This window comes from Porcincola intestinalis (assembly GCF_009696445.1).
Lineage (GTDB): Bacteria > Bacillota > Clostridia > Lachnospirales > Lachnospiraceae > Porcincola > Porcincola intestinalis.
The window spans coordinates 57,672-173,014 of record NZ_VULZ01000005.1 but is presented as its reverse complement, the minus strand read 5'-3'; the positions used below and the strand labels follow the sequence as shown (position 1 = coordinate 173,014).

The window sequence follows — 115,343 nt, the reverse complement described above, 5'->3', positions numbered from 1 at the left end:
CGCCCTTCTGCTCAGCCTGCTTGAATGCCATCGATCCTGCAATGTGGAAAGCCATCTCAGAGGAGTCGACTTCATGATAGGATCCATCATAGACCTCTGCCTGAACGCCGATAACCGGATACCCGCCAAGCGCTCCAGCCTTCATAGCATCCTGAATACCTTCGTCAACGGACGGTATGTACTCCTTCGGAATGGAGCCGCCAACGGTGCTGTTGATGAACTTATAGGTCTCCTCTCCGTTCGGATCCATCGGCTTGAAGCGGACCTTCGCATGTCCGTACTGTCCTTTACCACCGGACTGGCGGACATACTTGCTGTCAATGTCGCATTCCTTCGTAATAGTTTCCTTATAGGCAACCATCGGGGCACCGACATTCGCCTCAACGTTATACTCACGGAGCAGTCTGTCGACAATGATGTTCAGATGAAGCTCACCCATGCCGGCGATGATGGTCTGACCCGTCTGCTCATCTGTATGCTGACGGAAGGTCGGATCCTCCTCCGCAAGCTTTTCAAGCGCTTCTCCAAGCTTTGTCTGTCCGGCCTTTGTCTTCGGCTCGATTGCGAGCTCGATAACCGGCTCCGGGAACACCATCGACTCAAGAATGATCGGATGCTGATCATCGCAGATGGTATCACCTGTAGATGAGAACTTAAATCCGATTGCAGCCGCGATGTCACCCGAGTAAACCTTCGTCAGCTCATGGCGCTTATTCGCATGCATCTGAAGAATACGTCCGACACGCTCCTTCTTATCCTTTGTTGCATTCAGGACATAGGAACCTGCGTTGCAAGTACCAGAATACACACGGAAATATGCAAGTCTTCCGACAAACGGATCGGAGACGATCTTGAAGACCAGCGCTGCAAACGGTGCGTCGTCGGAGGACGGCCTTGTCTCCGGGTTGCCGTCAAGATCCGTACCTGCCACATCCGGGACATCCGTCGGGGCCGGCATATAGGCGATCACAGCATCCAGCAGCTTCTGAATTCCCTTGTTCTGATGAGCAGAACCACAGAGAACCGGGACTGCCTTGTTCTCGATTGTTGCCTTGCGGAGTGCTTTCTTCAGATCATCGATGGACGGTTCCTCGCCATCGAGATACTGCATCATCAGCTCTTCATCAAAATCGCAGATCTTTTCAACAAGCTCTGTATGAGCAGCTTCAGCCTCATCCTTCATGTCGTCCGGGATATCGACAACCGAAATGTCCTCGCCCTTCGTGTCATTGTAGATATAAGCCTTCATCTCAAACAGATCGATAATGCCCTTGAAGTAATCTTCCTTACCGATCGGAAGCTCGACGACAACCGGGTTCTTGCCCAGCTTTGTCACGATCTCGTGAACGGTATTCGGGAAGTTTGCTCCCAGGATATCCATCTTGTTGACAAATGCAATACGCGGAACACTGTATTTGTCTGCCTGACGCCAGACATTCTCTGACTGCGGTTCCACGCCGCCCTTTGCGTCAAACACACCTACAGCGCCATCAAGAACGCGCAATGAACGCTCTACCTCAACAGTGAAGTCGACGTGGCCTGGGGTGTCGATGATATTGATACGGTACTCCGGAGCGCCCTCGATCTTCTTTGTCTGGAACTGTGGTGTCCAATGGCAGGTTGTTGCCGCGGATGTAATCGTAATACCGCGCTCCTGCTCCTGAGGCATCCAGTCCATGGTCGCCGTTCCTTCATATGTCTCACCGATCTTATAGTTGACACCGGTGTAATAAAGGATACGCTCGGTCAAAGTAGTCTTGCCCGCATCGATGTGAGCCATAATACCGATATTTCTGGTTCGCTCAAGCGGATACTCTCTTCCAGCCATTCATTTCCTCCTAAAGGTATGCGATCAGAAACGATAATGCGCAAATGCCTTGTTGGCCTCTGCCATCTTGTGCACTTCTTCCTTCTTCTTCACGGACGAGCCGGTATTGTTCGCTGCATCCATGAGCTCATTCGCAAGGCGATCCTGCATGGTCTTCTCCGCTCTGTTTCTGGAATAAGCAGTGATCCAGCGAAGCGCAAGAGCCTGTCTTCTGTCCGGCTTGACCTCGATCGGTACCTGATATGTTGCACCGCCGATTCTTCTTGCCTTGACCTCAAGCACCGGCATGACGTTGTTCATGGCTTCCTCGAATACCTCGATTGCCGGCTTGCCAGTCTTCTGTTCCATCTTGTCAAAAGCGCCGTATACGATCTTCTGAGCGACGCCCTTCTTGCCATCGAGCATGATGCTGTTGACCAGCTTTGTCACAACCTTATCGTTGTACTTCGGGTCAGCCAGCACATCTCTCTTCTGAACATGTCCTTTACGTGCCACGTTCCTTCCCTCCTTAATTATCGGGACCCCTCCTCGGGGCTTCAATTAGATCACAGGTACTCACGTTCCTACGTGTTTCGTGTCAGATCGGGCATCTTCCTCACAGCAGCCACACTGGTGATTCGGATGATCCTACTGAGAAAAACGTTCTTCATGTGAAACCGGATGATTGTCAACTTGTTCTCGCCTGAATTACTTCGCGGAAGCCTTCGGCCTCTTAGCGCCGTACTTGGAACGGGCCTGACGCCTGTTTGCAACACCTGCCGTATCCAGCGTTCCTCTGATGATGTGGTACCTGGTACCCGGAAGGTCCTTGACACGTCCGCCGCGGATCATGACAACGCTATGTTCCTGAAGATTATGGCCCTCACCCGGAATATAGGTTGTAACCTCAAGTCCGTTGGAAAGACGTACACGGGCAATCTTACGAAGAGCAGAATTCGGCTTCTTCGGGGTCGCAGTCTTGACTGCTGTGCAGACACCACGCTTCTGCGGAGAGTTATCGTCGATCGGTCTCTTCTTCAGAGAGTTGAAGCCCTTCTGAAGTGCCGGTGCAGTCGACTTCTTCGCAGCGGTCTGTCTGCCTTTTCTGACTAACTGGTTGAATGTAGGCATTCCTCTTTCACCTCCTGGTTTTTTGCGGCTCCTGATCCGATATCAGAATCTGCCGCTGTGGCTGCTATCCATCAAAAATAGAGCGTGCTGAACACACGCCCCATTATTATAGAAATCGCGCTCACTTCTGTCAAGAAGCCATTACCGCTTTTTATCTCTTTTTCCGATGAAACAGCGGGATATCATCCGACAGTTCATCCGGTGCATCGTAATCATTCCCTGCAAGTTCATCTTCTTCGCGCTCATACCCTGCGTGTTCATCCTCAGGATAAGGATATACGCTTCTATCCCAGCTGTCCTGACCGTATCTGCCTTCCATGTATGGGTTCGATGAGTAACGGTCTCTGCGGGTCATTTCATCCGGACGGTACGCTCTTGTCTGCCCCTGGGATCTGTCTTTTTCAAATGTCTGATCGGCTGTCTGTCGCATATCATCTTTCCGCTCACGCCTTCTCAGCATTTCCTCCCGGTAGGCAAGCTCCTCCTCCCGTCTGTCCAGCTCCTGCTGGATCTTCCGCTGCTGCCGCTCCATTCTTGGCCCTGTTACTGAGACACGGGCTGACCAGCCCAGGATCCTTACAAGAATGATTCCAATGAAGATGCCAATCGAATCGATCCCCACATCGCGCGGGGTTGCGACTCTTCCCGCCACCATCGCCTGATGCCGTTCGTCTCCGAACGCATATCCCACGCAGATTGCGCCTGCAAGGAGCATCAGAAGAATCCCCCTGACGCCATATACATACAGTGGGAATGAGACAGCCACAGCAAGCAGGAAATATTCCGTCACATGAGCGCCCTTCCGCACATACTTGTTAATCTGATTCGCTTTCTCCTGTATCTGCCAGTTCTCCCAGTTCTGCTGTGTAACCTTATTATATGTAGAAACGATAGACTCACTGACTTTGTAGCTCGTGGAAGACGAGACTTCCCCGGGCTGAGCCGAGAATGAATAGATCATATACATGATGAGAAGAGCCGGTATAAAAGACAGCGGCTTGAAAAATGTAATGATTTTCATGAAGATGATCCTCCGATTGCGCTATCTTATCACCAGTTGCCGGAAGCGTCCACTTTCACAGGCAAAATTAAGAAAAAAAGCTGCTGCATCATAAAGAATGCAGCAGCTGTCCGTTTGGTTTCTGTTCTGTTGTCTGTCAACAGGGGCTGCTTTCACAGCACCCTATCTTTCGGAAATCTACAGCTGACAATTCAGCTCTCCGATGTTTCAGACGGTACATTCTCCTGCACTTCATCCAGTGCAATCACGTCATTGCCGCGGCTGTCATCGCCGGACTCCATCAGATCATCTTCATCCTTCAGGAGTTCTCCTTCCGGAATATCGACTGCACTTGTGTCCAGCTTAACGCTGCGATAACGCTTCATACCGGTCCCCGCAGGAATCAGTTTTCCGATGATGACGTTCTCCATCGGGCCTACCAGATGGTCAACCTTGCCCTTGATCGCAGCATCTGTCAGAACCTTCGTGGTTTCCTGGAAGGAAGCCGCCGAAAGGAACGACTCAGTCGCTAAAGAAGCCTTTGTAATACCAAGAAGCACCTGTGTTGAGGTTGCCTCCTTGAGGCCTCTCTCCCGAAGCTTCTCATTAACAGCGTCCAGCTCAAGGCCATCGATCAGTGTACCCGGCAGCATCTGGGAGTCACCCGGATCCGCCACACGGACCTTCTTCATCATCTGACGGACGAGAACCTCAATGTGTTTGTCGGAAATCTCAACACCCTGGAGTCTGTATACTCTCTGTACCTCGCGGAGCAGATAGTCCTGAACGGCATTGACCCCCTTGATCTTCATCAGATCGTGCGGATTCACCGAGCCTTCGATCAGCTGATCTCCCGCCTCGACATGGTCTCCTTCCTGCAGATACGTCCCGTCATCCTTATGCTTGGTCTCCGTTCCGAACGGCTTCAGGTAAGTCTTGGAATCTCCGGTTTCCTCGTTTGTGACGGTAATCTCAACCTTGTTCTTGGTCTCGGTGAAATGGATCGTTCCCGAGATATCGGAGATGATTGCCATACCCTTCGGCCTGCGTGCCTCAAACAGCTCCTCGACACGAGGAAGACCCTGTGTGATATCGCCGCCCGCGACACCGCCGGTGTGGAAGGTTCTCATCGTCAGCTGCGTACCCGGCTCACCAATGGACTGAGCGGCGATGATACCGACCGGCTCACCGACCTGTACAGCCTCGCCTGTCGCCATATTGGAACCATAGCACTTCGCGCAGATACCGATCCGGCTGCGGCAGGTCAGAATCGAACGAATCTTTACCCGCGTGATCGCATTGCCGTCCGCATCGACGCCCACGCTCATGATTTTCTCTGCCCTGGCCGGTGTAATCATATGATTTGCCTTGACCAGAACATTGCCGTCCTTATCGCAAATGGTCTCAGCCGCATAACGTCCGGTGATCCGTTCCTGAAGGCTTTCGATCATTTCCTTCCCGTATGCGAACTTTGAGATGTATCTGCCCGGGATCTCTCCCTTGCCTTCACAGCAGTCCACCTCGCGGATGACCAGATCTTGGGAGACGACGACCATTCGTCTTGTCAGGTATCCGGAGTCTGCCGTACGCAGTGCGGTGTCAGACAGACCCTTGCGGGCGCCATGTGCCGACATGAAATATTCCAGGACGTCCAGTCCTTCACGGAAATTCGACTTGATCGGCAGCTCGATCGTGTGACCGGTCGTATCCGCCATCAGTCCGCGCATGCCGGCCAGCTGCTTGATCTGCTTGTCGGAACCACGGGCTCCGGAGTCGGCCATCATGAAAATATTGTTGTACTTATCGAGGCCGGAAAGCAGATCTTTCGTCAGCTCATCATCCGTCTTCTTCCAGGTATCTACAACAGCGCGATAGCGCTCGGTATCCGTAGAAAGACCTCTGCGGTACTTCATATTGATTTTGTCGACAGCAGTCTGTGCCTTGGCCAGCAGGTCAGGCTTCTCCTTCGGTACAGTCATGTCAGAAATGGAAACCGTCATGCCGGCTCTCGTCGAATAACCGTATCCCATCGCCTTGACATTATCCAGCACCTCAGCGGTCCGCGTTGCACCATGAACATTGATGACGCGTTCCAGGATCTTCTTCTGGTCCTTCTTTTTAACCAGCTGGTCGACTTCAAGCTTCAGCTCGTTTCCAGGAATGGAACGATCGACAAATCCCAGATCCTGCGGTATCACCTCGTTAAACAGGAACCGGCCAAGCGTAGATTCTACAAGTCCGCTGAGTTCAGTTCCGTCCGGCATCTTCTTTGTAACGCGGATGCTGATCCGGCTCTGAAGCGAAACATACTTGTTCTCGTAGGCCAGAATGGCTTCATTCAGATTCTTGAAGACCATTCCCTCCCCGATCGAGCCGGGGCGTTCCTGTGTCAGATAGTAGATTCCAAGAACCATATCCTGAGATGGAACCGGGACCATTCCGCCATCCGAAGGCTTCAGGAAATTGTTCGGTGACAGCATCAGGAAACGGCACTCCGCCTGAGCCTCGACGGTCAGCGGAATATGGATTGCCATCTGGTCACCATCAAAGTCAGCGTTGAAGCCTGCACAGACGAGCGGATGAAGCTTGATGGCTTTTCCTTCCACAAGCGTCGGTTCGAATGCCTGGATTCCCAGCCTGTGAAGCGTGGGAGCACGGTTCAGCATAACCGGATGATCCTTGATGACATCCTCCAGGACATCCCAGACGCCAGGCTCAAGCCGTTCCACCATCTTCTTGGCATTCTTGATATTATGGCTGATGTTTCTGGCTACAAGCTCCTTCATGACGAACGGCTTGAACAGCTCGATTGCCATCTCCTTCGGAACACCACACTGATAGATCTTCATCTCCGGTCCGACAACAATAACGGAACGGCCGGAATAGTCGACACGCTTTCCGAGAAGGTTCTGACGGAAGCGTCCGCTCTTTCCCTTCAGCATATCAGAAAGAGACTTCAGCGCACGGTTGCCCGGGCCGGTGACCGGGCGCCCTCTTCTGCCGTTGTCAATCAGTGCGTCAACGGCCTCCTGGAGCATCCTCTTCTCGTTTCGCACGATGATGTCCGGCGCCCCAAGCTCAAGCAGCCTCTTGAGACGGTTGTTTCTGTTGATGATTCTGCGGTACAGATCATTCAGGTCGGATGTCGCAAAACGGCCTCCATCCAGCTGCACCATCGGGCGCAGATCCGGCGGAATAACCGGGATCACGGTCAGAATCATCCATTCCGGCTTGTTGCCAGACTCACGGAACGCTTCCGCAACTTCCAGCCTCTTGACAATCTTGACCTTCTGCTGGGCAGTCGCATTCTCCATCTTTTTCTTCAGCCGCTCGCACAGGTCCTCAAGGTCGATGTCCTGCAGAAGCTGCATGACAGCCTCCGCCCCCATCTGTGCCTTGAACATATGTCTGCCCATATCATTCGCGCGGAATCTGCGCTCTGACTCAGACAGATTGTCGTATGCCTCCTGTCCAATCTGGTTTTTCAGCGCCGCATCCCCGAGCTCCTGAACCTTCTTTTCATATGCGTTTTCTGTCAGTGTCTCCTTGTAGGCCAGTCCTGTCACAGGATCCGACTTGATGTCGACCTGGTTGAACTTCTCCGGATTCGGATCATTAACATTCGGATCAAGGACAATGTAATTTGCGAAATAGAGAACTTTCTCCAGTTCCTTCGGCGACATATCCAGGATCAGGCCCATCCTTGACGGAATCCCCTTGAAATACCAGATATGGGACACCGGGGCAGCCAGGCAGATGCAGCCCATGCGTTCACGCCTGACGCTCGACTTTGTAACCTCGACACCGCAGCGGTCACAAATCATGTTCTTATAGCGGATTTTCTTATACTTTCCGCAGTGGCACTCCCAGTCCTTCACCGGCCCGAAGATCCGCTCGCAGAACAGTCCATCCGTCTCCGGCTTGAGCGTTCTGTAGTTGATCGTCTCAGGCTTATTGACCTCGCCAAGCATGCCGTGCCTCGTTGCCCATTCCTTGATTCTCTCAGGGGAAGCCAGGCTGATCTTGATGGCGTCAAATGTCATGGACTGATACACTTCATTCGAAGTATTTTCCGGCATGAAAGCACTCCTTTCACTCATTGTCGTCGGTCAGTTCGAAATCCGGACTGTCGGAATTATCATAACCGTCTTCCTGCAGATCCAGAGAATCCCCTGAATCAGAGGAAGCGTTCTCATCGATTGCCTCCCCGTTCTCATCCTGGACCTGCATTCCATGGGAAGCAAAGGACTCCTTGTTGTTATCGTACTTATGGTCATTGTAATCATCAAAGATATGTCTCATATCAGTATCCCCGTAATCGACATTCTCAATGATCTTCACCTCTGTTCCGTCGTCCTTGAGCACGCGTACATCCAGTGCCAGGGACTGCAGCTCCTTCAGAAGAACCTTGAAGGATTCCGGAATACCAGGTTCCGGAATATTCTCACCCTTGATGATTGCCTCGTACGTCTTGACTCTCCCGATGACATCATCGGACTTGACCGTCAGAATTTCCTGAAGCGTATAGGAAGCACCATATGCCTCGAGCGCCCAGACCTCCATCTCTCCGAAACGCTGTCCGCCAAACTGAGCTTTTCCGCCGAGCGGCTGCTGCGTGACCAGGGAGTAAGGGCCTGTTGAACGTGCGTGAATCTTATCGTCAACCAGATGGTGCAGCTTCAGGTAATTCATGTGGCCGATCGTAGTCGGTCCGTCAAACGGCTCTCCGGTCCGTCCGTCTCTCAGCTGGACCTTGCCGTCTCTCGTGATCGGTACACCCTTCCACAGCTTCCTGTGGTCAAGGTGGTCATGAAGATACTCATAGACGTTCTCCATGAGCTCTCCCTTATGTTTTCTGCTGAAATCTTCCCAGCTCAGATTGACGTAATCGTTTGCCAGCTCCAGCGTATCCTGAATCTCAGACTCAGACGCTCCATCAAAGACCGGCGTCGAAACATTGAAGCCAAGCGCCATCGCCGCGAGAGACAGGTGAATCTCCAGAACCTGTCCGATATTCATACGGGACGGGACACCCAGAGGATTCAGAACGATATCAAGCGGGCGTCCGTTCGGCAGGAACGGCATATCCTCCACCGGCAGAATCCGGGAGACAACACCCTTGTTTCCATGACGGCCTGCCATCTTGTCGCCGACCGAAATCTTTCTCTTCTGCGCGATATAGATACGAACCGACTGGTTGACCCCCGGAGCCAGCTCATCGCCGTTCTCCTTCGTGAACACCTTCGCAGCCACAACAATTCCATACTCGCCGTGCGGGACCTTCAGAGATGTATCTCTCACCTCTCTTGCTTTCTCGCCGAAGATTGCACGCAGAAGGCGCTCTTCCGCTGTCAGCTCCGTCTCACCCTTCGGTGTTACCTTGCCGACCAGAATATCCCCGGCTCTCACTTCAGCGCCAATGCGGATGATTCCTCGATCGTCCAGATCTTTCAGGGCTTCATCCCCTACGCCTGGTACATCGCGGGTAATTTCCTCCGGTCCGAGCTTGGTATCCCTCGCCTCAGCCTCATACTCCTCAATATGGATGGATGTATAGGTATCGTACTTGACCAGGTTCTCGCTCAGAAGGACTGCATCCTCGTAGTTGTAGCCCTCCCAGGTCATGAACCCAATCAGCGGGTTTTTGCCAAGCGCCAGTTCACCGTTGCAGGTGGATGCGCCATCTGCAATGACGTCTCCCTTCTTTACAACATCGTTCTTGAAGACGATCGGTCTCTGGTTATAGCAGTTGCTCTGGTTGGAACGGACAAACTTTCTCAAATGATACTCGTCCAGCTGTCCGTCTGTCCTGCGGACGATAATCCGGTTTGCCTCAGAACGTTCCACCACGCCATCATGCTTTGCAACAATGCAGACACCTGAGTCTACCGCCGCCTTGACTTCCATACCGGTTCCGACAGCCGGAGCCATCGTAGTTAGAAGTGGGACAGCCTGACGCTGCATGTTGGATCCCATCAGTGCACGGTTTGCGTCATCATTCTGCAGGAACGGGATCAGTGCCGTTGCGACTGAGAAGACCATCTTCGGGGAGACATCCATATAGTCAAACATGTTGCGGTCATACGCCTGCGTCTCCTCACGGAAGCGGCCGGATACATTCTTGTTGATGAAATACCCATCCGCATCGAGCGGCGTGTTTGCCTGCGCAATATGGTACCTGTCTTCCTCGTCAGCTGTCATATAGACAACTTCATCTGTAACCCTCGGACGTCCCGGTTCGGAATGGTCGACCTTCCTGTACGGTGCCTCGACAAATCCATACTTGTTGATCCGTGCATAGCAGGCCAGGGAGTTGATCAGACCAATGTTCGGTCCTTCAGGTGTCTCAATCGGGCACATCCGTCCATAGTGAGAATAATGGACATCGCGGACCTCAAACCCGGCACGATCCCTTGAAAGTCCGCCAGGTCCCAGCGCGGAGAGACGTCTCTTATGTGTCAGCTCTGACAGCGGGTTGTTCTGATCCATGAACTGTGACAGCTGGGAAGATCCGAAGAACTCCTTGATTGCAGCCGTCACCGGTTTGATATTGATCAGGGACTGAGGTGTAATGCCCTCAATTTCCTGAGTGGTCATTCTCTCGCGCACCACCCGCTCGAGCCTGGAAAGCCCGATCCGGAACTGGTTCTGAAGCAGCTCGCCCACTGCGCGGATCCGGCGGTTCCCCAGGTGGTCAATATCGTCATCGCAGCCGATCCCGTACTCGAGGTGCATATTGTAGTTGATGGAGGCAAAGATATCCTCCTTTGTAATATGCTTCGGAATCAGATCGGTCACATGATGACGGATCTGATCTTTGATCTCCTCCGGATCGGTATACTCATCCAGGATCTTTCTCAGATACGGATAGTAAACAAGCTCCGTGATTCCAAGCTCCTCCGGCTTGCAGTCCACCCAAGCCCGAAGATCGACCATCATGGAGGAAAGAACCTTGACATTCCGCTCCTGGGTCTCAATCATGACACTCGGGATCGCAGCGTTCTGAATCTGATCCGCCAGCTCTTCTGTCACCTTTGTGCCTGCTTCAGCAAGGACCTCTCCTGTTGTCTCATCCACCACATCCTCCGCAAGGACGTGGCCGGCAATCCGGTTGCGGAGCAACAGCTTCTTATTATATTTATAGCGTCCGACCTTCGCGATATCATAGCGCTTCGGGTCAAAGAACATTCCGGAAATGAGAGACTCTGCGCTCTCCACCGAGACCGGCTCTCCCGGGCGGATTTTCTCATACAGTTTCTTGAGACCCGTCACCGTGTCAGTCGATTCATCCTTTTCGAAGGTGCTGATCAGCTTAGGCTCCTCGCCAAACAGGTCTATGATCTCCGCATTCGTCCCGACGCCGAGTGCACGGATCAGCGTTGTCACCGGCACCTTTCTGGTACGGTCTACACGCACCCAGAAGATGTCGTTGGCATCTGTCTCATACTCCAGCCAAGCGCCTCTGTTCGGAATGACTGTGCAGGAAAACAGCTTGGTTCCCGCCTTGTCTCTGGCAATCCCATAGTAGATACCCGGGGAGCGGACCAGCTGGCTGACGATAACACGCTCGGCGCCATTAATCACAAAAGTCCCCGTGTCTGTCATAATCGGGAGATCGCCCATGAAAATTTCATGCTCGCTGATCTCCTCGTTCTCTTTGTTGTGGAGCTTGACCTTGACCTTCAGCGGAGCAGCATACGTGGCATCACGCGCAGCACATTCTTCAATCGAATACTTTACATCGTCCGTGCAGAGTTTAAAGTCTCCGAATTCAAGGCTGAGCTTCCCGCCATAGTCCTCAATAGGAGATATGTCATCAAAAGCCTCCCTGAGACCGTCTGTCAGGAACCACTGGTACGAGTTTTTCTGTACTTCGATCAGATTCGGCATCTGAAGCACTTCTTCATGCCGCTGATAACTCATACGGACACTCTTACCAGTCTTCACCAGGCGAATTCTGTTTTTTTCCATTAACGTTCCACCTCTGTCTTTCTGCGCACACCAAGTCTACTTATGGGCGCACTAAGCCCCAGAACATAATCCCGGACAATAATGCAACCTATATGATACTACGTGCCTGAACAGAATGTCAATTCGTTTTTTTGTGATGACCGCCTATTAGAATCGTTTTATTTTTCCATTTTTCCATTCCTGTTATCTGTTTACAGACAGCCTTCAAAAAAAGGAACCCGGTCCGTTTCCGGCCGGGTTCCTTCTGGAATTGTCTCGATTAAGAAGCTCGATTACTTCAGGGTAACCTTTGCGCCCTGCTCCTCGATCTTCTTCTTCATCTCCTCAGCGTCAGCCTTGGAAGCCTGCTCCTTCACAACCTTCGGAGCGCCCTCGACAAGATCCTTTGCTTCCTTCAGACCAAGGCCGGTGATCTCACGGATAACCTTGATGACCTTGATCTTGTTCGGTCCGACATCGGTCAGCTCGACGTCAAACTCAGTCTTCTCCTCAGCCGGAGCAGCGCCTGCTGCAGGACCAGCAACAACAACGCCTGCTGCTGCGGATACGCCAAATTCCTCCTCGCAAGCCTTTACGAGGTCGTTCAGCTCGGTAACACTCAGTTCCTTGATTGCTTCAATAAACTCGGCAGTCGTAAGTTTTGCCATTTTTTCTTCCTCCTGTAAATAATCGTAACTCTGAATCAGAAAACTGTCTTTCAGGCTTCAGCCGGTGCTGCTTCTGCCGTGCCTTCACCCTCAGGCTGCTTCTCTGCAATCTGCTTGAGGACACGGGCAAAATTCGTGATCGGGGACTGGATGGATCCAAGCAGTCTTCCGAGCAGCTCGTCTCTGGACGGGATATCAGCGAGTGCCGTTACCCCTGCGGCGTCGTAATACTTGCCCTCAGCAACAGCCGCAACCATGGAAATGGTCGGATTGTTCTTGAGATGCTTCTTGATGATTCTCGCTGCTGCCACCGGGTCGTCCTTGGACACCGCGATCGCGTTTGCACCAAACAGGTGCTCGCACAGCGGCTCCAGATCGGTTCCCTGGAACGCACGCTTCATGAGGGTATTCTTGTAAACCTTGTAGACAACACCGCTCTCACGAAGTTCCTTGCGGAGAGATGTATCGCCTGCTACATTGATTCCAAGGTAGTTGACAAGAACAACTGACTGTGCGTCCTTGACATTCGCGGAGATCTCATCGACGATGGGCTGTTTCAATTCCACTTTTGCCATGAACCATTACCTCCTTCTTGATTGGTAATGACCGCTTCAGAATCAAGAAAAGCCTCCCTTTCTGTGCAGGGAGGCTGAAAATTCATACGAATTCACACTTCCTCGGCAGGCGCTGCTTGCATTATACCCTCGCGGGAACCTGCTGTCTCCGGCAGTCATCTGTTGCATCTTATCACAGGAAACCCTGTCTGTCAACTGCATTCTTTCACACGACACGCTTCATTCTTCATTCTTTCATTCGACACGCTTCCGGTCAGTCTGGTCAGTCTGTCAGTCCCTGCCGATCAGCCCCTGAAAAAAGGCACATTCCTCATCATTGCACTTCTGTCCTTCCGCTTCCTGTACAGTCACATGGAACACATGATAAAGCGGGTGCTCAGGGGATCCGAAGATGTGAAGTTCTGATCTTGCCCCCGCCTTCTCGTACGCACTGTGCAGAAACGGTGCCTGTTCTTTCAAGAAGTCTCCCTCACAGGTCATGATATAAGCCGGCGGAAAATTCCGGTTTACAAGGTGCAGCACATCGATTTGTTCTCTGCATGCCGGACTCTCCGGATGTGAAAGAAGATCTCCCAGCAGAACATTCCTCTCTACCCACCCATCATCATTCTCATGGTCTTCGAACCCGTACACGCCGCAGTTCATCCCGACTCCGCGCAGCCGAAAGCCTTCCGGCTTTTGAAAGGCAAACTGATTCCTGTATCCTTCGTCTGTCAGAAATGCACAGAACAGGCCTGTGATGTGGGCTCCTGCAGAATCTCCGACTGCAAAGACATTGTTGGTGTCGAAACCATATTCGTCCGCGTGTTTCATGATCCATGCAGCAACCGCGACCGTGTCCTGCAGCTGTGCGGGGAAAGGATGTTCCGGTGCAAGCCTGTAGGAATAATTGACCACTGCAAATCCCCGTCTGGCAAGCTCCATCCCGTAATACTGATACAGTTCCTTACATCCGTAAACCCATCCGCCGCCATGAATCAGCATGATCACCGGCAGTTTTCCTGCCTTATAACGATTCCTGTATACGTCCAGGGCATTCCAATCTCTGTCATCCCCATATGGGATATCATTATATCTTCTGATATATGCAGGTGTTGTCAGGCCTGCATCCCTCGCCTGGTCTCCCTTCGCCCATTCCACTCTCAGGCGTTCACTCACCTCAGACATGCCTCAATCCTCCTCGCTCTGCGTTTCACTTTCCAGTCTTCTGAATGCCCGAAGGCTATTGTCGTTCCTGCACATCCCTGATCTTTGCCCGTATCTGCTCCTTATCACCGATGTCCAGGACAGAGAATCCATCCCTTAGAAGAAGTTCCGCTGTCACACCGGTACCCGCTTCAAGCCTACCAGAAAAAGACCCGTCATACCGCTGCTTCACCCCACAGCTTGGACTTCTCGACTGAAGGATGATCAGATCCGGCTCTTCCTTCCGAGCAATCTCCAGGCACTTCTCTGCTCCCAGCCGGAAGGCCGCGTCAACATCCTGACCGTTCCGCGAAATCACCCTCCCGTTCCGAAGCTCCGATGGCTGCCGGGGCGTCGGAAGCCCGCCAAGCACTTCCGGACAGACTGCGATCACCTCGTGCCCGGAAAGCAGATTCAAAAGTTCTTCATCCCGGTTGTTTCCGCCATTATACTTGCAGTTTTCTCCAATCAGGCAGGCACTCACCATAATTCTCATAGACAGCTGCTCCCCTGCATTTTCAGTTTCTACCCTGTATTATAACGAACAGGCTGCACGCTGCAAAGTGACCCTTCCTCACAAAAACAAGAGGCCTGCAGCATCTGCACGCCTCTTATCTCTGTCGCCGGTTCAACGCCCGGCCGGGACACCTGTTTTATTCGATATCTTTGTTCCAGTGCTCGCCCGTCTTCACTGTATATTCTGCTTTTTTCGACGGTATTGCTTCGGTGTCAGGCCGGTGGAATCCCGGAAAACCCTTCCAAAATGACTGCTTTCTTTAAAGCCACACTTTGTTGCGATCTGAGCAATGCTGTAATTTTCTTCCGTCAGCATTCTGCAGGCCTGAACAATTCTGCACTGGTTGATATATGCACCTGGCGTTGTATGAAGATATTCCCTGAAGGCCCTGAAACACCCCCGCTCGCTCGTAAAACCAGCTTCGGCGATCATCTCAGTGGTCATCTTCTTCTCCAGATTCTCATTGATAAACAGCATCATCAGCTTCAGATTACTTTCCATCGACGAGTTCGGTTCCGCACCAGGGGCTGAAAACACCTTCAGCCGGCAAAGATCCAGCCAGATTTCTGAAAGCCTGTTCCGGATCTCCAGCTCGGAATAGGGGTCTGCAAGATCCATCTGAAAGGATTCCCTTATCCTGCCGATCGTCCGGCTCTGAGCCCCGCCGTCCGGTATCAGCTTGATCAGCTCGACGCAGGCATTCGATACAACCGGTTCCAGATACATGCTGTATATCCGGCTGTCCGGCTTTCCTCCGATCAGATCCGGCCCGAAAAGATGTACATACTGGATTGTATCATGGCTGCCCGAAGCCGAGCGGGTCGAATGCATGATATTGGAATTCACAAGTCCCGCCGTTCCCTGCTCGAATACAACTGACCCGGAGGGCGTATCGCACTCCATCGCACCAGACTCGATGTAGAACATCTCGAGCGCCTTATGCCAGTGCCAGGGCACGAAATCTCCCCCGTAGTTTTCAAAGTGCATGCGGGAAGCCCTGTAAGGAAATTCTTCCGTGTAATCCGGTATGATTTCTTCCTTATTACCTATTCGGATCTGATTCGAGTAAACGTCTTTCATCTCTTCTGGCTGTTTCTCCTGTCTTCCTCTTCCCTGACGATCCGCCGCATCTCATCCAGATGTTTCTCCATCTCGCTGACAAGCTTGAACTGTGTTCTTGCCCGATCCAGATTCTGCCCATCCCTTCGGATCGCAAAATATCGGTCCCCGTCCAGGTAATCTGTCAGAAAGCGGACCCCACACTCAAGTGTCATGATGATTGCCCCGAGTGGAAATGTCTCGATCTCCTTTTCCGAGAAATCCGGCCCGTATTCCAGATATCCCCTGGTAAAGATCCGGAAGCGCTCCAGATCAAGGGTCATCCGGCTCAGATTCCTTTCATCCTCAGCTGCCGTGGCCGCTCCAAAGCGGATGGCATCTCCGAAATCGTACGCCGCAAGTCCCGGCATCACCGTATCGAGATCAATGACGCACCTTGCCTTCCTTGTTTTCTCATCAAGGAGGACATTATTCAGCTTCGTGTCATTGTGCGTCACTCTGAGCGGTAGCGTTCCGTTTTGGCGCAGCCGGCACAGCTCTCCTGCACCTTTTTCCCTGTCCAGCGCAAACCGGATCTCCTCCGATACTCCGGCCGCCCTGCCAAGCGGATCCCGGCTGACTGTCTCACGAAAAATTCTGTACCGGTTCACAGTATTGTGAAAATCCGGAATGCTCTCGTGGAGCTCCTCTACAGGGAAATTCTGCATCAGCTTCTGAAAAGCACCGAACGCTGCCGCGCTCTGATAGAAATCATCATTGCTCTCCGGCGCCTGCAGGCAGATCGTTCCTTCGACGTAGTCATAAACTCTGTAGTATCCTGTCTCATCCCTGTAGTATGAACAGCCATCCAGATCATCGATCAGATTCAGGCTCCCGATCTGCATCTTCCCGGTCTCATCCGCCTGCTTTTTTGCATTTTTCTGTGCCAGCCGGATGACCCGCTCGATATTCTCCATCAGCGGCGGTACATCAAAGACCGTGTCCTTGATCTTCTGCAGAATGTACCGCTTTCCGGAGGTGGTCGTCACAAGATAAGTGGTATTAATGTGTCCCTCTCCATAGAGGCCGATGGAGACCGGCGCCCCATCGAGCGGGAAATGGTAGGCCGCTGCCGGTTTCATCCAGAGATGCTCCGGATAGATCCCTGCCTGTTTCTTTCGGATGACTGCCTGCTTCACCGAGTCCAGATCCGCCGCGTAGGTGACGCCGAACCACTTCTCCTCAGTCGGAATCACGCGGACAGTCGCCTTTTTCTCACGAATCAGCCTGTCCGGAATCGCAGGCAGAGCATACTCACACTTCAGCGGATTTTTATCCAGATTCTCCATTAAGAAAGAGGCAAAATCATGCTGAAACGATTTCAGAATTCCGTGCTGGAAGCCCCAGAGGTTCATCGATACGAGCGTCTGCCCCGGAAGAAAATGGAACGTTTTGCCATTGTCTTCTGTATACTCCGCATCCTCGCCCTTTCTGAAGATCTTCGTGCGCTCGACAATATGGCTCAGATATCCGTTCTCCTCCGTACAGATCCCGCGGGAGACGGAGCCGTTGTCCGTCACGGTATTGGCAATCCGGTATCCGACCATGGCATGCTCTGACTCTCCCCGCTCTTCCTTGAGGAAATCGTATATCTTCTGAAAAGAACTGCTTCCGTAGAAATCGTCCGCGTTGATCACGGCAAACGGCCCATCGATTGCTTCAGCCGCACACGCAATCGCATGCGCTGTCCCCCAGGGCTTTGTCCTGCCCTCCGGCACACTGAAGCCCTCCGGAAGCCGGTCCAGTTCCTGAAACACATACTTCACATCGAAGTACTTTTCAGCATTCCGACCGACCCCATTTTTAAAGTCTTCCTCGATCTGATGCTTGATGACAAAGACAATCTTTGTAAATCCTGCCCTCCTTGCATCATACAGAGAAAAATCGATGATCTTATGCCCTTCCTCATCCACCGGCGTGATCTGCTTCAGACCGCCAAACCGCGATCCCATTCCAGCCGCCAGAATCACTAATGCTGGTTCTCTCACTGTAATCCTCCGCTCCATCACTCAATGATTTTTTCCTATCCCGTTTTACCCCTTCACTCCTCCGGCCGCAAGTCCGGAAGCCAGATTCTTTTCGATTCCGATGAACAGGATGATGACGGGTATGATTGAGAACAGGGATGCGGCAAACAGGTACTGCCATTCCACCATGTTATAACCATTGAAGATATTGATACCGACCGTGAGTGGCTTGACAACATCATCTGAGATCAGGGTCAGCGCGATGGTATATTCGTTCCAGGCATTGATGAAAACGAAGATCAACGTTGTGACGATGCCAGGTGCAGCAATCGGAAGCAGCACCTTGAACATGCTCTGCACTCTTCCGCAGCCGTCAATCCTCGCTGCCTTCTCCATCTCCGGAGAAATCGCGTCAAAGGTTCCCCGCAGCAGCCAGACCGTGAACGCCTGGTTAAACGCCGCATTGACGAGGATCAACCCAAGCAAGGAATTAACAAGATGGAAGGTCATCATGATCTTGTATATACCGATCACCAGGACAACCGGCGCAAACATCTGGGACACAATGACAATGCCCAGGAACACATTCTGTCCTTTGAACTTCATGCGGGTCAGGGCATACGCAGCCGGGATTCCGCACACCATCGCGATGGCAGTCGATCCAAGCGCAATGATGATAGAGTTCAGGAAGTAGTTCAGCATCGGTGCCTTGCGCCAGATATCAATCAGATTGCTCCATCTCCACTTGATCGGCAGCAGGGTTCCGTTGATTGAATAGATCTCTGCCCTGCTCTTGAGCGCGGATGTGAACATTATAAAATAAGGGTAAAGAATCACGACACAGAATGCGATCACCGCAATGTAAAGCAGAATGCGGAGGACGAGTTTTTTCCCCGTCAATGCTTTCTTTCCTGTATTTTTCATTTACCTCTCCTTCTGTCCTCTTAACGTAAAGACCATATACACACTTGCGCAGACCAGGAGAATCAGAAAGCCGATGACCGAAATGGCTGCAGCCTGCCCCTGCTTGCCGTTGTAAAATGCGAGCTTGTACAGATAGGTGACAAGAGTATCCGTTCTGTTCGCCGGATCTCCCTTGCTCATGGTCCAGATAATCGGAAACGAATTGAATACATAGATAATATTCAGTACCGTAGAGACCGTCAGCTGCGGGCGAACCAGTGGAATGGTAATGTGGAAAAGCTTCTGCCAGTAGTTGGCTCCATCCGCCGTTGCCGCCTCATAAAAAGACTCATCGATTCCCTGGAGTCCCGACAGGACGCAGAACGTAACAAAAGGGATGGTGACAAAGATTCCGACAAAGCATTCCCAGGCAAAATAGGCACCCGGTGTCGGAGTCCAATTGATATTCGTTGAAATAATACCCAGTTTTTTCAGCAGCGTATTGAGCGTGCCATAATCCGTATTGATGATGAAATTCCAGACACTTGCCTGGATCACAAGCGTAGTCGCCCACGGGAAGACCACGATGGCCCTCGCAATCTTTCTTCCCCTGAACTCATTGTTCAGAAGCAATGCCAGGATAAAACCGACCACAGTCGATACGACAACAACGACAACGGTCCACTCAACGGTATTCCACAGGACAATCTTAAAAGCCGGTTTTCCGGTCGCAGCGATAAAGTTATCAAATCCCGTGAATCCCTTGACAATTCCAGCCCTTGTAACCTGGCTGAACGCCATCCTGAAAACCATGCCGATCGGCAGCGCAATGAATAAAGCCATGAGAACGCAGCTGGGCAGGATCCAGATATATGGTTCGATTAATCGATATTTCTTTTTCATTGACATCCTCTGTTTTCTGTACTCGGTTGACAGGACCTTGCTGCGGAGACAGGCCGGATGAAGCATCCGGCCTGTCTTCTCATTGTACATCTGATGAAGAGCCGAAGAGTTGCTGCAGGCCATGTCTGAAAAATGGCCGGCCTGCCGGTCGTTCAGGATTCCCTGACTGATCAGTACATGGGCACCGGTCCAAGATGGTCAGCCCGCGATTTCGCTCTGGAGACTGTCCAGAAGTCCCTTGACATCCTCACCCAGAAGTGCATTCTGTTCAACATCGATGACACCCTGCTTGACATCTGCCCATTCAGCCTTTGCTGTCGGATAGAACTTGGAAGAACCGACGATGTCAACCCATGCCGCCATACTTTCATCTGCCTTTGCAATGATCTCGCCGCCTGTCTTGGTTGCAGGAAGGAAGCCCTCCATCTGAACCCAGTCAGAATAGCGCTGGTCATCATAGAAGTAATCGAAGAACGTGCTGATGGCTTTCAGCTTTTCGTCCGAGTATCCATTGTCAAAGCACATGAAACGATCCATAACGCCCGCTGATACAGAGGTATCGGTATTGGTCGGAATCGGAGCAACTTCGTAATTGATGGAGTAGCCACCTTCCTTCAGGTATGCCGGAATGGAATTCGGTCCGATCATCATCGCAATCTTGCCTGCTCCGAACATATCCTGGAGATCATATCTGGTTTCATTCGCAGGGTCCGTATTGGTATAGCCGTCCTTGATCAGTCCGATCTCAAACTCAACAGCCTCGACATTCTTGTCGCTGTTCAGCGCCCAGTTATTGTCGTCATCAACAAAACCGCCGCCGTTGTTCCAGGTATAATAGGCAAAGGCTGCCTGACCTTCATCCGTCGTCAGGTCAATCCCCCACGGATAAACCTCTCCGTTGTAATGATCCTTGATCGCTTTGCACACGTTCTTCAGATCATCCCAGGTCTTCGGAGCCTCCACCCCGACTTCCTTCAGAATGTCCGCGTTATAGTACATCGCCCGTGCAGAAGCCAGATCCGGAATCGCCCAGACCGTTCCGTCCACAACCGACTGGTCAAGGAAGGATTCATACATCTTGGAGTAGGTTTCCTCCGAGACATAATCCTTGGCAGGAAGAAGAAGTCCGTCTGCCTGGTAGTCGGCAAAGACGTCAATATTCAGGATATCCGGCGCCTGATTGTTTGCAATCCTGGTGTTGACTGCCGTATAGATGTCGTTCCATGATACAACATCCACGTTGAGATCAATGTTCGGATTGTCCTTCTCAAAATCCTTCTCAAACCCCTTCCACCAGTTTGCAGTCTGCTGACCGTACTGGGCAGCAATCACGCTGATCGAAATCTTGTCAGAAGACTCCGCGTATGCCGACCCCGCTACCATGCCGGCTACCGCTGATCCGAGTACAAGACCTGCAGTCAACTTTCCCATGTTCATAGCAATTCCTCCTTTTTTCTTTGCCAGATTCTGTTGGTTTTATGGTACAGGATCCGGATAATCCCGTCAATATCTGTATTGATAAAATGCTAATAAATGGCAGTATTATGCCAAATAATATAGTGATACTGCCTCGCATTTACTACATTTGATCGTGTTAATCGGTTATCTTGTTTATATTTCAGGCCGTTTATCGGCTCTGTTTGTGCATATTATGTGTTTATTGCTGATTTGAGTTGGAAACTGCCCATCATTGAATGATAAAATACTGTCATATGTAAGAATTACGAAATCGATTAATTCTGTCAAAGAAAAAGGACATGGCACAAAAGAAGGAGGTTCCGGGGATCAAGCGTATTGAGAATTGATATTAAATACATCGAGCCAGGCTTTCGGTAGAACGTTTTCGTATCTTTCCGTTGTGGCATCTTTGTTATGGCATCTTTGTTCACGATGCCATATTTTGCCACGAGCTGCCAAATGAAAAAGGGCAGCCCGTGAGGACTGCCCTTTCCTGCGATCTATCTATTGCTGTTTCACGCGAACTTAAGCGGGTTCAGCTTGATGCCCGGACCCATTGTGGAAGTAAGCGTGACACTCTTCAGGTACTGCCCCTTCAGAGTGGACGGTCTTGCCTTGACAACTGCTTCCATCAGCGTCTGGAAGTTTTCCTTCAGCTGCTCTTCTGTAAAGGAAGCCTTCCCGACCGGTACATGGATGATATTTGCCTTGTCCAGTCTGTACTCGATCTTACCGGCTTTAATATCCTTAATCGCCTTTGCGACATCCATGGTAACAGTTCCAGCCTTCGGGTTCGGCATGAGGCCCTTCGGTCCGAGGACACGGCCCAGGCGTCCGACAACCCCCATCATGTCCGGTGTTGCGACGACAACATCGAAATCGAGCCATCCTTCATTCTGAATCTTCGGAATCAGCTCCTGTCCTCCGACAAAATCAGCTCCCGCTGCCTTTGCCTCGTCAACCTTTTCATTCTTTGCGAACACAAGGACGCGAACCTTCTTACCGGTTCCTGCCGGAAGGACAACCGCCCCTCTGATCTGCTGATCAGCATGGCGTCCGTCGCAGCCGGTTCTGATATGGCATTCAACTGTCTCGTCAAACCCTGCGGATGCAACCTTCTTTACCAGAGCGACAGCCTCGTCGACATCGTACAGCTTTGAGCGGTCAACCAGCTTTGCTGCGTCCTGATATTTCTTACCTCTCTTCATGTTCAATCTACCTCCTGGTGGTATTTTCGGGAATTTCCCTCCCACTTGACTCAGACCTTCAAGTACTCTCAATCCTCGACCGTGATGCCCATACTGCGCGCGGTGCCGGCGATCATGCTCATCGCCGCCTCGATGTTTGCAGCATTCAGATCAGGCATCTTCAGCTCAGCGATCTCGCGAACCTTCTCCTTGGAGATGGAAGCAACCTTCTCCTTGTTCGGGGTTCCGGATGCGCTCTTCAGATTGCAGGCCTTCTTCAGAAGTACCGGTGCCGGAGGAGTCTTCGTGATGAAGCTGAAGCTCCTGTCAGCGTAGACAGTGATGACGACCGGGATAATCATGTCGCCCTGATTTGCGGTACGCGCATTGAATTCCTTCGTGAACTGTACAATGTTCACACCGTGGGAACCAAGCGCCGGTCCGACCGGCGGAGCAGGAGTTGCCTTGCCTGCCGGGATCTGCAGTTTGATATAGCCAGTAACTTTCTTTGCCATGATAATGACCTCCTTGTGGTGCCAGCGGGGGATACCCTCCCACTTTTTACTTTACCTTCGTGATGTCCGTAACATTCATTCCGACCGGTGTGCCGTTCATGAATTCCGGGATGCTGATCTTGACCGTCTGGCGGCTCTCATCGATCGAATCGACAACGCCGACCGCATTGACCCAGACACCATTCGTCACCCTCACCGTATCCCCTACGTTGAAGTCAAGCGACGGCGCCTGCGGCGCGACACCCAGGCTCACCATCTCGCTCTCTGTAAGCGGGATGGGCTTTGTCGAATCTGCTCCGACGAATCCCGTGACGCCTCTGGTATTTCTGACAATGTACCAGTTATCATCATTCAGGATCATATGAACGAACACGTAGCCCGGAAACAGCTTTCTCTTGACAAGCTTCTGCTTCGGAGCCTTCTTTTTCTTCTGAGGCTTGCGCTCGCCTTCTTCCGTGTACTCGATCTTGTCAGCCTCGCCCTCATCCGTTCCAGTCGTCTCAACGACCTCCTGAACCGGAATCCGGACTTCAAGGATGGTATCTTCAAGATGCATATTGGCGATGGTTTTCTCAAGGTTAACCTTCACCTTGTTCTCATACCCGGAATATGTGTGAGCGACATACCACTTGGCTTCCTGCACATCAGACCCGCTGTTTTCCGTGTTCATAGATTCTGTGTCAGCCATTCTCTCACCCTGTCCTTCATGTTTACCGCACAACTGCTCATAGACTGATTGTCAGGAGCTTGTCCAGGCCACTCTTCATCAGATAATCAAGAATGGCGATGATCGCGCTCAGAATGACTGAAACAACCACCACTGCCCCGGTCTGCTTCGCAAGCGTATTCTTTGAAGGCCAGATGATCTTGCCCCACTCGACCTTTACGCCACGGAAGAATGAACGGAGTCTGGATTCCTTGTCTTCTGCCATTATGGTTCTCCTTCAAAGCAGCTGAATCGTTGTTACTTCGTTTCCTTGTGCACTGTGTGCTTCTTGCAGAATGGGCAGTACTTTCTGACCTCCATCCGCTCCGGATGGTTCTTCTTCTCTTTGGTCAGATTGTAGTTACGATGCTTGCATTCTGTGCACGCCAAAGTGATTCTCGTACGCACAACTTCCACCTCGCTCTCTGTAATATAATAGATGATCGCAGAAAACAGTCTGTCTGCCTGTCTTCAGTCGTCTCAAGGGCAGAATAACCCTTTTGACTGCATTCATACGCCGAAAAAGTATAGCACACATATAAAATCAGAGTCAACCTCCGTTCAGGGTTTTCTACGGGCGGTTTTCTGCGATATCAGCGGTTGCTATATAGAACTCTGCGAATAATCCATATTATCGATTCTTGTCGATGAGGTCCGACACATCGAAGAATGATGAGAAATTGTCCGGCGCATTCTTCAGCGAGTAGCCATCGACAAAACGCCTGGTCATCCTCATGTAGCCATCCCCGATTTCCTTGTAGTCTGTGTCCCCCCACAGACCGCAGAGATAGACCAGTCCGTTCTCAAGCAGATAACTGAGGCTGTCCCCCGGGTAGGAAACTTCCGCCCCATACGGAAAGAACAGAATATCTGCCTTTCCGGTCAGCGGCGCGACTTTGCTCTCCCAGCTGTCGATCTCCTGCCTGAACTGGTCCGTTGTCATGGACGCGTCATTCATGTAAGAATGGGACCAGCCGGCGGACGCGATGCTCCATCCCTCATCTGTAAGCGCCTTCGCGATCTCCGCGATCTTCTTCTGATCATCCGTGTAGGAAGCCGCGCTGTTTGCGGAGAAGGAACCTGCCTGATTTCCACTTTCGGATTCTGAAGAGGAACCAGCACTTCCGGTATCCGGCAGCCGATAGCCGAACACACCGTTCTTGCCGGAAACCGACACAATTCCGCGTGCCCCGCGGAACGAAAAGTCCGGATGTTCCGCGATAAAAGAATCCAGAATCGGAATCAAATCATAATCCCCGGACAGGTCGTGCCCGTCTGCATCCGTATACTTTGCCTTGACTGCCCCGTCCTCTACCGTCAGCGCGGTCGCAATCCCGTCCCCGTTTTTCACAGAAGAATAGTCCACGTTGTCCTGGGACAGAACAATCGGCTTCTTCCCTGAAGGGAGCCTGAGCGTCTGGAGCTCCATGTCTCCCTCGGACTGCAGTTTCGCGATGCTGTGGATGTCAACCAGAATATAGTTGTTCTCATACAGGCTCTGAAGCATCGCCTTGAACTCGTCCGTCGTCACCATCGTGCTCTTGTACGTGTCTGACAGGCTGTCTCCGTCAAATGCCCTCGACGGGTCCTCAATCAGGGTCGGGAAGCACAGATGAGGGATGTCTCCATCCCAGGCCGTAAGCGCCGCGTCGCCCGCCTCATACTGTTTTCTGGCCTCTGCCACACGGCTGTCCAGGGCAAGATTGCCGGAAAGCGTATTCAGTGTTGCGATGGCCTCCTCATAATTATATCCTGCAGCCTGATTCGCAGCTGTCTGCAGAATCTGTGAGACATTCTGCTCCTCCGACTCCGACTGCTCCTGTGCTGCCCGCTGTTCCTTCATCTTCGGAGTCTCGACCGGCTCATTGTTCTCATACTTGCCGTCTGTCCCGATCGCCTCGGCAATCTGGTAATTCATCTGCTTGCGGCTGCAGCCCGAAAGCCCAAGTACAGCTGCCGCAAGCCCCGCTGCAGCTGCGGCAGCTGCAGCTTTGCGAAAAGTCGTAGAATGTGCTCTGCGCATCATCACATCCTCTGAATCCGGCGCACCGCCTCTTTCGTGTTTTCATATGTTCCGAACGCAGTCAGGCGGAAATAATGCTCTCCGCTCGGTCCGAAGCCTGAGCCCGGTGTTCCGACAACATGTGCCTTCTCCAGCAGCCGGTCAAAAAACTCCCAGGATGTCATCTGGTCCGGCGTCTTCATCCAGATATAGGGTGCGTCAACGCCGCCGTACACTTCATATCCGGACTCCTTCAGAGCGTCCATGATCACCCTGCAGTTTCTCTTGTAGTATCCGACCTGCTCCTTCAGCTCCTTCTTTCCCTCCTCGGAGTAGACCGCCATCGCTGCTTTCTGAACGATGTAAGGCGCTCCGTTGAACTTGGTCCCATGCCTTCTCGCCCACAGTGAATGAAGCTTCACACCGCCGCGCTCCAGATCCTTCGGCACCACCGTGAAGCCCAGACGTGTGCCGGTGAAGCCTGCATTCTTTGAAAATGAGCGAATCTCGATCGCGCAGCTGCGGGCACCTTCACATTCATAGATCGAGTGCGGAACATCCGGAGCAGAGATGTAAGCCTCATATGCAGCATCATATATGATCACGGCGCCGATCCTGTTTGCATAGTCAACCCATTCGCTCAGGCGCTCCTTTGTGATGGAAGCTCCTGTCGGATTATTAGGGTAACAGAGATAGATGATATCCGGTTCCTCCTTCGGAAGCTCCGGCGTGAAATTGTTTTCCGCCACGCATGGCATATAAATCACATCACTCCAGCGCTCCGTCTTCGGATCGTAGGTTCCGCAGCGGCCTGCCATGACATTTGAGTCCACGTAGACGGGATAAACCGGATCACAGACCGCAATCCGGCTGTCCCTGGAAAAGATTTCCTGGATATTTCCCGAATCACTCTTTGCACCGTCGGAGATGAAGATTTCGTCCGGGCTGATGCTGCAGCCCCTGTCTTCATAATCGTTTTTTGCGATCGTCTCGCGGAGCCAGCTGTATCCAAGATCTGGGGAATACCCGTGGAAGGTTTCCGCGCGGGACATGTCGTCCACTGCTGCGTGAAGCGCCTTGATGATCGCAGGCACAAGGGGCTGCGTCACATCACCGATTCCGAGGCTGATCACATCCGCCTCAGGATGCGCCTCCTTGAAGGCTCTGGACTTTTTCCCGATGGTGGAAAACAAATAGCTTCCGGGAAGCTTCAGGTAATCCTCGTTGACTCTGTACATAGTTCTCCTCTCTGACAGCTCTTCTCTGTCTAACCTACTGCCGCCGCTCTGGAATACTGCCTTTCTCAGGCCGTTCTGATTGAATCGCTTACAAACGAATCTCGCCCTCAAAAACCGTGACAGCCGGGCCGGTCATGAAGACCGTGTTTTTCTCCTCGTCCCACTCGACCAGAAGATCGCCGCCACGCAGGTGAACCAGCACCTTCCTGTCTGTCCATCCGTTCAGAATACAGGCCACTCCGACGGCGCACGCGCCTGTTCCGCATGCCCAGGTTTCGCCGCTCCCGCGTTCCCAGACACGCATCCGGACATTCTCCCTGTCATCGACATGAATGAATTCCGTATTCACTCCCTCCGGGAATATCGGGTGGTGCTCAAAATGAGGCCCGATCGCCGGAAGATCCAGCCCATACGGATCCCTGACCCTTGTAACACAATGGGGATTGCCCATCGAGACGCAGGTAACAGGCCAGCTCTGCCCATTCACGTTCAGCGGCGCATCCAGAATAACCCTTCCGTAAGGCTTTTTCTCAGAAATGAGGCATCCATCGGCCTCTCTGGGGCGGACCGAAATCTTCTCCGGCTCCAGCACCGGGCTTCCCATATCGACGCGTACGGTTTCGACCTTCCCATCCTTCACGTGAAGATCGAGCGTCTTGACTCCGGAAAGAGTCTCGACGGTCATCCGTTCCTTTTGCACCATCCCGTGGTCATAAACATACTTCGCCACACAGCGGATTCCGTTCCCGCACATCTTCCCTCTGGATCCGTCTGCGTTGTACATGTCCATGAAACAATCCGCCGTCCGAGAAGGTCTGATGATGATCAGTCCATCCGACCCGACTCCGAAATGACGGTCGGATATGAAAACCGCCGCCTTCTCCGGGTCCTGCACGGTCTCCTCAAACCCATTCACATAAACGTAGTCATTGCCGCAGCCATGCATCTTGGTAAACTTCATGTAAGGCTGTCTCCCTTCTTTCAAAACCTGTCCGGATGGTTGATTGCCGCCCTTCAGCATACACGATTCCAAAGTCCAAGGCAACCGCTGAGCGTCTGCGGCATCCATGCAGATCCATAGCCCGCCTCAGGCATCTCAGCCCTGTCACGACTTTCCAGGTGTCAGGCCGGAGTCGCTTTTCGTCTGCCCGCAAAGCTTTCTTCCGGACTCCCGAAATACAAGCAGCATCCGGCTGCTGTCCGGCGCAAGCGGCCGTTCCGAATAACCATCGAAGGCCGCCTGAAAAATCAGCCCGGCTTCCTCCGCCAGTCTCTTCACGGTCTCCATCGGGTAGGCTCTCTCAACATGAGTCTCGGATGTCCTCTGGTAAAGTCCGTTCTCAAGTCGGGCAAATATCGTCAGGTCATATTCATTTTCACAGAGATCAGGATGATAATCGTTCTCCCAGACCAGTGTGCATTCCTCTCTCACATCCGCAAAGACATTCTGCGCAAGCTCATGTTCGTAATAATACGCTGTGTTCATATCAAACACAAAGATGCCGCCCGGGTCCAGATAATTCTCCACCAGTTTGAAAACCGTCAGCAGATCCTCCTCCGACTCCAGATAATTCAGGCAGTCACAGCACGAGCAGACCGCCCTGACCGTCCCATACAGCTCAAAGGCCCGCATGTCCTGCAGAAGATACAGAATGTCTCCCCTTCCCTGTTCATGTTCCATCGCCACCTGGAGCATGTCCTCAGAGCCGTCAACGCCGATCATGTCATAGCCTCTGTCCCTGAGGCGCCTGGTCATCTGACCTGTCCCGCAGCCCAGGTCGAGGACAAGCCCATCGTCAATCCCGTAGCGGGAAAGAATCCGGCAAAGCTGCCGTGACCAGCTGTCATACGGGACATTGTCCATGAATTTGTCATAAACCTGCGCAAAGCTTTCATACATAGCCATGTTCAGTGAATGACACCTCCGAGCAGTCCATAGAAAATCACCGAGATGATAAATGCAGCAAGCAGGACACCAAGTCCGATTGCCACAGAGGATCTCTTCCTGTCCATTCCAAGCAGGGCCGCGATCATGCTGCCGGTCCAGGCGCCTGTCCCCGGAAGCGGAATTCCGACAAAAAGCAGAAGTCCCAGAAATTCCCCCCTGCTGAGGCTTTCACTCTTCTTCATCGCGTGTGCCTCAATCTTATCGACCAGTTTGTGATGTTTCGTTCTCTTGAAAAACTGAAAAATCTTATTCAGCAGAAGCAGGATAAACGGAACCGGAAGAATGTTTCCGATGATGCAGATCGGAAGGGCTGTCAGCAGATTCACCCCGAGGAGCTTCGCCACAATCAGGCCTCCCCTGCACTCAAGAATCGGGAAGAGAGAGACAATGAAACAGACCAACTCGGCGGGCATGATATGTCCCAGGTTATTCGCGAACCAGACGGCAACTGCGTTCGTCATAGAGAAAACTCCTTATTATTCCACTTTATGATGGGTTTACAGATTCGATTTCAGGAAGTCAAACAGAATGTCCATCTGCTCGTCCGTCCCGATCGTGATCCGCAGATAATCGTCGATCCGCGGGCTGTCAAAGTACCGGACAATGATACCCGCCCTTCTGAGCGCCTGAAACAGATCCCTTGCCTTCGCCTTCTCATGCCGGACAAACAAAAAGTTCGTCTGTGAATTGGCAAAGGAAAAGCCAAGTGCCGACAGCTCTTTTTTGCTCCTCTCCCGCGTCGCAATCACCTTCCTGACTGTCTCTCTGTACCACCCGGAATCCTCCGCGGCAGCTTTTCCGGCGGCAAGTGCAGCCTGATTCATCGTGTAGGAATTGAAAGAATACTTGCAGTCATTCAGATAATGAATCAGCTTTTCTGAGCCAATTGCAAATCCGATCCGCATGCCGGCCATGCTTCTGCTCTTCGAAAACGTCTGCACAACAAGCAGATTCTCGAATTCCGGAAGCAAGGACAGCGCACTGGATCCCTCCGGGGCAAAATCAATATAGGCTTCATCCACAATCACAACACTGCCCGGATTGGCGCGGAGAATGTCCCGCACCGCTCCCTTCTCCATCAAAACGCCTGTCGGCGCGTTGGGATTTGGAAAGATGATTCCTCCATTCTCCTTCAGATAATCGTTCCTGACGATCTCAAAATCCGCATTCAGTTTCTGCTTCTGATACGGGATCCGGAACAGATCGGCCCAGACCTCATAGAAGGAGTACGTAATATCCGGGAAGAGAATGGGCTTTCCGGAATTGAAGAAAGTCAGGAAGCTCATCGCCAGCACATCATCCGACCCGACCCCGACAAACACCTGATCCGGGGAGACATGATATGCATCCGCCAGCGTCTTTGTCAGAACGGCTGCCGCCGGATCCGGATACCTTCGGAGGCTATCCTCTGTCACGCCCGAAAGCGCGGCCAGCACCCCCGGTGATGGAGGGTACGGATTTTCATTTGTATTCAGCTTTACAATGTGAAGATCCTTCGGTTGCTCGCCGGGTGTGTACGGCACGACTCTTCTGACGCCATCTTCCCATGAAGCCATCTTTCTCTCCTCCTCGTCCTTCCCAGTCTGATTACTGCCACGCGTGTTTTTCAGCCATTCAGCAGACATGCCGGCTCAAATCGCCATCACTTTTCCCACGAACGGCGGACTGTCCGCTCTGCCAGTCTTCCAAAAGCCGGCATGGACCGCTCGATCGTCTCAGGTGAAACACAGTAGGCAATCCGGACATATCCGGGTCCCTCAAATGACCGCCCGGGCACAAGCAGAAGATGCTCTTTCTTTGCCTCCGCGACAAAGTCCCTCTCATCCTCCAGCGGGCTCTTCAGCCACAGGTAGAAGGCTCCTTCCGGCTTCACATAGGAATATCCATATCTGTCCAGACCCTCGCAGAGGCTTTTTCTGTTCCGATCATAGAAATCCAGATCCACCTTCGCCTCCAGGCACCCCGCGACTGCCAGCTGCATCAGGCTTGGCGCATTGACAAATCCGAGGACACGGTTTGCAACCGCTGCCGCTGCCTGAATCTGCCGCGCATCATCCAGCTCATCCGGCATCACGAGATACCCGATCCGTTCCCCCGGAAGAGACAGCGATTTGCTGAACGAATAGCCCACGATCGTGTTGTGATAATACTTTGTCAGAAACGGAACCTTTTTCCCATCGTATACCAGCTCCCTGTACGGTTCATCGGAAATCAGGTAGATCGATGTGCCATACTTTTTCTCCATCCGGCAGAGCAGCTCTGAAAGCTGCCGGATCTGGTCCTCCGGGTAAACCACTCCGGTCGGATTGTTCGGATTGTTCAGAATGACAGCCTTTGTCTGTCTGCTGACCAGCCTCTCCGCTGCCTCAAGGTTCAAAAGGAAGTGCTCCGGCTCAGGCGGCACGACCCTGAGCACGCCCTGGTGATTCGCCACATAGCTTCGGTATTCACCAAAGAATGGAGCGAATACCAGCACCTCATCCCCCGGGTCAAGCAAGGTCTTCAGCGCCACGTTCAGTCCGCCGGCTGCACCAACCGTCATCAAAATGTTGTAACTGCCGAATGATGTGAAAAATCTTTTATTCAGACTGTCCGCAATCCTCTCCCGAACTTCCTCAAAACCGGCATTGGGCATATAGCCGTGAAGCTTCAGCGGCGGAACTGTCTCCGTCAGGTTTCTGATCTGCGCGCCGACACCTGCCGGAGCCGGAACGTTCGGATTTCCGAGGGAAAAGTCATAGACATTCTCTGCCCCGTATTCCGCCGCCATCCGCCTGCCTTCCTCAAACATGGCCCGGATCGCACTTGAATTCTGCACAAGTTCCTGCATTGCCCTTGCAATCACTGAAGCGTCACCTCGCCTTTTTCAACCATCATCACCGGATGATAGCTCTCCTTTGCCTCCCGGAGGCCTTCATCTCCGGTATCGTCTTCCCGGTTTACATATGGAATCCCGTCCATCGCGTGCTCGACAAACTGCTGATTGATCACGGTGTAGGCTCCCTCGACATCTGTCAGTGCCTTCTCGATATGGACCACAAAGGTATTGTCATTCACCTTTTCCCCGATCGTATAGGCCACGACCTGTCCATTCACCCGGAGGAGGCCGCCTGTCAGATGAAGCTCCTTCAAAAGCCGGAGCGAGTTCAGCGCCACGCACATCTCAATCCGCTTCTCGTAAAGCTCATCACAGTCATTCAGCACCCGCCACTTCAGCCCCATCTGGAAGCATTCTTCCACATTATCATCTGTGATCGGCTCAAAGGACCAGTCCGGATAATCCCGAAGGAATTTGTTGATATGATTTTTCTTCCCGTGATATTTCCGTCCGGACAGGTTCTTCAGCTTCTCTGTCTCATAGACATAATCCCAGTAATTCCGGGTCGGCTCAAAACGGAACTTCCCCGGGCAGGCTGTCTCAATCAGATCGAACTGTTCCTTCGTCACATACCGGATTTTGAACGGCACCCCTTCCTCACTCGCCAGGCCGACCATTGCATCCAGTACGGCAGGGAGCTTTTCCTGCTCTCCCATCGGGAACCGGAAAAAGGGCTTCGGCGTCTTCGACTTCAGAATCAGTACACCATCTGATATCTGGTACTCCATGGGTTCGAGATGTTTCCACAGATACAGGTTTGAAAAACAGTCATCGCAGGAACGGGAATTCAGCCTTCTGTAGAATGGGAGAAGAAGCTCCTGATCCGCAAGTGTGACCTCCTTGAATAGCGACTTTGGTAAATCCATACAATCCTTTCCGGCTTATCAGCCTATCACAAGGCCCTCGCTGCGCATCACGGCTGCCACGTCATAGACATACTTTGCGCAGAGGTCATCCGACTCGGCTTCCACCATCACGCGGACGACCGGCTCCGTTCCTGAGGGGCGAACGAGGATGCGGCCATCCGAGCCGAGTTCCTCCTTTGCCTTTTCAACTGCGGCCTTCACTTTTTCGTTTTCCATCACAGCCTTTTTGTCAGCCACGCGCACATTCTTGAGCAGCTGCGGGTAGATGCGGCATTCTGCCTGCAGATCCCCGAGTGTCCGCTTGGAGGCAATCATCGTCTCCATCACCATCAGCGAAGTCAGGATTCCGTCCCCTGTCGTCGCATGCTTGCTGAAGATAATGTGCCCGGACTGCTCACCCCCGAGGCTGTACCCATTTGCCGACATATTCTCATAGACATATTTGTCACCCACCTGTGTCTGCTCGTAGCGCATGCCCTCACGCTCCAGCGCCTTGTACAGGCCGATGTTCGACATCACGGTTGTGACAACTGTGTTGTCCTTGAGCTGTCCGTGCTCTTTCATATATTTGCCGCAGACATACATGATCAGGTCGCCGTTAACCTCCCGGCCAGCCTCGTCGACCGCGATGCAGCGGTCTGCATCCCCATCGTAGGCAAAACCGATATCCAGGCTGTTTTCCTTTACAAATTCCTGAAGCGCATGGATATGGGTGCTCCCGCAGTCTGCATTGATATTCGTGCCATCCGGGTGGTTGTTGATGACGTAAGTCTTTGCACCGAGTGCATCAAACACACTCTTTGCAATCGAGCTGGAGCTGCCGTTGGAGCAGTCAATTCCGATCCGGTAGTTTTTGAAGGAACGGGTTGCAAGAGAAATCAGGTAGCCGATATAACGGTTTCTGCCCGCCACATAATCCTGCGTGCGGCCAATCCGATCGCGTGTTGCAAGCGGGATCTCTCCGCTTCTGCCATCGATGTAGGCCTCAATCTTTTCCTCGATGGAAGCATCAATCTTCTGTCCTGTTCCGGAGATAATCTTGATCCCATTGTCATAGTATGGATTGTGGCTCGCCGAAATCATGATCCCGCAGTCAAAGTCATCCAGGCGGACGCAGAAGGCGACAGACGGTGTCGTCGTCACATGAAGCAGATAAGCATCCGCACCGGAAGCGACAAGTCCAGCGCTCAGCGCATCCTCAAACATGTAGCTGGATCTTCTGGTATCCTTTCCAATGACAATCTTTGCCTTGCCATCCTCATGCTGCTGTCCATAGTACCAGCCCAGAAAACGTCCGACCTGAAATGCGTGCTGCACGTTCAGGGTCACATTCGCCTCCCCGCGAAACCCATCCGTTCCGAAATACTTCCCCATTTCAAACTTCCTCCTCTTTATGCTTCTGCGGCCTTCGCCAGCTTTTCAGCCTGCTCCGCCGCGATCAGCGGGTTGACCAGCTGGTCCAGGTCGCCATCCATAATCTGATCAATCCGGTATACCGTCAGATGCGCACGGTGGTCAGTAACTCTTCCCTGCGGGAAGTTGTATGTGCGGATCTTCTCGCTCCGGTCCCCGGAGCCAATCTGATCCCTCCTGGTTTTTGCCTCGCTCTCCTGCTGCTCCATCTGACGAAGCAGATAAAGCTTGGATCGCAGAATCCGGATCGCCTTGTCCTTGTTCTTCAGCTGGGACTTTTCATCCTGGCAGGATATGACAATCCCTGTCGGGATATGAACGAGCCGGACAGCGGAATCCGTCGTGTTGACACACTGACCGCCATTACCATGTGCACGGAACACATCAAATCTGCACTCGCCAAGATCCAGATCTACATCGATCTCGTCCGCCTCCGGCATGACCGCGACAGTCGCAGCCGATGTGTGAATTCTCCCGGCAGACTCCGTCTCCGGGACCCGCTGCACCCTGTGTGTGCCGCTTTCGTACTTCAAGTGTGACCAGGCATCTTCCCCGCTGACCAGAAGGATGCATTCCTTGAATCCTCCGAGTCCGTTTTCATTGACCGATGTCACCTCTGCCTTCCATCCCTTGCGTTCCGAGTAGCGAAGATACATCCTGCACAGATCGGCTGCAAAAAGTGCTGCCTCATCGCCGCCGACGCCTGCCCGGATCTCCAGAACCACATTCTTGCCGTCGTTCTCATCCCGCGGCAGCAACAAAAGCTGAAGCTTTCCGGACAGTTCTTCCTCTTCCTGCCTGGAAGCTCTCAGCTCCTCCTTCAGATAAGATGCCATCTCCGGATCCGTTTCCCCCCGAAGAAGCTCCTCCAGGTCCTGAATCGTCTCCCTGGTTTTTTGGATCCGGGAGTAGGCTGTGACAACCGGTTCCAGGCGCGAACGCTCCTTCATCAGCCTTCCGAGAGAGGAGGGATCGGAGCCTGCCTCCGGATGGCTCAGAGACCGGTCAATCTCCTCCAGTCTCCGCCTTACTTCCTTCAGTTTTTCAAACATACCATTCTGTCACTCCTGTCCGAGATCAGTGCCCGGAAAAACCGAGGAGATCACCCGATCCAGACCATTCAGATCCCTGATGATCCTGACATTCCCGAAACCTGCCTCTCTCAGCATCCTCGTCACATCCTGTCCCTCATCAAAACCGATTTCAAACAGAAGGCAGCCGCCGGGATTGAGATACCGCGGCGCCAGGCTGACAATTCTCCTGTAAAAGGAAAGGCCGTCCGGTCCCCCGTCCAGTGCCATATGCGGCTCATGGTCCCGGACCTCGTCCATCAGTCCTCCGATGTCTCCCGTCCGGATATAGGGCGGATTGGAAAGAATCACATCAAAGGTTCCCTCAACCTTCTCAAAAAGATCACTCTCCAGAAATGTCACATCGGTACCTGAATTTTCAGCGTTTCTTCTGGCAATGTCAAGAGCCGGACCTGAAATGTCGGCTCCGACTGCCTCGATACCGGGACAAAGCTTTGCCGCCGCAATAATCAGGCAGCCCGAGCCCGTACAAAGATCGAGAACCCTGACCGGCCTGCGGTCTTTCCACGCTCCGCAAGCTTCCCCGGCGCAAGCCTTCCTCTGAAGGACCCGGATCTGTTTTACCGCTTCCTCCTCCAGGATCTCTGTATCCTGCCTCGGCGTCAGCACCTGATCGGATACCTCAAACCGGATTCCGCAGAAGTCTGCCTCTCCGGTAATCTGCTGAAGCGGAATCCTGCAGCTTCTCAGTCTCACTGCCTCCCTGTAACGGGACAGGATCGCCCCCGGCACCTCTTCTTCTTCCCTGAGAAGAAGCTGTGTTCTGTCCATCGACGAGGCATACTCAAGAAGAAGCCCGGCGTCAATGTCTGCGTCCGGTACTCCCTGTCCGGAGAGTTTCTCCGCCGCTTCCCTTTTCACCTGCCGGTAGGTTGCATGGCGGCTCGCCCTGACCTCCTTCATCTCAGCGTGTAAAGCTCCTTTCCTCCCCTCGGCTCATCCGCCTCCGTCAGCACATAGTGAGCACCGAAGTTCTCATTCAGATACTTTTTCCAGTTGAAAACGGCCTCCACAGATGCAATTCCTACCTCGATCTGGGCATCATCCGGCTCCCTCGTTGTAAGCCCCTGGAGCGCCAGCCCCGGTTTTGAAAGCGCATTGACGAATCTGTTGTCATACAGACCGGCCAGGCGGATGAATTCATAGGAAACTCCGGCGACAACCGGAATCAGAAGCAGCCGGATGACAATCCTCATGACCGGGTCCGGTGTCCTGATAAACAGGAAAAACACGATGGAGACGATCATGACAAACAGCAGGAAGCTTGTCCCGCAGCGCTTGTGCTCCTTCGAGCTCTTCCTGACATTCTCCACATTCAGCTCCAGCCCGTGTTCGATGCAGTTGATGCACTTATGCTCCGCTCCGTGGTACATGAATGTCCGCTGAATGTCCTTCATCTTGGAAATCAGCAGCATATATCCGAAGAAAATGGCCAGACGAAGCACACCCTCCATGATGGAAATCACTGCCTCCGGCGCCCCGATTCCCTTCAGAAGTCTTGAAAGAAAATATGGCAGCATCATGAACAAGGCAACAGATACCACCAGCGAAATGATGACTGTGAGGGTTAAGAGCACGGTGTTGTCAGAATCCTCCGACTTGCCATTCCCGGACCGGGATCTCTCCCTGAGCGTTTCCCTTTCCTTCTGCGCATTCTCTCCCGCCTTTTCAAGGACAGCCGCCGCTTCCTTTTCCCTGCCGGCTCTTTGCAGCTTCTCCGCCTTCTTCTCTGCTTTCTTCTGTTCCTGTGCCAGGCGCTCTTCCAGCTCCTTCTCCGATTCTTCCGCAAACCGGTCTGCTGAAAACATGAGCGCCTTCATCCCCAGAACAAGTGAGTCGACGAACGCAACAACTCCTCTGACAATCGGAATCTTCCGGACTTTTCCGGCGGCAGAATGATGCGCGTCTGTCTGGACCGTAATCTGATTGTCAGCTGTCCGGACCGCAACTGCATAGAGGGCTCCATTTCTCATCATGACACCTTCCATGACAGCCTGCCCGCCGATGTTTGAGTACTTCATAAGTTTGTTTTCCTTTAAACAAAGAAGGGCTGAGGCCTCTTCTCTGAGCAACCTCAACCCTCCGAAAACTGCAACCTTATTACTGCTTCTCGCTGCCGAAACCGTACTTCTTATTGAACTTATCAATACGTCCGCGAGCCTGAGCCTGCTTCTGCTGTCCTGTGTAGAACGAATGGCACTTGGAGCAGACCTCAACGTGAATCTCCGGCTTTGTCGAGCCAGTCACGAATGTATTCCCGCAGTTGCATGTAACGGTAGCCTGATAATACTTCGGATGGATTCCTTCCTTCATAATTCTCACCTCTCTGACGGAATGTGAACTGCTGCGCCGGCGCTTCCTTCCCGCACCGCCGTAGATTCCCGCTCCCTGCGGGCAATCCCTGCAAGTCCATGCAGTTAGCGTACCTGAAAGCCATTCGCCTCAATGGCCTGCCTCTGCTTGCAATCAGGCACAGCAGGGCAAGTATAGCACAGCCCTGAAATGTTTGTAAACACCTTTGTACCGGCTGCTGCGGAGCATCACACCATACGCTGCCGCAGAATCGTGCGGATCAGTTCCTCGTTCGATCTGGTATGCATGAACAGATCCAGAATCCGCTCCGTCGCCTCGTCGCTCTTCATGCCGTTGAGTGCCCTGCGCATGATCGTGACAGCATCCGCCTCCTCCCGGCTCAGCAGAAGATCCTCTCTCCTGGTTCCCGACCGCTGTATGTCGATTGCCGGGAAGATTCTCCGCTCAGAGAGCTTGCGGTCCAGGATCAGCTCCATGTTGCCGGTTCCCTTGAATTCCTCATAGACGACATCATCCATCTTTGAGCCGGTGTCGATCAGCGCCGTCGCCAGAATGGTCAGACTTCCGCCCTCTCTCATATTTCTGGCTGCACCAAAGAACTTTTTCGGCGGATGAAGCGCCGCGGGGTCAATACCTCCGGACAGCGTCCGCCCGGATGCAGGCACGATCAGGTTATATGCTCTCGCCAGCCTGGTGATGGAATCAAGCAGAATGACCACATCCCTCTTCAGCTCAACCAGACGTTTTGCGCGCTCGATTCCCATCTCGGCAACGCGTCTGTGATGCTCCGGCGTCTCGTCGAACGTCGAGTAGAGCACCTCGACGTTGTCTCCGGTGATTGCCTCCCGAATGTCCGTCACTTCCTCCGGGCGCTCATCGATCAGCATGATGATGATATGCACCTCCGGGTTGTTTCGCAGAATGGATCTGGAGACATCCTTCAGGAGGGTTGTTTTTCCGGCCTTCGGAGGCGAGACAATCATGCCTCTCTGTCCTTTTCCGATCGGTGCAATTAAATCTACAATCCGCATCGAGATTTCCCGCGGCGTCCGTTCCATGCGGAGCCGCTCGTTCGGAAAGATCGGCGTCATGCTTTCAAATGTACATCTGTTCGCGATCTCTGCCGGCGTCAGGCCGTTCACGGTTCTGACAAACAGGAGCGCCTGAAACTTTTCCTGCTGCGCCCGGATCCTGGTATTGCCGGTGATGATATCACCCGTGCGCAGTCCGAAACGCCTGATCTGGGATGGGGACACATAGATGTCAGAATCTCCGGGAAGGTAATTGTCTGAACGGATAAACCCATATCCGTCAGACATGACTTCCAGGACACCTCCCACCTCATGGCCGGAATCGAGATCCTTCAGTTCCATCGGAAGCTTGTTATCCTCCCCGAGAAACCGTTCCCGTTCCGGTGCCGGCTTCTGGTTCTCCGGATTTCTGCTCCCTGCTCCCTGGCTGCCTGCAGGCAAAGCAATCTGATCCTGCCTGTGATCCTGCACCCGGTTTCCGGCACCTGCAGCGCCGGTCCCCTGGACCGCAGTGTCGGAAACCGTCTGGTGATCCGGCATCCTCGATCCGGTCACCGATGCCCCGGCTCCCGAATATCCGGCTGCAGAGCCGGACAGTCCGGTGTTTCCACCCGCCGGATAGGAATTCCGGGCTGCCGACTGCGCCGTCCGTGTCACTTGCTGCCTGCCTCTTGCCAGCTCCCGGGGCGTCCTTCTCCGCAGCTGCCTTCTGGCCCCCTGCATCTGGCCACCCTCACGGCCGGTACTGCCGCTCTGACCGCTCTCGCGTCTGGTGCCGGCTGTCCGGCTGCTGTGTCCCGGCGCTTTCTCATCCGTCCGGACTGTCTCACGACTCACACCCGGTATCTGCCGCGTTCCAGATCCGGTGCCGTCCTGCAGCTCTTCACTGCGGCTGGAGCCTGTTTCAACCGGCTTTATTGTCTCATGGCTTACACCGGTTGTCTGCTGCGCCCTGTTTCCGGTAACATCCTGCAGTTCTTCTCCGCGGGCAGAGCCTGCTCCATTCGCCTTCGCTGACTTACGGCTCGCTCCCGAAGCATGCACCCGGCTCTCATCACGGTCCGGATTCTGTCTTCCGTGCTCCTCCCGTCTCTCATGATCCTTCGGGGATAAACCGGATGACTCTGAGCCATGGCCGGAACTGTTTTCACTATGGTTCTTCTGGTTCTCCAAAAGAGCATCTACAAGCGCACTTTTCCTCAGCGCCGAGATACTCTTCACACCGCTTTTCTTCGCCATATCCCGGAGAACGGCGACAGACAGCAGCTGCAACTGATCTTTTGTCATAAAACTTCCTTCACATTGTCTGGATTGTTGAAAACAGAAATTAAGAGAAGACGATTTCTGAATGATTTGATTCGATGGCATCTCTGCCATACGCTCAACATAGCACACTTTTTTGAAAAATAAAACACCTTTCATTGCATTTCCACTGAAATTACCATAAAATTGTGGCAAGGGCAACCCTCTGAAGCGGATGGACAGGCTGCCCTGTCATTTTATCCTGAAAGGAAGTGGTGTCTGTTGTCAGCACATACTGGCATTCAGATTGTCCTGTTACTGATTCTGATCCTGCTGTCCGGCTTCTTCTCCTCCGCGGAGACAGCTCTGACAACAGTAAACCGTGTCCGGATCCGGACGCTCTCCGATGCGGGGAACAGACGCGCAGCCACGGTACTCAGCGTGCTTGACGCCCAGGAAAAGATGCTGTCCTGCATCCTGATCGGGAATAATGTTGTAAACCTGTCTGCTTCTTCACTGTCCACAACGCTGGCGATCAGCCTTTTCGGCAGTCGGAGCGTCGGACTGGCTACCGGCATCCTGACGCTCCTGATTCTGATATTCGGCGAAATCACGCCGAAAAACGCGGCGAATGTCAATTCTGAAAAACTGTCGCTGAGATACGCCCCGGTCATTCATTTCCTGATGATTGTCCTGACCCCTCTGATCTGGGCTGTGAATCTCCTCTCCTCCGGAGCCATGAAGCTTCTTCATGTCAGCCGAACCGGCGGAGACTCCACCATCACAGAGGATGAGATCCGGACAATGGTTGATGTCAGCCATGAGGAAGGCGAGACAACCGGTGAGGAACGTACGCTGATCAACAACGTCTATGACCTTACCGATCAGACAGCCGGCGACATCATGGTCCCGCGGGCAGATATGGTTGCCGTCAGCGCGGACGACAGCTACGGACATATTTCCCAGGTTTTCCAGCGGGAGCGGTTTACCCGTCTTCCGGTCTACAGAGACGGCCGTGACCACATTGTCGGTATCATCAACATCAAGGACTTCTGTTTTCTCGAGGAATCGAAAAAGAAGGATTTTTCTCCGGCGATGATCATGTACCAGCCGTACTTTACCTTTGAGTCCAAATCGGTCGTCTCGCTGATGGAGGAGATGCAGGCAGGCAACTATTCCCTGGCCATCGTCCTGGATGAATATGGCGCCGCCTCGGGCATGATCACCTTCGAGGATCTCATCGAAGAGCTTGTCGGGGAAATCCGGGACGAATATGATGCCGATGAGCAGGACTGGATCCGCAAGATCGGACAGAATACCTATCTGATCCAGGGCAGTGTCAAGCTGGATGATCTCAACGAGCGTCTGGGAACCGATCTTGAATCAGAGGACTACGACTCCATCGGCGGATATCTGATTCAGCAGCTTGGAGACCGTCTGCCCCGTGCCAAGGATGAAGTAACGACGCCGGAGGGCATTACACTCCGCGTTGAGTGTATGAAAAAAAGACGCATCGAAACGGTGCGTCTTACCCTGCCTCCTGACTTTTCAGATCATACAGACGCTGCAGAAGCGCGCGCCCGTCAATCTTCCCCAGAGCCCTGATTTCAATAATCAGGGCTTTTTTCCATGTGCTTCATATACTTGACAACCATCAGCGCAATCTTCAGGGTTATGGCGTCATCGAATATGCGCAGATCAAGACCTGTCTGCTTCTGGAGCTTATCAAGACGGTACACAAGTGTGTTTCTGTGAATATACAGCTGTCTTGAGGTCTCTGACACATTCAGGCTGTTCTCAAAGAACTTGTTGATCGTCGTCAGCGTCTCCTCATCAAACTCATCCGGCGACTTTCCGTCGAATACTTCCCGGATGAACATCTTGCACAGCGGTATCGGAAGCTGATAGATCAGGCGCCCGATGCCCAGGCGGCTGTAGGCGATGACATGCTTTTCCTCAAAGAAAATCTTGCCGACGTTCAGCGCCATCCTCGCTTCCTTATACGACCTGGACACGTCTTTCAATTCCCCGACAACCGTTCCATAGGCGATAATGGCGGTCGCGCGCTTCTCCTGCGGCAGAGCGTCCAGCATCTCCAGGGCATATTCGTTCAGCTCCTTCGGACCGTCCGAGAGCAGAATCTCCTTCACGATGATGATACTCTTCTCATCAATCTCCGTGATAAAATCCCCGGACCTTGCGCCCAGCAATCCACGGATTTCCTCAAGGCCGGCTGCCTCCCCGTCTCCCTCCGGTTCCAGAATATAGACAACCCGCCTCGATTCTGTATCAATATGAAGCTTCTTGGCCCTGTTATAGATATCCACAAGCAGCAGGTTGTCCAGGAGCAGATTCTTGATAAAGTTATCCTTGTCAAACCGTTCCTTGTAGGCAACCAGAAGGCACTGGAGCTGGAATGCTGTCAGCTTCCCGGTCGTATAGACATCATCAGAATTGCCGCTTGCAATCAGCACATACTCCAGATGTCCCTCATCGAGCACCTTAAAAAACTGATAGTTTGAGATGACCTGACTCTCAGCCGGTGAATTTTCAAAGCTGACGACAGCATCCCGAAAGTCCGCCTCCTCACCAAAGGTGGAAGCAAGCATGACACCCTCCGTGTCCACCACGCACATATCCACCCGTGTGATCTGTTTGAGTCCGTCCAGTGTAGACTGCAGAATCTGATTAGAGATCATTGATTTCTCCTATCATGAAAAAATGTAGAAATGTTCAGCAGATTATACTGATTCTCTATTCACATTCACCACATGCTAGCTATAGTGTAAACTTTTTCCGATTGAAAATCAATGTCTTTTGTATAAATTGCACTACCTGACCGTCTTACATTTCTTCCTGAGTTCTGACGGGTTTCGGATCAGAGATCGTCTGCCTTCAGCTTTTCGCCTCCGACTCTGAGAAGATCCTGGATCTCCTCAGCCGGAAGATCCAGGTAAGCTGAAAGTTCTTCAAGTGACGGCTTTCTATCCAGCTCCTGCTCCAGATCATGTGAAGCGTCTGCCAGCTGATTCATCCGGTTCAGAATCCGCTGATCCGATTTTCTTTCTGCCTTCTGTGCTTCGACAACGCCCTCCAGGTAGCTAGTCACCTCGTTCAAAAGCACCGCCCGATAAGCGGCAAGGCTCTCCTGATGCTGCAAGTTTTCCAGCGCCATCAAGAGGCCGACATTCCCCTCCTGAACCAGGTCCTCCGCCGTGAATTCTCCTTCAAGGTTCAGTCTTTCTGCACCCGCAGGCAGCCTGTTCTCAGGATCCTTTCCGGTTTCCCGCGCTTCAATCTCCCCGGCCAGGTCACACACTGTCTGAAGATACCGCTCCGTCAGCCGCGCTCTGGCTTCCTCGTGTCCTTCAGCCGCCATGTGAAACAGCGTCAGCTCCTCCACCTCATCCATCTGAGGCAGGGCTGCAAGCTCGTCCAGATAGTGCTCCAGACTCCGTACATGCTCATCGCCGGCGCCGGATGCCGCCTCCGGCATGTCTTCATCATAGACCTCGACCGACATCATATCGAGATAGCTGCAGACCATCTGAAGCTTTGTCTCATCGATGCCTGTATCCTTCAGTTTCTCCCGTACCTGCTGGACGGAAATACGGTTCCCGTTTTCCTTCGCCTCATGCGTCAGCTCCTCAAGGCGGGTTCTGAATGCTCTTGTTTCATCTGTCATCTTTCATCAATCCTTCCCGGCAACCTGCCGTTTTTCAGTCTGTTCCTCATTATATCAGACAGATTTGCAAAATAAAACAGCCCCGGAAGTGACACTTCCGGAGCTACTGCGATTCCAACGATGAATATAGATTTGATCACCCGGTTCAGAAAGAGTCTGCTCAGGTTCCGCTGAACATCAGGTCGCCGTAGGACGGCATCGGCCACATATCCTTGTCGACAATCATCTCCAGCTTGTCGACCGGAGCGCGGAGCTCAGCCATGACCGGCGTGACATCATAGTGGTAGAAAACGGCGCGTTCTCTTCCTTCCGGCTTCTTCTCCGCCTCCTCTGTGATCTGGATCAGCTTCTGAAGACCAGCCTTCGTCTCCGCAAGAAGGCCTGTCGATTCGGCAAGCAGCTCCTTCTCAACAGACGCATCTGCTCCTGCCTGCGTGAGCGCAATCACGGTGTCCGCCAGGCTTCTGTTCCAGCGGATCACGGCCGGGATGATCGACTTGGACGCCATGTCTATCATCGTCGCCGCCTCAATGTGCGTGTTCTTTGCATAGGTCTCATACTTGATCTCGACACGGGAAGCAAGTTCGGGTTTTGTGAAGACCTTGAACTTCTCGAACATGCTGACTGACTTCTCGCTCTCAAGAGCCGGAATCGAGTCAACCATGGAGCGGAGGTTCGGAAGCCCTCTTCTTTCAGCTTCCGCCACCCACTCATCCGAATAGCCGTTTCCGTTGAAGATGATCCGCTGGTGGTCATTCAGATACTGCTTGATCAGGTCATGCACCGCCACGTCGAAGTCCTCCGCCTGCTCCAGGACATCGCACGCATCGGAAAAGGCCTCTGCCACAATAGTGTCCAGCACAATGTTCGGAGCCGCAACCGAATCGCGGGATCCGAGCATACGGAACTCAAACTTGTTGCCGGTGAAGGCAAACGGGCTTGTGCGGTTTCTGTCGGTTGCATCCTTCGTGAAGTCCGGCAGCGTGCTGACACCTGTCTGAAGCTTTCCGCCCTTCAGGGAGGAGGTTGCATTGCCGGTCTTCACCAGCTGGGAAACCACATCCTGAAGCTGATCGCCCAGGAACACGGAAATGATCGCTGGCGGTGCCTCATTTGCACCAAGGCGCTGGTCGTTTCCTGTATCAGCTGCGGACTCTCTGAGCAAATCTGCATGCTCATCAACCGCCTTCAGAATGCAGGCGAGCACCAGCAGGAACTGAACGTTCTGGTGAGGCGTCTTGCCCGGATCAAGCAGGTTGATGCCGTCATCGGTCATCAGCGACCAGTTGTTATGCTTGCCGGAACCATTGACTCCTGCGAACGGCTTCTCATGAAGCAGGCATCTCATATGATGCTTTGCCGCGATTCTTTTGAGCGTCTGCATCACGATGTGGTTGTTGTCAACAGCCAGGGATGCATTCTCATAGATGACTGCCAGCTCATGCTGTGCCGGGGCCACCTCATTGTGCTGGGTCTTTGCCGGGACACCAAGCTTCCAGAGTTCCTTGTTGACATCCCTCATGAACGCCGCAACTCTCTGGCGAAGGGTTCCGAAGTAGTGGTCATCCAGCTCCTGCCCCTTCGGCGGCATCGCCCCGAACAGAGTTCTGCCTGTGTAGACGAGATCCTTTCTCTGCTTGAACGCGTCCTCGTCAACCAGGAAATACTCCTGCTCCGGCCCGACGGACGGCGTCACTTTTTTAGACTTGTTGTTTCCGAAGAGCCTCAGCAGCCTGAGCGACTGTGCATTGATCGCGTCCATTGATCGAAGGAGCGGTGTCTTGAAATCCAGCGCCTCTCCTGTATAAGAGCAGAATGCAGTCGGGATGCAGAGAATCGGGCCGGCAGCGTCATTGCGCACGAATGCCGGGCTGGTCGGATCCCACGCCGTGTAGCCTCTGGCCTCGAAGGTTGCCCGGAGTCCGCCTGATGGGAATGAGGACGCATCCGGTTCACCCTTGATCAGTTCCTTCCCGGAAAACTCCATCAGAACTGTCCCATCCGGTCTCGGAGCTGTGATGAAGGAGTCATGCTTCTCGGCTGTCACACCGGTCAGCGGCTGGAACCAATGGGTGAAATGGGTCGCTCCCTTTTCAATTGCCCACTGCTTCATCGCGCCGGCAATGGCATCTGCCACATGGATGTCGAGATCCTTTCCTTCCTCGATGGTTTTATGGAGCTCTCTGTAGACGCTCTTCGGAAGGCGCTGCTGCATCACCTTGTCACTGAACACATCCTCGCCGAAGATATCGGCGACATTGAACCGTTCTCCCGTCTCACTCATACGCTCTTTTCCTTTCCTATTAGGAATTCTGCCCGCCCGGACACGCCTCTTTCTGACAGAAACGTCCCCTCAACCTTCCTTCTGACAGTCGCCTGGATGGCGCCTGCGGGCTGAATACGCGAAAAGGGACATTCCGAATCAATTCGGAATGCCCCTTTGCCATCCGTTGCCTGTACTGTACACCTATACGGCGGGATATGCAAGCATTTTTTTGATTTTGCGCAGGAAGGAAAAATTTTCTGATATCTGCCCGCGTTTGGCTCTTTTTATTTCTCCTCTGTCTCCCCGACGTTCATATAAACATCTTCCCTCAGATGAAACCCTCCGTCGATGATCACTTTGTCCATATTGTTCTTTGTGACCGCAACCGGGTCGATCCTGTAGTACGGGACATCCCAGGTCCCATCGCTGATGGTCCCGCTGACTTTGATCTCTGCATCCTCTCCGGTGATGTCCTCTCCTTTCGCCAGGGCCACGGTCAGCCGGGCGGCTACCTGTGCCTCCTCCTCGACCGACTTATAGACGCTCATCGTCTGTGTTCCCTCGACGATCCGCTGACAGCCTGACAGATCGGCGTCCTGTCCGACAACCGGGACAATTCCCGCAAGCTTATGCTCTGTGAGTGCCTTGATCGCCTGCCCCGCCAGGTCATCGTTTCCGCACATCACGCCGTCCACGCTTCCTCCATTTTTCTCGAGTCCCTCGTTGACTGCATCAAAGGCCAGCTCGGCAAGCCAGTTGTCACAGTAGGTGGAATAGACAATGTTCAGTCCGGAGTTCTTGAGCTCCTGCTCGAAGCCGTGACGAACCTGCGTCGTATTGTTATCGGAGGCAGAACCCAGGATTTCAAAGACATCGCCGCCCTCCGGCAGGGAATCTTCCAGTGCCTGCGCCATCAGGATCCCGACCTTCTCATTGTCAAACGACACATACAGATCAGTCCCCGCGTTCAGGATCAGCCTGTCATAACAGACCACGCGAATCCCTGCGTCTTTCGCCTCACCGATGACCTCTGAAAGCTTCGATGCATCGATGGCGACGATCACGATGACATTCATCTTTTTGCTGATCAGATAACGGATCTGTGCAATCTGTTCTGACACTTCGCCGTTTGCATTCTGGACATTCACCTCTGCCCCGAGACTCTGTGCCGTCGATACAAAGACATCCCGATCCCGCAGCCATCGCTCAATCACAAAAGAGTCGAAGCTGATTCCGATCCGGACTGCGTCCTCTCCCGCTTCTTCTGTTTTCCTTCCCTCATGATCTGTCTCCGCATATCTGCCGCACCCTGAGACCACCAGCCCCAGCATCAGCGCAAAGACCAGTGCGCAGGCTGCGTGCAATCTCTCCTGCTTTCTTTTTCTCCCGCTCATGATTCGTCCGCCCTCAGATGATCTCTGTACTCACTTGGCGTCATTCCTGTCTGCTTCTTGAAGATTCTGCTGAAATAGTTTGAATCCGCATAACCGCTTGCAAGGCCGATCTCCTTGACCGATTCGCTTCCCTTTGCCAACATCTCCTTTGCCTTCCCGATCCGTATCTTCGTCAGATACTCGATGAAGTTTTCTCCAACTTCCTCCTTGAAAAGCTTTGAAAAATAATACGGGCTGACATTCACTTCCTTCGATACATCATCAAGAGAGATTTCCTTCATGTAATTCTCCCGCATGTATTTCTGTGCCTTCTGTACAATGCTCTCAGACTGTTCATCCGCCCTGTCCCTGATCCCGGAGGCAATCTGGGTCATATGGAGAAAGAACCAGGTTCGAACCTCCTTCGGGCTTATCAGCGCATTGATCTGCGTCAGGTAATCCTTCCGGTCATTGTAGGCATAGTTGATGGAACCAGCATTGAAGGCATCAAACTCCGCCCGCATGACGAGCTCCAACGCCTTCAGCCGCATGCTGTTCAAATCGTTTGGATCGTGCTGAAGAATCCAGCTGAAATAAAGGTCCGCAGCAGCCTGCATGCCCTCCACATCTCCGGCAGAAAGCTTTGCGAACATATCCCTCTCCGCCTCAATCGGATAATCATCCTCATAGACGCCGGACGTCACGGCATCCTCGATGTGTGTGACCCTTGCCTTCGAATTCTCCAGAGCCGCCTGCGCCTCCTGGTAGCTTACCTTCAGGTCCTGGAAGCGGTTCACCCGGCTGATGCCCGCCTTGAATTTCAGCTGCGTCTTCTCCTCCAGCTTGGTCAGGATTTTCCGGGTCTGTTCAATAATCTCGATCCGGCGCTCATATTCAATTTGGTTTTTCTGCGTCGGAACGACAACGAGGATCTGGTTGGACATCACCGGGCCGACGATGCAGCGGACATAAGACTTGATGATGTCCCGCATGACAGCGTAGTGGTCCTGCCCCTCCACACCACTTCTGACCGTCGAAATCAGCCGCCCGTCCTCTCCGCTCTGTCCGAACCGGATCAGGCACGCGTAGGCGTACTTTTCTGTGATATCCAGCAGCTGCAGATAACTGTTTCCATCTGTTACACGGTCGGACATCACCATATCCGAGACAAAACCACTCTCCACAACGGGAAGGACAGTCTGAAGCTTTTCCTGAATCCGGAGCTGGTCTGAGCGCTGACTGCGAAGCCGGTCCACCTCCGCGATGGCTTCTGTCACCGTGTCGATGATGGTCTGTCGCGATACCGGCTTCATCAGATATTTACTGACCCCCAGCGAGATCGCCTCCTTTGCATAGTCAAATTCATCGTATGCTGACAGGATATAGAAAAGCGCCGTGCTGTTAAAGCTCCGAATCTCCCTGATCGCCTGAATCCCATTGATGCCTGGCATCCGGATATCCATGAATATGATATCCGGATGAAAACTCTCCGCCTGCTCGATCGCAGCCCGTCCGCTCTTGGCCGTCGAGACCGCGATCCTGTCTCCGAACTGTTTCCGGATGATCTCCGTGAACGATTCCAGCATGATCCCCTCGTCGTCCGCGATCAGAAGTCTGTACATTCTGTCTCCTTTCGTACCTCCCTGGCTGCTTCCGGCAACACTGCACAAGCCTGCGGAATCTTTGGCCTTGTCTGACAGCCCCCCTCTCAGACAAGGCATCCGGCATACCAGGAAGCCGTCCGCAAGTTTTGATTTCAGCGCAGCGGCAGGAACACCGTCACCTGCGTCCCCAGGCCTGGCCCGTCGCTGCTGACCCTCAGCAGGCCTTCTCTTCCATAGTACAGGGTCAGTCTTGCCATGACGTTCCCCATCGCGACGCCCGCTGTTTCTTCCTTTCCGGTACCCGCAAGGCTTCCTGAAGCCATCTCATCGCCGTCCGTCTCAGGCACTCCGCCGCCATCCGTCTTTCCTCTGCCGCTTTCCATCAGACACATAATCTGATCGGCTGTCATGCCGGCACCGTTGTCAGAAACAGTCACCATCACAGTCGGCTGTCCGTCCGGCGCGTCCTCTCCATCCACCATCTCCACATAAAGCCAGATCCGTCCATGCTCATGATCATCGTGAATGCCGTGCTGGACGGCATTCTCCACGATTGGCTGAAGCGTCATCGACGGCATCGTGATGTCTGACAGGCGAATATCCTGATCAAGGATCTTGTCAAAATGAATGTCTCCTGAAAACCTCACATTCAGAATATAGATGTAATTGTCCACAAGCTCCAGCTCCTCCTCAAGAGAGGCCGAGCCTCCGGTTTTCTGGACATCATAGCGGAAAAAATCTGCCATCCGCCCAAGATAGTCCTGCGTCCGGTCTGCTCCCTCCAGTGCGGCGAGCTGCGAGCCGGCATTGAGACTGTTGAACAGAAAGTGCGGGTTGATCTGCGCCTGCAGGAAGTTCAGCTGTGCTTCCTTTAGGTGCGCCTGCATCGCAAGCGCATTCTCCTTCATCCTGGACTCCTTCTCCATCGAAGCTCTCTGCCGCTCGATGTATTCTCGGATGGAAAACAGCATCTTTCGGAATGCGTGGGTCACCACAGCAATCTCGTCGCCGCTTCCGGTCTCCCTGACATCCACATCGAAGTCTCCGGCCGCCACCCTGTCTGCCGCTCCGGCCAGCTCCTTGAGCGGACCGAAAATCGCGCGGATCAGCATGACCGCAAGGAACATCGCCATCACAAAGGCTGTCAGAATCATCACCATGCTGGATGCCTCCAGCACCCCCATCGTGTTCTGCAGCATCTGATAATTTCTGCTGTTCTGGGCAAAGCGCCGGCTGTTCAGCGCATAGACAGCGTCATCGATGTAACCGTTGAGCCGTTTGGAATCGGCATATTTTCTCCGGTATTCCTCTACATTTCTCCCTCTTTTTGCCTGGATCGCCTTCTCAGCGGCTTCAAGATAGGCCTCCGACATCTCCCGGATGTTCTTCTCAAGCATCAGCATCGGGCTGCTGGTGTTCTGATCGTTGAAGGATGTGGTGATCTCTCTCAGATCTTCCTCATACCGGTAGAAATCCTCCAGTGAGGAGCTTCCTCTGGTACTCAGGTAGTCATACATGGAGGAGCCAACCTTGTCCAGTGTGTCGCTGAGCTTTACAATCGTGGAGTTGGACACGAACACCGAGTCGATCGTCTGGACCATTGTGCGCGTCTGTCGGAATACATAAAGGTTTACCGCAAGCACCAGCAGCATCATCCCCGCCATGATCATGATCAGCCGGCTCTGGATGGAGCGGTTCTCTCTGCCTTTTCTCATCCGTCCTCACCTCCTGACCTATCCTTCGACAGGTTTTTCATGCGAAGATACTGATAGACGTTCTTCGCGTTCACGGTCTGCAGGCTGATATTGTAATAATCACTGACATGTCCGGTGTCCAGATACTCATTCAGTGCTGCGACGGCACTGTGTCCAAGTGAATCCGTATCGATGGTCAGCGCAGCGGGAATGAGTTCCCGCTGAATGGCGGAGAGTGTCATGTCGGCCGTATAGTAGCCGATTACCTGCACACGGTCGACCAGATTGTTGTCGATGATTGTCTGGATCGCACAGTCTGTCTGGACGGACGTCTCACAGATCAGAATATCCGGAACACTGTCACCCATCAGAAGATTTCGGATTGTCTCCTCGGCATCAAAATCCTCGCCGCTGTCGGCCAGCACTGCGCTGAGAGAAATCGTACTTCCGTCCGCTCCTTTTTCTTTCACGGCCTGGGTCATCTGCGAGTAGAGCAGATTCAGTTCCCCCTCCGAATCTCCGTTGTCTGTCAGGACGCACACCTTATTCTCCCCCTTGTGAAGGAGAGAAACCAGCTGATCCCCATATAATCTTCCCCGCTCATAGTTCGAGAATCCGACATAGCTGATTCTTGGAGAGTCCTCGATGTCACGAAGCAGGGTCACGACCGGAATCCCCCTGCTCTGGGCATCGCTGACGGCATCCTTCAGATCTTTTTCGGTGCTTTCATACAGAAGAATTCCATCGACCTTCTCTGCGACACCAATCTCAATTCCTTCCTCATCGCTGTAGCGGGCAGATGTCTCCTGTCCACACCATTCCAGATAGGCACCGCTCTCTCCGGCTGCCTCTGAAGCAGCGCGAAATACATCCTGCCATATGTCAGAAGTATCGGAGGATATGAACAGATAATGGCGTTTGTAGACAGTATCGTCCCGGGGCTGCCCGATGATCTGGTTGACATGATTCTGGTAGTAGATATATGTGCCAAGAAGGATCAGCCCGATCACCGACAGGCATGACACAACGGCCACTGTCACCTTTTTCATCATTTTCTGCTTCTTCCTGCCTTTTCCTTCCGTCCCTGCCTTTTCCTTCATAAACAAGGCGGGAGTGCCCGCTCATGCAGGCACCCCCGCTCAACAAATCATGATCTGTTTCCGGTCAGGACTGTCCCTCTGTTGAGATGACATCAAAGATGACAGCTGCCAGAAGCACCGCGCCTTTTACAACATACTGCCAGGAATCACCGATTCCCATGATCGACATGCCCATGTTGATGGTTCCAAGCAGGAGTGCACCGATCATGGCTCCGCCAACCGTTCCGGATCCGCCATATGCGGAAGCGCCGCCGATGAAGCAGGAACCGATGGCATCCATCTCAAAGGAGTTTCCGGTTGAACCATTCACAGAACCGACACGGGCTGCAACCAGGAGGCCTGCAAGTCCTGCAAGGAGTCCCATGTTCGCATAAGCGATAAAGTAAACCTTCTTGGTGTCGATTCCGGACAGCTGCGTCGCCTTCTCATTGCCGCCGACTGCATAAAAGTAACGGCCAAATGCGGTTTTGGATGTGATGAACGCATAGATCAGGCAGATCGCCAGAACCCAGATCAGCATGACCGGGATGCCCTTGTAGGCCTTCAGCTTGAAGCTGTACCAGATTATCAGTGCTGCAATGACAAACGCCTTGATATAGTCGGAGGCAATACTGTTCTGGCGGTATCCCTTCTTTGCCTTGCTCGCACGGGAGCGTACTGTATTAATCACAACAACAACTGCAATGATAACACCAACAATCACTGCTGTCATCTGTCCCGGCACATAGGAAGTGAAGACATTCAGGAAGCTCTTGTTGGAAATGGCAACCGTCTTGTTGTCCAGGATGACACGGCCAAAGCCACGGAACATAAACATGCCGCCCAGCGTTGTGATGAATGGCGGGATATGCATGTAGCCGATCCAGAACCCGTTCCACATGCCGATCAGAAGTCCCATGATCAGACTGACGATGATGGTCACGGCTGTCCCCCAGCCCTTGCCAAGCATCGTCGCTGCAAATCCGCCGACCAGGCAGATGACAGAACCGACGGACAGATCGATGTTACCGCCTGTCAGGATGCAGAGCAGCATACCACAGGCCATCACCAGAACGTAACCGTTCTGAAGCATCAGGTTTGACATATTCTGCGGCTGCAGGAGCCTTCCGCCCGTCAGCCAGGAAAACAATGCGAAGACAACAACCAGGGCAATGACCATGGTATATTTTTTAAAGAAATCTCTCACTTTCATCGCTTAAAAGCTCCTTCCCTTCTCACTTGTTGACATCCATGATGCACTGCATGATGCGCTCCTGTGTTGCTTCCTCCGCAGTCAGCTCGCCGGCCATCTTTCCCTCGGAGAGGACATAGATGCGATCGCACATGCCCAGTAGCTCCGGCATCTCGGACGATACCATGATAACGGCCTTGCCCTTGCTGACCATATCATTCATCAGACAGTAAATATCATATTTTGCCCCGACATCAATTCCTCTCGTCGGCTCATCGAGAATGAGGACGTCCGGTTCGGCAAACATCCACTTTCCAAGGAGAGCTTTCTGCTGGTTTCCGCCGGAAAGATTGCCGACCTTCTGCTCGACAGACGGAGTCTTGGTGCCCATCTCATCTTTCATGACCTCCGCCTCATGGACTTCCCTGTCCACATCGATGATGCCATGATTGCAGACCTTGTGCAGCGCCGCCAGTGTCGTGTTGAAACGGATCGACTCCTTGAGGATCAGTCCGTTGGTCTTTCTGTCCTCAGTGACATATGCCAGACCATGGTGAATAGCCTGCTCGGTATTATTCAGCGTCACCTTCTTCCCGCCTATGAAAAGCTCACCCTTGATTCCGGTTCCATAGCTCTTTCCGAAGATCGACATCATCAGCTCTGTACGGCCGGCACCCTGCAGACCGGAGAACCCGACGATCTCGCCCTTGTTGACATGGAAGGAGATGTTGTCATCCACGATTTTCTCCGGATAGAGCGGATGGTGAACGGTCCAGTTCTTCACTTCCAGCGCGACTTCCTTTGAAACATGGTGTTCTCTCTCCGGGTAGCGGTCGTCCATCGCGCGGCCGACCATCCCCTTGATGATCCTGGCCTCTGACATATCGTCGACACCCTTCTCCAGTGTCTCGATTGTCGAACCGTCTCGCAGGATCGTGCAGCGGTCCGCCACATACTCGATTTCGTTCAGCTTGTGCGTGATGATGATGGAGGTCAGCCCGTTCTTCTTGAACTCCTTCAGAAGGTCCAGCAGCATCCTCGCATCCTCATCATTCAGGGAGGATGTCGGCTCATCGAGGACAAGCAGCTTGACTTTCTTGGAGAAGGCCTTCGCGATTTCGACCAGCTGCTGCTTGCCTGTTCCGATATCCTTGATCAGGGTCTGGGCAGACTCCTTGAGCCCGACCATCTTCATATGTCTCTCGGCTTCACTGTAGGTTTTATCCCAGTCAATGACACCGTATTTGTTCTTGATTTCGTTGCCCAGGAACATATTCTCGCCGATGGACAGCATCGGGATCAGTGCCAGTTCCTGGTGAATGACGACAATACCGTCCTTCTCACTGTCAGACAATCTTTTGTAATGGCACTCTTTTCCTTCGTAGATGACTTTTCCTGTATAAGAACCGTAAGGGTACTGTCCACTCAGGACGTTCATCAGGGTAGACTTTCCTGCTCCGTTCTCACCGATCAGTGCATGAATCTCTCCCCGTCTGACTTCCAGATTTACGTCGTCCAGTGCTTTCACGCCTGGAAACTCTTTTGTGATGTGCTCCATCACAAGGATGTTGTCTTCCGCCAATCTGAGGATCCTCCTTCCCAGCAGTCTGCCTCAGGTCAGCCCGCTGCGCGATGCGCAGGGAAATTCTGCTTCAGGCAGGTGGTTGTCCGGCCGGCACATACCGTATATGCTCTGCCGGACAGGTTTCATATGGGATGCCATGATTCATGGCATAAATGTTTTACCTGAAATGGGCGGGATGAATCATCCCGCCCATCCTGTTTCAGCTTGTTGTGCTGTTTGCAGGCATTATGCGCTGTCTGCTGCGCTCCGTCTCAGCCGCAGTATCTGCAGCAGGTTTCTCATTACTGTGCCGGATGAAGGTATCCGTCAGAATCCTGTGTATAGTAGCCCGTATCGACAAGCTTCTCAACAGCATTGTCCTTCGTGACAACATCCGGGACAAGGAGCAGAGACGGAATCACCTTATCAACTGCGGTGTAGGACTTGTCATCAAATGTGCAGTCAAATCCGAACTTTCTGCCGTCGATCCAGGACTGATCAACCGTCTCACCGTTCAGGATTGCCTGAGCCAGATCAAGTGTGACGACTGCTTCGTTTGCCACTGCCTTGTAGACAGTCATGGTCTGAAGTCCGTCCATCAGGTTCTTCAGGTTTGCTTCATCACCATCCTGTCCGGTGATCAGGACAGAGTTCTTTCCGGCATAGTCAGACTGGATAGCCTGTGTCACACCAAGAGCGGTGGAGTCGTTCGAGCAGAGTGCCACATCCAGCTGTGTTCCGTCCGCATAGTAGGAACCGAGGATGTTCTGCATTCTGGACAGAGCCTTCTGCGTATCCCACTGAGCCGTTGCGACAGAATCGAAATCGGTCTGGCCGGACGGAACCTTCAGTGTTCCCTTGTCCAGATAAGGCTGAAGGACATCCATAGCGCCCTTATAGAAGAAGGTTGCGTTGTTGTCTGCCGGATCGCCGGCGGTGATCTCCATGTTGTAGGTCTTGTCGCCCGCGTTATCAAGATCCAGCGTATCGACGATGAACTTACCCTGGAGTGTACCAACGGTGTAGTTATCGAAGGATACGTAGTAGGTATCGTTATCGTTCTTGATCAGGCGATCATAAGCGATGACCGGGATGTTTGCGTCTGCTGCTTCATCCACAACGGTGTTGAGTGCCTCACCATCGATTGCTGCGATGACAAGAAGATCAACCTTGTCAGCGATCATGTTCTGAATATCGGAAACCTGACGTCCGGAATCGTTATCTGAATAGGTAACCTCTGTCGCATATCCGGCCTTCTTGAACTGCTCGTCCAGATAGGAGCCGTCACGATTCCATCTCTCGAGGGACTGCGTCGGCATCGAGATACCGATCTTCTTACCTGCTCCGGATGCTCCCTCTGTAGCTGCCTCGGTCTCGCCTGCAAATGCAGAAACCGATCCGAACATTCCGACGACTGTAGCGATTGACAGTGCGACTGCTAACTGCTTCTTCATCTCATTTTCCTCCGTGATAGATGAATGGTTTATTTGTTGCCACATTGCACCGTGGCTGTAACTGTCGTTACTATATCATGGTCATATTCACTGAGAAATAGAATTAATTGTTCACTTTTAGTCTATTTTTGCCCATATGCCGGCAAAAAATCCCCTCTGGCAGGACAATCTTGCCAGAGGGGATTTAAGCAGCAATATTATGCTAATGTTAACCGGTTGTTATACCGGTCTGCAAACTTAACGAACCGAGAACTTATAGCAGGTCGTGGACTGGAATGTCTCTCCGGCCCGGAGAATCGGTTTCAGGAACCCGTCCTGGTTGATCGAATTCGGGAAATACTGTGTTTCCAGGCAGAATCCGCATCGTTTTCCATAGACAGCGCCATTCTTTCCCTTTTCTCCATCCGTAATGAAATTGCCGACGTAGAACTGGAATCCCGGAAGATCTGTGAAAGCTTCCATGCAGATGCCGGTCTTCGGCTGATAGGCTTCCGCAAACTTCACACGGGCTGTACGTTCCCGCTGCAGGACAAAATTATGGTCGTACCCGCCGACATACTTCAGCTGAGCGCAGTCAGCCGCGATATCACGCCCGATTGTCTTCGGCTCTGTGAAATCAAAGGGTGTCCCGGCTACAGGTGCAATCTCCCCTGTCGGAATTGCCTCGTGGTCTCTGACAGGTGTATAGGCTCTCGCTTCAAGCTGAAGAACCGTATCCTCAATGCTTCCAGAATCATGACCGCCCAGATTGAAGTAAGTGTGATTGGTCAGATTGCAGACCGTATCCCTGTCACTTTCTGCCTGATACTGAAGCAGAAGTTTGTCATCCTCTGTCAGTGTGTAGGTAACGGAAGCCTTGAAGTTTCCCGGATACCCCTGTCTGAGATCCGCATCCTCGACCGCGAGTGTAACAGAGCTGTCCGTCTGTCCTGTTAATGTAAAGGTTCTTTTGTCAAAGCCATCCGGTCCTGAGTGCAGATTATTCTGATTGTCATTCACGGTCAGCTGATAGGTCTGCCCGTTCAGTGCAAAACGGGCCTTGTCGATCCGGTTTCCGGACCGGCCGATGCAGGCACCGAAATAACAGCCGCCCTTGTAGTAGCCCTCCGGGCTGTCATAGCCCAGAACCAGATCCTGCATCGTTTCATTCTTATCCTGAAACAGAATGGATACAATCGTCGCACCCAGATCTGTCACCTGAACCTGTGTTCCCTTCCCATTCCTGATCGTATACAGGGAAAGTGCCTTTCCCTCCTTGTCCATTCCGAACCTGCTCTGTGTTACAGACATCTCTCTTTCCTCCCTGAAACTACATCCTTCCGTCCATTCTTCCTGCGCAGCCTGCAAGCAGTGAAAAAAATGGCGGATGTACACCTTCGAAGCACACCCGCCATTCTATCACATATTCACTTCTCCAAACAAGTTTGGCGCCTCATCATCTGCGGATGAACGGATTCTCATCAGCATACGGCAGGGACGCCGGATGATTGTAGCCGATTTCCGCCGGATCCACGCCAATATACTTCAGTGCCTCGTAAAGCGCTTTTCCATAATGTCCGAACATCACTGCGCCATGGTGCGGGAAGTTCTTTCCGATCAGCCAGTAGCGGTAGAAACGTCCCATCTCATGGATGGCGAAGACACCGATGCTGCCAAAGCTCTTTGTAGCAACCGGAAGGACCTCGCCCTCAGCCGCATAAGCGCGGAGCTTGTTGTCTGCTGTGGACTGCAGTCTGTAGAAGGTGATTTCGCCCGGCTTGATATCGCCCTCGATCGTTCCGTCGCACCAGTCCTGCGGATGAGTTCTTGCCATGATTCTCTGATAGGACAGATGCGGGCTGAGCAGCTTGCTGGAGCAGGTATTTCCGCAGTGGAAGCCCATGAAGGTGTCGGTGAACTGATAATCGAACTTGCCCTTGATGGACTCGTCATACATATCATGCGGAACGGAATTGTTGATATCCAGCAGCGTGGTCTCATCTCCGCTGATGCACAGACCGATGTACTCAGAGAGGGTTCCGTAGATATCAACCTCGCAGGAGACCGGAATGCCCCTTCTCATGAGACGGCTGTTGACATAGCATGGAACGAACTGGAACATGTCCTGGAAAGCCGGCCAGCACTTGGTGGTCAGCGCGACATACTTTCTGTATCCCTTGTGCTCCTCGACCCAGTCAAGCAAAGTCAGCTCGTAAGCCGCCAGCTTCTTCAGCATCGCAGGCTCCTTGCCCTCTGCATATCCCATCTCCTTCGCCATGTCCGCGATGGTCTCCGGGATTCTCTTGTCATCCTGGTGCTTCTGATAGGCCTCAAACAGATCCAGCTCGGACTCTTCCTCGATCTCGACATTCAGGTTGTAGAGCTGCTTGATCGGTGCGTTGCATGCCAGGAAATTCGACGGTCTCGGTCCGAAGGAAATGATCTTCAGGTTGCTCAGCCCATATGCGACCCTTGCAACCGGAAGGAAGTCGTGGATCATATCCGCGCATTCCTCTGCGTCTCCGACCGGATAGTCCGGGATATAAGCATTGATGTTGCGAAGGGCGATATTATAGCTGGCGTTCAGCATGCCGCAGTATGCATCTCCGCGTCCGTCCATCAGATCCTTCTGGCTTTCCTCAGCTGCTGCGCAGAACATCTTTGGTCCGTCAAAGTGCTTTGCGAGAAGGGTCTCGGAGATCTCCGGTCCGAAGTTCCCGAGGAAAACACACAGCGCATTGCAGCCTGCTTTTTTGATATCCTCCAGCGCATTCACCATATCGATTTCGCTCTCGACAATGGTGACCGGACATTCGTAGATATCATCCTTGCCATACTTCTTCTCATATGCCTCGACGAGCGCCTTCCTTCTGTTGACAGCAAGCGGTGCCGGGAAGCAGTCGCGCGAAACCGCGACGATGCCAACCTTGATCTTCGGAATGTTTGATAACATTTTGTGTTCCTCCTTGATAAAAAGATACGTGTATGGATATGAATACCTGCAGCTGTTCATGAGCCGGATACCGGCCTGCAGCGCTGCTTTCCACCTGATTATTCGACCGTCAGATTTTCTCCGACAAGTCCCATCGGACTTCCTTCCGGCAGTCCGCCCTCCGGATGTCCCAGCAGCCATTTGTTGACAGCCGTCAGATGTCCGTCTTCCCCGCCGCTGTGCGTGCCTGAAAGCTCCGTGTTTGTGCCCTTCGGAAGAACGACCAGCACACGGAAGCCTTCCTTCTTTTTATTGCACGGCGCATAATGAAGCGTCGTCGCGTAAACCTCTACCGGGACACCTGCCGGCGCACGGAAGACCTTGCAGGTAGATGTATCGAAGGTGCCGTCCGGCGTGATATCTGTCTGTTTCCCAAGAATCAGATAAAACTCGTCGGCGCCAAGATTGAGCTCGGAGCTTCTGTGATACTCCAGCGCATTGAGCTTATGATTGTGCCCGTTGCAGTAGCCGATCTGCACCGGCAGCTCTCCGTACAGCTTTGACTGGATCTCCGCCGCCTCCGGGAGCTTCTCCAGCTCCGGATCTCCCGGCACATAGATGGTGCCGTCCTCCGGACACGGCGTCTTCTTCAGGGCTTCCACCATCCCGGTCAGATCCACGCCTCCCAGAATTCTGCCATAGGCTGCGAATTCCGGATCCGTGATCTCATAGATTTTCATTCTGTACTCCTTTCCGCGCGGTCTCGTTTCCCACGCCTTCCGTCACTGAAGCTTTGGAAACAACTCCTTCAGCGCCGGATAAATCTGTCTGAACTGCTGATACTTTTCCTCGTACTTCCGGACAAGCTCCGGATCCGGCTCCTCCGTCCTGCTGATCCGGACGATCTTCTCACATGCCGTCCTGACATCCGGGTATTCCCCGCAGGCAACTGCTGCCAGCATCGCGCCGCCCATGGACGGTCCTTCGACACTCTCCGGAATCTCAAGCGTCAGATTACAGACATTTGCGACAATCTTTCTCCAGAGCGGGCTCTTCGATCCGCCTCCGACGATCGTGCTCTTCGTGACGGAGATGCCCAGACTTCTCGCAATCTCGAGGGAATCCCTCAGGCCGAAGGCAACACCCTCCAGCATCGCCTGCGTCATATCCGCGCGCGTGGTGTCCATGGTCATCCCGATGAAGGTGCTTCTCGCAAGCGGGTCATTCAGCGGGGAACGCTCGCCCATCAGGTACGGCAGATAGAAGACGTGATTCCCGCCCAGTCGGTCATCTGTAATCTCTGCCTGCTCTGCCGGGTAATCCTTCGTATGAAGAATCTGCTCCGTCCACCACTTGTTGCAGGAGGCAGCCGAGAGCATGCAGCCCATCAGATGGAAGCTTCCGTCCGCATGTGCGAAATCATGGACCGCATTCTGTCCGTTCATGCTGACGAAATGATCCGCGGAGATAAACAGTGTTCCGCTCGTTCCGAGCGAAATGTTGCACCTTCCTTCCCCGACGGTCCCGGTCCCGACAGCGGAGGCGGCATTGTCCCCCGCTCCGGCTGCAACAACTGTGCTTTCCGGAATGCCAAGTTCCTGTGCAACCTCTCTCTTCACGCAGCCCGTCTTCTCATAGCTTTCATAAAGCCGGGGCAGCATCTCCTCTGAAATGCCGCAGATTCTGCACATGTCGGCCGACCAGCACTTATGCGCCACATCCAGAAGCAGCATGCCGGATGCATCGGAATAGTCTGTCGAGAATACACCCGTCAGGCGGTAAGCCAGGTAATCCTTCGGCAGCATGATTTTCCTGCATCTTGCGAAGTTCTCCGGCTCATGCTCCTTCACCCACAGAATCTTCGGTGCTGTGAAGCCGGCGAATGCGATGTTGGCGGTATACTGCTCAAGCTTCTTTCTGCCGATTACCTCGTTCAGATAGTCGGTCTCCTTTGTCGTACGCCCATCGTTCCACAGGATCGCCGGGCGGATGACCTGATCTTTCTCATTAAGCATCACGAGTCCGTGCATCTGGCCGCCGAAGCTGATGCCCGCCACCTGACTCTTATCCTGCCCCTCGAGCAGTTCCTTTACGCCTTCCATGGACTGTGTGTACCAGTCCTCCGGATTCTGCTCCGACCATCCCGGGTGAGGAAATGAAAGGCCGTATTCCTTTGATACGATCCTGACAATTTCGCCCCCGGAATTCATCAGCAGCAGCTTGACAGCCGACGTGCCAAGGTCGATTCCGATGTACAGCATCTTATCTCCTTTCCGCTTTCCGTCTATTTGTACGTACATATTTAAGCATTTGCGCCCTCATGTTGTCCGTACTGGTTCCACATTTGTCCTTATCATACTCTATCTTTTGTCTATTTTCAATAATGGATATCACGTTTCTCGCAATGTTATCGTTGTTTCGGAAACGGTCGTCTTCAAAAAAGGCGGCATGCCGTCGCATGCCGCCTTGACAGTTCTTTACCTGGTTCAAACCGAATCCGGAACAGGTCACTCCGCCGTCTTCAGGTCATCATTCCCGGGGACGATGATTGGAATCGCCCTGGGAATGTTCTCAATTACTGCGTGTTTCCGTTTCCCTCCGAACTCCCCGTCCCGCGTCCAGGAAACCGGTTCGTCGAACCAGATCTCCAGCTTCGATGTCTTGAAATACGTGATATTTTTGTTCGGTGTCTTGTTCAGGACGCTGTTGATCATGGCAGGGTACTCAACCGCCAGTGCCGGCGAGTGAAACAGGACCACCTCAAAGACCCCGTCATTGAGTGTCACATCACGCCCTGTGATCCCCTTGAATCCGCCGACGGAGTCGGAGTTTGTGATCATCCCGAGAAGGAAGTCCCCCTCCCCGGACATTTCCCGGCTCTCGTACCGGAGGTGATACGCCTTCAGGTTATTCAGGCTCTGCATGCCGCGGATCACATAAGCCGCATGGCCGAGCAGATTTTTCATATCCTGCGGGGTGTCATAGGATACCTCCACAAACGCTCCGAATGCCGCCACATAGACAAAATAGCTGTCATCAAGCCGGCCGAGATCACACTGGTAAACCGTTCCGTTCATAATCGATCGGGCAGCCTTTCTCATCTGTTTCGGGATACCCAGACTCTGTGCATAATCGTTTGTGCTGCCGGCCGGAATATAGCCAAGCGGACGCGTGAACCGTCCTGTCTGCATCCCGGTCACCACCTCATCCAGCGTTCCGTCCCCACCGCTGCAGACAATCAGGTCAAATGCATCCCCGAACTCCTGCGTTATACGTGTCGCATCCTTCGGTTCAATGGTCGGATGCACGACAATCTCATAGTCATCCCTTGAAAACTCCTCCAGAATATAGGACAGCTGATCCCGTACAACACCCTTCCCGGATCTCGGATTGTAGATAAACAGCATTCTCTTCATCGCAGAAAACCTCCCTGCCGCTCTGTAATCGGATACTGACCTTGTCTGCTCTCCGCCTGAACACGCCACATACGCAGAGGGCGCCTTCCGGATATCCCGTAAGGCGCCTTCTGATATTCACGATCGCAGCACACCCGCCCCGCCGTCTCTCCCTCGCTGCCTCATGCAGCCTGCGGAGTCTCTCCGGCATCTACCTGACCAATATGTAACGATAGTGTAAAGCTTTTGAATGATGAATGCAAGCCGCAGGTTCTGCATCCCGTCTTAGCTTCTGGACGCTTCAGCTCCGGAAGCATCCTTCTGACTGAACCCTGCCCAGTTCTCATATTTGTGCGGATGGTAATCGGTCTGTGCCCAGAGCTTGTCTGCCACCGGCTTCCAGGCCTTCGCATAGTCCACACACTTTCCGCAGAGATGCTCTGCGCTCTCCGGCTCCTGAAGATCCGTGGAGTGCGCTCCGGATTTATTGACCATCTGAGTCAGCACACCCGGGTTCTCCAGCATCGGGCACGGGCGAAGCATGTTCTTGTTGAACGGCTGATGTGCCCGGTACTGCATGAACAGCGGGGACTGCAGGCATTCCAGAACAGACTTCTCATGGATGTTCGAATCAGAGTAGTGGATGAAAACACAAGGCTCTGCATCTCCATTTGCATTGATGTGGAAATAGTTTCTTCCGCCGGCAATGCAGCCTCCGACAAACTCGCCGTCATTCTGGAAATCCATCGTGTAGATCATCTTGCCGCCCTTGTTGGCACGGATCTCACGGATTCTGTGATAAATGTATTCACGCTGCTCCGGGCTCGGCATCAGGTCCGGTGCTGCCTTCATGCCAACCGGCATCAGATGGAAGTACCAGCTGAAACGGACGCCCTTCTCAATCTCCATATCCAGGAATTCGTCGGATGTGACTGTCTCGAGATTCTTTGCTGTGTAGCAGATCGATGTCCCGAAGAAGCAGCCATGCGCCTTCAGAATATCCATCGCCTTCATGACACGCGCAAAGACACCATCGCCGCGGCGAAGATCATTGACCTCGGAGAAGCCTTCCAGGGAAATGGAGAAGCTCAGGTTTCCGACCTTGCGGACCTCCTCCGCGAACTCATCATCGATCAGAGTTCCGTTCGTGTAGGCGTGGAACTCACAGTCATGGTGCTTTTTGCAGAGCTTCAGGATGTCTGCCTTGCGGACAAGCGGCTCGCCGCCTGTGAACATGTAAAAGTATACGCCAAGCTCCTTGCCCTGCGTGACGATGCGGTCCAGGTCCTCGAAGCTCAGGTTCAGCTTGTGGCCATACTCGGCCGCCCAGCAGCCAGTGCAGTGCAGGTTGCAGGCAGAGGTCGGATCCATCAGGATCAGCCACGGGATATTGCAGCCGTATTTCTCACGGTTTGCGCGGATGGTCTTGGTTCCGTTGATCATCGCCTCAAACACCAAGTTGAGCAGTGTCATCTTCAGAACATTCGGATCCAGCTCGTCGATCAGCTTGTTCAGGTACTGGTTCCACTTTTCATTCGGATCGGTAAGAAACTTGCGGAACATCGCATAGGTTTCTTTTGAAAATGTATCCGGCGCGAACTTCTCAATCACGTTCAGCGCATCCGTAAGTCCCTTCTCACGGTCTTTGTAAACTCTGTCAAGCATGACATCAAGAGCCTTGCTGAATGCAAGCCGTGCTGCTTTGTGTGTAAAACTGGCCATTTTGTACCCCTCCCAAATAAAATACAACGAGCACCGCGCCGTCATCTGATGCAGTGCCAGGTTCCGAAAAGCGGACCGTTAAAAGTACCGCACAAGGATTTCAACCCCGACAAACAGAAGGCAGGAGCCTCCGACTGCAAAGAAGCCTTTTCTGTACCTGCAGCCATCCCTGTAGCCCATATAGATCCCTGAAAAAACCGCGATAACGGTCGCTGCCGCCAGAACACCGGTTGCCAGGTAGATATTGTGGCCGATAAAGCCCCACCCGATACCGCAGATGAATGCGAACACTGCGACCCCGATGGCCTGGAGAATCGTTCTTGTGATGGAAATCTCCGTCAGGTGTTCGTCGATCTCCCGCTCCGTAAATGCCTTAAAAAGCATGTAGGCGGCGATGATCAGAAACAGGACAACTGCACAGAAGTAACAGAACTTCTTCAGATCTGTAGATGAAGAATTCCTGAAGAACGTAATCCTTGTCAGTCTGAAGCCCGCAAGCATCGACAGGCTTTCAAACACAAAGAAAAAGACGCAGAGCATCAGCAGGCTTCCCGGCCTGATGCGCCGGATCATTGCTCCGTCTTTCTGGGAGATCAGGAATACATTGATTGATAATCCCGCAACCACGAGAAGAATCTCCGCGATACTCAAACATCTACCTCCCAAATGCTGTCTGTTGATCAGGCATACTCCGTCTGTCAGGTGAAAGTGTACGGGAAGGGTCTTGTATTTGCAAAATACAACCTTTCAGGCATGAAAAAAAAAGGGCGACAAACTCTCCGGAGTGTCGCCCTTTTTCCCTGCTGTCCTCTTTCTGTCGTCAAGTGACTGACGTTTTCCCTGGGTTCCTTGAGAAGACAGGATTCAGATCGCATCTTCCTTATAGAAGCGAAGGCAGGACGGTCCTCAGCACCTCCGCCTTCAGCTGCCCAGGTGCAGATTCCCCTCCGATTGTCCCGAATGTGATGCAGCTTCCCGAGAAAGTCCCGCAGACTCTTGTCATGCTTCCAAGGCTTCCCATTGACATTGTGATGAAGGGCCGGTCGGCCCACTCCTCCTGCATCTGGACGCTGGCAAACAAAAGCTCGAGCACATCCTCCCGGTCTTTCGGCATAACAGCAATCTTTGTAATGTCAAACCCGGCCATCTGCATCCCCGCCATCTTTTTCACCAGTTCATCCGCCGGGGGCGTTCCGTGGAAGTCATGGAACGATCCAATCACGCGTGCGCCACGTCCATGGATGTCGGAAAGCAGGCTCATCCTGTCCCCCTCCATCATTGAAAGCTGAAGATCGACCAAATCAGCTCCCTCCTGAGCGGCGCACAGATTCATCTCCCTGTATGAGTCGAAGGACACTTCTCTGTTTCCGCCTTCCTCCTTCGTCCGGAATGTAAACAGGATCGGCTTGTCCCCGACCGCCTTCCGCAGGCGCCGAAGGCTCTCAGATAGCTCCCGGGTCCCACCGAACGGACAGATGTCCGCCCGGAGCTCAACAAGATCATAGAAATCCCGGATCCCTTCGAGCCGGGTCAATGCCTTCTCCAGCTGTTCCGGGTCTGACGCGACAACCGGGACACAGATCTTCGGCACGCCGTCACCGAGCATGAGACCGCGGACCTGTACCGGCACGATCCTGCTCTCAGAAAGATTGTTCAGTTCAGATATCATTTCCATCATAATATAGTTCCTCTGGTGTCGCTTGTCCGTATGCCGGCTGGCGTGCAAGCACGCCACTTCCCAGCCGTATAAGTCCTCCGCGCTGCTTCGCAGCGCTCGCAGGCATTCGCATTCCCGCGCCGCGCTGCGCCGCTTCATGCTCATGCCTGCTGGTGTCGCTTGTCCGTATGCCAGCTGGCGTGCAAGCACGCCGCTGGCATACGGACAAGCGACGGACTTATACGGCAAAATATTTCTGGCGAACTTCAGGGACGGGCATGTCCTGCCCTGTCCACAGGCGAAAGGCCTCCGCGCCCTGGTACAGCAGCATATACATTCCGTTGAGTGTCTGGCAGCCTCTTGCCTGCGCTTCCCTGAGAAGTCTGGTCTGTCTGGGATTGTATATGACATCGGCAACGATTAAGCCTTCGTGGAGGCAGCCTGTATCTGGAAGCGGCAGCTGGTTTTCTGCGTCTGCAGGCAGGTCCGGCTTCTTCATCCCGACGGAAGTCGCATTCGCAAGAATGCCGGAGGCGTCGATTGCCTCTCCGATTGCATGTGCATCCTCCAGGTCCACGACATCCGCCCTGCAGGCTGTGTTCTCTGTGATAACCTGTGCCAGCACCTCCGCATGGCGAAAGGACCGGCTTTTCCTGTTGGCAATGTGTAGTTTTTTTACCCCGTCCAGCGCTGCCTGGACGGCAATCGCGCTCCCTGCGCCGCCGGCCCCGAGAAGTGTCATCTCCTGCCCGGCTGCATGAACTCCCGCCCTTCGCAACGATTCCATGAATCCGAATCCGTCCGTATTATAACCAGTCAGCTTTCCATGATCATTGACAACCGTATTGACAGCCCCGATCATCCGCGCCGCCGGGGACAATTCATCGAGATATTCCAGCACAGCCGTCTTGTCCGGCATCGTCAGGTTGAACCCGAAGCAGTCCAGGTTCCGGAATGTCCGGACCGTTTCCCCAAGCTGCTCCGGCTGGACACTGAAGCAGAGGTAGACCGCATCAATTCCAAGTCTGCGAAAACTGTAATTGTGCATCTGCGGTGAAATGCTGTGCGCAACAGGGTACCCGAGCAGTCCTCCGAATCTTGTGTGTCCAGTGATCTCATATTTCCCGGCCAATCTGGTTTCCTCCATCAGGTATGTTTGAAGAAAGCCTCCGGTTTCATGCCGGAGGCCTTCTGCTTCGTTCTGTTTGATTCTTCAGCTTCTTCTTAAGAATTCCGGAATCTGGATATCCTGAGGCGTCACCTTGCTGGTCGGTGCCTTCAGCGTCGCGTTCTGTGCCGGAATGGACGGAGCCTTCGGCGCCGGCTGGGCTGCCGGGCGCTGGAAGCTGAACCCGCTCTTCGGTCTTTCGGTCTTCCTGTAGCGGAAATCCGTTCCCGCTGTCGGCTGGGAAAGTCCCTTGTGAAGCCCGAGCAAAGATCCCTGCTCCTCGTTCGGATCCTCAATTCCCGTTGCGATGACCGTGATACTGCACTCATCAGCATATGTGTCGTCGTACATCGCGCCGAAGATGATGTTCGCGTTCTCACCGGCAAGCTCCTGTACATAGCCCGCTGCGTCACTTGCATCCATCAGACTGATGTCCCCGCTCACATTGATGATAATATTGGTCGCGCCTTCAATCGTTGTCTCAAGCAGCGGGCTTTCAACTGCCTGCTTGACTGCCTCAATCGCCTTATCGTCACCCTTTGCCTGTCCGATTCCTATGTGCGCAATTCCCTTGTCCTGCATGACAGTTCTTACATCCGCGAAGTCAAGGTTGATCAGCGCCGGAAGGTTGATCAGATCCGTGATGCCGGATACCGCCTGCTGGAGCACTTCATCTGCTTTCCTGAAAGCCTCCGGCATCGTCGTCCTGCGGTCCACGACCTCAAGAAGCTTGTCGTTCGGAATCACAATGAGCGTGTCGACATTCTCCTTCAGCTTTTCAATTCCGTTCAGGGCATTGGTCATACGAACCTTTCCCTCGAATCGGAACGGCTTCGTCACGACGCCGACTGTCAGAATGCCCATCTCCTTTGCGACGCCCGCAATGACAGGTGCAGCTCCTGTTCCGGTTCCGCCGCCCATCCCGCAGGTAACAAAAACCATGTCTGCCCCCTGGACAGCATTCTTGATGTCCTCGGTGCTCTCCTCAGCGGCCTGCTCTCCGACCTCCGGCCGGGCGCCGGCTCCAAGCCCTTTCGTGATCTTCTCTCCGATCTGGATGACGCTCGGTGCCTTTGACATGGCAAGCGCCTGTTTATCTGTATTGACTCCGATGAATTCGACCCCGGCGATGGTATCATCGACCATCCTGTTGACCGCATTGTTGCCGGCTCCGCCGACCCCGATGACAATAATCTTTGCTCCCGGTTCAGAGTCATTCGACATAATCTCTAACACTGAAGTCTCCTCCTTGACTGATGAAGGTCCTGTATAGGTGTATCGCCTATATCCCTTTCAATATAAGTGCTTTTACCCGATATTGCAAGTTTTTTACCTGATTCAGGCAGTTTCTCCCTTACAGTTTTTTCGTTTCTTACTGGACAAGCTGTCCCGTCGCCGGGTCAATGACGTTCCAGTATGCATCCTTGATATTTCCGTTCTCATCAACCGTGCAGCCTGCAATCGGATTTCCGGAAGCATCCACGACCTGTCCGTTCTCGATATGAGCGTCGTAGTGCAGGGTGCCATTGCTGTCGAACGCCATCACACCCTTTGTCGAATTCTGACTGCTGTCTTCGTCCTGGTTCTTTTCATTCTGGCTGTTTTCATTCTGGCTGTTTTCATTCTGACTGTTTTCGTTCTGTCCCTGACTGTCCGCGTCCTGGCCCTGGCCATTCGTATTCTGATTGTCCGCATTCTGGGACTGTCCATTCTCAGCTGTCCCTGAATCCTGATCAGAACCTGCTGATGCATCCGTCTGACTTGTGTCGGTTCCGACGCCTGTGAGTGTCTCTCCGGAATCTCCGCCTTCCGTCTCGTCAGACTGTTTTCCGGTCTCCTTGAATGTGATGCTTGTATTCTTTCCTGTGAAGCCTTCCATGTTGAGTGTCCCGGTTCTGGAAGAAATCTTCGGGTAGATCTGGACAAGATTTGCGATCTTCTCCTCCAGATACTCATCCTGGCCCAGCTTGACCGTCACGCTCCCGTAGCGCAGCGTCATGTTCCCGCTGCTGTCGAAGCTGACGCTGTCCGGAATAAAGTCCGACTGAATCAAAAGCTGCGTAATGCTCAGCATTGTGCGGAAGGTGGAGGTATTGGTAACCGGAAGTTTCTGATATAGTTCCGGACTCCCGGTATCGACTCCTGTGACAAGCGGAACCCCGCTTCTCACCTCGTCGGTGATCATCTGGACGATCCCGTTTTCATCGAAATACACATTCTTTCCATCCACCTGAACGCGGCCGATCAGGCTGCTCTCCACCACCGTGACCTTCACAGAGGTCGGAGACTGAATCGATGCTTTCACAGAAGTCAGGTACGGCGCCTCCGGGGACGCGACGGCACTTCTGTATTTCCAGGCAAAATAGAGGGTGTTTTTCAGAAGGCTGGTAGATGTCAGATCACTGCTGATCTGATCTGTACTGTAGCGGTCATTTCCTTCAACCGTCACATGCCGGATCTGAAATCCGTACACCACGATCAGCGTAGCCGCCGCAAGCACAGCAAGAAAGATAACAATTGCACGAAGAATTCTGTTCACAGACCTCTCTCCATATCCAGGTGGTTCAGGCAAACTGGCGGTGTATGACAATACCAGCCGTCTCGCCTGTTTTTATGCCCTCCGCGGTGAAACACCGTGCGGAGGGCATCAGATATCCGGCAGTCTTATTCACAGCAGGCAGAAGTCCCCTGGGACCTTGCCGCCGGTCATGAGATAAGCGCTGCCGGTCAGGGTAGCATTTACAATTCATGTAAGGGAGCGGACATATTCCTTGAAGATTCTGCCGCGCTCCTCATAATTCGGAAACATTCCCCAGCTGGCGCAGGCGGGCGACAGCAGCACGGCATCCCCCGGTCTGGCCAGTGACACACACTTGTCAAAGGTTTCCCGGAAGGTATCGCACAGATAAACCTCCGTAAATCCATGCTTCCTGGCACATTCGGCAATCTTTTCCTTTGTCTGTCCGACCAGAACAAGCGCGCGTACTTTTCCACCGAAGCTCTCGATCCACTCGTCGTAGCTGCTCCCCTTGTCGTAGCCACCGCCAATCAGGATCGTCGGCCGGTTCATCGCAAGAACTGCCCGGATCGCGGCATCCGGATTCGTTCCCTTGGAATCATTATAATAGGCGACTCCGCCTACCTCCTCCACGAACTCGATCCGGTGCTCAACCGCCTTGAAGGCTCTCAGGACTTCACAGATCTCCTGAAGCGGAACACCGGCAGCCAGCGCCGAGAGAGACGCTGCAGCAACATTTTCGTAATTGTGCGTCCCAAGCAGTCTCAGCTCATGAACGTTTATCACATCCTGTGTCGTGCCGCTCTTTCGGTCCGCGAGCTTCAGGACATCTCCATCCAGATACATGCCATCCTCAAGCGTGCGTCTGCTTGAAAAATACCAGACCTTCACACGGTCCTTCACGGATTCTCCAAATGCGTGCAGGACATCGTCCTCATAATTCAGGACCAGGACATCTTCCGGTGTCTGGTTCTCTGCGATCCGCTCCTTCACCCGTATGTATTCTTCCATCGTGTGATGGCGGTTTAAATGATCGGGCGTGATGTTCGTAATCGCGGCGATATGCGGGTGGAACCGGTCAATCGTCTCGAGCTGAAAGGAGCTGACCTCTGCCACGCAGACCGAAGACGCGTCTGTCCTGAGCGCGGCATCCGTATAGGGATTCCCGATGTTGCCGACCACGTACACATGCTGCCTTCCCAGGTGGCGCTTCATAATTTCCCCGAGAAGCGAGACCGTCGTCGTTTTTCCGTTGGTTCCCGTGACGGCCATGACAGTTCCCTCAGAGCAGCGGTATGCCAACTCGATCTCTCCCCAGATCGGGATCCCTGCCTCCCGGATGCGGCGGACAGGCGGTATATCTGTCGGCACGCCCGGGCTCATGACGCACAGATCCAGTCTCCCGAGCTGTTCATCAGAGAGCGTTCCGAGCACAATCGAAATGTCCGCCCCCTTCGGCAGGGAGGCCCTGATCCCTGCCTCATCCAGTTTCTCATTGCCATCATACAGTACCGGTCTGGCTCCGATGTTCAGCAGCAGCCTGACAGAGCCAATCCCGCTCTTCCCGGCCCCGACAACCAGTACATTCTTGTCCTTTAAATCCTGTTTCACAATTTCTCCTCTGCCGCTCTGCGGCATCTGACCTCCCCCGATGTAACCTGTCTTCTGCCTGATACTTCCTGTTCAAGCCGGCTCCGGCCCTGCTGCCGGCGCTCTTTCAGAGCACTTGCACAGATCGCATCCCCGGCCCCTTACAGGCGGATGCTTGCCAGAAGGCAAAGCAGGATGGTTACAATTGTAAACACACCGACAACCCTGGTCTCCGACCACCCGCTGAGTTCAAAATGATGGTGAATCGGCGCCATCCGGAAAAAGCGTTTTCCGCCTGTCTTCCGGAAATAGGTCACCTGGATGATGACGGAAAGCACTTCCACGAGATAAACCAGTCCCACAATCAGGATAAATATCGGCATCTTCATTGTGTACGCACACCCGGACACAAATCCGCCCAGCGCCAGGGATCCGGTATCCCCCATAAAAACCTTTGCAGGATGGACGTTATAAAGCAGAAAGCCCAGCAGGGCACCGAATGTCGCCGCCGTGATCGGTTCGATATTCCCTCCGAGTGTCATGGACGCATAGGTAAAGAAAACGGCCACCGCTGCTGTTACAGAGGAGGAAAGACCGTCCAGGCCATCGGTGAAATTCACCCCGTTCACGGTCCCGATGATCGCGAGGTAGGAAAGGATGGTTCCAAAAATCCGAACCCCCATCCCCGATATGACTTTCCCTTCGGTGAACGGAATCAGGAAATCGAAGCATTCCGGCTCCCTCACCCAGAGGAAGATCACAAAGATGGTTGTCACGACAATCTGAAACGCCATCTTCTGCTTCGGAAGAAGTCCGTCTGATTTTCTCTTCACAACCTTCAGATAGTCATCGAGAAATCCGATGACGCCGAATCCCGCAGTCAGAATCAGAATCGGGATAATCCTCGGATAGCGGGAGGCAAAGACCAGAGAGGTCAGGATGACCGATGTCAGGATTGCGATGCCGCCCATTGTCGGCGTCCCGGCCTTCTTGAGATGACTCTGAACGCCCTCCACCCGCTCGGTCTGTCCGACCTTCAGTCTGATCAGAAACGGAATCAGAATCGGGCACAGTACAGCCGTCATCATAAATGAAAGAAATACCGCCAGTATGGTATCCAGGCTAATCGTCATCTCAGTTTCCTCCTGCTCCGGCGATCGTCACATCCCCGGCCTGCTCCCTTGCCTGATCCGACACCTCTGCCCCGCTCCAGGTCGAATCCGACTTCTTGTCATCCTGCTGCTCTTCCGGCGGACTTGCGATATCAGGATTGTCTGCCGGCAGCTGTGAATCCGACTTGCTCTTCAGGGCGGACAGATCGACCTCAATCACATTTCCCTTCGCATCCGTCACAGTCCCCGCATCCCGGTTCACCGTCACCCCGTCGATCACATTCCCGCTGCTGTCCACAACCTCGCCCTTTGCGTTGACAGCTGCGTCATTGTACAGCTTCCCGTCTGCTCCAAAGCACTGGAAGGTCGCGCTCTTGATTTCATTTTCGACCGTCTCATCCTTTGTGATGCCCAGTTCCTGCAGAAGCTGGTCTGTGACGGGTTCTGTCGGATAAATTCCCATATACGGGAACACCTGCGTAGCGATCTTGCGGAAAAGTGTCTGCGGATAGGAAGAGTCTGCCTGCTCTTCCACATTCGGCTCATCGATGACAACATAGATGACCACCTTCGGGTCATCGATCGGCGCCGCTCCGATAAAGGAAACAAGATATTTTCCTTTTGCACGCTTTCCGGTTTCCGGATCGATCTTCTCTGCCGTTCCGGTCTTTCCACCTGTCAGATATCCGGGTACCCTCGACTTCTTTCCGGTGCCCTGTTCCACGGCTGTCTGGATATAACGCCTGATGTAGCGGGAAACCTCCTGAGAGACCGGCTGGCGAAGCACAAGCGGCTCCACCGTGCTGGATGTCGTTCCGTCTGCGTTCAGGATCGCTCCAACCACATGCGGCTGGTAGTAATACCCTCCGTTGATCGCTGCACTGAAGGCTGCTGCCTCCTGCACCATGTTGACCGTAAATCCCTGCCCGAAGGAACAGGTTGCCAGCTCAACCTCGTGCATCGTGTTCTCGTTGTAGATCACACCGGCATTCTCATTCGGCAGGTCGATGCCCGTCTGGCTTCCGAAGCCGAATGCTTTTTCATACCGGATGAAATTCTTTACCCCCAGCTTGGCACCGACCTCCATCAGCGCGACGTTGCAGGAATTGACGATGGCATACTCCAGCGTCTCGTCCCCGTGTCCGTAGATGTTGTCACAGTTGATCTTCGTGTCCGTGATGAACAGGGAGCCGCCGCAGTAAAAATGGTCCCCGTCATGGACCACCCCTTCCTCAAGGGCAGAGGCAACTGTAATCGGCTTGACAACCGATCCCGGCTCATAGCTCTGGGACACACAGAAATTCTCCCAGCTTTTATTCAGCGCCTCCACATAGGCATCATTGCCCATCTTTTTTATTTCTTCCTGCGTATAATCCCCGTATGGATCACTGAGATCATACTCATGGTTGGACGCCATGGCCAGAATGCTGCCTGAGTTAGGATCCATGACGATCACACCGACGTTTTTCGCGCCTTTTCCGTCCGAATCCTCCGTTCCGTACTCCTTGTCAAACGCATCGATCTGATCCTGGACTGCCTGCTGGATGTTCATGTTCAGCGTCATCTGAACCGTTTTCCCGTTGTCCGGTTCAATCGTAGACTGCTCAACTCCGGAGCTGCTGTCCAGATAACCGAACTGCCTGCCATCGGTTCCGGTCAGTGTTTTATTGTAGTAGTTCTCGATCCCGGTCACGCCATCGCCGATATCATTGGAAAAGCCGACCACATTCGCTGCAAGTGTTCCAAACGGGTAGGTCCTCTGGTAAACCTCCTCGAACCAGACCCCCTGGATATCTGCACGCTCATCCTTCTCCGCCTGCAGGACCTTATCGGACTTGCCGCCGCTCTTCTCCGTTTCCTCGAGGTCCTTTCCGGCTTTATACGCCTCAAAGGTATCTTTCTGGTCTTTCGTAACCTTCTGCACCAGGACCTGGTACCGGGAGTTCTTCGTCGCATCAGAAGTTATAATCTTCCGGACCTTGTCCTCGTCCACGCCGAATTCCTTCGATACCGCCCGGATGGTCGGCTCGACATAATCCTCATCCTGGTTGATCGCATAGCAGTCGAGCACAACATTATATCGTCTCTCGCTCCGTGCCATGACAATCCCGTTCGCATCCACAATCTCGCCGCGTCTTGCCGGAATGGTTCTGGAGCTGTAGGTCTGCTGAGAAAGGACCTGCTTGGCATACTTGTTTCCCTTTGAGGCATTCACCACCGCGATCCGTATCAGAAGAAATACGATACATAACAAAACGAATGCAAATGCGGCTGTCAGCCTCCTTTGCATTCCTCTTGTAAATCTCTTTTCTTTTTTTTGTTTCCTGTTTCCTGTGGAAGTCAAATGTTTCTGTCTCCCCTGTTATTTGGAAGGAATCTCTCCATACTGCTTGACGTAATCGCTGTCCGGACTCTGATACGTGACGATCTGGCTCTGACTCGGGTATGTCATCCCGAGGTCGTCTATCGCCCGCTGTTTCAGCTTCTGAAGGTCGACTCCCGAAACGATCTCATTGTACGTTGTATCATTCTCAATCTTCAGGTTGTTGATCCTTGTCGTCAGCTCTGTCACCTGCTTCTGGTTATATGTGCAGATTGTCTGCTGCTTCAGGAAATAGATGCAGATCATGACCGTCACCACAGCACACACAGAAAGAAACACAACATACCGCATGTCCATATGCCGTGCACGTTCCCGATTCCGGATGACCTGCTGACTGACCTCGTGCACGCCTCTTTCCTGTGCCGGGAATACAGCCGCCTTCCGGACCGTATTGCCTTCTGCATACGCAGTATAGCGCTGCCCTCTGCCTCTTTCAAATTGTGCAATGTTTCCTGACTTTATCTTTGCCATGATTTTCCATCCTGCATTGTTCATCTTTCTGAAATCAGCGGTCCGGGAAGCGAAATTCAGTCTCCCCAGATGATTTCCGGTCCCTGCCTTGCTCTGCCATTCTCCCCGCAGAAGCGAAAGACCGCCGTATTCTTTCAGATGATTGTCCGCTCAAAGACACGCAGCTTTGCGCTCTTTGACCTTGGGTTCTCTTCAGTCTCCTCCTCCGAAGGGATGATCGGTTTTCTGGTTATCACATGTCCCTTGGATTTCTTTCCGCACACGCAGACCGGGAATTCCGGTGGGCAGGTGCAGGGATTTTCATTTCGCCTGAAAGCCTCTTTCACAATCCGGTCCTCCAGCGAATGAAATGTGATGACGCAGATTCTTCCGCCGTCTGCAAGAAGGTCAATCATCCCGTCAAGGGAATCACTGAGAACATCCAGTTCCCTGTTGACCTCGATGCGGATTGCCTGGAAGGTTCTTTTGGCCGGGTGTCCGCCGCCCTCCCTTGCTTTCGCAGGAATCGCAGCCTTTATAATGGAAATCAACTCCCCAGTCGTTTCAATTGGTTTTTTCTCCCGCTCCGCTGTAATGTGCTTTGCGATATTCCTTGCAAACCGTTCCTCGCCATACTCCCTTATGACTCTGGTCAGTTCCTCGATGGAATACCCGTTTACGACTTCCCTTGCCGAAAGCTTCTGCCGCTGATCCATCCTCATGTCCAGCGGTGCATCCGCCCGGTAGCTGAAACCGCGCTGCGCATCATCGAGCTGATAGGAAGATACGCCCAGATCCAGAAGAATTCCGTCTGCCGATCTTACACCAAGCTCTGACAGCCGCTCTCTCATCTCCGAGTAATTGCTCCGGATGATCGAGACTCTGTCTTTATATGGTTCGAGGCGCCTTGTTGCGGCCTCGATCGCTGCGGCATCCTGGTCGAATCCAAACAGCCTTCCCTCCCCGGAAAGCCTCCTCGCAATCTGACTGGAATGCCCCGCTCCGCCAAGCGTTCCGTCCACATATGTCCCTTCAGGCCTGATCTTCAGACTGTCGATCACCTCATTCAACATGACCGGCTTATGCTGAAACTCCATCTTTCATCCTCCTTTGCCGGGCCCTTAATCCGGCGATGAGTCTTACAGACAAAGGTCCAGACCATCCAGCGCCTCCATGGACTCGTCGATGTTGTCCTCTTCTGCCTGCCTGTCGTACTGCTCCTTTGACCAGATCTCAATCCGTTTCATAGAGCCTTCCACGACAATGTCTCTCTGAAGATGAGCAAAATCCCTGAGCACCTCCGGCACAAGAATTCTCCCCTGCTTATCCATTTCACAGAGAGTCGCGCCTGCAGCAAAATGCCTGACAACCGCTCTGGCGTTTTTGTTTGTAAGTGGCAGTGCGGCCAGTTTCTCTTCGAAGGAATTCCATTCGCTCATCGGGAAGACATAGAGGCACCCATCCAGTCCCTTCGTCATCATGAACGACTCGCCGAGCTGTTCACGGAACTGTTTCGGGATGATCAGTCTGCCCTTTGCATCCAGGGTGTTATAATTTGCACCATAGAACATCCGAATTCCTCACCCGGAAATGAGGCGCCGGAAAGATGGATCTTTTCCATTTTTCCTCCCTTAAACACCACATTTCACCACTTTCTACCACTACGGCTCTTAGTTTAAAGCATCCTAGTGCATTCTGCAATGGAGAACATCTGTTTGCAGTCTCTGTTTTATGCACTTTTTTTGCTCCTTTTTCTACCACATCTGCCCGGCATGATGTGTATACTACACATGATGTTGTTTCAGATCCAAAAGAGGCCATGGAAAGAGCCCTGAAAAAAACTTCATCTGCAAATTTACAAGTTTTTCCATCTTTTCTATAATGAAGGCGAAACAAATCGAATGCATTGACAGAGGGAAATCGATGAACTATTTTCTTGACTCCTGGAGACCGGGATTTCACCTCTCTCCACCGGACGGATGGATGTCAGACCCCGTCGGTCTGTGTCAGATGAACGGCATCTACCACATTTTTTTCTTGTATACACCGGGAGACCCGACCGGCAGGTCCACGAAAGTCTGGGGACATTTCCAGGGCCGCTCGCTGACGGAGATGAAGTATGAGGGGATCGCGATTGCGGCTGGCGAACATGAGCGAGACGGTGTCTATCCAGGTTCTGCCCTCGTCGATGAACATGGCATGAACCTGTTCTACAGCGGCATCATCCGGTGTGCACCGGGCGAGTGCCCGGACGACGAAAACCGAATATCCAATCAGCTTCTGATCTGCTCAGAGGATGGCCGGGATTTCAGCCGGAAAACGCTTCTGCTCTCGAATCCTGATTACCCGGATAACCTGACATTGATGATTCGGGATCCGAACGTCTGGAAGGAGAACGACCGGTACAACATGGTGCTGGCAGCCGGGATGAAGGACAGTCCGCCGGATGGTGATGCTGCGGCGCCTTCATCCGCTTCGAGCATAGATGAAGCGGAATCCTGTACAGACGGAGGCAAAAAGAGTCACAGGAACAGGCCCGGGAACGGCTGCGCCCTCGTTTATACCAGCAAAGACCGGATCCACTGGGACTATCTGAAGGAGTACTACATCCCGGAGGGCTTCGGGTACCAGTGGGAATGCCCGGACTACTTTCATCTTGACGGCAAAACAGTGCTGTCCGTGTGCCCGCAGGGGCTGGATCAGGAGGACTACCACTTTCAGAACCACTATTCCGCCGGCTACTTTTTCGTGGAGGGAGAGACGCGCGGCGGCCAGCTGGTTCGAAGAGAAAGCTTCCATGAGTGGGATCAGGGCTTTGACTTCTATGCGCCGCAGACATTCGAGGATGCGGCCGGGCGCAGAATCCTGCTTGCTTGGGCAGGGATGCCAGATGCCTCCTATACCAATCTCACGGCAGACAAGGAGGGCTGGCAGGGAATTCTGACCGTCCCGCGCCAGCTGAGCGTCCGGAACGGCAGAATCCTGCAAAGGCCGGTCGATGAGATCCTTGCACTCCGGCAGACCCGGCTTGCACCGATGAACGGGGAGCCGGTCAGCTATGAAAACGGCACCGGCGAGCTGATGATCGGGGACGGGGACGGCAGTGTGCGCGTTCGGATCGGAAGCCTGCTTCAGCCGAATGTCGTAACGCTTCAGTACGAGGAGGGAGTTGTCACGCTCTCCCTTGAATCCGGTGTACGGAGGCTTTCAGCAAGGGCTGCGGCAGCGGCTCAGGCGGAGGGTGCAGTCCTTGCTGCTGACAGCCTTGTAGGCAGAGAGGACATCGCAGAAGCAGCAGCGAGGGCGTCCGGCGGTCGGAAGCTTCGGCGGGCAAAGGTCGGCGCACTCAGGAATCTGAGGATTCTGGTTGATTCCAGCATCATCGAGATTTTCATCAATGACGGGGAACACGTCATGACAACCCGGTACTATCCCAATCACAAGGATTCAAAGGTCCGGATGGTGAACGCGGAATATGGTCTTCGATCCTGCCAGTCCTGGGAATATCGGGAAATGGATGTCCCGTTCCCGGTCTGACCGCAGACTGATTACAGTGTCAAAAGTCCGTCACCACGCATGCTTGCATGCGAGTGGTGGCAGGACTGATTGACACGCATGTCATAAACTTGTTATCTGGGAGCTTTCATGGAAATCTATCGGGGAAAGGTCCTGCACAGCGGAATCGCTGCCGGGAAGATTCACATTCTGGAGCGCGGGCTCCATGTGGAAAAGAAAAAAGCTGTCGCAGATGTGGATGCGGAAGTAAACCGCTATCTTTCCGCGCGGAAATCGGCAGAAACGGAGCTGATGTGCCTGAAGCAGCAGGCAGCTGATGCGGTCGGGACTGAGAATGCAGCGATATTCGAGGCACAGGCACAGCTTCTCTCCGACAGCGAGCTGAACCGCGGTATTCTCGATCTCATCCGCAGTGAAAAGGCCAATGCGGAGTATGCTGTCTTCACGATCGCCCGAAAATACACCGATCTGTTTTCAGCCATGGGAAGCGACTATTTCAGTGCCAGAAGCGCCGATCTGCTGGATGCCATCCAGCGTCTCATCCGCATCCTGAAGGGGACCGGAAGGGACCGGAAGCTGGAAGAGCCCTCTCTGATTGCGGCCACGGATCTGCTGCCTTCTGACACCCTCCAGCTGGACCGCGAGCTTGTGCTGGCCTTTATCACGCTGGAGGGCTCGCCTCTTTCCCATGCCGCCATCCTGGCCCGGGGGCTGGATATCCCGGCTGTCAGCGGAATTCCGGTCCGGGAGGAGTGGGACGGACATCAGGCAATTGTAGACGCCGAGAGCGGGACGCTGTGCATTGACCCGGACAAAGAGACAGAGCGCCGTCTGTTGATGCGCCGCACTTCGCTGCTGGAAAACCGCAGCCAGTACCGTGCCATGATCGGGCAGGAATCCGTTACCACCGACGGAAAGCCGATCCGGCTCTATGCCAACATCGGGACGCCGTCCGATATCGCGTCCGCGCTTGAGAACGACGCAGAGGGTGTCGGTCTGTTCCGGACGGAGTTTCTCTGTCTTGGCAGAAGAACCATTCCGGACGAGGAGGAACAGTTTAAGAGCTACAAGGAAGCCTGCCGCCTGATGGGCGGCAGGCCGATCATCATTCGTACGCTTGACCTGGGTTCGGACAAGCAGTCAGAGCTTTTGAACCTGCCGCAGGAAAAGAATCCGGCGCTCGGATTTCGGGGAATCCGGATCGGTCTCACGCACCCGGAGCTTTTCTCGTGCCAGCTCCGGGCAATTTATCGGGCCAGCGTCTGTGGGAACCTGTCCATCCTGTTCCCGATGATCACCTCTGTCCGGGAAATCCTCCAAATCAAAAAGCTCATCCGCAGTGTGCAGGATGAGCTGACGAAGCGCCAGATTCCCTGGCGCAGCTGTCCGATTGGCATTATGATTGAGACCCCTGCCTCCGCTCTTCTCTCCGATGAGCTGGCCGGAGAGGTTGACTTTTTCTCGATCGGAACCAACGACCTGACACAGTATACACTGGCGATGGACAGGCAGAACGGAAGCCTCGATTCCTTCTACGACCCTTACAGCGAAGCTGTCATGAAGGAGATTGAGATAACAGTCAGAAATGGCCACAGGTACGGCTGCCAGGTCGGTATCTGCGGAGAGCTTGCGGCTGACACGGCTGTCACCGACAGGCTTCTGAAGATGGGGGTCGATTCCCTTTCTGTCTCCCCGCATATGATTCTCCCGGTCCGGAAAGCCATCCGGGAATCCTGCACCGATCCCGTTCCTGCTTTCTGAACAGGCGAGGCTGCAGCCCTCGCAGCTGCCGTGCCCCTTCCATAGCCTGGCTTTGGTTCGTATGGAATATGACAGCTTCGGGACAGATAGCCGTGTCCCCGTCACAGCCGGGCTTCGGAGGAAGGGTTCAGTCGGGGATGCCTGTCTGGATATCAAGCCGGAATCCATCCCACATGCTGGCAGAAACGTTGTAGTCTCTCAGATCCGTGACAATCCTGTGATAGAATGCCTGTCCGCCATGCACAATGTCGTAGGTCCTCGCATCCCCCCTGGCTTCCAGGTGCCGGCCGAAGGAGCTGTTCTCGATATCCTCCGCCCCGTAATCATCCGAGGAGCCATCCGGCCAGAAAATATACAGCCTGGGGATCTGAGGCTCCGAATTATACCGCACATCTCCAATCTGCCTGAGCAGTTCTCTCCCCTGTGCCTCGTAGCTGCACAGAACATGCGCATAGCGCCAGACTGTCCTCGTAAAATCCGAGACGCGCAGCTGCATCAGCCAGTCTTCATCCATCATGCCATGACCGTCATCTTTCGAGATGATCAGAACAATCGGAAACTGCCGCTCTCCCTTGATCGCCGCAGCCACCTCTCCGATCTGGTCCTCCCTGAGAATCCGCCTTCTTCCGGAGCAGGGCAGACCATTGGAGATCCCGACATTATCCACAATATTCTTGTAAAAAGCCGGGTAGCTGAAAAACCTGGAGGAAGCATCCGTTCCCGCGGACTCCTCCCGGTCAGGCTCTGCATACCCGTTGACCGTTTCCAGCCAGACCTGCGGCCGTGCGCCTTTCTCCGCCTTCCCGCCGATTTCCTCATCACCCGATGAAGGAGTTCCGTCGTAGCTCTCGTACAGATTGGCTTCGGCAAACCAGACCCTGCCGCCGATCTCCGGGTCAATGTGGCGCACATGCGCCTTCAGTCTGTGCTTCTCCTCGTTGTAGAGAACCGTCACATTGAAAGCCATAACCTCCGCATGGAAGGAAGATACCTTCTCCGGCATCCCATGGAACAGGCTTCCATATTTCTGGCTGATCCAGCTGTAGATGATATTGCTGCAGGTCTCAAAGAGAAGCTGTACCGAAGGCTTTTCCTCCTGCCGCATACGACTCCCATCCACCACCGTTTTCATCTGAAAAACAGTATGCCTGGTGAGCGGACGGATTTCATAGTGCCTGGACTCCGCATCCGTGTCCTCCCGGCCATCGTTGTAGACATCCCGTTTGCTGAAGACCTCCTCCAGCCGGGGATCGTGAAATACGCTGTCATTCAGGAGTGCGATGATCGTGTTGACATTGATCGGAATTCTCCGCGATTTCGCCAGAAGCTGTCCGATCAGAACCGGCCGCGGCGTGCGGAATATCTTTTTTGCCAGATTCTCCGTATTGACCATGTCCTCGTTCAGAATCTTCTCGACTTCCGGATAGAGCTGTGCCGCTCCCAGCTTCAGTCGGAAATGACTCTTCACCATGTCGCTCCACCTTCCGGACTTGTACAGCGCATGCCCCAGGTCCTCGAAGAGCGTCACCATCGATTTGTCGCACAGCTCCAGCGTCGCAAGGATCGAGTTGAAATACCTGGAGAATCCCGGATAGTGGCTCCAGAGCTCCTCTCCCTTGTACCGCATGTCATGCTCAACCTCATGCCAGCCTTCAAAAAACATCGTCTTGATCTGGATCTCGAAGGTATCATCGATACACATGTCCCAGGTCTGGGGCGAAATCTCTGCCTTCAGATAGGCAGGCAGCCGGAAGACGCCGTTGAGCTTCTGCGGCTTGAACTCATCCTCCTCACGCTTGGAAGTCGACCAGTTGACCACATCGAACGTATTCGCCATGATATTCTGGCAGATTGAAATGTCATCATCAAAGTACAGGTTGATGCGCACCCCGATCAGATCCTGAAGCTTATGGCCCTGGTTATAATCCTTCCGCTCAAACTTACTCTCCATGGAGGCAGCGGTCTTGATTCTCGAAAAACAACGGAAATAAAGACCGCACTGTTCCATCCGGTCGCTTATGATCCGCTTCAGATCCTGTTCCACCATCGGTGGAACCTTCACATTCTCTGCAAGCTCTTCTTTTGTAAAGAGGACCTGGTCTGTCTTCATATCCTCCGGGTCATCTATCGAATAGGGTCTGCTCATCGGTGAACTCCTGTATGCCGGCAGCTGCAGCCATGGCGGCTGCTGTCCGGCTGCGCATCATTGCGCATTGATCTGATTTCCGTACATATCATAGTTTTGTCCCGTCACAGGATCCGTCCAGGCTACCTGCGGCGTCTGCGTGCTGTTTCCATATACGGTAATATTCTCTGCCCCTGCGCCGGTTCCACTCTGCGAGCTTCCGGACGCGGAAGCCTGAGACGAGTTCGTCTGCGCTGTTGGGTTTGATGAATTCACAGACGCCTCTCCCTGTGACGCTGACTGGCTGCTGGCTCCTGCGCCTGCCGAGGATGCGCCTCCATTCATGTAGGGCTGGATGGTGGAAGCCTCATTCGGATACTTCTCGATGTAAGCCTTGAAAATCTCATCCGCTTTTGTGTAATCACCCTGGTTGTAGTAAGCAAACGCCAGATAATACAGGGCATTCTTGTAGTTGGCAGCCTTTCCTTCCTTGTCCGAATCGACTGCCTGCTGCAGAGCAGCCGCTGCTCCGGCATAGTCCTTGTTTACATATGCCTGGGATCCCTTCGTGAAGTACTGATTGAAAAGTGCATCTCCAATCTGGGATGTAATATCATCATACAATGTCTTCCCGGCACCGTCATAATCATCTGCTTTCAGTTTCCCGAGTGCCTCGACCGTCTTGATCTGGTCGCCAAGAACATAAAGGTCCGCGACCGAGAGCAGACTGTTGTAGCTTTCAATCCGGCTGTTTGCGTCATCCCGCTCCTTCTCAGCATTCTTTGCAGACTGATTGGCGCTGTCAATCTGATCCTGGAGGTCCTGTGCAGTCGCGGTCGCGGTCGCCAGAGACGCATTGGCATCCATGACCGACTTGTTTGCCTCATCGTTGGCGCTCTGCCGCACCTGTGGAACTGTCAGGAACCATACGATGGCTGCCCCCAGCAGAATTCCAAGAAAGATGTTGATGATTGTGGCGACCGTGGAAGAGTCCCTGAACGTTGTCGGCATGATGACAACATCATTTCCCGAAAGATACCGGACCGACTTCTCATCCTCCTGCCCCGGCGCACTACTTCTTCGTCTCGCAAATGGACGTCTGCCCCTTTCTCTGCGGACTTCCGTCAGGTATCTGAGTGTCGTTGTGTTGGTGTTGTCGATCTGCGCTGCTTTTTTCAAAAGCCTTCCTGCGCGATCCCACTCTCCATATTTCATATACAGAAGAGCCAGAAGCTGATACGCCTTGACCATCTTCGGATTCTGCGCGATCACCTTCTTGAGCTGCATGATGGCCATGTCCTCGTGGCCGCCCAGACAGTACTCAATCGACTGATTGTACTTGCGGATCGTAGAGTTGATGACATCAAGCCTGTTCTTATTGCTCTGAAGGATTCCCAGATATTGCTTGGCCAGATTATTTTCCGGTTTCAGATTGCTGCTGATTACCCACTCCACTAACGCTGAAACAACCTCGCCGGTCTCAAAATAGCAGAGGCCGAGCAGATTCCTTGCATCGATGTTTTCCTTGTTGAAGCGGACACTCTGCCTCAGAAGCGTCTGGGCTCCGGAAAGATCCCGCACAGAAGCCTTTTCCAGCCCTCTGTTATACAGAAGGTTGGAAATCCTCACAATCCGCTTCTGAATCGAGACATCCGCCCCGCAGTTTCTGCAGATGGTCTCACCGGTCAGTTCTGCCCCGCAGTAGATACACTTCATCGGACGCTCTTCCCCTTCTTCTCTTTTTCGTCCTGGATCATCTCTTTCAGAATATCCGTGACATCCGTCAGGTCTCTGCTGTAGATGGCATCCTCTGCTTCATTGACATCCATGGAAGGATGAAATTTCTTCAGCTCTTCCTCGTAATTGATCATACTTCACCTCTGACTATTTTTTCAATCGCGCCTGCCAGGTACAGTGAACCGGCGCAGAACAAAAGTCCGTCCCTCTTCCCTGCCACTGCTCTTCTGTATGCCTCCCGGATGTCGGGAACCGCCTCAACCGGACAGTCCGCATAGATACGGAAGATCTCCGCAAGTCTGTCTGCCGGAGCAACCCTTGGCCCGGCAATCTCAGTCGTCACAACAGCAGAAAAAAGACCGTCCGCGCACAGTTCCCGGATCATCGTCTGATAATCCTTGTCGGCAACGGCGGTAAAGAGAAGGGACACATTCTGTCTCTTCGCAATCCGCCTGACGGTCCGCAGGAACTGCGCAATCCCGTCCTCATTGTGTGCCCCGTCGACGATGACACCGGGTTCGATCATCTCCATCCTGCCGGGCCAGCGTGTCATGCCGACCGCCTTGATGACTGTTTCAGGATGAAAACACCCCTCCTTTTCCCCGAAAAGAGCCGCTGCCTGAAGCGCGATCAGGCAGTTCTCAATCTGATAATCGGCAAAAAAAGGAAGACGGACGTGTGCGTGTCCATAGTACCTGTTGTCCAGCGTAAATTCAATGCCGTCCGGCATGTAGGACACATCCGCCGGTTTCTCAGACACAATTGTCAGCGGTGCCTCCTGCTCCTGTGCGCGCCGGCAGATCACATCAAGTGCCTCCCGGACATCGAACTGCTCCCTCGGAAACCCGTCTGCCACGACGGGAACCCCCTTTTTGATAATGCCGGCCTTCTCGTATGCGATTTTCCCAAGCGTATCGCCCAGATATGCCATATGGTCAAAGCTGATGGACGTGATCACGGACAGATCAGGATGCCGGACACAGCTGGTGGCATCCAGCCTCCCGCCAAGCCCGGTCTCCATGACACAGACATCAATCTTCTGTTGTCTGAAGATCAGCATTCCCATTGCAAAAAGGAATTCAAAATAGGCCGGGTGCATCAGACCGTCCGCCTGCATCCTTCTCACACAGCCAAGGACCTCCTCAAACGCTTCTGTGAACTGCTCTTCCGGTACCATCCGTCCGCAGATTCTGAAGCGTTCCCTGACATCAACCAGATGCGGAGAGGTAAAAAGGCCTGTCCGCAGCCCCTCTTCCCTCAGAATACGGTCCAGGTACGCGCACACGGACCCCTTTCCATTCGTCCCCGCCACGTGAATCACCCGGAAACAGTCCTCCGGATGATTCAGGCGCAGAAGCAGATTTTCCGTATTTTCCTGCCTGGTTTTTTTTGTAAACCTGGGGATCTGATCTATATACCTGCATGCTTCATCAAAGGTCAACACTTTACCCTCGTCAGCTCAGAAAGTCCTTCAGCCGCTTGGATCTTGAGGGGTGCCTCAGCTTCCTGAGTGCCTTTGCCTCGATCTGGCGGATTCTTTCTCTTGTGACATTGAATTCCCTTCCGACTTCCTCCAGCGTCCTGGCACGGCCGTCCTCCAGCCCGAAACGAAGCGTCACAACCTCCCGCTCTCTGGATGTCAGCGAGCTGAGCGCATTGTTCAGCTCTTCCCTGAGCATACTGAAGGTTGCGGAGTCTGCCGGAGAGAGCGCCGTATCATCCTCGATGAAATCGCCCAGATGGGAGTCATCCTCCTCACCGATCGGCGTGTCGAGCGACACCGGATCTCTGGAAATCTTCAGAACCTCCCGTACCCTGGACTCCGGAACCCCAAGCTTGTCCGCGACCTCCGCCGGCGTGGGCTCCCGCCCGAGCTCCTGGAGCAACTGTCTCGACATGCGGAGCGTTTTGTTGATCGTCTCGACCATGTGGACCGGGACGCGAATGGTCCGTCCCGTGTCTGCAATTCCGCGTGTGATTGCCTGGCGAATCCACCATGTTGCGTAGGTCGAGAACTTGTATCCCTTCGTATAATCGAATTTATCGACAGCCTTCATCAGTCCCATGTTGCCCTCCTGGATCAGGTCCAGAAATGGCATTCCGCGTCCGACATACTTCTTCGCGATCGAAACCACCAGTCTCAGATTTGCTTCCGTCAGCTGATTTTTGGCATCCTGGTCTCCCTGCTCCACAAGCTTTGCCAGACGAACCTCCTGCTCGCTTGTGAGCAGCGGAACATTACCGATTTCCTTAAGGTACATGCGCACCGGATCCTCCGTCGAAACGCCGTCCAGGACATCTGCGTCATCCAGCTGTCCGGCCTCCGCCTCCTCGACCTCGGCCTCTTCCATATTGACCTCATCGTCATCCCCGGTTTCAATCAGAAGACTGTCATCCTCATCGGCATCCTGCCCTCCCTCATCCGGCATCTTGCCCCGGATCACATCGATGTTCTGCTCTTCCAGCGTCTGGTAGATGTGGTCTGTCTGTTCTTCATTCAGCGCAAAAGGCTCAAAGGCCTTGATGATCTCCTCTTCCTCGATGGTATTCTTGTTCTTCTTTGCTTCCGCAAGAATCTCCCTCAGCGTCTTGAGAAACTGCTGCTCCATGTTATGTGTATCGCTGCTGCTCATATTCTCTGTAACTCCTCTCCCGTTCTGTCCCCGTCCGGCCCTGTCCATCCTTCCCGGACTCGGAGCTATGACCGGCTGTGCCCCGCGTTTTCTTCCACACGCGGCAGCCTTGGCTGACTCTGCCGGAGGGTAATGACCGGCCCGCCCTTGTGTTCGATATAGGCTCGTGTAATCCGGACTGCGCCGATCTCATCGTCCTTCGGAACCTCATACATGATGTCGAGCATCATTTCCTCGATGACAGACCGGAGTGCCCGTGCGCCGGTATCCCTTTTCAGCGCTTCCTCCGCAATGCATGAAAGCGCATCCTCGTCAAACTCCAGCTTTACCTCATCAAGCTCCAGCAGTTTCTGATACTGCTTCAGAATCGCATTCTTCGGTTCCTTCAGGATCCGCACCAGCATATTTCTGTCCAGGCTGCAAAGCGAGAAGATCATCGGCAGGCGGCCGATAAACTCGGGAATCATCCCGAACTCCTTCAGATCCCCCGGCGTCACCTTTGCCAGAAGATCCGGATCGCTGTCATATGCATCCCTCAGCTGAGCGCCATAGCCGATGGAGGAGGCCTTTGTCAGCCGTTTCTTGATGATCTCCTCCAGTCCTGGAAATGCCCCTCCGCAGATAAACAGAATGTTCTGCGTGTTGATGGTGGTCATCGGCACCATCGCATTCTTGCTCATCGCGCCGACCGGGACCTCCACATCCGCACCCTCCAGAATTTTCAGGAGGCCTTGCTGAACCGACTCTCCGCTGACATCGCGTTGATTGGTATTCTGCTTTTTCGCGATTTTGTCGATCTCGTCGATGAAGACAATTCCGCTCTGAGCCTTCTCGACATCGTTGCCGGCTGCCGCCAGAAGCTTAGACAGAACACTCTCGACATCATCCCCGATGTAGCCTGCCTCTGTCAGCGCTGTCGCGTCTGCAATCGCCAACGGCACATCCAGGAGCCTGGAGAGCGTCTTCACAAGATAGGTCTTCCCGCAGCCTGTCGGGCCGATCATCAGCATGTTGGACTTCTCGATTTCAATGGCTTCTTTTGAGTTTGTATTGGTACGGACTCTCTTGTAATGGTTGTATACCGCAACCGATATCACCTTCTTGGCATAGTCCTGTCCGATCACGTACTCATCAAGCGCTGCCTTTATTTTATGCGGCGCCGGCAGCTCACGCACATCAAAGCGTGCCGGCGGAGCCTTCTCACCGGCTTCCTCTCCCTTTGTGCCTTCTTCCTTTTTCATGTTTCCCTGAAGGTCCGGAGAAAGGCCGGGATCCATCATGCCCATGCCCGGGAAATTCCTCAGATTCCCGAGATTGGACAGATTCAGCATATTCCGGATATTGGGGTCGTTCATCTGGTCAAATGACCGCTGCATGCAGTCTGCACATACCGTGAGCCCGCCCGGGATCGTAATCATCTTTCCGGCCTTGCTCTCCGTGCGATGACAGATAAAGCATACCTTTTCCTGGTGTCCGCCCTCCTCATCGCTGCTGCCGCTGCCTGCTGTATTCTGTTTGCTTTCGTCCTTCTCTTCCATTCGGCTCCTCTGATTTCTGCTTCCCTGTCACGATGATTATTCCAATATCACCTTTGTGGAGTATGTACGGTCGTATTTTCCGTCCTTGCCGGCACGCACGAAGGTTACCTTCACTGTATCTCCTGCTTTTGTTTCCTTCAGCGCATCTCTCAGATCCTCAACTGTCTCCACGCTCTGATCCCCGATCTTTGTGATCACATCATCAGCAGCAAGTCCTGCCTTCTCAGCGCCGGAGCCCTCCTCCACGGATGCCACATAGACACCCTTCGGCAGCCGGTAGACGATCTGATTTTCCTCTGAAATATCCGCCACGCGGACACCCAGCATCCCGGATTTTTTCTCAGAATCACCGGATTCAGACTCCGGCTGCGTCTCTTCAGCACGCTTCAGATTCCCGGATGGTTTTCCGATCGTCTGTCCCTGCTCCGGCGCCGTTGTCTGCGTTGTCTCTGTCTGCTTCTCCGTATCCTCCGGTTGTTTCTGTTCCGTCTCGGAAGTCATATTCTCTGTCTGTGCAGACTTCTCCCCGGATTCTCCAAACCGTCCGCTTCCCCGGCCGCTCAGGATATGACCAATCCCGGTTTTCGCGTCATTTGCCGGAAGCGCGTACCCCATCCGCTCAGTTGCATCCTGGCTGATCTTCCCGGCATTGATTCCAATGACCTCTCCGTCGAGATTCAGAAGAGCGCCTCCATAGTTGCCATAGTTAATCGACGCGTCTGTCTGAATATAGTCGTTTGAACCGTAGGCTGTCTTCATCGTGCGTCCGAGCGCCGACACGATTCCCTGTGTGACCGACTGCCCGTACCCGAGAGAATCACCGATTGCCACAACCCGCTCGCCAATCTTCAGGCTGTCAGAATCCCCAAAAGAGGCAACCCGGATCTGACCCTCTGCAGCGGCTCCAACATCCTGTTTTTTCACAGCAAGTACCGCCAGCTCCGTCCCGGCATCCGCTCCGACCAGCTCCGCATCCGCGAGCGTATCATCTGCCTGGGATTTTGCCCCGTTCTGGACCAGTCTGCTGCCGGCGTCCTCTGTCTCAGGAGCTCCGGCTGTCTTAGAAGAAGCTGTGTCATATATACCGGATTCCGTCTCTGCCTCTGTGGCTCGTTCTTCCTGCCTGCCTGAAACAGAGAAGCCCACCGTTATGTTCTGCGCCCGAGCAGCCAGATACGCGTCTGTCACAATATAGTAATATGTGTCATCCTCATCGATCACAATCCCGGATCCGACATTGCTCGTCTGGATCTGCTGCTCACCATAGAAAAAACTCTGAATCGTCTCCACCGACTGACTTGTGACGGAAACTACGGAAGGGAGGGCCTGAGCCGCCACATCCGACACATCGAGGGAGGTATTCAGCGAGACAGCATTCTTCCCAAGTTTTTCAGCCAGGCCTTCCTCTGATTCTGCATTCTTTTTCTCAGGCTTCTGCGTACTATCCCCTGCTCTTTGCTCCGTCTGAGGGGTGTCTGTCTGGCCTGTCTCTGAAACGCTTGTCTCCCCCGTCCCGGATGCCGGCGTGGTCAGCTGCGCTTTCTCAGATGATTCCTCCGTGTCGGCCTGTGCCTCAGTTTCCTTTGCTTCTGTCTCCTGTGCAATCTGAAAACCGGCTTCCGTCTCAATCTGCGCATGATCTTCCGTGTCTTCAGATCTCCACTTGTCCCGGTTGATAACCGCTGCCGAGATCGCTCCGACGACACCCGCCGTTACCACAAGAGTCAGCAGAATCCCCGGTACCTTGCTCTTGGGCTTGCTGAGCGGTTCCCCGGTCTGTGTATCAAACTTCGGCTCATCGTCAAAATCATGTTCCTTCGGCGGTTCCTGTGCAGGCTTCCCCTGCGCAGCCTGCTCCTGCATCTCGCCGGAGTCTCCTGCCTGTGGAGCTGATGGATTTCCCTGTTCCCCATCTGCACCATGCGCGCCCTGCATGCCAGAAGCAGGCTGTCCCGGCGTCTGGCCTCCGTCTTCCGTTCCCAGACTTCCGTCTTTCAGCTCCGGACCTCCGTCTTCCACTTTCCCGGTTTCTTCATCCGATACCTGACTTCCATCCTCCGGAGCCGATGACTCCGCTGCATCCCGGGTCTCATCCTCTGTCACTGAAAACGGATCCTCCGATGGCTTTTCTCCCTGCTCATCTGTGAAAGGATCTCTTCCCTGTTCATCCGAAACCTGGTCCTTATCATCATGGATTCCGTCGCTCATCGCTCTCATCTCCTTGTGTGGTTCATTGTTGGCAATCGTTTTAATCTACCATATCATTGTGTAGAATGTGTGGAGGTTCTTTTATTCTGTTCCCAGTATGCCGGACTGCCTGTGAGGATTCTCACAAGCCGGTCCGGAAGCTTCCGGTACTTTTTCCCCAGCTGGTATCCCGCATACTTGCAGCCGCTCTGCCACAAAAGCTGAGGCACCAGATATCCTCTTCCGCTCCGGATCAAGTCCGACGTTGTCTGCCGGACGAACCGCAGTCCTTCCCTGCTGCTCGAGGCCATATTAAAAATCTCCGGGTAGTCAGCCTGTGAAACCCCAAGATCAAAATTCCTGTGAAGCTGTCTGATCCCGCTGTAGTGATGTGCATGGTAAACCTGCGCGTCTGCACAATAGGCGATCCGGCCGCCATTCTGAATCATTTTCCCCGCGAGGATCATATCTTCATTGAAGATGACATCCCTCTCAAAACCACCAGCCTGGTCGTAGGCAGACCGTCTCCACATCGCACAGACATCAGAACAGAAAAATGTCTTGATGCCAAGCCGGTCCAGATCCGCGGCTGACTTGATGACAGAGGAGGGCGGATAATTAAATGTCCTGGCTTCCGCCTCCAGCACGCTGCTCTTCTTCCCCGGAAGCTGCCTCGCATACGCTGCCGCAACCGCCGGATCATCAAATGCATGCATCAGCCGCTCCACCAGCCTGCTGTCTCTCGGAAGCGCATCCTGTGTCATACAAAGCACAAGTTCAGTGTCTGTATGCCCGATTCCAAGATTTCTCGTCTTCCCGTGGCCGAAATCCCTCTGTCTGACCTCCAGCACCGTCAGCGCCGGGAATGAAGTCCGGAACTCCTCTGCAATTTCTGCTGCCTCCGTCCGCTGTGCTGTCCCGCACCCCTGAGGCTCCGGGATCGTATTGATGATCACAACTTCCTCAGGAATGTGCGTCTGTCTGGCCAGCCGGCGCAGAAGCTCATGAAAAAGCGGCCCCGGGCAAAAGGCCGGAATAACAACCCCAACTGTTTTCTCCATCATCCGATACCTGTATTGGTCACAATCTGCTGAGAAATCGACTGAACCGTCGATGTCGGCGTATAATCATTCTGCCCGAACAGGAAGGCGTGAAGTTCCTTCACATTGGCTGTCAGGTTGACCGGAACCACACAGTCCCCTGCCGGTGTGTCCGCCGGCTGTTGTTCAAACGGGAAGCCCGTCGAATCGCCAAGCGTCAGGCCTGACATCTCCGAAACAAGCCCCATGATTTCGGTGTTTGAGAAACTGGTTGAAATGTAAGGAAGCATTGCGTCCGCGACCTGGAGCATCTTCGTGGTGCCTTCCTTCTTCGCGATCTCAAAAATCTGCGTCAGAACATTCCGCTGCCGCTCTGTCCGTTTGTAATCATCACCAGATGTGTAGCGGATCCGGCAGTACGCCAGTGCCTGAATCCCGTTCAGATGCTGGTACCCGGCGGAAGTCACCGGCGTGATCTGCGCTCCGGTCACTTGCGCATTTTCTGTCTGATACCCGTTGATATAGGGCAGCTCATCCTCTGTGACATTGATATCCACACCACCGATGAGATCAACTGCCTTTACGACAGCATTGAAATTGACCGCTACATAATCTGAGATATCCAGATCCAGATTCTTGTTCAGCATATTGATCGAGCGCTCGGGTCCCCCGAAGAAATAGCATTCCGTCGCCTTTCGGAATTCTCCGTTCGTATTATCCAGATATGTATCCCGGTAGACGGAAACCATCTTCACATCTTTCGTGCTTTTGTTGATGCTGCAGATCACGATTGTGTCGGAGTGGGAATCCTTCGTCAATTGTCCCTCTCTGGAGTCGACCCCGTAAATCACAAAGTTCTGATAGCCTTTTTGAGACTGTATGCCTTCATTCTTCAGGATATTTCCCAGATGGACACGATCCAGCCTTGAAAACCGGTACACGCCAAACAAGACGACTGAAAGGATGATCAGAAGGACAAGCCGCACGATAAAGCGGCTTTTTCCGCTCTTTTTTGACTTCCGTTTTCCTGATGAGCGGGCTGACTGGTGCGCCGTTCCGTAGGTGCCCCGAAAGCGGGGCGCTTCCTGCTCCGTTCCGTAGTTTCCCTGAAAGCGGGGCGGTTCCTGCTCCATCCCATTGGGTCCCCGAAGGCCGGATGAGTCCTGCCAGCGTGACGGCTCATAGGAATTCTGCGGGCGGCGTGCCGTATATCTGCCCTTCCGGACATCGTCTTCGTCAAAGTCCTCGTATCCGCCCTCATAGCGGTCATCATACGGGTCGTTTTCCCACCTGTGCGTTCTGGAAGACTGCCTCCTTCCCGGCCTTTCCTCATCCGCCCGTCCATCCTGTCCGTAGAAGTCTTCGTTCCACTCGTCGCGGCGGCGATATCCACTCTGATCAGAACGCCAGGAGCCTTCCGGCCTCCCGAATTCCTTCTGCCGGTCATAGCTGTCTCCGACTCCGTACCCGTCCTGATGTCTGGACGAAACCCGCCTGCGGCTGTAGGGTTGCTCCTCCTCATACAGGCGATTGTCCCGGTCCTGGTATCTGCTCCCGCTTCCGCGGCTCGACTGGCTGCCTTTCTCCCGATTATTTCTTCCGTATGCCATAAAAATCCTCAATATGCATTTTTGTTGACAAATCCCTTGAATACTGTCAGAAACAGGATCTTGATATCCAGTCCGAACGTCCAGTGCTCTATATAATAAATGTCATAGTCAATCCGTTTCCGTATGGACGTGTTCCCCCGGTACCCGTTGACCTGTGCCCAGCCCGTCATCCCGGGGCGGACCTGATGTTTGACCATATACCTTGGAATTTCCTCCCGGAACTTTTCCACGTACTGCGGCCGTTCCGGTCTCGGTCCGACCAGACTCATGTCTCCCCTGAGCACATTGAACAGCTGCGGGAACTCATCCAGCGATGTCCTCCTGATGAATCTCCCGACCTTTGTCACTCTCGGATCGTTCTGCGTCGTCCAGCCCTTCTTCTCCTCCTCAGGATTCTGGACCTCCATGGAACGGAACTTGTACATCTGGAAGGGACGGTTGTGAAGACCGACCCGCTCCTGGCGGAAGATCACCGGCCCCTTTGATGTCAGCTTCACCGCCAGAGCGGTCCCGATCATCACCGGAGAGAAGATAATGATCGCAAAAATCGACACCACAATGTCAAACAGTCGCTTCACCATCGCATTGAATGTGTCGGAGAGCGGCACATAGCGGATATTCACAACCGGAAGCCCCAGAAGGTCTTCCGTGTACGGTCTGGACGGAATGATATCGGTGTAATCCGGAACAAACTGTGTGTGGACGCCGGATTTTTCACATGATGCTACAATCCGCTTCAGCTTATAGTATTCCGAAAGGCTCAGTGTAATCGCAATTTCATCCAGATTGTTTTCGGAGAGAATGTGTTCCAGCTCATCCGTCCCGCCCAGGACAGGCACCCCGTCGTACATATTGCCCTTCTTCGTGTTATCATCGAGGATCCCGTGAACCTGATACCCCCACTGGGGATTCTGCCGGATCCGGTCAATATATCCCTCAGCTGCTGCGCTGCACCCCACCATCATCATGTGCTTGAGGTTCATCCCCTTGCGGCGAATCCGGTGCAGCATCATCCGGATGACATTCCGCTCGATCACCAGGCTCAGAAAATTAATCCCGGTGAACAAGAACAGCATCTGTCTGGAGAAGTCCTGCTGCCGGATGACATACAGACAGAAGATGAACATCAGAAGCCCGACCATGTTGGCGAGGAAGATGTTTCCGGCCTCTACCCGTTTCCCGGATATTCTTCTCGGCTGGTAGAGCCTGAATCCGTCATACAGAAGGAGATACGCCGGGATCACAAAGACCAGCGCCAGCATATAGGTAGGAAATGAAAGCCGGCCCTGTGTCTTCGGCGTCCAGAATGTAAACTGAACCCACCAGGAAAACAGATAGCTGACAGCCGTTACCGCTGCGTCAATCACAACCTGCAGCCTGTTGAAATACTTCTGGTTATCCTTGATCAAGCGTCCTCACCTCCAGGTCTCAACGAGCGGTTTCAGCCCGAGCCAGAGCTCCCGCTGAACCTTCATGCAGGCTTTCAGCCCGCCGGACTTTTGGACTTTCCCGGGCATTCCTGCTTTTTTCCTTCTCGCCTTCATACCGTCAGACCAGACCGGCCCCCTCCCCGGAGAAATCCCCGCCGACATGCTGAGGCCCTGTGCGAGCCCCGAGCAGTAGGCTCTTCCAAATCCCTTCCCGGAAAACCAGCAAAGCTTGATGAGCGTTCCTGTCAGAAAGAGCGGCGCATTCAATGCCAGCTGCCAGGGCGGCATGTTCTTATGGATCATATAGAGGTTATTCCGGGCTGCCTTTTCAACCTTGAAGGCATTGTAGCGGGAGCCGCTCGTCGCGCTTCCCGCATGCCGGACAACCGCCCCAGGCACATAAAGATTCGTGTAGCCGGCAAGTCTTGCCCGCCAGCCGACATCGATGTCCTCCAGATAAGCAAAATGCCGCTCGTCAAAAAGACCGATCTGGGAGAAGACCTCCCGTCTGTACAGCGCTGCCGCAGCACAGCAGGCAAAACACGCCTCCTGCCGGTCATAGCGCGCAGCACTTTGTCCCTTTCCACGCGCAAAAGCCCAGCCCAGCGCGCAGAAGAAATCGCCCGCATCATCCATTTTCCCGGGATCCGTCAGGCTGACAAGTTTTGAACAGCATGAAAAGACCCTGCTTCCGCCCTTCTCCATCGCCCTGACAAGCGCCCCCAGTGCCGTCTCCTCGAGGACCGTGTCATTGTTCAGCAGAAAGACATATGGCGTCTTCGCCAGCAGAATCCCATCGTTTACAGCATGACAGAAACCGGTATTTTCCCTGTAAGCCCTGACATGGACCTCCGGAAAATGCGTGCGCACATATTCCACGCTCCCGTCCTCCGATCCGTTATCGATCAGGATTGTCTCGAAGCGCTGCTCGGTCTGCTTCCGAAGCGAGGACAGGCAGCCCTCCAGATATTTCATGCCATTGAAATTGGGTATCACGACCGTCACAATCTTCATATCAGTCATCACTCAGGGAATAATCCCAGCGTTTTAACGACAGATTCGGATTATAGAAGGGATCTCCTTGTTCGTAATAATCCGGCCATGCCGCCTTCATGAAGGCAGCCTCTTTCCTGAAGCGCTCCGCCTTCTCCTTCGTGTACTCGTCGCCCCTTGAGACCGACTCATGGTGGATGGCCTGCGCAAACGGATCATAGACGACAAGCCAGCCCTTCTCCCGAAGCTTCAGGCAGAGATCCACATCATTGAAGGCTACTGCCAGCTCCTTTCTGAAGCCGCCCACCTGCTCGAAGATCTCTCGCCGCACCATCATCAGCGCACCGGTCACAGCTGACAGGTCCTGCATGAGCGATGCCTTGTGCAGATAGCCGCCAAACGCGCCGTTCATCCCTGTAAACAGACTCCCGGCAACCTGACCGATCCCGATCACAACTCCGGCTGACTGGATTTTCCCGTCCGGATAAAAGAGCTTCGACCCTGCGGCTCCGACTCCCGGGCGCTCACAGACCGAAAGAAGCTCCGTCAGCCATCCGTCCTTCACCTCCACATCGTTGTTCATGAAGACCAGATAGGTTCCGTGTGCCTGATCTGCCCCTTTGTTGCATACAGACGAAAAGTTGAACGATGCTCCCTTCCACCTGACAACGCGCACATGGTCATTTCCCTGAATACTCTTGTAGTATGAGAGAATTTCACGGGAAGTGGAATTGTTCTCAACGACGATCACTTCATAGCGGTCATAGTCCGTATGGGCATGGATCGCATCGATGCACTTCTGAAGAACCTCCCGCTGCTCATGGTTGGGGATGATGATGGAGACGAGCGGGTGTACCTCCTCCCGGTACCGGATCCGGTAGAACCCGAAGTCCGGACTCACCACCACGTCCCCTTTCTCGCCGCACCGGTCAAGGTGTGCAAGAAGCGCTCTTCTTCCGGCGTCATAGGCATAGGACTTGCTTTCCGGGTTGTCAGCAGTCGACTGTTCATGGACGCGCCACGCATACAGAACACGCGGGATATGCACGATCCCAGGCTGAGCCTCCCTCCCGTACCCGCATCCACATTGTGCCCGGATGAGATCTGTACACCGGAGAATGAAGTCATAATCCTGAGCCCCGTCATACATGCTGTCAAATCCGCCCGCTTCCCTGGCAATCGATGTCTTCACAATCAGGAAATGGCAGATATAGTTATTGGAGCGGAGCAGATCCAGATTGAAATCAGGCTTGAAATGCGGCTGAAAATGCTCTTCCCCGCCCTTCCCGTCGTCCCGGATCTTGTCCTCATCGGTGTAGAGCAGAAGCGGCTCCTTTCTTCCGGCCCCGCAGGCAGAGACGATTGCCTTCCAGGCATGATACAGCGCGTCGGGCTCAATTCTGTCATCGTGGTCCATGAAACAGACATAATCCCCCCGCGCAGAGAAAAGCCCGGCATTTGTGTTCTGCGCGATTCCCTGGTTTTCAGAGAGAGCGAGTACGCGCACCCGTCTGTCCTTTTCCTCCAGCACTCGCAGGGACGCTGAACATCTCCGGTCATCCGGACTGGCATTCACCAGTATAAGCTCAAAATCAGGGAAGGACTGACTGAGCACAGACTGCGCCATCTCCTGAAGGTACCGCTCCGGTGTCCGGTAGATCGGCACAATCACCGAAAAAAGCGGCTCCTGCTCCTTCTTCCCGGATCTCAGATATGCCTCTGCTTCCCTTCTCTGCGCAGCGAGCTCCTCCCCGTTCGCCCTTCGCTTTTCAAACCACGGGCTGTACGGAACATGCTCCGGTGCCAGACGTTCCTGCACCCTGACGGCAAAGTCATGCAGTCCATAGTGGCGCAGATAGCGAAACGCTTTCCGGATGTAATAGGGTTTGAACTTCCGAAGCATCGAATCCATTCAACCGTCTCCTGACGAGCGCTTAGTGAAACCCTGGATAGTTCAGCAGACATTCTGCTGTATATTCCATGTCCTTCTCTTCCAGATTGTAGAACATCGGAAGGCGCATCAGCCGCTCGGACTCCCTCGTCGTATAGACATCCTCCCCTGAGAACCGCCCGAACCGCCTTCCTGCCTCCGAAAGATGAAGCGGGATATAGTGGAAGACACACAGAACCCCCTTCTCCTTCATGTACCGGATCAGGTCTGTCCTGACATTCAGGTCCTTCACCTTGATATAGTACATATGTGCATTATGCTGCGCGTAATCCGGAATATACGGCTGCTCGATATACCCTGCATCGGCAAGCGGTTTCAGCGTTTCATTATAATAATTCCAGATGGCCATCCGTTTTTCCTGGATCTGATCGAAAACCTGCAGCTGGGCCCAGAGATAAGCGACATTCAGCTCAGACGGCAGATACGAAGAGCCATAGTCCACCCATGTGTACTTGTCAATCTGACCGCGGAAGAACTTGCTCCGGTTCGTTCCCTTCTCCCGGACAATCTCCGCGCGCTCCCGGTCTTCTTCCCTGTTGAATACAATCGCTCCGCCTTCTCCCATGGAATAATTCTTTGTCTCATGAAAGCTGTAGCAGCCATAATCCCCGATCGTCCCGAGTGCCTTTCCTCTGTAGTAGGCATTCACCCCCTGTGCGGCATCCTCGACCACCTTCAGATTGTGCTTTTTCGCTATCGCCATGATCTTGTCCATGTCACAGGCAACTCCTGCATAATGGACCGGGACGATCGCCCGTGTCCGATCCGTAATGGCTTCCTCAATCAGATCCGCGTTCATGTTCATGGTCTTCGGATCGATGTCGACATAGACAATCTTTGCCCCGCGCAGGACAAAAGCATCTGCGGTCGACACAAACGTGTAGGACGGCATGATCACCTCGTCGCCAGGTTCAAGACTGCACAGCCAGCTTCCCATCTCCAGAGCTGCCGTGCAGGATGTCGTCAGATAACAGTAGCGGACCTGGAACTTGTTCTCCAGCCAGGCAGAAGCCCGCTTTGTAAAGTTCCCGTCCCCGCAGAGCTTGCCGCTCTCCAGCGCTTCCTGGAAATACTTCTGCTCTGTCCCGACAATGGGTGGTCTGTTGAAATCAATCATGTCAGCCTCCAATTGAAAAAACCGCGATTCCCGCGATCATGATCAGCATGCCCAGAATTCTGCGCTTTGACAGCTTCTCGTGCAGAAGCAGCACCCCGATCACAGGTACAAAGATATAGCTGAGCGGCTCGACGATCGGCGAGTAGGTCAGCGGTACATATTTCAGCGCATAGTAGGTCAGAAAGACCGACACAAAAAAGATGCCGTATGCGCCGGCAACCATCGGATTCAGATATTCCTGAAGCCTGGTCTTGTGTGTCTTGTTTGCCTCAACCTTGAGCATCACCTGCGCAATGGAAGAAATAAACACGGAAATGATCCAGATCAGGAGATATTTCCACAGTCCCGTAAACATCAGTGCTGCTCCTCCTTTCCGGCTTCGCCGCCAGCCACGAGGCTTCCGGTCTTCTGCTGCGGTTGACCGCCGCTGACACCGACCATGATCCCGACCAGGATGATGACCGAACCCAGAACCATATTCCAGGTCACCTTTTCCTGAAAGATCAGGACGCCCCACACAAGCCCCCAGATAATGGTGATCGGCTTGTTGGTGAAGGCAAAGGTCAGCGACATGTGCTTAAGCACCTGCTGCCAGGCAACGGCAAATGTGAACAGGGCGACGAACATCAGCCCGAAAAAAAGGATCCACATAGGTGACAGCGTTTTTTCACGGCCTGCCAGCTTGGAGAACACACCCTGTATGGAATTCACAATCAGGCTCAGGTGGAGCGCAAGAAACCAAAGAATGGGCACCTCAAGCCCCTTATTTTTCTTCATATTCCGGATGATCCCCCTTCTCTTCTGATCTCATCGTTCTCTTTCCAGGTTCCGTGAGTCAAAGCCGCCATGCCCTCCGTGCGGCTGGTTTTTCATTATAGCATCCGGAGCCCTCAGCCGCAAATCAGCCATTTCGGCACACCGGCGTTGATCTCGTAATGACACGTTCTCAGAGAAAGATTCGGATTGTAATGGGGGTCTCCCTCCTTCAGAGTCTTCTCCCATTTTTTTCGGAAATGCCGCTTTTCGTTTTCAAAGCGCTTTGACTTCTCCCTGCTGTTCTCATATCCCCTGCTGGCTGACTCATGATGATACAGCTCTGCAGTCGGTTCAAAAAGAATGTGATAGCCGGCTTCACCAAGCCGGAGGCAGAAATCCACATCATTCAACGCCACCGGAAATTCCATTGAGAACCCGCCTGCCCGCCAGAATGCCTCCCTTGAAACCATCATGCAGGCCGCTGTCACAGCACTCATCCTGCTGACAGCCGCGGCACGGTTCATATAGCCCGGATCCTCATTCTTCCCGCCAACCATCATGCTGCCTGCAAAGCCCATGATTCCGATGACAATCCCCGCAGACTGGACAGTCCCGTCCGGATACAAAAGCTTCGGGCCAACTGCTCCGACCTTCTCCCTCATACACTGAGACAGCAGCCTCTCAATCCAGTCCGGTGTCTTGACCGTCACATCATTGTTCATCAGAACCACATAGTCGCCCGCGGCCTCCCGAACCCCTTCATTGATGATCGCGGAAAAATGAAACCCCTTCTCCCGGTACCGGACAACCCGGACCGGCAGCTGCCTGTACATTCCTTCCTTCAATGTGTCATAAAACGAAAAAGTTTCAGGTTCACTTGAATTGTTTTCGACAATGATAATCTCCAGTCTCTCCCAGGTCGTCAGGCTGCAGACTGAATCCAGACAGCGTTTCAGCATCGAGGCATGATCCTTGTTTGGAATGACAAGGCTGACAAGCGGGCTTTCCGGATGCAGATACCGGATATGGAAACAGAGAGGCCCTCTTCCCCGCTCCACGATGCCTGCCTCTCCCTTTCTGCTGAGATCACGCTTGAGCACCTGTATAAATGCATCATCCCTGACCTGATTCTCCTGCCGACGCATCGCCTCTTCGTCCTGCGGCTTTCCTCCCGCATCGCTCTGGCTCACCACGATCTTCTCCTTCCGGCCAGCCGCATGGCATAGAATCTTCGGGACATGCGCTACATGTTCCCGTGAAAGCTCCGTACAGAGTAGCGTCATCTCATAGTAGACAGCCGGATCAGCCAGTTCAGCCGTCGGCATACCGGCAGCACCTCGCAGTATATGCGCAGCCCTGCGGAGGATCCCTGCCTTCACTCCAAAAAGAGAGCCGATATACGGGACCGACCTCAGATAATCCGGATCATAATCCGGCTTGAAAAGCGGATCGGACAGCATTAGCTTCTCCCGTTCTCCGTCCTTCGCCAGCCTGTACCTGTCCTCATCCGAGTACACGCAGCTGCTCCCATCCAGAATTGCACGCGCAAGCTCAAACAGGGCATGGGGCGGAAGCAGGTCCCCGGCTCTTACAAAAACGATGAGATCCTCATCGCTCACCTGAGTTGTCAGGGCATCACACAGCTCTGCATTCAGGTATGTCTGCCGGCGGAGCGTTTCTTCTGTTCTGCGGAAGGCTTTTCCCCTCACCGGTTCTCCCTCCTGCTGAAGGATCATCACCCGGATCTTCGGCATGCTCCCTATTCTCAGACTTTTCTGATACCCCATCTCCAGAGGCGAAGGCTCCTGCGCGCGTACCCACCTGTTATAGTCAAAACGGGCATCTGCCAGCTTCTCCGCCGCCCTGGCAGTGAATTCCCTGATCCCCCTGTTTTTCAGATAGACAAGTCCCTTTTGAATTTTCCCTGTCATCACTCTGGTTACTCCATCCGCAGATACTTCAGGTAAGGTGCTCTGGCTTCACGGACCGGATCCTTGCAGGTATATGTCCGCCCTGTCAGCGTCAGATTCGGGTTGTAGAACGGATCCCCGGCTTCAAGCTCCTTTTCCCATCGTCTGACAAAAATCCCGATTTCCCGGTGGAACCGTCTGACCTTTTCTTCACTGTCCTCCGCGCCTCTGGACGCAGACTCATTGTGAATCAACTCGGCATTCGGGCAGATGAGAACCCGGTATCCTTCCTTCCGGAGTCTGAGGCACAGATCCACATCATTGAATGTCACCGCCAGCTCCTCATCAAAGCCGCCGGCCTGTTCATAAACCTCCCGCCGCATCAGCATGCAGGCACCGGTGACGGCTGACACATTGCGTGTGTGCTCAAAGAGAAGTTCCGGATACTCCCCCGGCAGCTCTCCCAGCTCCTCTCCCTGATACGCATGCCCGGCGATACCTCCGTACCCGAGGATGACGCCGGCATGCTGAACCGTATGGTCCGGGTAGATCAGAAGAGCGCCGACCACACCGACATCCTGTCTCTCGGCATGAGATGCCAGGTACCAGATGCTTGACGGCTTCAGAATCACGGTATCATTGTTCAGAAACAGCAAAAACCGTCCATGAGCCTTCGACGCCCCGAAATTGTTGATTCTGGAATAATTGAAGCTCCCTGTATAGGTGTACACATGAATCCGCTCATCCCGCTTCTGAATCTCCTCATAGTACTGGAAAATCTCCGGCGAAGAGCTGTTGTTCTCGACGATGATGATCTCCAGATTGTGGTAGGCGTTGACTTCCAGGAGGGAATCGATGCAGCTCTTCAGTTCCCTGACATGATCCTTGTTGGGGATGATCACGGAGACAAGCTCCAGGTCCTTCTTCAGCAGCGGAATATGTCTGTCCACACTGACCTTCCGCGCGTTTTCCAGAACCTCATGATAGAGGATCCTCGGAATATGGCGGACAGTCCCGCTTCTTTCCTGCCCGGGTCTGACATGCTCACCCTTGCACAGACGCTTCAGGAAAGCATGGACGCCGTCACTGTCCAGGCTGACCTTTCCGCCCGAATCCCGCTCCATTTCCCCAGACACCTTCCGGAACAAGGCTGTCCTGACAAGAAAGACATTCCCCATATAATTAACCTTTCTCAGCAGGATCGGGTCATATTCCGGACGGAATGCCGGGTTCGTCTTCCTGCCTTCCGCATCAATGCAGTCCGAGTCAAAGTACACGAGGTCCACATACCCGCCGTTGTCCTCGTTCAGAAGCCTCACACAGGAGGACAGCATATCCGGCGTCAGGGTACAGCCCGGGCCTGCAAACAAGGTATACTCCGCCTCGGGACAGTCCTTCAGCGGCCGGACATTCCGGTAGGTCTGCAGGGACAGAGACTGAACGAAGGCTGCCCGGTCTCTCCCCTCCGCGTGAGCGTACACGCCGATTGTCGGCTGGAAATGAAAGACCTCCTTCGAAATCTTCGCATAGCCGCGGGAGGAAATCCGGGTGTGTTCCAGCCACCGTTCGTAGGGGACCTCCTCATGCTCCGGCGCGAAGAACCGGTCTCTGATGCTTACCGCTGCCTGCTGCAGGCTGAAAAGATTCAGATAATTTTTCAGCTTCCCCAGATTCATCTCAAACCCTCTTTCCGAGAACCCGCTTCAGCGTCTCCTTGCCGGGGAAATCCGCCTCCGCGATCTTCCTTGCCAGTCTGTAACTCGTCGTTTCCTTCAGCATCTCCATGGAGGTACGCAGCATCTCATTCTCCTCCCGGAGCCTGTTTTTTTCCGCCTCCCCGCCGCTGCCTCTCACCGCCGGGTTTGCCAGCGCGTAGGCCTGGAAAACAGCATCCGTATCCTGCGGACTGCAATTTCTCCGGCGCACCCGCTCTGTGACATTTCCCTGCCGCCCCTGCCGCATATACTCTCCATAGAGCATTCTGTACGCGGCATTCATCCAGACGATATTCCGAAGCGGCACACCCAGAGCCGCTTTCCGCTTTTCGGAGAGTTCCTGAGGGCTGCTTCGGATTTTCTCCAGAAGCGCCAGCACCTCGCCGGCGTTCGCATTCGGCGGAACAAGCCAGCCGGCCTCTGTCTTCCGGAGACGCTCTCCCACTGCTCCGATATCGGTTCCGATGACCGGAATCCCGCTCTGCCAGGCCTCGGACAGCGTATAGCAGAATGTCTCCCCCCAGATCGGGAGAATACATGCCACATCGATCTGGCAGGCCTCCAGCAGCTGTCCCGCGTCCTCCTGCTCATAGACCCCGGAAAAATAGACATTCTCCGGGCACTTTTCCTTCAGGACCTCGGGATCCCCGACCTGTCCGAAGACGAAGAAGCGGAAATGCGGGTTCCCGGAATGGATGATCGCGGATAACAGGGCGGAGCCCTTTGCTCTGGTCACCCCGCCGAGAAACGCAACGTGCAGGATCCGCCCGTCCCGATGGTGAAGCCCGCTCTCGTCTTTTTTGAGATGCCTGAAAAAGCCAGTATATACCCGTCCGTCTGTAAAAAACTCCGTCCCCTTCTGAAGCAGAACGCTCATCCGGAACCGTCCGGCATCCATTCCCGGAAGATCGAAGACCGCATGAAAGCCACACTGCTGATACCGTCTGTCACAGGCCGCATCGGCCACGTCCGTGCGCGGGATTTTTCGGAGCGGGAGCCGGAACACCTGTCCGCGATGATCTGTCACTTCGGCATATGCCGAAATACTTCCGCTGTCTTCTCCCTCCAGGTATGCCCAGCCGGTGACATAGTTGAAGCCGCCGTCCCTTCCCGGCATCTGGTCCAGATGCGTATGCATCCGGTTCGTCCGCTTCGCAGATACAGTCCCCTTTACAACCGTATGCCCCGCCTTTTCCATCGGGTCGCCGCTTCCGTGCGGGATGACAACGCTTCGGCTCTCCAGCTCCGGAAAAGCCTGCATCATCACGACCTTTGCGGATTCAGAGGGAAAGATCAGTTCCCCGCAGACTGACAGGGCGCGCAGATTCTCTCGCCTCCACCTGTCGATCACCGACACATGGCCATAACCGCAGTTTTTGTGGAGGCAAAGCCGGCAGGTCCGGTCGTCAGCAGGCGCAAAACGGCCATCTGACGGACAGAATGTCCCGTCTCTGTCCAGCAGCTTGATCGTCGGGCAGGCATAGTAATAGTCATGAAGCGTACAGATAACCGGGATTCCCAGCGCTTTCGAGACCTCGAAGATATCGAGCGTCAGCCCCTCCGTATGGTGAACATGAACAAGATCGATGTCAAATACCGTCAGGATCTGCCGGAGAATCTCTGCGAGCTTCTCATCCCAAAGCACAGGAAACAGCGGCTTCTCCCCGATCGGGAACTTCAGCATCAGCTTCTCCCCGCCGTCCCTGGGGTAGATGGTCAGCCTGAGCACTTCCCCGTCTCTGGCCGCAACAAACACGTTGTAGTCCTTCACAGCGCCGCGGACCAGATCCCGAACGTGAAGCTGCGTTCCGCCGATATGGTTTTTCGCAATCCCCTGAAAATCCAGATGCAGGAAGTAAAGCAGATTTCCGGCTCCGTTTGCAAGGCGGGTATGAAGCTTGAGATTGTCCCGGATGTCCTGATCCGGATTCTCCGCGCAGTAGCGGTCATTTTCCTTCATCTGAAGCGGATAGCGCTTTCTCAGAATCCGGTCATGCTCGTCACACAGCCGTTTTTTTTCATCGCTCTCAAAGGATGCCGTCCCCTTATGATAGACGAATGTGTCGTCGCACAGTACATGGACATATCCCAACATCCCGCAGCGGTTGCAGAAGTCGTTCTCCTCTCCGTACCCTCTGCCAAATGTGGCTGCGTCGAATGGTCCCACTGCCTCATAGGCTTCCTGACGGATATACATGCAGAACCCGACGGCCACTGAGACAGTCGGATAGCGGCGCAGCGATGTCCGCTCCACAAGCTCCGCATATTCGTCGACATCAAAGCCGTCCGGGATCCGGTTGTCCCTCAAAAACTCCGGAACTGAGGCCAGCGTCGCTGCATTGGACAGCGGTGTCACCGTTGCGATCCGGGCAGAGGAATCCGCACAGCGCTGGAGCTTCTCCACCCACCGGTCTGTTACAATCGTGTCAGAATTCAAGAGAATGGTGTCCCGCCGCGAGTATGCAAGCCCCGTATTGACATTCGCGGAGAATCCCCTGTTCTGGTCGTTGAACAGCACACAGATTCCCGGGCACCGCATCTCCCGTTCCAGATACGGCCGGATGCGTTCATCTGTGCTTTTGTCATCAATCAGGATGACCCGGTGTCTTGTCAGATCGGTATGCCGCTTCAGGCTCCCGACACACAGAAGCAGGTCTTCATAGCCGTTGTAGACAGGAACCACGATATCAACCGGTTGGCTGCTCTGTCTTTCTTCCGTCTTCATAGTCTGAATATCCTCTGATACTTTCCGAGCAGGCTTCCTGCTCTTCCAAGCGCCCAGTCTTCACTCCTGAGATCCATCCTTCCGGTAATCCGGACTCTCTCCGGGACGCCGCCCCGGCAGACCAGGCGATAGGACGGGTCCGTCGTCAGGAACTCGCACACTCTCGTATACCCGCCCTCCAGAGGGATCTTCTTTCTTGCCCTCGCTGCATTGACGGGTCTCAGCTGTCCGTCAGGAGAGCTCAGCGCACAGACGCAGCAGGTCCCCTCGATCGGATCAAAACGCAGATCCCGGACTGCCTCCGGGTGCGGAATATCAAAGACGGCCTCGTATACCCCATCCTTCAGCGAGACCTCCTGCCGCACCACATCCTTCTCTGAAAACCCTTGTCCCCGGTCAATGTAAAGGGTGGAGGTCAGACGCGCCCTCTGCCCGAATGTATGAATGTCCTTCAGGTCCGCCTTCTTCTCCGGACGGGCATACCGGGCCAGTTCATTTGCCTTCACAGTCTGCTTCTCAAAAAAGTCTGCCCATTTCCAGTACGTCTGTGCCTGCGCTGGTGTGATCTGGTACCGTCCCAGGAGCTTCTGCTTCGGCAGCACCTGCTCAAGGCTCTCATGGCCGGCATACAGCTCGTTGACTGCCCGCCAGAGGATGAACCCTGCCGGTACCGGGAAGTCGAACACCCACTCCCCGTCAATGATCCATACCGTGTCCCCGCTCAGGATCAGGTTGTCAAAGATCAGGTCGATGTTTGCCGGGCAGAGCAGCCTGCCTTCTCCGGCTCCGGGGACTTCTCCGAACACCCTCCGGAATGCATCCTGTCCCTCTTTTCCGGCACCGTCTTCTTCAACCTCCCCCTGTAGCAGAAGACTCCAGAGGGCGTCTGTCATCCGGATGACTGCAGCGTCATCACCGGCTTCTGCAACCTGAGCCACCCGCTCGCCCAGATTTTCTCCCTCAAGATACCGGTATAAGAACCTGCCGTCCTTCTCCTCTCCGCAGAGCATCCGGACCGGATATTGTCTTCCTTCCAGGAGGAGCGTCCTTGTTTTCTGCGTTTTTTCATATTCATGCATCCTAAGCAGGTGTGCTTGCGCGGCATCTGTCAGCGGCTCCTTGGATACGACTCTCTGTCCATCCCCGTTTCTCCTGATGACCGTCTGGATCTGAAAACAGGAGGCTCTGTCAGCATTCACCTTCGCATAGAGGATTTCGCTTCCCTCCCCGGTTTCCTCCGGAGTCTCCAGCCGTTCAGAAGCCGAAAGCTCCACAAGAAATGAATTCATAAATGTGGCCAGCACGCCTTCTTTCTGAAGGCTGGCTGCCATCTCGCGCTCAGGGAAAAGCTCCAGCCTCCGGGCATCAAAATTCCACCGGTTCCGGTCATAGGAAGCTGCCGACAGGCTTTCATCCGTGAAAACCTCTCCGGGGAACTTATAATCAGGAGACGGGTAGTAAAACCGCCGTACACGGAGACCGCAGTCCGCCGCGAGGTCCAGCCACTCTGCCCTGGAGAAGGTCCGCACGCCTGATCCCTGCCGGTATCCCTTCAGTCCCTCCATATAGTTGCCGGTGTGATCCTCCGGCGCCCCGGCAAAATACTTCAGGCCAAGCCGGTTCTCAATCGCAACCAGAAGGACCCCATCCTCTTTCAGAAAACCGGCGCAGCGTCTGAGGAAGGTTTGGTAAGGCTGTCCCTCTTTTGTAAAGGATCCCGCATACTCGAAGACCCCGTTCAGAATCACATAGTCAAAAAGGCCGGGAAACTTCATCTCATTGAGATTCCCGACCATAATCTTCAGATTGTCTGCACTCCTGTGCCGCTCATAGTTGATCATACAGCGCCGCTTCGACAGATCGACACTTGTCACAGACGCCATTTTTTTGCAGAGAATCCCCGTCACGGCGCCCGGGCCGGCCCCGATCTCGAGGGCGGAGGCATCCTTCCTGAAGGGATACCAGGAAAGAATGTTTTCACGGACAGGGGACAGGTGGTAAAGATATGCAAATCCATCTGTCTCGTCTCCGGTCCGGTATGCCTCATCGATGACTCCGTAGAGCATCTCCTGCGCATCCGGCTGTCCGTCTGGGTCTTCCGCCTTTCCGGCTGCTGTCAGCTTTCTGACGTCCCTTAGAATCCGATCCTCCACATCCCCGTCAGAATACTGATCGCTTCCACGATAATAATCCAAATTCAGCTCTGCCATCTCATATCTCCGGATCCAGCACGCAGGTGCTGTTCATGTCATAGAAACCGACTGTGTCGCGATTCGATACAACCGTCAGTGATATGACGTCATAGAGTCTGTGGAACACCCGGAACATCCCGTCCTGATAACCGGTGCATCCCAGCGAAAGCAGGTATTCTCCGCCCTGCAGATCAATCTTCTGTGTGAACTCCACCACGTGTTCATCGCCATCGTGCATCGTCGGCACCGGGACGCGTTCCATCGTCGTGTTTGTCCCGCAGATCTCAATGCCCTTCATGTTCTTGATTGTAAACGCAAAGATCGGTTCCAGAATGTCCGCATGCGCCCGGATTTTCATCCGGACTGTGAACACTGTTCCCTTCAGGAAGTTAGAGGTCATCAGACCGTTCTCATCCAGCAGCGCATAGTCGACAATCTCTCCATTTTTCTCTCCGTATTCAACCAGACTGGGGTTGGCCGGATATCTGCTCTTCCACAGACCGGAGCCGCTGCCGGTTCCCTGTGTCCCCCTCTTTTCCCCGTCTGCTGCCTCCGGCTGTTCCGCAGCCTTCTCCTCATACTGGCCGACCAGCACCTTTTTGTACAGGTCTATGGCCTCCTTCGGTGTCCCGTCGTAGATCAGGTCTCCCTGATTGAGCAGAATTGCCCTGTCGCAGTACCGGGAGATCGCCGAGAGATCATGCGATACAAACAGGATCGTCTTCCCCGCCCGCCGGAACTCCTCGAACTTCCGGTAACACTTGGACTGAAAGAAGACGTCCCCGACTGACAGCGCTTCATCGACAATCAGGATCTCCGGGTCGATATTGATCGCAACCGCAAAGGCCAGCCGGACAAACATGCCGGAGGAGTAGGATTTGACCGGCTGGTTGATGTAATCCCCGATATCCGCAAAGCGGATGATATCATCCAGCCGGGCATCGATCTCCTCCTTCGTGAAACCGATCATCGCGCCGTTCAGATAGACATTCTCAATTCCCGTATATTCCATGTTGAAGCCGGCTCCCAACTCCAGCAGGGCGGAAATCCTGCCATCTACACGGATGCTTCCTGCAGTCGGTGTCAGAACACCGGTGATCAGCTTGAGCATAGTCGACTTACCGGAGCCGTTTGTTCCGATGATACCGACCGTCTCTCCCCTCTTCACCCTGAAGCTGACATGGTTTAGTGCGTATTTTTCCTTGTAGGTTTTCTTTCTGTCAAGACCCAGCGTCTCCCAGAGCCTGTCTCTCTGCCGCTCATACAGGCGATAGACCTTCGTGACATCGCACACCTCGATGGCGGTATCATGCCAATTCTTATCCTGAAGCCCTTCCGCCGCTTTTTCTTTCTTCCCGAATCGATGCAAGATAGAACTCTCCTTCTCGCCAGACGTCACAGAACGTCCGCAAAATGCCCCCTGGAACGTCTGAATGTCTTTGTTCCCCACAGATAAGCAAGGATCGTAAAGATCCAGAACCAGGCTGTCAGCGCCGGATGGTGCCAGAACGGGACATGCCCGATCAGGCTGTCCCGGTACCCGTAACAGATATAGTACATGGGGTTCAGCTTGAAGATCCAGCAGACCACCTTCGGCAGATGCGGCGCAATATCTGCAAAGTTCCACATAATGGGTGTAAACCACACCCCGACCTGAAGGGCAATCGCCACAATCTGGACATTATCGCGAAACAGAACAGAAATAGCGGCTGTCCCATAGGACAAGCTCAGCACCAGGATGAACATGCAGCCTGAATAGTAAAGCATCTGGAAGCTGTACCAGCCCGGGAACTTTCCGTAGAGACAGTACAGCACATACGTCAGCACCACGAAGAACACATGTACATAAAGCGCCGAACACGCCTTTACAATCGGGAGGATCTCAATCCGAAACACAACCTTCTTGACAAGATAGCTGTATTCCACCAGCGAGTTGGTGCCGCCGGTCAGTGCATCGTTGAAATAGAACCATGGAACCAGCCCTGCCAGCATCCACAGAATAAAGGGAACTCCGCCGTAGCTCTGCGTCTGCCTGAGTCCGACCTGAAAGACAAACCAGTACATCAGGACGGTAACGACAGGCTGAACCAATGCCCAGAGAATTCCCATATAGGAACCGGCAAACTTCTTTCGAAAGTCATTCTTTGCCAGTGTCACGATCAGTTTTCGTTCTGTTATCAGATATTTCAGCATGCTTAGATCTTTCTGAATAGAATGTTCTGTACTTCATCGCGCCGTGAACGGCATAACTGATAAAGCAGAGGCAGCTTTTGGGAATCGACATGCCCATGCAACGGTAGGAACGCCAGGTCATGCGCGCACTCTTCAGCTTTCTGCCACTCTTTCCGTTCTCAGAGATCCGATAGTACAGGAGTGGTTCGCTGACCCCGCAGACTGTCTTGTATCGCCGGATGATACTCATCCATGTAATGTAATCTTCATGCGCCCCCTCGCAGATCATCGGAAACTGCCGGACCACTGATGTCAATGCCACAACAGAGGAGCAATTGATCGGATTCTGCCTGAGCAGATCCTTTTCCGTCAGAAGCTCCTTCACACCGATGACGTGACCGGTCAAACTTCCGTCCGGAGTCATCAGCTCCCTCCCGGTACAGCAGAGGACGCAGCCCGTCTGGTAGATCCGGGCAAACTGCTTTTTCAGCTTGTCCCTCGCCCAGATATCATCGGCATCCAGGTAGGCAATATACTGGCCGCGTGCCAGCAATGCCCCGCGGTTTCGTGTCTTTGCCACACCAAGCCGCTTCTCATTCCGATAGAAATGAACCCTTGCGTCTTTCTTGTACCTCTCCTGCACACATTTGATGTCATCTGTTGATCCATCATCCAGAACCAGCACCTCCAGACGCTGCAGGGAGCCTCTCCCGATCTGCTGGGAGGACTCGAAGTGGAGATCCTGCATGAGTGCGCTGTCGATTGCAGACGGAAGGGTATCTGCGGCATTATAGCACGGAATGATTACGGAAACCAGAAGCCCCGGCTCATGTCCGGCCATCACATCCACCGCCCGCACACCCTTCGGGAGTGCGGCCGCTGTTTCCCAGCTTTCTCCCAGGTCTCCCTGACGCATCTGGTCGATCTCCTGCTGCCACTTCAGTTCATCCACGGTATGCTGAACTTCCATTTCCAGCTGTCTGCGGCTCTGACCGTCCTGGTCGGACAGCGCCGTCCTCTGTGACTGGTCAACGCCCTCCGTGTTCTCTTTCTGGAATATAACCTTCACAGTCGCGGCAACCAGCTGAAAATCCAGCCAGAGGGAGTAGTTCTCAATGTAAGTCAGATCCAGCTTCAATTTGTCGTAGGGTTTTGTATTGTACTTGCCATAGACCTGCGCATACCCTGTCAGGCCAGCCTTCATCTTCAGCCGATATGAAAACTCCGGGATCTCCTTCTCATACTGGGCGGCGATTTCCGGGCGCTCCGGTCTCGGTCCGACGATCGACATATCGCCCTTGATGATGTTGAACAGCTGGGGGAGCTCATCAAAATGAATTTTCCGGATCACCCTGCCGACCGGTGTCACACGCCGGTCTCCCTTTGCGGCAAGTCTTGCTCCGTTTTTTTCTGAATCAACACTCATCGATCTGAACTTGATGATCTGGAAAACCTTCCCATCCTTTGTCAGACGATTCTGTCTGTAGAACACAGGTCCGCCATCGTAGCACTTGACCAGGACTGCAATCAAAAGCAGGACCGGGGAAAGAACGATCGTCAGCAGAATGCTGACCGCAATGTCCAGAACCCGCTTTACAAAAGCTTCCTCGACCGTCAGTCCCCTGTTCCGCATCAGCAGAAGCGGTGTGTCAAACATGTGGATTTTTTCCGCTGACATCAGCATGATGTCGGAAATCTTCGGGCTGCAATAGCAGCGGATGTTTCGTTCGAAGCAGTATTTCACCAGCACATTCCGCTCATGCGAGGGGATATCCCCGAGGATGCAGGTTTCATACTGCGGAATCCGCTCCTTGATGAAATCCAGCCCTTTGTCAATCATCACAGCTTCCGCGATGACATACTTGTCACGCCTGGACGCAATGTTCTTCAGGAGCTTTTCCGGGTTGTGCACATCATAGACCAGAATCACCGACTTTGGCGGATAGATAGTGTTGTAAATCCATCTCATAAACACCACCCAGAGAATGACAACCAGAAGGTTGACAAAAGTCAGTTTCACCATCGGGCCCGTATGGGAGAGGAATCTCCACCTGCCGATCAGCGCCAGCTGAAGGTAAGCCAGAACATTCGTCAGCAATACTGAAAAAATCTGAGCGATGATGACGTCCAGCACCCTCATATATCCAACCTTCAGGGCACCGAACAGTTTGCTCACCAGGATAACTGTCAGAAAATAAAGGGCGATCAGCGCCCAGTTGCCTCTTCTCCAGTAGAAGAACCGCATCACGCCGCGCACATTGTAGTACTTGTACCAGATCCACGCGAAATTCGCTGTCTGAAGTCCGATCACGAGCAGGGACGCCAGAAACATGATCAGCCGCTTGTATCTTTCTCTTCTCATAATCAGTCCATCCGTTCTTCCCGGAGTATCCATCCGTCTGCCGGAGCCTTGAAAGCAGTTCCCTTCCGGCTTATCCTGCAGCTTGTATCGAAAACCTTCCCGAATCCGGCGCACCAGATAAGGAGTCCCGGCACGCAGTCTGCCGGACACGCCTCCCTCCTGTTCGGAAAGCGTGCCCGGCAGATATCCGCCCGGCCAGGTTCACACGTCTCAGATGGTCGGGTCGGTCGGGTCGTACGTGTGATTCCAGCTCCCGACATAGGGAGTCATCGGCTTCCCGAGCGGGTCATTCTTTACAGAGCCGTGGAAGATCACAACCTTGGAACCAACTGGGACGTTGTCATAGATATACTTGGCATTAATGGCTGCCAGCCGCACACAGCCATGGGATGCCGCCTGTCCAAGTTTGTTATATCCGCTGATGGCCATTGAATACTTGTCATACGGCGCTGAGTACGGAATCGAATGGAACAGGATATTCCAGGTGATATGAGAGCACCACTGTCCCCAGGACGGTCCCATCAGCTCATGCCAGCGCAGATGATCCATGATCCGGAAGGTTCCGTCCGGCGTCGCTCCATACAAACCGACCGAGCAGGCAAATGCCTTCACCGGCATGCTGCCGCGGTAAACCGTAACGGTGCAAGTCGACTGATTGACCTTCACGCTCCATGATCCTGTCACCGGCTCCTTCACCTTGACTCCATTCGTTCCGAACTGATAGGTTTTCCCCTGCAGCGTAACCGTCCCGGTCGCCATCGCGCCGGTCTGCGGGTCAAAGTAGTACTGTCTTCCGCCAATCCGCACAAGTCCCGTCACCATACGGCCGACATTGTTGAAATAGTACCGCAGTCCATCCTTCCGGAGCCATCCGGTGACAGCCGTTCCGCGCAATCTTCCGGCCCCCTTCATATAGTAGGTTCCCCTGGAAGTCTTCACCCAGCCAGTCTGCATCACATGATTGCTTCTGTTAAAATAGTAATACCGCTTCCCGATTTTCCGAAGCCCCCGGTACAGAACACCGCTTTTTGTCGCACAATAGGTATTGCCAAGCGGGTCCGTCGCAAACGCACCCTTCACGAGGGTTCCGTTTTTCCGAAAATAGTAGCCCTTCTTCCCAAGCTTCAGGTAACCGACTGTCACAGCACCATCCTGGTCTGGATCCAGGTAATAGGTTCTCTTCCCTTTCTTCAGCCAGCCCTTCACCTTCCGGCCCGATGTCCTGTAATAATACCGCTTTCCATCCTGTCTGACAAATCCTGCCTGTGCAGAGGATGATGCAAGGATTGCCAACAGCAAGACAGCAATCATCCCGAAAAACAGCCTCTTCCACCTGACTTCATGATTCTCACTCATCACATTTCTCTCCCTGTTTTCAAACAACTTCTGATCCGTTCTCATCCAGATGTTCAAGCAGCGCGCAGATTGAGGCGAGTGCCTCCCGTTCATCCGGTCCGCTGCAGACAATCTCCATCTTCGTTCCATCCGCAACCTGCGCGCTCAGCACGCTGAGCATGCTCTTAAGGTTATATACGCCGGTTCCGACCTTCATCTCCGTCCTGCTCTGAAATTTCAGCGCAAGATCGCAGACCTTCCCGGCAGGGCGCAGATGAAGCCCCTTCTCATGCTTCAGTACAATCTCTCTGCTCTCCATCTCTTATCCCTGATCTGCCTCCGTCGCCGCCTCCTGTTTCGCAGAGACAACTGTCAGCGAAACATCTCCCGCAAGCTCATACCCCTCCGGCACTGTCACGTGGACCGGGATCTCATAGCTTCCGGGTTCCGCACATTGGCTCAAATCGATCGACAATGATATGTCTTTCGCTGTAAGAGGTTTCTCGTCATCCTCCATCGCATGGACACTGACCGAGATCTTGTCAGCCGGGGTGAAGACCAGCTCCATCCCCTCCGGCCGGTTCTGTACAACAATATCGCTGAGCGGAATATCCAGCGTCACATCCCCGTTCTTCTCAATGGAAACCTCCACCTCGACTGACGGATCCGCATCCGAAATCAGCTTGAGACCGGACATCTGATCCAGCGTGTCCTCAAGATTGATCTCCTGCTTCACATTCTCCTTTGCCCCCGAGACATTGATGACATCCTTCACTGTCAGCTCGTCACCAAGCTCCGCGAGTGCCTCATCCGTTCCTGCAACAGATATGGTCTCCGGGATCATCTTGATGGAGGAAACGCGGTAGCCCCAGGCAGGTGTCCCGGTCGTGCGGATCCGGATCGGCACATCGGTCCGGATTTTCCACAGATCCACCATCACCTTCACGGTATGATCCTTGATGACTGTCCCGGTCGCATCCTTGAACTCTAGGGACTTCATCTGTGCATCGGTCAGCTCATCCCCGTTTTTATCATAGACCTTCAGGACACTGGAAAGCGTATAGTCAGAGGAAAGCCCCGCCACATCAACCGGCGCGACGACCTGGTTGATCCTCCTCATCAGCGATGACGGACCTGCCAGCACGATGTTTTTGCCAGTCGTTACCGACGATGAGCCAACCTCCCAGCCGGTCGCCGGCGTCCCGTTGGTCGAGATTGAGGCAACATAGGTCTGCTCGACCTTATCCTCCAGCTTGACAGACAGAGAGGATGGAAGCACCTCGATCTTATCCCAGGTTACCTGCGGATTGCTGCAGGTGACCGTCAGCGGAACTGTATTCATGCTGTTGAGGTTCTTCATGTCCGCTTCCACATAGAAATCAGAGCCGTTCCGGGCCAGCTGGCTGAGAACAGACCTTCGGTCCGTGACTCTCAGCGTCACCGTGCCGTTCCCCTGCTGCTCGACGACTTTCCCGATGTCCGCAACGGCATCCTGATTGACAATCGTGATCGGTACATTTGTAAACAGCTGGGTCTTGACCGGGTTGTTCGTATTTGTCACGCCGACCCATACAAAGAATGCAATGACCAGGGCCGCAATTTTCAGCCCGATGTTTCGGAACAGCGTCTCCCCGATTTTATGTCCCATTCTTTGGCTTCTCCTTCCTGAATATCGGTCTGCGCTTCAGCTCAGACTTATTCTGGAATTGAATCATCCGCTCGCGGAACCGTTCCTCCGTGACCCCTCTCTCCAGGCTTCCCCGATAGGCTAGAGAAATCCGTCCCGTCTCCTCCGATACGATTATAGTCAGGGAATCCGTCACCTCCGATATGCCGACGCCCGCTCTGTGGCGAGTTCCGAGCTCCTTGCTGAGCCTCATATTGTCAGACAGCGGAAGATAGCAGGTTGCAGCTGTCACCCGGTCTCCCCTGACAATCACAGCGCCATCATGCAGCGGCGTATTCTTCTCGAAGATATTGATCAGAAGCTGTGACGTGACCAGCGCATCGACCTCAATCCCTGTCCGCTCGTACTCAGACAGATTGTCATTCTGTTCGATGACGATCAATGCCCCTGTCTTTGCGCGCGCCATCTCTTCGCAGCCGCGAATCATCTCATTCATCGTTCT

General features: G+C 53.6%; 90 protein-coding genes and 1 other annotated feature (2 of these 91 cut by a window edge). Of the genes, 3 read left to right on the top strand and 87 right to left on the bottom strand.

What is annotated here, in order from left to right; all coding sequences use genetic code 11:
- The 34 genes from fusA to rho form a co-directional block, all read right to left on the bottom strand.
- On the bottom strand, nt 1–1,828 hold the 5' portion of the coding sequence (fusA, locus tag FYJ35_RS06480; protein WP_154524736.1) for an elongation factor G. The gene continues 287 nt to the left of window position 1, outside the view; the window shows 1,828 of its 2,115 coding nt (coding positions 1–1,828); the start codon lies at nt 1,826–1,828; the stop codon falls past the left edge of the window.
- Nucleotides 1,829–1,852: 24 nt separating this feature from the next.
- Nucleotides 1,853–2,323, bottom strand: a complete 471-nt coding sequence (gene rpsG / locus FYJ35_RS06475; RefSeq protein ID WP_277067732.1) for a 30S ribosomal protein S7 — start codon at nt 2,321–2,323, stop codon at nt 1,853–1,855.
- Nucleotides 2,324–2,515: 192 nt separating this feature from the next.
- On the bottom strand, nt 2,516–2,938 hold the full coding sequence (gene rpsL, locus FYJ35_RS06470; protein ID WP_154524732.1) for a 30S ribosomal protein S12: 423 nt from the start codon (nt 2,936–2,938) through the stop codon (nt 2,516–2,518).
- Nucleotides 2,939–3,089: 151 nt separating this feature from the next.
- Complete coding sequence (locus tag FYJ35_RS14830) at nt 3,090–3,959, bottom strand: VanZ family protein (protein WP_154524730.1); 870 nt, start codon at nt 3,957–3,959, stop codon at nt 3,090–3,092.
- 191 nt (nt 3,960–4,150) lie between these two features.
- Nucleotides 4,151–8,017 carry a DNA-directed RNA polymerase subunit beta' gene (gene rpoC / locus FYJ35_RS06460; protein WP_154524728.1) on the bottom strand — a complete coding sequence of 1,289 codons (3,867 nt, stop codon included), beginning with the start codon at nt 8,015–8,017 and terminating at the stop codon, nt 4,151–4,153.
- A 13-nt stretch (nt 8,018–8,030) separates the two neighbouring features.
- Nucleotides 8,031–11,909 (bottom strand): DNA-directed RNA polymerase subunit beta, encoded by a 3,879-nt coding sequence (gene rpoB, locus FYJ35_RS06455; RefSeq protein WP_154524726.1) that lies wholly within the window; start codon nt 11,907–11,909, stop codon nt 8,031–8,033.
- A 272-nt stretch (nt 11,910–12,181) separates the two neighbouring features.
- Nucleotides 12,182–12,556, bottom strand: coding sequence for a 50S ribosomal protein L7/L12 (gene rplL, locus FYJ35_RS06450; RefSeq protein WP_154524724.1), 375 nt, complete (start codon nt 12,554–12,556; stop codon nt 12,182–12,184).
- 50 nt (nt 12,557–12,606) lie between these two features.
- Nucleotides 12,607–13,131 (bottom strand): 50S ribosomal protein L10, encoded by a 525-nt coding sequence (rplJ, locus tag FYJ35_RS06445; RefSeq protein WP_154524722.1) that lies wholly within the window; start codon nt 13,129–13,131, stop codon nt 12,607–12,609.
- Between the two features lie 36 nt (nt 13,132–13,167).
- Nucleotides 13,168–13,301, bottom strand: a sequence feature (ribosomal protein L10 leader region).
- Between the two features lie 100 nt (nt 13,302–13,401).
- A complete protein-coding gene (locus FYJ35_RS06440) occupies nt 13,402–14,298 on the bottom strand; it encodes an alpha/beta hydrolase (protein WP_235906422.1) in 897 nt (298 codons plus the stop codon).
- Between the two features lie 55 nt (nt 14,299–14,353).
- Nucleotides 14,354–14,812, bottom strand: coding sequence for a DUF523 domain-containing protein (locus tag FYJ35_RS06435; protein ID WP_154524720.1), 459 nt, complete (start codon nt 14,810–14,812; stop codon nt 14,354–14,356).
- Between the two features lie 192 nt (nt 14,813–15,004).
- The gene (locus tag FYJ35_RS06430; RefSeq protein ID WP_154524718.1) at nt 15,005–15,913 is read right to left on the bottom strand and encodes a helix-turn-helix domain-containing protein; all 909 of its coding nucleotides are present in this window, start codon (nt 15,911–15,913) and stop codon (nt 15,005–15,007) included.
- Nucleotides 15,910–17,919 carry a phosphotransferase gene (locus FYJ35_RS06425; protein WP_328597055.1) on the bottom strand — a complete coding sequence of 670 codons (2,010 nt, stop codon included), beginning with the start codon at nt 17,917–17,919 and terminating at the stop codon, nt 15,910–15,912. The genes FYJ35_RS06430 and FYJ35_RS06425 overlap by 4 nt, the downstream gene beginning before the upstream one ends.
- Before the next feature lie 45 nt (nt 17,920–17,964).
- Nucleotides 17,965–18,822 carry a carbohydrate ABC transporter permease gene (locus FYJ35_RS06420; protein ID WP_154524716.1) on the bottom strand — a complete coding sequence of 286 codons (858 nt, stop codon included), beginning with the start codon at nt 18,820–18,822 and terminating at the stop codon, nt 17,965–17,967.
- Nucleotides 18,823–19,704 (bottom strand): carbohydrate ABC transporter permease, encoded by an 882-nt coding sequence (locus FYJ35_RS06415; RefSeq protein WP_154524714.1) that lies wholly within the window; start codon nt 19,702–19,704, stop codon nt 18,823–18,825. It abuts the gene before it with no gap.
- 198 nt (nt 19,705–19,902) lie between these two features.
- Complete coding sequence (locus FYJ35_RS06410; RefSeq protein WP_235906421.1) at nt 19,903–21,141, bottom strand: ABC transporter substrate-binding protein; 1,239 nt, start codon at nt 21,139–21,141, stop codon at nt 19,903–19,905.
- Nucleotides 21,142–21,677: 536 nt separating this feature from the next.
- Entirely contained in the window at nt 21,678–22,370 is a 693-nt protein-coding gene (gene rplA / locus FYJ35_RS06405; RefSeq protein WP_154524712.1) for a 50S ribosomal protein L1, read from the bottom strand.
- A 68-nt stretch (nt 22,371–22,438) separates the two neighbouring features.
- Nucleotides 22,439–22,864 carry a 50S ribosomal protein L11 gene (rplK, locus tag FYJ35_RS06400; RefSeq protein ID WP_154524711.1) on the bottom strand — a complete coding sequence of 142 codons (426 nt, stop codon included), beginning with the start codon at nt 22,862–22,864 and terminating at the stop codon, nt 22,439–22,441.
- Nucleotides 22,865–22,910: 46 nt separating this feature from the next.
- Nucleotides 22,911–23,507, bottom strand: a complete 597-nt coding sequence (gene nusG / locus FYJ35_RS06395) for a transcription termination/antitermination protein NusG (RefSeq protein ID WP_277067854.1) — start codon at nt 23,505–23,507, stop codon at nt 22,911–22,913.
- Nucleotides 23,508–23,589: 82 nt separating this feature from the next.
- Complete coding sequence (secE, locus tag FYJ35_RS06390; protein WP_154524710.1) at nt 23,590–23,796, bottom strand: preprotein translocase subunit SecE; 207 nt, start codon at nt 23,794–23,796, stop codon at nt 23,590–23,592.
- A gap of 32 nt (nt 23,797–23,828) precedes the next feature.
- Nucleotides 23,829–23,978, bottom strand: coding sequence for a 50S ribosomal protein L33 (gene rpmG, locus FYJ35_RS06385; protein ID WP_277067743.1), 150 nt, complete (start codon nt 23,976–23,978; stop codon nt 23,829–23,831).
- A gap of 223 nt (nt 23,979–24,201) precedes the next feature.
- The gene (locus FYJ35_RS06380) at nt 24,202–25,596 is read right to left on the bottom strand and encodes a polysaccharide deacetylase family protein (protein ID WP_154524708.1); all 1,395 of its coding nucleotides are present in this window, start codon (nt 25,594–25,596) and stop codon (nt 24,202–24,204) included.
- The gene (locus FYJ35_RS06375; protein WP_154524706.1) at nt 25,596–26,810 is read right to left on the bottom strand and encodes an LL-diaminopimelate aminotransferase; all 1,215 of its coding nucleotides are present in this window, start codon (nt 26,808–26,810) and stop codon (nt 25,596–25,598) included. The genes FYJ35_RS06380 and FYJ35_RS06375 overlap by 1 nt, the downstream gene beginning before the upstream one ends.
- Nucleotides 26,811–26,898: 88 nt before the next feature.
- Nucleotides 26,899–27,771 carry a diaminopimelate epimerase gene (dapF, locus tag FYJ35_RS06370; protein WP_154524704.1) on the bottom strand — a complete coding sequence of 291 codons (873 nt, stop codon included), beginning with the start codon at nt 27,769–27,771 and terminating at the stop codon, nt 26,899–26,901.
- 144 nt (nt 27,772–27,915) lie between these two features.
- Entirely contained in the window at nt 27,916–28,716 is an 801-nt protein-coding gene (locus FYJ35_RS06365) for a class I SAM-dependent DNA methyltransferase (RefSeq protein WP_154524702.1), read from the bottom strand.
- 2 nt (nt 28,717–28,718) lie between these two features.
- Nucleotides 28,719–29,219, bottom strand: coding sequence for a COG2426 family protein (locus FYJ35_RS06360; RefSeq protein WP_154524700.1), 501 nt, complete (start codon nt 29,217–29,219; stop codon nt 28,719–28,721).
- A 36-nt stretch (nt 29,220–29,255) separates the two neighbouring features.
- Nucleotides 29,256–30,314: a histidinol-phosphate transaminase gene (gene hisC / locus FYJ35_RS06355; protein ID WP_154524698.1), complete on the bottom strand. Its 1,059-nt coding sequence runs from the start codon at nt 30,312–30,314 to the stop codon at nt 29,256–29,258.
- An 86-nt stretch (nt 30,315–30,400) separates the two neighbouring features.
- Nucleotides 30,401–31,603 carry a pyridoxal phosphate-dependent aminotransferase gene (locus FYJ35_RS06350; protein WP_328597054.1) on the bottom strand — a complete coding sequence of 401 codons (1,203 nt, stop codon included), beginning with the start codon at nt 31,601–31,603 and terminating at the stop codon, nt 30,401–30,403.
- Nucleotides 31,600–32,502, bottom strand: a complete 903-nt coding sequence (locus FYJ35_RS06345; protein ID WP_154524696.1) for a DUF2156 domain-containing protein — start codon at nt 32,500–32,502, stop codon at nt 31,600–31,602. The genes FYJ35_RS06350 and FYJ35_RS06345 overlap by 4 nt, the downstream gene beginning before the upstream one ends.
- 18 nt (nt 32,503–32,520) lie before the next feature.
- Complete coding sequence (gene glmM / locus FYJ35_RS06340) at nt 32,521–33,876, bottom strand: phosphoglucosamine mutase (protein ID WP_154524694.1); 1,356 nt, start codon at nt 33,874–33,876, stop codon at nt 32,521–32,523.
- 17 nt (nt 33,877–33,893) lie between these two features.
- Entirely contained in the window at nt 33,894–34,967 is a 1,074-nt protein-coding gene (gene prfA / locus FYJ35_RS06335) for a peptide chain release factor 1 (protein ID WP_154524692.1), read from the bottom strand.
- 9 nt (nt 34,968–34,976) lie between these two features.
- Nucleotides 34,977–35,909, bottom strand: a complete 933-nt coding sequence (prmC, locus tag FYJ35_RS06330) for a peptide chain release factor N(5)-glutamine methyltransferase (protein WP_154524690.1) — start codon at nt 35,907–35,909, stop codon at nt 34,977–34,979.
- Nucleotides 35,906–37,027: a DUF1385 domain-containing protein gene (locus tag FYJ35_RS06325; protein WP_154524688.1), complete on the bottom strand. Its 1,122-nt coding sequence runs from the start codon at nt 37,025–37,027 to the stop codon at nt 35,906–35,908. Before FYJ35_RS06325 ends, prmC begins: the two co-directional genes overlap by 4 nt.
- Before the next feature lie 79 nt (nt 37,028–37,106).
- On the bottom strand, nt 37,107–37,319 hold the full coding sequence (rpmE, locus tag FYJ35_RS06320; RefSeq protein ID WP_154524686.1) for a 50S ribosomal protein L31: 213 nt from the start codon (nt 37,317–37,319) through the stop codon (nt 37,107–37,109).
- Between the two features lie 227 nt (nt 37,320–37,546).
- Nucleotides 37,547–39,637, bottom strand: coding sequence for a transcription termination factor Rho (gene rho, locus FYJ35_RS06315; RefSeq protein WP_205839744.1), 2,091 nt, complete (start codon nt 39,635–39,637; stop codon nt 37,547–37,549).
- A 237-nt stretch (nt 39,638–39,874) separates the two neighbouring features.
- Here rho and FYJ35_RS06310 point away from each other — a divergent pair, with 237 nt between their 5' ends.
- Entirely contained in the window at nt 39,875–41,197 is a 1,323-nt protein-coding gene (locus FYJ35_RS06310) for an HlyC/CorC family transporter (protein ID WP_154524665.1), read from the top strand.
- A gap of 2 nt (nt 41,198–41,199) precedes the next feature.
- On the opposite strand, the gene FYJ35_RS06305 is transcribed toward FYJ35_RS06310, so the two are convergent.
- The 27 genes from FYJ35_RS06305 to mraZ form a co-directional block, all read right to left on the bottom strand.
- The gene (locus FYJ35_RS06305) at nt 41,200–42,291 is read right to left on the bottom strand and encodes a PucR family transcriptional regulator (RefSeq protein WP_154524663.1); all 1,092 of its coding nucleotides are present in this window, start codon (nt 42,289–42,291) and stop codon (nt 41,200–41,202) included.
- A 179-nt stretch (nt 42,292–42,470) separates the two neighbouring features.
- Nucleotides 42,471–43,277, bottom strand: a complete 807-nt coding sequence (locus FYJ35_RS06300; protein WP_154524661.1) for a sigma-70 domain-containing protein — start codon at nt 43,275–43,277, stop codon at nt 42,471–42,473.
- 160 nt (nt 43,278–43,437) lie between these two features.
- Nucleotides 43,438–45,561: a glutamine synthetase III family protein gene (locus FYJ35_RS06295; RefSeq protein WP_154524659.1), complete on the bottom strand. Its 2,124-nt coding sequence runs from the start codon at nt 45,559–45,561 to the stop codon at nt 43,438–43,440.
- Between the two features lie 266 nt (nt 45,562–45,827).
- On the bottom strand, nt 45,828–46,937 hold the full coding sequence (locus tag FYJ35_RS06290) for a sugar ABC transporter substrate-binding protein (RefSeq protein WP_154524657.1): 1,110 nt from the start codon (nt 46,935–46,937) through the stop codon (nt 45,828–45,830).
- Nucleotides 46,934–48,538, bottom strand: a complete 1,605-nt coding sequence (locus tag FYJ35_RS06285; RefSeq protein ID WP_154524655.1) for a helix-turn-helix domain-containing protein — start codon at nt 48,536–48,538, stop codon at nt 46,934–46,936. Before FYJ35_RS06285 ends, FYJ35_RS06290 begins: the two co-directional genes overlap by 4 nt.
- Before the next feature lie 134 nt (nt 48,539–48,672).
- Nucleotides 48,673–50,235, bottom strand: a complete 1,563-nt coding sequence (locus FYJ35_RS06280) for a sensor histidine kinase (protein WP_154524653.1) — start codon at nt 50,233–50,235, stop codon at nt 48,673–48,675.
- Nucleotides 50,232–51,266 (bottom strand): sugar ABC transporter substrate-binding protein, encoded by a 1,035-nt coding sequence (locus FYJ35_RS06275; protein WP_205839743.1) that lies wholly within the window; start codon nt 51,264–51,266, stop codon nt 50,232–50,234. Before FYJ35_RS06275 ends, FYJ35_RS06280 begins: the two co-directional genes overlap by 4 nt.
- Nucleotides 51,267–51,378: 112 nt before the next feature.
- On the bottom strand, nt 51,379–52,506 hold the full coding sequence (locus tag FYJ35_RS06270) for an ABC transporter permease subunit (RefSeq protein WP_154524649.1): 1,128 nt from the start codon (nt 52,504–52,506) through the stop codon (nt 51,379–51,381).
- A gap of 22 nt (nt 52,507–52,528) precedes the next feature.
- Nucleotides 52,529–54,043 (bottom strand): ATP-binding cassette domain-containing protein, encoded by a 1,515-nt coding sequence (locus tag FYJ35_RS06265; RefSeq protein ID WP_154524822.1) that lies wholly within the window; start codon nt 54,041–54,043, stop codon nt 52,529–52,531.
- A 308-nt stretch (nt 54,044–54,351) separates the two neighbouring features.
- Nucleotides 54,352–55,503: a substrate-binding domain-containing protein gene (locus tag FYJ35_RS06260; RefSeq protein ID WP_154524647.1), complete on the bottom strand. Its 1,152-nt coding sequence runs from the start codon at nt 55,501–55,503 to the stop codon at nt 54,352–54,354.
- A 237-nt stretch (nt 55,504–55,740) separates the two neighbouring features.
- Nucleotides 55,741–56,793, bottom strand: coding sequence for an aldose epimerase family protein (locus FYJ35_RS06255; protein ID WP_154524645.1), 1,053 nt, complete (start codon nt 56,791–56,793; stop codon nt 55,741–55,743).
- Between the two features lie 145 nt (nt 56,794–56,938).
- A complete protein-coding gene (locus tag FYJ35_RS06250) occupies nt 56,939–58,435 on the bottom strand; it encodes an L-fucose/L-arabinose isomerase family protein (protein ID WP_154524643.1) in 1,497 nt (498 codons plus the stop codon).
- A gap of 98 nt (nt 58,436–58,533) precedes the next feature.
- Nucleotides 58,534–59,154, bottom strand: a complete 621-nt coding sequence (locus FYJ35_RS06245; protein ID WP_154524641.1) for a DUF4867 family protein — start codon at nt 59,152–59,154, stop codon at nt 58,534–58,536.
- A 42-nt stretch (nt 59,155–59,196) separates the two neighbouring features.
- On the bottom strand, nt 59,197–60,675 hold the full coding sequence (gene xylB / locus FYJ35_RS06240; protein WP_154524639.1) for a xylulokinase: 1,479 nt from the start codon (nt 60,673–60,675) through the stop codon (nt 59,197–59,199).
- 246 nt (nt 60,676–60,921) lie between these two features.
- Nucleotides 60,922–61,830 (bottom strand): diacylglycerol/lipid kinase family protein, encoded by a 909-nt coding sequence (locus FYJ35_RS06235; protein ID WP_154524637.1) that lies wholly within the window; start codon nt 61,828–61,830, stop codon nt 60,922–60,924.
- Nucleotides 61,831–62,094: 264 nt separating this feature from the next.
- Nucleotides 62,095–63,531, bottom strand: coding sequence for a radical SAM protein (locus FYJ35_RS06230; RefSeq protein ID WP_154524635.1), 1,437 nt, complete (start codon nt 63,529–63,531; stop codon nt 62,095–62,097).
- Nucleotides 63,532–63,609: 78 nt separating this feature from the next.
- Nucleotides 63,610–64,182 carry a manganese efflux pump MntP gene (locus FYJ35_RS06225; protein WP_154524633.1) on the bottom strand — a complete coding sequence of 191 codons (573 nt, stop codon included), beginning with the start codon at nt 64,180–64,182 and terminating at the stop codon, nt 63,610–63,612.
- A gap of 229 nt (nt 64,183–64,411) precedes the next feature.
- Nucleotides 64,412–65,209 carry a type I 3-dehydroquinate dehydratase gene (gene aroD, locus FYJ35_RS06220; protein WP_205839742.1) on the bottom strand — a complete coding sequence of 266 codons (798 nt, stop codon included), beginning with the start codon at nt 65,207–65,209 and terminating at the stop codon, nt 64,412–64,414.
- A 217-nt stretch (nt 65,210–65,426) separates the two neighbouring features.
- Nucleotides 65,427–66,320, bottom strand: a complete 894-nt coding sequence (locus FYJ35_RS06215) for a shikimate dehydrogenase (protein WP_235906419.1) — start codon at nt 66,318–66,320, stop codon at nt 65,427–65,429.
- Between the two features lie 81 nt (nt 66,321–66,401).
- Complete coding sequence (ftsZ, locus tag FYJ35_RS06210) at nt 66,402–67,580, bottom strand: cell division protein FtsZ (RefSeq protein ID WP_154524820.1); 1,179 nt, start codon at nt 67,578–67,580, stop codon at nt 66,402–66,404.
- 148 nt (nt 67,581–67,728) lie between these two features.
- Nucleotides 67,729–68,895, bottom strand: coding sequence for a cell division protein FtsQ/DivIB (locus FYJ35_RS06205; protein ID WP_205839741.1), 1,167 nt, complete (start codon nt 68,893–68,895; stop codon nt 67,729–67,731).
- 207 nt (nt 68,896–69,102) lie between these two features.
- The gene (gene murD, locus FYJ35_RS06200) at nt 69,103–70,512 is read right to left on the bottom strand and encodes a UDP-N-acetylmuramoyl-L-alanine--D-glutamate ligase (RefSeq protein WP_154524625.1); all 1,410 of its coding nucleotides are present in this window, start codon (nt 70,510–70,512) and stop codon (nt 69,103–69,105) included.
- Between the two features lie 113 nt (nt 70,513–70,625).
- A complete protein-coding gene (gene mraY, locus FYJ35_RS06195) occupies nt 70,626–71,591 on the bottom strand; it encodes a phospho-N-acetylmuramoyl-pentapeptide-transferase (protein ID WP_277067855.1) in 966 nt (321 codons plus the stop codon).
- A gap of 7 nt (nt 71,592–71,598) precedes the next feature.
- A complete protein-coding gene (locus tag FYJ35_RS06190) occupies nt 71,599–73,866 on the bottom strand; it encodes a peptidoglycan D,D-transpeptidase FtsI family protein (RefSeq protein ID WP_154524621.1) in 2,268 nt (755 codons plus the stop codon).
- A 72-nt stretch (nt 73,867–73,938) separates the two neighbouring features.
- Nucleotides 73,939–74,430 carry a hypothetical protein gene (locus FYJ35_RS06185; RefSeq protein ID WP_154524619.1) on the bottom strand — a complete coding sequence of 164 codons (492 nt, stop codon included), beginning with the start codon at nt 74,428–74,430 and terminating at the stop codon, nt 73,939–73,941.
- 134 nt (nt 74,431–74,564) lie between these two features.
- Nucleotides 74,565–75,506, bottom strand: coding sequence for a 16S rRNA (cytosine(1402)-N(4))-methyltransferase RsmH (gene rsmH / locus FYJ35_RS06180; RefSeq protein WP_154524617.1), 942 nt, complete (start codon nt 75,504–75,506; stop codon nt 74,565–74,567).
- A gap of 42 nt (nt 75,507–75,548) precedes the next feature.
- The gene (mraZ, locus tag FYJ35_RS06175) at nt 75,549–75,980 is read right to left on the bottom strand and encodes a division/cell wall cluster transcriptional repressor MraZ (protein ID WP_154524616.1); all 432 of its coding nucleotides are present in this window, start codon (nt 75,978–75,980) and stop codon (nt 75,549–75,551) included.
- 352 nt (nt 75,981–76,332) lie between these two features.
- On the opposite strand from mraZ, the gene FYJ35_RS06170 reads away from it, so the two are divergent.
- Nucleotides 76,333–77,946, top strand: coding sequence for a glycoside hydrolase family 32 protein (locus tag FYJ35_RS06170; RefSeq protein WP_205839740.1), 1,614 nt, complete (start codon nt 76,333–76,335; stop codon nt 77,944–77,946).
- Nucleotides 77,947–78,054: 108 nt separating this feature from the next.
- Entirely contained in the window at nt 78,055–79,686 is a 1,632-nt protein-coding gene (gene ptsP, locus FYJ35_RS06165; protein ID WP_154524612.1) for a phosphoenolpyruvate--protein phosphotransferase, read from the top strand.
- A 127-nt stretch (nt 79,687–79,813) separates the two neighbouring features.
- Here the strand turns inward: ptsP and FYJ35_RS06160 are convergent, their stop codons facing one another.
- From FYJ35_RS06160 to cdaA, 26 genes are all read right to left on the bottom strand, one after another.
- Nucleotides 79,814–81,832, bottom strand: coding sequence for a nucleotidyltransferase family protein (locus FYJ35_RS06160; protein WP_154524610.1), 2,019 nt, complete (start codon nt 81,830–81,832; stop codon nt 79,814–79,816).
- A gap of 57 nt (nt 81,833–81,889) precedes the next feature.
- Complete coding sequence (locus FYJ35_RS06155; protein ID WP_154524608.1) at nt 81,890–83,527, bottom strand: tetratricopeptide repeat protein; 1,638 nt, start codon at nt 83,525–83,527, stop codon at nt 81,890–81,892.
- A complete protein-coding gene (locus FYJ35_RS14400; RefSeq protein WP_205839739.1) occupies nt 83,524–83,682 on the bottom strand; it encodes a hypothetical protein in 159 nt (52 codons plus the stop codon). Before FYJ35_RS14400 ends, FYJ35_RS06155 begins: the two co-directional genes overlap by 4 nt.
- Nucleotides 83,679–84,992 carry a bifunctional folylpolyglutamate synthase/dihydrofolate synthase gene (locus tag FYJ35_RS06150; protein WP_328597053.1) on the bottom strand — a complete coding sequence of 438 codons (1,314 nt, stop codon included), beginning with the start codon at nt 84,990–84,992 and terminating at the stop codon, nt 83,679–83,681. The genes FYJ35_RS14400 and FYJ35_RS06150 overlap by 4 nt, the downstream gene beginning before the upstream one ends.
- Nucleotides 84,993–85,002: 10 nt before the next feature.
- Nucleotides 85,003–86,181, bottom strand: coding sequence for an RNA polymerase sigma factor RpoD (gene rpoD / locus FYJ35_RS06145; protein ID WP_235906418.1), 1,179 nt, complete (start codon nt 86,179–86,181; stop codon nt 85,003–85,005).
- Nucleotides 86,182–86,246: 65 nt separating this feature from the next.
- Complete coding sequence (clpX, locus tag FYJ35_RS06140; RefSeq protein WP_154524604.1) at nt 86,247–87,719, bottom strand: ATP-dependent Clp protease ATP-binding subunit ClpX; 1,473 nt, start codon at nt 87,717–87,719, stop codon at nt 86,247–86,249.
- A gap of 36 nt (nt 87,720–87,755) precedes the next feature.
- Nucleotides 87,756–89,927, bottom strand: a complete 2,172-nt coding sequence (locus FYJ35_RS06135) for a trypsin-like peptidase domain-containing protein (protein WP_205839738.1) — start codon at nt 89,925–89,927, stop codon at nt 87,756–87,758.
- A gap of 53 nt (nt 89,928–89,980) precedes the next feature.
- Nucleotides 89,981–90,970 carry a glycosyltransferase family 2 protein gene (locus FYJ35_RS06130; protein ID WP_154524600.1) on the bottom strand — a complete coding sequence of 330 codons (990 nt, stop codon included), beginning with the start codon at nt 90,968–90,970 and terminating at the stop codon, nt 89,981–89,983.
- Entirely contained in the window at nt 90,967–92,556 is a 1,590-nt protein-coding gene (locus tag FYJ35_RS06125; RefSeq protein ID WP_154524598.1) for an LCP family protein, read from the bottom strand. Before FYJ35_RS06125 ends, FYJ35_RS06130 begins: the two co-directional genes overlap by 4 nt.
- Before the next feature lie 8 nt (nt 92,557–92,564).
- The gene (locus FYJ35_RS06120) at nt 92,565–93,965 is read right to left on the bottom strand and encodes an undecaprenyl-phosphate glucose phosphotransferase (RefSeq protein ID WP_154524596.1); all 1,401 of its coding nucleotides are present in this window, start codon (nt 93,963–93,965) and stop codon (nt 92,565–92,567) included.
- A gap of 6 nt (nt 93,966–93,971) precedes the next feature.
- A complete protein-coding gene (locus FYJ35_RS06115) occupies nt 93,972–95,009 on the bottom strand; it encodes a glycosyltransferase family 2 protein (RefSeq protein WP_154524594.1) in 1,038 nt (345 codons plus the stop codon).
- Complete coding sequence (locus FYJ35_RS06110) at nt 95,002–96,891, bottom strand: glycosyltransferase family 2 protein (RefSeq protein WP_154524592.1); 1,890 nt, start codon at nt 96,889–96,891, stop codon at nt 95,002–95,004. The genes FYJ35_RS06115 and FYJ35_RS06110 overlap by 8 nt, the downstream gene beginning before the upstream one ends.
- A 22-nt stretch (nt 96,892–96,913) precedes the next feature.
- Nucleotides 96,914–98,047: a dTDP-4-amino-4,6-dideoxygalactose transaminase gene (gene rffA / locus FYJ35_RS06105; protein WP_154524590.1), complete on the bottom strand. Its 1,134-nt coding sequence runs from the start codon at nt 98,045–98,047 to the stop codon at nt 96,914–96,916.
- A 1-nt stretch (nt 98,048) separates the two neighbouring features.
- Nucleotides 98,049–98,402 (bottom strand): EamA family transporter, encoded by a 354-nt coding sequence (locus FYJ35_RS06100; RefSeq protein ID WP_154524588.1) that lies wholly within the window; start codon nt 98,400–98,402, stop codon nt 98,049–98,051.
- A complete protein-coding gene (locus FYJ35_RS06095; protein WP_154524586.1) occupies nt 98,402–98,824 on the bottom strand; it encodes a DMT family transporter in 423 nt (140 codons plus the stop codon). The genes FYJ35_RS06100 and FYJ35_RS06095 overlap by 1 nt, the downstream gene beginning before the upstream one ends.
- A 113-nt stretch (nt 98,825–98,937) precedes the next feature.
- Complete coding sequence (locus FYJ35_RS06090) at nt 98,938–100,734, bottom strand: glycosyltransferase family 2 protein (RefSeq protein ID WP_154524584.1); 1,797 nt, start codon at nt 100,732–100,734, stop codon at nt 98,938–98,940.
- An 8-nt stretch (nt 100,735–100,742) separates the two neighbouring features.
- Nucleotides 100,743–102,389, bottom strand: a complete 1,647-nt coding sequence (locus FYJ35_RS06085; RefSeq protein ID WP_154524582.1) for a glycosyltransferase family 2 protein — start codon at nt 102,387–102,389, stop codon at nt 100,743–100,745.
- A 1-nt stretch (nt 102,390) separates the two neighbouring features.
- Entirely contained in the window at nt 102,391–105,153 is a 2,763-nt protein-coding gene (locus FYJ35_RS06080) for a glycosyltransferase (protein ID WP_154524580.1), read from the bottom strand.
- Nucleotides 105,150–107,363 carry a class I SAM-dependent methyltransferase gene (locus FYJ35_RS06075; RefSeq protein ID WP_154524578.1) on the bottom strand — a complete coding sequence of 738 codons (2,214 nt, stop codon included), beginning with the start codon at nt 107,361–107,363 and terminating at the stop codon, nt 105,150–105,152. Before FYJ35_RS06075 ends, FYJ35_RS06080 begins: the two co-directional genes overlap by 4 nt.
- 1 nt (nt 107,364) lies before the next feature.
- On the bottom strand, nt 107,365–108,645 hold the full coding sequence (locus tag FYJ35_RS06070) for an ABC transporter ATP-binding protein (RefSeq protein WP_408634767.1): 1,281 nt from the start codon (nt 108,643–108,645) through the stop codon (nt 107,365–107,367).
- A gap of 95 nt (nt 108,646–108,740) precedes the next feature.
- On the bottom strand, nt 108,741–109,538 hold the full coding sequence (locus FYJ35_RS06065) for an ABC transporter permease (protein WP_154524575.1): 798 nt from the start codon (nt 109,536–109,538) through the stop codon (nt 108,741–108,743).
- Nucleotides 109,483–112,029 carry an exopolysaccharide biosynthesis polyprenyl glycosylphosphotransferase gene (locus FYJ35_RS06060; RefSeq protein WP_154524573.1) on the bottom strand — a complete coding sequence of 849 codons (2,547 nt, stop codon included), beginning with the start codon at nt 112,027–112,029 and terminating at the stop codon, nt 109,483–109,485. Before FYJ35_RS06060 ends, FYJ35_RS06065 begins: the two co-directional genes overlap by 56 nt.
- 60 nt (nt 112,030–112,089) lie before the next feature.
- Nucleotides 112,090–113,235 carry a L,D-transpeptidase family protein gene (locus FYJ35_RS06055; protein WP_205839737.1) on the bottom strand — a complete coding sequence of 382 codons (1,146 nt, stop codon included), beginning with the start codon at nt 113,233–113,235 and terminating at the stop codon, nt 112,090–112,092.
- A 19-nt stretch (nt 113,236–113,254) separates the two neighbouring features.
- Nucleotides 113,255–113,533, bottom strand: coding sequence for an HPr family phosphocarrier protein (locus tag FYJ35_RS06050; protein ID WP_154524569.1), 279 nt, complete (start codon nt 113,531–113,533; stop codon nt 113,255–113,257).
- Between the two features lie 3 nt (nt 113,534–113,536).
- Nucleotides 113,537–114,862, bottom strand: coding sequence for a CdaR family protein (locus FYJ35_RS06045; RefSeq protein WP_154524567.1), 1,326 nt, complete (start codon nt 114,860–114,862; stop codon nt 113,537–113,539).
- Nucleotides 114,852–115,343, bottom strand: partial view of a diadenylate cyclase CdaA gene (gene cdaA, locus FYJ35_RS06040; RefSeq protein WP_154524565.1) — the 3' portion only. It continues 378 nt past the right edge of the window; 492 of the gene's 870 nt are visible here — the last part of the coding sequence; its start codon lies beyond the right edge, outside the window; its stop codon occupies nt 114,852–114,854. Before cdaA ends, FYJ35_RS06045 begins: the two co-directional genes overlap by 11 nt.

Excerpts from the sequence above, each read along its gene's own strand:
- rpsL (WP_154524732.1), bottom strand. The coding sequence starts at position 2,938 with ATGCCTACATTCAACCAGTTAGTCAGAAAAGGCAGACAGACCGCTGCG.
- FYJ35_RS14830 (WP_154524730.1), bottom strand. The coding sequence starts at position 3,959 with ATGAAAATCATTACATTTTTCAAGCCGCTGTCTTTTATACCGGCTCTT.
- rpoC (WP_154524728.1), bottom strand. The coding sequence starts at position 8,017 with ATGCCGGAAAATACTTCGAATGAAGTGTATCAGTCCATGACATTTGAC.
- rpoB (WP_154524726.1), bottom strand. The coding sequence starts at position 11,909 with ATGGAAAAAAACAGAATTCGCCTGGTGAAGACTGGTAAGAGTGTCCGT.
- rplL (WP_154524724.1), bottom strand. The coding sequence starts at position 12,556 with ATGGCAAAACTTACGACTGCCGAGTTTATTGAAGCAATCAAGGAACTG.
- rplJ (WP_154524722.1), bottom strand. The coding sequence starts at position 13,131 with ATGGCAAAAGTGGAATTGAAACAGCCCATCGTCGATGAGATCTCCGCG.
- FYJ35_RS06440 (WP_235906422.1), bottom strand. The coding sequence starts at position 14,298 with ATGTCTGAGGTGAGTGAACGCCTGAGAGTGGAATGGGCGAAGGGAGAC.
- FYJ35_RS06435 (WP_154524720.1), bottom strand. The coding sequence starts at position 14,812 with ATGAGAATTATGGTGAGTGCCTGCCTGATTGGAGAAAACTGCAAGTAT.
- FYJ35_RS06430 (WP_154524718.1), bottom strand. The coding sequence starts at position 15,913 with ATGAAAGACGTTTACTCGAATCAGATCCGAATAGGTAATAAGGAAGAA.
- FYJ35_RS06420 (WP_154524716.1), bottom strand. The coding sequence starts at position 18,822 with ATGAAAAATACAGGAAAGAAAGCATTGACGGGGAAAAAACTCGTCCTC.
- FYJ35_RS06415 (WP_154524714.1), bottom strand. The coding sequence starts at position 19,704 with ATGAAAAAGAAATATCGATTAATCGAACCATATATCTGGATCCTGCCC.
- FYJ35_RS06410 (WP_235906421.1), bottom strand. The coding sequence starts at position 21,141 with ATGAACATGGGAAAGTTGACTGCAGGTCTTGTACTCGGATCAGCGGTA.
- rplA (WP_154524712.1), bottom strand. The coding sequence starts at position 22,370 with ATGAAGAGAGGTAAGAAATATCAGGACGCAGCAAAGCTGGTTGACCGC.
- rplK (WP_154524711.1), bottom strand. The coding sequence starts at position 22,864 with ATGGCAAAGAAAGTTACTGGCTATATCAAACTGCAGATCCCGGCAGGC.
- secE (WP_154524710.1), bottom strand. The coding sequence starts at position 23,796 with ATGGCAGAAGACAAGGAATCCAGACTCCGTTCATTCTTCCGTGGCGTA.
- FYJ35_RS06380 (WP_154524708.1), bottom strand. The coding sequence starts at position 25,596 with ATGATGCGCAGAGCACATTCTACGACTTTTCGCAAAGCTGCAGCTGCC.
- FYJ35_RS06375 (WP_154524706.1), bottom strand. The coding sequence starts at position 26,810 with ATGTACAGAGTCAACGAGGATTACCTGAAGCTTCCCGGAAGCTATTTG.
- dapF (WP_154524704.1), bottom strand. The coding sequence starts at position 27,771 with ATGAAGTTTACCAAGATGCATGGCTGCGGCAATGACTACGTTTATGTG.
- FYJ35_RS06365 (WP_154524702.1), bottom strand. The coding sequence starts at position 28,716 with ATGGCTATGTATGAAAGCTTTGCGCAGGTTTATGACAAATTCATGGAC.
- FYJ35_RS06360 (WP_154524700.1), bottom strand. The coding sequence starts at position 29,219 with ATGACGAACGCAGTTGCCGTCTGGTTCGCGAATAACCTGGGACATATC.
- hisC (WP_154524698.1), bottom strand. The coding sequence starts at position 30,314 with ATGGCTTCATGGGAAGATGGCGTCAGAAGAGTCGTGCCGTACACACCC.
- FYJ35_RS06345 (WP_154524696.1), bottom strand. The coding sequence starts at position 32,502 with ATGGATTTACCAAAGTCGCTATTCAAGGAGGTCACACTTGCGGATCAG.
- glmM (WP_154524694.1), bottom strand. The coding sequence starts at position 33,876 with ATGGGGAAGTATTTCGGAACGGATGGGTTTCGCGGGGAGGCGAATGTG.
- prfA (WP_154524692.1), bottom strand. The coding sequence starts at position 34,967 with ATGTTTGAAAAACTGAAGGAAGTAAGGCGGAGACTGGAGGAGATTGAC.
- prmC (WP_154524690.1), bottom strand. The coding sequence starts at position 35,909 with ATGAAGGAGGTCAGGGCGAGCCGCCATGCAACCTACCGGCAGGTGAAA.
- FYJ35_RS06325 (WP_154524688.1), bottom strand. The coding sequence starts at position 37,027 with ATGAAGTACTCAAACATCGGCGGGCAGGCTGTCATGGAAGGTGTCATG.
- rpmE (WP_154524686.1), bottom strand. The coding sequence starts at position 37,319 with ATGAAGGAAGGAATCCATCCGAAGTATTATCAGGCTACCGTTACATGC.
- rho (WP_205839744.1), bottom strand. The coding sequence starts at position 39,637 with ATGACAAAAGATCAGTTGCAGCTGCTGTCTGTCGCCGTTCTCCGGGAT.
- FYJ35_RS06305 (WP_154524663.1), bottom strand. The coding sequence starts at position 42,291 with ATGATCTCTAATCAGATTCTGCAGTCTACACTGGACGGACTCAAACAG.
- FYJ35_RS06300 (WP_154524661.1), bottom strand. The coding sequence starts at position 43,277 with ATGACAGATGAAACAAGAGCATTCAGAACCCGCCTTGAGGAGCTGACG.
- FYJ35_RS06295 (WP_154524659.1), bottom strand. The coding sequence starts at position 45,561 with ATGAGTGAGACGGGAGAACGGTTCAATGTCGCCGATATCTTCGGCGAG.
- FYJ35_RS06290 (WP_154524657.1), bottom strand. The coding sequence starts at position 46,937 with ATGAGCGGGAGAAAAAGAAAGCAGGAGAGATTGCACGCAGCCTGCGCA.
- FYJ35_RS06285 (WP_154524655.1), bottom strand. The coding sequence starts at position 48,538 with ATGTACAGACTTCTGATCGCGGACGACGAGGGGATCATGCTGGAATCG.
- FYJ35_RS06280 (WP_154524653.1), bottom strand. The coding sequence starts at position 50,235 with ATGAGAAAAGGCAGAGAGAACCGCTCCATCCAGAGCCGGCTGATCATG.
- FYJ35_RS06275 (WP_205839743.1), bottom strand. The coding sequence starts at position 51,266 with ATGATGAAAAAGGTGACAGTGGCCGTTGTGTCATGCCTGTCGGTGATC.
- FYJ35_RS06270 (WP_154524649.1), bottom strand. The coding sequence starts at position 52,506 with ATGAAAGTGAGAGATTTCTTTAAAAAATATACCATGGTCATTGCCCTG.
- FYJ35_RS06265 (WP_154524822.1), bottom strand. The coding sequence starts at position 54,043 with ATGGAGCACATCACAAAAGAGTTTCCAGGCGTGAAAGCACTGGACGAC.
- FYJ35_RS06260 (WP_154524647.1), bottom strand. The coding sequence starts at position 55,503 with ATGAAGAAGCAGTTAGCAGTCGCACTGTCAATCGCTACAGTCGTCGGA.
- FYJ35_RS06255 (WP_154524645.1), bottom strand. The coding sequence starts at position 56,793 with ATGTCTGTAACACAGAGCAGGTTCGGAATGGACAAGGAGGGAAAGGCA.
- FYJ35_RS06250 (WP_154524643.1), bottom strand. The coding sequence starts at position 58,435 with ATGTTATCAAACATTCCGAAGATCAAGGTTGGCATCGTCGCGGTTTCG.
- FYJ35_RS06245 (WP_154524641.1), bottom strand. The coding sequence starts at position 59,154 with ATGAAAATCTATGAGATCACGGATCCGGAATTCGCAGCCTATGGCAGA.
- xylB (WP_154524639.1), bottom strand. The coding sequence starts at position 60,675 with ATGCTGTACATCGGAATCGACCTTGGCACGTCGGCTGTCAAGCTGCTG.
- FYJ35_RS06235 (WP_154524637.1), bottom strand. The coding sequence starts at position 61,830 with ATGAAGAGAATGCTGTTTATCTACAATCCGAGATCCGGGAAGGGTGTT.
- FYJ35_RS06230 (WP_154524635.1), bottom strand. The coding sequence starts at position 63,531 with ATGGCCAGTTTTACACACAAAGCAGCACGGCTTGCATTCAGCAAGGCT.
- aroD (WP_205839742.1), bottom strand. The coding sequence starts at position 65,209 with ATGATGGAAATGATATCTGAACTGAACAATCTTTCTGAGAGCAGGATC.
- ftsZ (WP_154524820.1), bottom strand. The coding sequence starts at position 67,580 with ATGTCGAATGACTCTGAACCGGGAGCAAAGATTATTGTCATCGGGGTC.
- murD (WP_154524625.1), bottom strand. The coding sequence starts at position 70,512 with ATGCCGCAGAGCGGCAGAGGAGAAATTGTGAAACAGGATTTAAAGGAC.
- FYJ35_RS06190 (WP_154524621.1), bottom strand. The coding sequence starts at position 73,866 with ATGCAAAGGAGGCTGACAGCCGCATTTGCATTCGTTTTGTTATGTATC.
- FYJ35_RS06185 (WP_154524619.1), bottom strand. The coding sequence starts at position 74,430 with ATGGCAAAGATAAAGTCAGGAAACATTGCACAATTTGAAAGAGGCAGA.
- rsmH (WP_154524617.1), bottom strand. The coding sequence starts at position 75,506 with ATGGAGTTTCAGCATAAGCCGGTCATGTTGAATGAGGTGATCGACAGT.
- mraZ (WP_154524616.1), bottom strand. The coding sequence starts at position 75,980 with ATGTTCTATGGTGCAAATTATAACACCCTGGATGCAAAGGGCAGACTG.
- FYJ35_RS06170 (WP_205839740.1), top strand. The coding sequence starts at position 76,333 with ATGAACTATTTTCTTGACTCCTGGAGACCGGGATTTCACCTCTCTCCA.
- ptsP (WP_154524612.1), top strand. The coding sequence starts at position 78,055 with ATGGAAATCTATCGGGGAAAGGTCCTGCACAGCGGAATCGCTGCCGGG.
- FYJ35_RS06160 (WP_154524610.1), bottom strand. The coding sequence starts at position 81,832 with ATGAGCAGACCCTATTCGATAGATGACCCGGAGGATATGAAGACAGAC.
- FYJ35_RS06155 (WP_154524608.1), bottom strand. The coding sequence starts at position 83,527 with ATGAAGTGTATCTACTGCGGGGCAGAACTGACCGGTGAGACCATCTGC.
- FYJ35_RS14400 (WP_205839739.1), bottom strand. The coding sequence starts at position 83,682 with ATGATCAATTACGAGGAAGAGCTGAAGAAATTTCATCCTTCCATGGAT.
- rpoD (WP_235906418.1), bottom strand. The coding sequence starts at position 86,181 with ATGAGCAGCAGCGATACACATAACATGGAGCAGCAGTTTCTCAAGACG.
- clpX (WP_154524604.1), bottom strand. The coding sequence starts at position 87,719 with ATGGAAGAGAAGGACGAAAGCAAACAGAATACAGCAGGCAGCGGCAGC.
- FYJ35_RS06135 (WP_205839738.1), bottom strand. The coding sequence starts at position 89,927 with ATGAGCGACGGAATCCATGATGATAAGGACCAGGTTTCGGATGAACAG.
- FYJ35_RS06130 (WP_154524600.1), bottom strand. The coding sequence starts at position 90,970 with ATGATGGAGAAAACAGTTGGGGTTGTTATTCCGGCCTTTTGCCCGGGG.
- FYJ35_RS06125 (WP_154524598.1), bottom strand. The coding sequence starts at position 92,556 with ATGGCATACGGAAGAAATAATCGGGAGAAAGGCAGCCAGTCGAGCCGC.
- FYJ35_RS06115 (WP_154524594.1), bottom strand. The coding sequence starts at position 95,009 with ATGACTGATATGAAGATTGTGACGGTCGTGATACCCAATTTCAATGGC.
- FYJ35_RS06110 (WP_154524592.1), bottom strand. The coding sequence starts at position 96,891 with ATGGATTCGATGCTTCGGAAGTTCAAACCCTATTACATCCGGAAAGCG.
- rffA (WP_154524590.1), bottom strand. The coding sequence starts at position 98,047 with ATGATTGATTTCAACAGACCACCCATTGTCGGGACAGAGCAGAAGTAT.
- FYJ35_RS06100 (WP_154524588.1), bottom strand. The coding sequence starts at position 98,402 with ATGTTTACGGGACTGTGGAAATATCTCCTGATCTGGATCATTTCCGTG.
- FYJ35_RS06095 (WP_154524586.1), bottom strand. The coding sequence starts at position 98,824 with ATGAAGAAAAATAAGGGGCTTGAGGTGCCCATTCTTTGGTTTCTTGCG.
- FYJ35_RS06090 (WP_154524584.1), bottom strand. The coding sequence starts at position 100,734 with ATGACAGGGAAAATTCAAAAGGGACTTGTCTATCTGAAAAACAGGGGG.
- FYJ35_RS06085 (WP_154524582.1), bottom strand. The coding sequence starts at position 102,389 with ATGAATCTGGGGAAGCTGAAAAATTATCTGAATCTTTTCAGCCTGCAG.
- FYJ35_RS06080 (WP_154524580.1), bottom strand. The coding sequence starts at position 105,153 with ATGAAGACGGAAGAAAGACAGAGCAGCCAACCGGTTGATATCGTGGTT.
- FYJ35_RS06075 (WP_154524578.1), bottom strand. The coding sequence starts at position 107,363 with ATGGCAGAGCTGAATTTGGATTATTATCGTGGAAGCGATCAGTATTCT.
- FYJ35_RS06065 (WP_154524575.1), bottom strand. The coding sequence starts at position 109,538 with ATGCTGAAATATCTGATAACAGAACGAAAACTGATCGTGACACTGGCA.
- FYJ35_RS06055 (WP_205839737.1), bottom strand. The coding sequence starts at position 113,235 with ATGAGTGAGAATCATGAAGTCAGGTGGAAGAGGCTGTTTTTCGGGATG.
- FYJ35_RS06050 (WP_154524569.1), bottom strand. The coding sequence starts at position 113,533 with ATGGAGAGCAGAGAGATTGTACTGAAGCATGAGAAGGGGCTTCATCTG.
- FYJ35_RS06045 (WP_154524567.1), bottom strand. The coding sequence starts at position 114,862 with ATGGGACATAAAATCGGGGAGACGCTGTTCCGAAACATCGGGCTGAAA.